Raw genomic sequence first — 115,343 nt, 5'->3', positions numbered from 1 at the left:
CCACGACCGGCACGCACTCGCGACCAGGCCGACGGCGCAGCCGAACGCCCCGCCCGCACCTCGCCATTCGGGCGGCGCGGCGAGCAGCCACCGGGTCCGCGCGCGACGTTCCGGCAGCTGCTGCCGTTCATCTTCGAGCACCGGTCGGTGCTCATCTGGGTCGCCGTGCTCTCGGTCGTCGGCGCACTGGCGAGCCTCGCGCAGCCGCTGCTCGTCAGCCGCGTGATCACGGTCGTCGAGGCCGGAGACTCGCTCGGCTGGATCGTCTGGGCCCTCGTCGCCCTCGTCGTCGTCAGCGGCGTCATCTCGGGCTACCAGCACTACCTGCTGCAGCGTACCGGCGAGGGCGTCGTGCTCTCGAGCCGCAAGAAGCTCATCGCGAAGCTGCTGCACCTGCCGATCGCCGAGTTCGACACCCGCCGCACGGGCGACCTCGTCTCCCGCGTCGGCAGCGACACGACCATGCTGCGCGCCGTGCTCACCCAGGGGCTCGTCGAGGCGATCGGCGGCACCGTGACGTTCTTCGGCGCGCTCATCTTCATGCTCGTGATCGATCCCGTGCTGCTCGGGCTCACCGTGCTCGTCGTCGCCATCGCGATCACGACCGTGACCCTGCTGTCGCAGCGGGTGCGCGAGGCGTCGCACGCCGCGCAGGCGAAGGTCGGGGATGTCGCGGCGAGCGTCGAGCGGGCGATCGGCGCCGTGCGCACGATCCGCGCCGCCGGCGCCACCGAGCGCGAGATCGCCGCCGTCGAAGGCGAGGCCGAGGGAGCATGGCGCATGGGCGTCGCCGTCGCGAAGATCTCGGCGCTCATCGTGCCGATCGCCGGCATCGCCATGCAGGTGTCGTTCCTCGTCGTGCTCGGCGTGGGCGGATACCGCGTCGCCTCGGGGGCGATCACGGTCGCGAACCTCGTCGCGTTCATCCTGTTCCTCTTCATGATGATCCTGCCGCTCGGGCAGGCGTTCGGGGCGATCACGTCGGTCAACCTCGCGCTCGGCGCGCTGGGCCGGATCCAGGAGATCCTCGACCTGCCCGACGAGGACGAGCACGACCGCGAGCTCGCCCCGCGCGCCCTCATCGTCGGCGACGCGAACGAGGGCCTCCTCCCCGACGCCCCCGCCGTCGCCTTCGACGACGTGCACTTCGCCTACGCCGCGACCCGGCAGGACCCGGCCGACCCGGCCAACGACTCCCCCGACGAGCACCTTCCCGAGCCCGACGTCACCGAGCGGCAGCCCGTGCTGAGAGGCGTGTCGTTCGACGTGCCTCGCGGTCAGCGCATCGCGCTCGTGGGGCCGTCGGGGGCCGGCAAGTCGACCATCCTCGCCCTCATCGAGCGGTTCTACGACCCGTCGGTCGGCGCCGTGCGCATGGGCGGGCTCGACCTCCGGTCGATCGACCGCACCGAGCTGCGCGCGCAGATCGGGTACGTCGAACAGGACGCCCCCGTGCTCGCCGGAACGCTGCGCGACAACCTGCTGCTCGGCTCGCCCGACGCGACCGACGCCGAGTGCGAGCACGTGCTGCGCGCGGTCAACCTCGGCACGGTGCTCGACCGCGACCCCGCCGGCCTGGGGGCCGCCGTGGGCGACGACGGCATCATGCTCTCAGGAGGCGAGCGGCAGCGCCTCGCGATCGCCCGCGCGTTGCTCGCGGCGCCGCCGATCCTGCTGCTCGACGAGTCGACCTCGTCGCTCGACGGCGTGAACGAGCGGATGATGCGCGAGGCGATCGATGCCGTCGCGGCCGGGCGCACGCTCATCGTGATCGCCCACCGGCTCTCGACCGTGATCGACTCCGACCGCATCGTCGTGCTCGACGACGGGCGGGTCGTCGGCGAGGGCACCCACACCGAGCTCGTCGCGACCGTGCCGCTGTACCGCGAGCTGGCCGAGCACCAGCTGCTCGTCTGAGGCACGTCTCGGCTGCCTCGGCGGGCGCGGCGCGGCCCCGAGGCATCCCGGCCGGTTCAGGGGTATCCCGAGCGAACCTCAGTGCCTGCTCGGATGGACGACGGCGATCGTCTTCCTAGCGTGGAGTCATCGCATCCGATAGCGGATGCCCTGAGCCCACGCCCCCTGGAGGACCCACCATGACCATCGCGACCGTGCCCACCGCGCGCGACCTCGACCCGTTCGACGGGATTCCCGTCGGCCTCATCGACGACCTGCCCGAGGTCGCGACCGACGGCCCCACGATCCGCCGCACCGGCCTCGGCAGTTCGTTCGACCGCGTGCAATCGGCCGTCCAGGGCTGGCTGCGCCACTGGGAGCCGCTCGAACTCCCGGCCTTCACCCCCGTGCGCGACGTCATGCCCGACGACGACCGCGGCCGCAGCTCGCTCAAGGCCGCACCCGCCCGCCCCGACGGGTCGGTGCGTCTCACGGCGAGCCTCTACGACCCGCCGAACCGCCACGGCGAGCCCCTCGCCTGGTCGCGCAACTGGGCCAGTGCCGCGGTGCTGCCGCCCGCCCGCGAATCGGGCCGGCTCTTCTACCGCTTCAGCGTGTCGAGCCGACTCGTGCTCGACGGCCAGGCGTCGCTCAGCCTCGTCTCGACGAGCGTGAACTTCGGCATCGTGGCCGACGCGGCCAAGCAGAGCCCCTTCCAGGCTCCCGGGTTCGCGACGCCCATCGCGCGTCCGCTCGTCGGCGTGCAGGCGCGCGCCGACGTCGACGCGCAGGCGACGCAGGTGTTCGAGGGATCGATCGCCGTGCGGCAGGGCGAGTCCCCGGCGATGGCCTTCGTCATCGGCACCGATGTGCTCTTCGAGGACGGCTGGGTGCGTCTGCACGAGGGGTCGAGCACCTGGGTCGGCCCGGCCGAGCCGGGCGCGAGCGGCACCGTCGAGTTCCGCTACGCGCCGGCCGCCGTGCTGCGCGTCATCGGCCACCTCGACGACCCGCACACGGCCGACTGAAGGCGCATTCGCTCAGCCTCCGCCCGCCGTGCCCTCGCCGAGCGGCCAGGATCCGACGATCCGGCCGTGGTGCGAGGTCTCCGGCGGGCGGAGCCGCACGAGCGCGAGGCTGCCGAGCTGCAGGCGGTCGCCGCGGTCCACCCGCCCGTGCCGCTTCGCCGTCACGTGCGGACGGAAGTCCTGGCGCATCCGGACGAGATCGATCCCCAGTCCGCGCAGCGCCGAGATCGCGGCGGCCCGCAGCGCCGCGATGGCGCCGCCGTCGCGCACGAGCGACACGAGGATGTCGCGGCGGGGCCCGAACATCGCGTCGTCGCCGACCGCGACCGTGATCGCGCGGGCACCCGGTGAGCCCGCGACGGCGGCGAGCGCCGTGCCGAGCACGTCGGCGTCGAGCTCGGTCTCGAACGGCTCGACCAGGGTCACGTGCAACGGCCACTGCGCGACCGTGAACTCGTCGCCGACGGTGAGCGGCGAGAGCGGCAGCACGACCACGAAGCGCGCCATCCGGCGAGTCTAACCGGGCTGCTGCCGGGCGCGGCGGCGGCGGTGACGGCGACGAGCGGCACTATCGCCCCGGTACCGGGACCCGTTCGGCGCCACCGTCGGCGGCCTCGCCGTCGACGGTCGCGCCATGGCGCTGCCACGGCCACCGCCCCGTGATCTCCACCGCGAGCGACCAGCTCAGGAACGTCCGGATCAGGACGATGATGCCGAGCACGCCGACCGACTCGAGCGTCGGGGTCACGGCGACCGTGCGGATGATGTCCGCGGCGACGAGGAGTTCCAGGCCGATGAGGATGCCGCGCCCGAGCACTCGCCGGAAGCGTTCGTAGACCGGGCCGGTGTTCCGCACCCGCCGGATCGCGGCGTCGATCATCGCGTAGAGCACGCCGACGACGATCGCGATGACACCGATGACGTCGATGACCTCGCCGGCTCGGGTGATGATCTGGCCGAACTCCATGGGGGCCTCCTCCGGCCCACGCTAGACCCGCACGGGCGCCGCGCGCCCGATGACCTCCCGCGTGCCGCGGGCCCGGACACGGCGAAGGGCGGATGCCCGAGGCATCCGCCCTTCGCTTGCGGCGTCTCGGGGCCCTTCGCTACTCGACCACCGGGGCCGACTCGTGCTCGAGGTGGTAGCGCAGGCTCGCGAGCTCGGCCTTGAGGGCCGCCGGCACGCGGTCGCCGAACTGGGCGAAGTACTCGTCGGTCAGCTCGCACTCGGCGAGCCACGAGTCGCGGTCGACGTCGAACAGCTGCTCGAGCGCCTCGGCCGTGATGTCGAGGCCGTCGAGGTCGAGCGAATCGGCGGCCGGGAGGAGGCCGATCGGCGTCTCGACGGTGTCGGCGGTGCCCTCGACGCGGCCGACGATCCACTCGAGCACGCGCGAGTTCTCACCGAACCCGGGCCAGAGGAACGAGCCGTCGGCGCCCTTGCGGAACCAGTTGACCTGGAAGATCTTCGGGGCGCCCTGGCCGAGCACGCGGCCCATCTTCACCCAGTGGCCCCAGTAGTCGGCCATGTTGTAGCCGCAGAACGGGAGCATCGCGAAGGGATCGCGGCGGAGCTCGCCCACGGTGCCCTCGGCCGCGGCGGTCTTCTCCGACGAGATCGTCGCGCCCATGAACACGCCGTGCTTCCACGAGCGGGCCTCGGCGACGAGCGGCACGTTCGTCGCGCGGCGTCCGCCGAAGAGGATCGCGTCGATCGGCACGCCGTCGTGGGCGTCCCAGTCGTCGGAGATCTGCGGGCACTGCGCGGCGGCGACCGTGAAGCGGGAGTTCGGGTGCGCGGCGGGGCGGCCCGAAGCGGGCGTCCAGTGGTTGCCCTCCCAGTCGGTGAGCTCGGCCGGCACTTCGTCGGTCAGGCCCTCCCACCAGACGTCGCCGTCGGGGCGCAGGGCCACGTTCGTGAAGATCGTGTTGCCCCAGAGCGTCTGCACGGCGGTCGGGTTGGTCGACTCGCCCGTGCCCGGTGCGACGCCGAAGAACCCGGCCTCGGGGTTGATCGCGTAGAGGCGGCCGTCGTCGCCGGGGCGCATCCAGGCGATGTCGTCGCCGATCGTCTCGACCTTCCAGCCGGGGATCGTGGGCTGCAGCATCGCGAGGTTCGTCTTGCCGCACGCCGACGGGAACGCGGCGGCGACGTGGTACGACTTGCCCTCGGGCGAGGTGACCTTGATGAGCAGCATGTGCTCGGCGAGCCAGCCCTCGTCGCGGGCCATGACACTCGCGATGCGCAGCGCGAAGCACTTCTTCGCGAGCAGGGCGTTGCCGCCGTAGCCCGAACCGTACGACCAGATCTCGCGCGAGTCCGGGAACTGCACGATGTACTTGGTGTCGTTGCAGGGCCACTCGATCTCGGCGCGGCGGTGGCCGACGCCGTCGACGAGCGGGTAGCCGACCGAGTGCACCGTGCGCACCCAGGGCTCGCCGGCCTCGATGAGGCGGTAGACCTGCTCGCCCATGCGCGTCATGATGCCCATCGACAGCACCACGTACGGCGAGTCGGTGATCTCGACGCCGAGCTGCGAGATGGGGCCGCCGAGCGGGCCCATCGAGAACGGCACGACGTACATCGTGCGGCCCTTCATCGAGCCGTCGAAGACCTCGGTGAGCTCGTCGCGCATCTCGCGCGGGTCGCGCCAGTTGTTCGTGGGACCGGCGTCCTCCTCGTACGTCGAGCAGATGAACGTGCGGTCCTCGACGCGGGCGACGTCCGACGGGTCGGTGCGCGCGAGGTAGCTGTTGGGGCGCCACTCGGGGTTGAGCTTGATCAGCTTGCCCTCGGCGACGAGCTGGCGCTCGAGGAGGTCGGCCTCGTGCTGCGATCCGTCGCACCACACGACGGCGTCGGGCTTGGTGAGGCCGGCGATCTCGTCGACCCATGCCCGAAGCGCGGGGTCGGTGGTGCCGCGCGGCGCGTGGCCTTCGCCGTAGGCCTGGGTGCCGTCCGTGTCGGTCGAGAGCCCGGAGATGGTCATCATCGTCCCTTCCAAGTGGTGCCCGGCGCGGCGCCGGATCGCTTCGTGTTTCCAGAATGCGCCGATTCGAGGCATCCCGGTGACCAATTCGGGGGTTAAGAATCTGCGATCTTTCGATATTCTTAACGGATGAAGGCAGGCTCCCCCGATCTCGCGACCCTCGGCCACCGCATCCGCCATTTCCGCGGCGAGCGCGGGCTCACCCTCGACCAGCTCGGCGACGCGGTCGGCATGGCCGGTAGCCAGCTCTCGCTCATCGAGAACGGCAAGCGCGAGCCGAAGCTCTCGACGCTCGACGCGCTCGCGGCCGCCCTCGGGGTCGAGCTCTCCGACCTGCTCTCGCGCGAGGCGCCGAGCCGCCGCGCGGCCCTCGAGCTCGAGCTCGGCCGCGCGCAGACCGGCCAGTTGTACGCGAGCCTCGGGCTGCCGGCCGTGAAGCCCTCGCGCGGCATCTCCGACGAGACGCTCGAGGCGATCGTCGGGCTGCACCGCGAACTGCAACGGCGTGCATCCGAGGCGATCGCCACCCCCGAAGAGGCCCGGCGTGCCAACACCGACCAGCGCGAGCGCATGCGCGCGCGGCACAACTACCTGCCCGACATCGAGGCCCTCGCCGAGGAGCAGGTGCGCGCCTCGGGCCACCGGTCCGGCGCGCTCACCCACCGGGAGGTCGGCGTGATGGCCGAGCGGCTCGGCTTCCAGCTCATCTACGTCGACGACCTGCCCGACTCCACCCGCTCGATCACCGACCTCGCCAACGGGCGCATCTACCTGCCGCCGGCCTCGATCCCGGGCGGGCACGGGCTGCGTTCGATGGCGCTCCAGGCGATGGCGCACCGGCTGCTCGGCCACACGCCGCCCGCGAGCTACGACGAGTTCCTCTGGCAGCGGCTCGAGATCAACTACTTCGCCGCGGCGTGCCTCATGCCCCAGGAGGCGTCGGTCACGTTCCTGCAGGAGGCGAAGAAGGAGAAGCGGCTCGCGATCGAGGACTTCCGCGACGCGTTCGGCGTGACGCATGAGGCCGCCGCCCTGCGGTTCACGAACCTCGCGACCGAGCACCTCGACATGACGCTGCACTTCCTCAGGGTGAACGGCGACGGGGCGTTGCTCAAGGGCTATGAGAACGACGGCCTGCCGCTGCCGACCGACGTGACCGGGTCGATCGAGGGCCAGTGGGTGTGCAAGCAGTGGAGCGCGCGCACCGCGTTCGAGCACACCAACCGCACGACCGAGAACTACCAGTACACCGACACCCCGGCGGGCACCTTCTGGTGCGCGACCCAGACCGGGCGAACGGATGCCGCGGAGTTCTCGATCACGGTCGGCGTCCCGTTCGCGCAGGCCAAGTGGTTCCGCGGCCGCGAGACCACGGTGCGCGCGGTGTCGACCTGCCCCGACGAGTCGTGCTGCCGCCGGGCGCCGTCGGGGCTCGCCGAGCGCTGGGCCGGGCGGGCGTGGCCGAGTGCCAGGTTGCACGCGCACGTGCTCTCGCCGCTGCCGTCGGGCACCTTCCCCGGGGTCGACGACGTCTCGGTCTACGAGTTCCTCGAGGCGCACGCCGAGCAGTAGGCGGCGACTTCCGCCGACGGCCTCTTCGTCCGAACAGCACTTCTCCGTCGCCACACCGGGCCGAGACCTGCACGGTACGGCGGGTCGCGCGGATGCGCCTGTTCGGTCGCGCACCGGGCCGGGACCACCACACGCAATGAAGTTTCTATTGCATTAGTGTGTGTCGCACAGTATCGTGTCAGCCATGAACACCGATGAGACGACCGCCGGGCACCTGCAAGAGCTGCGCCGCGGCACCGTCGTGCTCGCCTGCCTCGTCCGGCTGCGCACGCCCGACTACGGCTACGCACTGCTCGAGTCGCTCAACGCGCTCGGCATCCTCGTCGACGCGAACACGCTCTACCCGCTGCTGCGTCGCCTCGAGAAGCAGGGCCTGCTGACGAGCGAGTGGAACACCGACGAGGCACGGCCCCGCAAGTTCTATCGCACGAGCCCGACCGGCGTTGAACTCGCCGACACCCTCATGACCGACTGGCGACGCATCGACGACGCGCTCGCCGGCCTCACCGACGGAGACGAATCATGACCGCGAACACCCTCACCGACCGCTACGTGTGGGCCGCCGCCCGCAGCGTGCCCGAGGCCCAGCGCGACGAGCTCGAGCGCGAGCTGCGCGAGCGCATCGGCGACGCGAGCGACGCGCTCGTCGAGCAGGGGCGCACGCCGGCCGACGCCGAGCACGCCGCCCTCACCGCCCTCGGCGACCCGGCCGCCCTCGCCGCCGAGTACGTCGGCCGCCCGCTGCAGCTCATCGGGCCGCGCTACTTCCTCGTCTGGTGGCGGCTGCTGAAGTTCCTGCTCGCGGTCGTGCTCCCGATCGCCGTCGCGGCGGTCACGCTCGGCCAGCTGCTCTCGGGCGCCGATGTCGACGAGGTCATCGGCAGCGCCGTTGCGAGCGCGTTCTCGATCGCCGTGCATCTCGGCTTCTGGACGACGCTCGTGTTCGCGATCCTCGAGCGCACGCCCGCGGCCGCCGGCCAGCGCGGCATCGACCTCGAGTGGAAGCCCGAGATGCTGCCGCAGATCGCCGAGGACGGTCGCACCAACCGGCTCGTCGACCTCGTCGCCTCGCTCGTGCTGCTCGGCATCTTCGGCGTGCTGCTCGTCATGCAGCAGTTCGGCCTGCCGTGGGTCGACGCGCTCTCGTCGATGCCCCTGCTCGACCCCGCCCTGTGGAGCTTCTGGCTGCCGTACTTCCTCGTGCTCATCGTGCTCGAGGCGGCGTTCGCGGTCGCCGTGTACCTCCGCGGCTGGACCTGGGGCCTCGCCGGCGCGAACCTCGTGCTCGGCGCCGCGTGGGTCGTGCCCGGCCTCTGGCTCTACGCGACCGGGCAGCTCTTCAACCCCGCCGCGCTCGAGGCCGTCGGGTGGCCGTGGGGCGATGCCGGCGAGGTGATCGCGCCGATCGCCGTCGTGGTCGTGATCGCGGGCGCCGCGTGGGACGTCATCGACGGCTTCATCAAGGCGGCGCGCTCCCAGCAGCGCATCACGGCGGCCTGAGCACCGCAGAGCCGGATGCCTCGGGGCCGGCGATCGATCGATCGCCGGCCCCGAGGCATCCTCGTCGTGGAGTGCCGCCCGCCTACTTCGGCTGCATGCGGATCGCGCCGTCGAGCCGGATCACCTCGCCGTTCAGCATCGGGTTGGCGATGATCGACCGCACGAGCGCGGCGTACTCGGTCGGGTGGCCGAGCCGCGAGGGGTGCGGCACCTGCGCCTCGAGCGAGGCCCGCACCTCGTCCGGCATGCCGGCCATCATCGGCGTCTCGAAGATGCCCGGCGCGATCGTCATGACGCGGATGAGCAGCTTCGACAGGTCGCGCGCGATCGGCAGGGTCATGCCGGCGACGCCGGCCTTCGACGCCGAGTAGGCGGCCTGGCCGATCTGCCCGTCGAAGGCGGCGACCGACGCCGTGTTGACGATGACGCCGCGCTCGGCCGTCGCAGGTCCGCCGGGCAGCGACGAGGTGACGGGCTCGTTCGCGGCCATCGCCGCAGCGGCGAGGCGGGTCACGTTGAACGTGCCGACGAGGTTCACCCGGATCGTGCGCTCGAACGCGTCGAGCGGGCCCGCACCGTCACGGCCGACCGTGCGGTTCGCCGTCACGATGCCGGCGCAGTTGACCGCCACGCGGAGCGGCGCGATCGCCGAAGCGGCGTCGACCGCGGCCTGCACCTCGGCCTCGTTCGCGACGTCGGCGGGCACGAACCGGGCTCGCTCGCCGAGTTCGGCGGCCGCCTCCTCGCCGCGGGGCCCGGGCAGGTCGATGACGACGACCGAGGCTCCGCCGTCGATGAGGGCGCGCGCCGTCGCACGCCCGAGGCCGGAGGCCCCGCCGGTGACGATCGCGGATACGCCGGTGAGTTCCATGTGTGCTCCTTCGTTGGTGTGGTCGCCGAGCGTTTCCATTCGAACCGGATGTCTCCGCTGCCGCGGCGACGCCCGGTCGAAACGGCAACACTCGATGAACCGGAGTGGGTGGTGGGTGGTGGGTGGTGGGTGGGGCGGGTCGGTCAGAGGCGCTCGATGACGGTGGCGTTCGCCATGCCGCCGCCCTCGCACATCGTCTGCAGGCCGTAGCGGCCACCGGTCGCCTCGAGCTGGTTGACGAGGGTCGTGAGCAGGCGCGTGCCGCTCGATCCGAGCGCGTGGCCGAGGGCGATCGCGCCGCCGCGCGGGTTGAGCTTCGAGGCATCCGCCCCGGTGTCGGCGAGCCAGGCGAGCGGCACCGACGCGAACGCCTCGTTGACCTCGTAGGCGTCGATGTCGTCGTGCGTCAGTCCCGCGCGCCCGAGCACCTTCGCCGTCGCCGGGATGACGCCCGTCAGCATGTACAGCGGGTCGCTGCCGACGACCGAGAACGCGCGGAACCGCGCCCGGGGCTCGAGTCCGAGCTGCGACGCGCGCTCGGCGCTCATGATGAGCGCGGCCGAGGCGCCGTCGGTGAGCGGCGACGAGTTGCCGGGCGTGATGCGCCAGTCGATCTCGGGGAAGCGCGACGCGAGCTCGTCGGTGCGGAACGCCGCGTCGAGTCCGGCGAGCGACTCCACGCTCGTGCCGGGCCGCACCGTCTCGTCGGTGAGGGAGTCGATGCCGGGCACCGGCACGAGTTCGGTCGCGAACGCCCCCGACTCGGCCGCGGCGGCCGCGAGCTCGTGCGAGTGCGCGGCGAACGCGTCGAGCTCGTCGCGCGAGAACCCCCACTTCGCGGCGATGAGCTCGGCCGAGACGCCCTGGTTCACGAGCCCCTCGGGGTACCGGTGACGCAGTCGCGAACCGAACGGGTCGGCGCCCGCGGCGCTCGTGCCGAGCGGCACCCGGCTCATCGACTCGACCCCGCAGGCGATCACGATGTCGGCGCTGCCCGAGATGACGGCCTGCGCCGCGAAGGTCGCCGCCTGCTGGCTCGATCCGCACTGACGGTCGATCGTGGTGCCGGGCACGTGCTCGGGGAAGCCGGCCGCGAGCACGGCGTTCCGCGTGATGTTGTAGCTCTGCTCGCCGATCTGGCTGACGCAGCCGCCGATGACGTCGTCGATGAGGGCCGGGTCGAGGTCGCTGCGCGAGACGAGCGTGTCGAGCACGCCCGCGAGCAGGTCGACCGGGTGCACGCCCGAGAGGAGTCCGCCCGGCTTTCCGCGCCCGACCGGGGTGCGCACGACATCGACGATCACGGCTTCGCTGCTCATGGCTCCAGCCTATGTCGGGTTCAGTGCTCGCCCGGATGGCGGTGGCGGAGCCGGCGCGTAGCGTGCGTCGCGTCACCGAGAGGAGCTCACGATGTCCGAGATGCCCGCGCACCCCGATACCCCCGGCGAGCCGCCGAGTTCGCTCGCGCCCCTCGCCGACTGGCTCCGTGATCGCACTCCGCCGATCCGTCCCGACTGGCCGCCAACCGGATCCGAACCGGTGCGCGACCTTCGAATCACCCGGTTCTCGGAGCTGCAGCGGGCGATCCTCGAATGGCTCGACGGTTGGCGGTCGATCTGCCTGCCTCCCTTCATCGAGGGGTCGCACGTGCACTCCTCCGACGTCGGCTGGTTCACGGCGCGCGAGCTCGGCAACGGGTTCGCCTACAACGGCTGGCTGTCGGCCACCGGTTCGCCCATGCTCGCATGGAGCGGATGGCGGTCACAGGTCGTGCTGCCCGCACCGACGGTCGACGGGCGGCTCCACTACCGGTTCCGCGTGGCGGGCGGGTTCACCGGTGCCGCGGACGGCACCGTGGTCGTCGCGCACACGGCACGCACCGCAGCAGTGGCCGACGAGGTCACGGCGACACCCTTCCTCACCGCCGAGTGGCAGCAGGCGCGCCCCGCGGGCGCTTGGGCGTCGACCACTCCGGCCGGCGGGCCGCAGCGGCTCGCCGCCGACGGGGAGGCCGTCATCGAGTCGTCGATCCGCGTGAAGGCCGGCGCGACGCCCGAGATCGCCGTCGGGCTGTCCGCCGACATCCTCGTGCACGACGGATGGGTCATGCTCGAACAGGGCGATTCGAACCGGCTCCGCATGGACGGCAGGACGGGCCGCGGATGCATCGACTACCGCTACGTGCCCGACCGGCTCGAGGCGATCGTGGCGGATCTCGCGGAACTTCGCCGTCTTCGCGACGGGATGCCGCCGACGGAGGACGACCGTGCCTGAGCCGGATCCCTTCACCGAAGTGCCCGAACCGCCCTCGCCCCTCCAGCCGTTCGCCGACTGGAGGGAGGGCCGGATCCCGATCCAGCCCGAGAAGCCCGGCGACCCCCGGCCCGAGTCACGGGCGACACAATTCTCGGCGTGGCAACGGGAGTTGCACCGCTGGCTCGTCACATGGGAGGTCGTACGAGCGGAACCGTACGGAGTACCGGCCGTTGCGCCGTCGGGAATGACCGTGATCGACCGGCCGGGCCCGTGCATGTCCCTCTCCGGCGTGGTCGCGACCGACCCCGACGAGGAACCCCGGACGATCCGACTCAGCCGCCGCGGACTCGCCATCGTGCCTGCGCTTTCGGCGCTCGAGACCGTGTTCGTCCGGTTCAGGGCGCATGGCCAGATCGATGGCCGGGCCGACGGCGGCCTCGTCGTTGCTCGGCACTCCGCCGCTTGGGCGGTCACGGCCGACAGCACCGACCCGTTCGCCGCTCCGGAATTCGAGCAGGCTCGGCGCATCCTCGCCGAGGTGCATTCGAGCGGCCCGGGTCCGCGCACTGTCGACGCAGCCGGCACGGTCGAGATCGAGGCGGCGATCGTGGCGACGCCGCCCGATCCGGTGCTGATCGGCGTCGAGGTGGCCACCGAGATCCTGCTGCACGGCGCCATCCTCGAACTCGCACCGCTCGGGTCACTGGGTACGAAGGCGAAGCTCGCCGCATTCGACGGCAGCCCGTTCCTCGAGTTCCGACGCGTCGATGCCGACGTCGACGACCTCGTCGCTGCCCTCGCACTGCCGCGGCTCTCACCCTGAGCGCCCGCCCCGGACGACGGATGACCCGCACGCGAACCCGCGCACGGGGCATCCGCGATCGGAGCCGGGGTCAGCCGACGGGCGCGACCTCGCGCTCAAGCGACTCGAGCACGACCGGCCGGCGTGCCGGGAAGACGGTCGGGTGCGATCCCGCCATCGCCTCGATGACGCGCACGACCTGGCACGAGTAGCCGTACTCGTTGTCGTACCAGACGTAGAGCACCGCGTCGGTGCCGTCGGCGATCGTGGCGAGGCCGTCGACGATGCCGGCGCGATTCGAGCCGACGAAGTCGGTCGACACGACCTCGGGCGACTCGATGTAGTCGATCTGCTGCCGCAGCGGCGACGTCAGCGAGACCTGGCGGAGGTACCTGTTGATCTCGGCCTTCGATGCCGGCCGCTCGAGCTGCAGGTTGAGGATCGCGAGCGACACGTCGGGCGTGGGCACGCGGATCGCCGAACCGGTGAGCCTGCCCTCGAGTTCGGGCAGCGCCTTCGACACGGCCTTGGCGGCACCGGTCTCGGTGATGACCATGTTGAGCGCCGCCGAGCGGCCCCGGCGGTCGCCCTTGTGGAAGTTGTCGATGAGGTTCTGGTCGTTCGTGAACGAGTGCACCGTCTCGACATGGCCGCGCACGACGCCGTAGGCGTCGTTGACGGCCTTCAGCACCGGGGTGATCGCGTTGGTCGTGCACGAGGCGGCCGAGAGGATGCGATCGGCGTCCGTGATGTCGTCGGTGTTGATGCCGTGCACGATGTTCTTGATCGCGCCCTTGCCGGGCGCGGTGAGCAGCACGCGCGAGACGCCCTTCGACTGCAGGTGCTGGCTGAGGCCGGCCTCGTCGCGCCAGCGGCCGGTGTTGTCGACGACGATCGCGCCGTCGATGCCGTACTCGGTGTAGTCGATCGTGGCCGGGTCGTTCGAGTAGATGACCTGGATGAGCGTGCCGTTGGCGAGGATCGTGTCGTTCTCCTCGTCGACCTCGATCGTGCCGGCGAAGGGGCCGTGCACCGAGTCGCGGCGCAGCAGGCTCGCGCGCTTCATGAGGTCGTTGTCGCTGCCCTTCCGCACGACGATCGCGCGGAGGCGCAGCCCCTGGCCCCCGCCCGAGTGGGCGATGAGGATGCGGGCGAGCAGGCGCCCGATGCGGCCGAAGCCGTAGAGCACCACGTCGGTGCCGGATGCCTCGGGCGAGGCGCCGCCCGCGACGGGCGCGATCTCGGCGCGCACGAAGTCCACGAGCTCGCGCGAGTCGCCGGTCGCCCGGGCGTCGGCGTAGCGGCTGACGATGCGGGCGATGTCGATCGAGGCGGGGCCGGGCTGGATCTCGCGGAGCGCCTCGAGCACGCGCATGGTGTCGGCGAGCTCGAGCTCGACGTCGCCGGCCTGGCGCGAGAAGCGGTGCGCCTTCAGCAGCTCGATGGCGGAGCGGTTGATGAGGCGGCGGCCGTGGATGGACGTCACCACCCCGTGGTCTCGGTACAGGCCGCCGATGAGCGGAATCATCCGCTCGGCGAGCTCCTCCTTGGCGATCCATTCGGCACGGCGGGCGTCGAACTCGTGGCTCACGGTCTTCCTTCTCGGCCGAGCGTACGTGGGCGTCGTCGACCAGGGTCGTGCGACTGCGTCTGCCGGTGGGCAGCGCTGGCCGCATTCTTTCCGGGGATGTCTCGATCATACGTGGACATTCATGCACGCTTGCTGTACATGACGTCGAACGGATGCAACACGGCGCGACGGTGCGGCGACGGCGCGCGACCTCCGTACACTGCTGTCTCGTGGATCGCATCATGCCGGGGATCGTCGCGCTCTTCGTGGGCTCGGCCCTGCTCGTGCTCGTGTTCGTGCCGCTCGTCGCGCTGAGCTACCGCCGGCGCGGAGGGTTCTCGGGCGCGAGGATGCTCGGCTGGATCGCCCTGCTCTTCTACGTCATGGGCCTCTGGGCGTACACCCTGCTTCCCCTGCCCGACGGGCCGTACGACTGCGTCGGCGTCGAGCTCAACCCCTTCGCGGTCGTCACCGACATCGCACGGCTGCAGGCCGAGGAGGGCGGGTCGCTGCTGCGCAACGCGGCGTTCCAGCAGTTCGTGCTCAACCTGGTGCTGTTCCTGCCGCTCGGCTTCTTCGTGCGGGCGCTCTTCGACCGCGGCATCCTCGTCGCGGCCGTCTCGGGCGCACTCGTGTCGCTCGCGATCGAGCTCACGCAACTCACGGGCGTGTGGGGCCTGTTTCCGTGCGCGTACCGCCTGTTCGACACCGGCGACCTCGCGACGAACACGGCGGGGGCCGTGCTCGGCTCGCTCATCGCCGCGGCCGCCCTCCGTCCGTGGCGGAGGCGCTCCGATGCCCCGTCGTCGCCCGACGCTGCCGACGACGCCTCACCCGTCACGGCCGGCCGGCGCCTCCTCGCGATGCTCGTCGACCTCGTCACCCTGTGGCTCACCGGCTACGGCCTCGCCGTGGGAGTGATGGCGATCGTGTACGTGCTCGCCGACGGCGTGCCCGACGGGCTCGACCCCCAAGTCGTCGCCCTCGCGACGAGCCTGGTCGCGATCGCCGCGCAGGCCGTGTCGGTGCTCGCCGGCGGCGTGACCATCGGCGAGCGCGTCGTGCTCATCGAGGCGACCGAGCGCCGCCGGCCTGCTGCGGCGTGGCGCCTGCTGCGCTTCCTCGCCGGCATCGGGGGCTACTCGATCGCGTCGCTCCTGCCGGGCGCGTTCGCCATCATCGGCCCCGCACTCGCGGTGGCGAACCTCATCGGAGCGTTCACGACACGCGGCCACCGCGGGTTCGCGCAGGCCGTCGCCGGCATGGACGCGGTCGGCCGTGCCCGCGCGGCGGCGCAAGGCGAACCGGATGCCTCGCCGAGAGCCGCAAGGCGCTAGCCGGCGCGGCTCGCGGCGACTCGAGGGTCGGACTCAGCCGATCCGCACGTCGTCGACGTAGCCGATCTGCTTGCCGGCGATGCGCTCGGGGATGCCCTCGAACGCCGCCGCCCGCTCGGGCGAGACGATGTAGGCCGCCTCGACGCGCTCGAACTCGGCCCGGTCGCCGGGCACGCTGACCGCCCACACGAACTCGTTCGCCTCGGGCACGCCGTAGGCGAACTCCACCTCGAAGCCGGTCGCGCGCCGCACCGGGGGCATCTTCTCCTCGAACCACGAGACGAACGCCTCGTACTCGCCCGGGACGATCTGGTAGCGGCGCAGCTGCACGGTCTTCATGCGTCCATCATGCCGTGGCGGGCGAGTGCGTGACGTCTCGCGTCAGCCGAGGTGCTCGGCCGACGCACCCTCCGCCCCGTGGCCGATGCGACGGTAGACCTCGGGGCGCCGGCGGCGCAGCACGAGCCCCCAGACGATGCCGACGACGCCGGCGAGCACGATGAGGGCGGGCAGGAGGAACGTCGTGAGGTCGGAGTCGGTCTGCCCGAGCAGCACGTTGAAGTTCAGCACGATGAGCACGAGCACGGTCGCGAGCGCGAGGAACGAGAGCACGGGCGACACGAGGCGGGAGCCCACCCCGACGTCGCGCGGGTCGCGGCGGAAGTAGCCGATGACGGCGAGCGACACGACCGCCATCAGCAGCACGAGCCCGAGCGCGCCCGTGTTGGTGAGCCAGTTGAAGAGCGTGACGACTGGGAACAGCGGCCCGAGCTCGCTGCCGGCGCCCGCGACCGCGAACACCGCGATCACGGCGAGCGCGACGATCGACTGCGCGATCGAGCCGGCCCAGGGCGACCCGCTGCGCTCCCGGACCTTCGCGAACCAGGCGGGCAGTACGCCCTCGCGGCCGAGCGCGAAGCCGTAGCGGGCGACGGCGTTGTGGAAGCTCACGAGCGCGGCGAAGAGGCTCGTGATGAACAGCAGCGACATGAAGTCGACCATGATCGGGCCGAGGCGCTCGGCGACGAAGGCGAAGAAGAGCGGCGGCCCGGCCTCCTCGGGGGTGATGCCGCCCGACGAGATCTTGTCGGTGCCGACGGCGAGCGCGAGCGCCCACGACGAGATCGCGTAGAACACGCCGATGATGATGACGGCCGCGAAGGTGGCGCGGGCGACCGTTCGCTTCGGGTCCTTCGCCTCCTCGCCGTAGATGGCGGCGGACTCGAAGCCCATGAAGGCGGCGATCCCGAAGACGAGCACGGCGCCGATGCCGGGCAGCAGGAGCGAGGCCGGCGAGATGGGCGCCGCCGTGAAGCCGCCGGCCGGGTTCGCGAAGGCGACGACGTCGAACACGGTCACGACGACGAACTCGAGCACGACGATGACGCCGAGCACCTTGGCCGAGAGGTCGACCCGATTCACGCCGAGCAGGCCCACGACCAGGATGAACACGACGACGCCGACCCACCACGGCACGTCGAGCCCGAGCTTCTCGCCGACGAGCACCGACACCTGGAAGCCGAACATGCCCCAGATGCCGATCTGCATGCAGTTGTAGGCGACGAGTGCGATGAGCGCGACGCCCACGCCGACCGGGCGCCCGAGACCCTGCGCCGCGTAGGCGTAGAAGGCGCCGGCGTTGGTGATGAACCGGCTCATGGCCGCGTAGCCGAGGGAGAAGACGGCGAGCACGGCGGCGAGCACGAGGTACCCGACGGGCACCGCGATGGAGCCGGTGACGGAATAGGCCGTCGTCGCGCCGCCGGCGATGACGGTCAGCGGGGCGGACGCGGCGATGATCAGCACGACGATCGCCGGAACGCCGAGACGGCCGCGGGTCCGGCGCTCGGGCTCGATCGTCTCTGGGAGCGTGCTCGCACTCATGTGAACTCCAGTGTTCGACGGGGGACGGGGTGGACGCAATACTGCCCCGCCGCTCCCGCGCCGTCTTGACCGGCGGCGCACGGTGCTTGACCACCCCGGCACGGCGGCCCCGCGACGGCGTCGGGCCGCTATCGTGCTCGCTGTGAGCAGTGAACGTCCTTCTTCCCCAGCGCTCGTCCCCGAGAAGGCACCCGCGCCGCCCCCGACGACCCCGGGCCGCCAGGCGCTGCTGGCCGCGACGATCACGGTCGTCGCCGAATCGGGCCTGCGCGCGCTGACCTACCGGGCGGTGGCGGCCGAGGCCGGCGTCTCGCACGGGCTCGTCCGCCATCACTTCGGCACCCGCGACCAGCTGATCGCCGAGGCCCTCTCGTACGCCGTCGACGAGAGCCTGCGCGAGACGAACATGGCCGATCGCGGCGCGCCGGGCGACGCGTCGCACTTCGCCGAGGGGCTCGCCTCGCTCGCCTCGCGCAGCACGGCGGTGCAGGCGTTCCAGTACGAGCTGCTGCTCGAGTCGCGGCGCCGGCCCGAGCTTCGGCCCGCGGTCGAGCAGTACTACGAGACATATCGACGGGCCACCCGCGATCGTCTCATCGAGCTCGGCATCGACGACGACGAGCTCATCGAGGTGATCTGGTTCGCCCTCGACGGGCTCGTGTTCAAGAGCCTCGTGCTCGGGGTCGACGCCGACGCCGAGCGAGTGCTGGCCCGCATCCGCCGCCTCGTGGAGGAGCACGCGGCGGCCGGCTGACCTCGCCGAGCGCCACGTCCAGAACCTCACCGGACGCCCGCTCGCATCGCCTGCCACCCTTGACTATCCAAATGGATAGTCCTATGGTGTTCGCAACCATCGAGGCGGTTCGAGGAGGAATGTGGCGATGGGTCGAGCGACGACGACGGGGAGCCTGGACTTCCCGCGATTCCGCACGGCGGTGAGCGAGTCCTTCGTGCCGCTCCGGGTGACGACCGGCCGCCCGGATCCGTTCGGGGGCGGCATCCGCCACGTCGCCGCGGGCGAGGTCCACTGCTCGATCGTCTCGGCCGACGAGCACCTCGTGGAGCGCACCCCGAGGCTCATCGCGGACTCGCCGCGACGCTGTTACAAGGTCGGCCTCCAGCTCGAGGGCACGGGCCTCCTCGTGCAGCACGGGCGCCAGACGGTGCTGCGGCCCGGGTCGCTCGTGATCTACGACACCGACCACCCGTACTCGCTCGCCTTCGAGGAGCGGTCGAGCACCTTCGTGCTGATGTTCCCGGCGCACGCGCTCGACCTTCCCCACGACGCCGTCGGCCAGCTCACCGCGACCTCCCTCGGCGACGCGGGCGGCCTCGGCGATGTCGTCGTGCCCCACCTCGCGAACCTCGCCGGCAACCTCGGGCTCGTCGCCGGGCCCGGCGGCGACCGACTCGCCCGCACGAGCGTCGACCTCGTCGCAGCCATGCTGTCGAACGAGCTGGCCGTCGCCCGCGTATCGACCAGCCCGCGAGCGCGCCTGTTCGGCGAGGTCACGCGGTACATCGACGATCACCTCCGTTCGGCCGAGCTCGACCCGGGCAGCCTCGCCGCGGCGCACTTCATCTCGCCCCGCCACCTGCACGCGCTCTTCCACGAGCACGGCGCGACCGTCTCGGGCTGGGTGCGCCGCCGACGCCTCGAGGAGTGCCGCCGACGCCTCGCCGACCCCCTGTTCGACGAGCGCTCCATCTCGAGCATCGCGAGCGAATGGGGCTTCGCCGACGCCGCGCACTTCAGCCGGGTGTTCCGGGCGGAGTTCGACCGATCGCCCAGCGCGGTCCGCGCCGAGCGGTAACCGGCCGGCACCCGCCCCCGTACCCGTACCGACCCGTGCGCGCACGGCACACCACCGCGCCCGGAACGACAAGACGCCTGCGCGCCCCGCGCGAAGACTGATCACGACCCCCTGGAGGACCCATGCACCACCACGACCTGCTCACCGTCGCCCCGACCGAGGTGCGTCACCCGCTCGACCTCACGACCGCGGAGGAGTTCGAGCGCGGGCGCGAAATCCTGGTCGAGGCCGGCCGGGTCGGCGAACAGACCCGGTTCCCGAACGTCTCGCCCGAGGAACCCGACAAGGCGGTCGTCGCCGGCTTCACGTCGGGCGACGTCGTCGAGCGGCGGCTGCGCTACACGCTCCTCGAGCTCGACAGCGGCCGCGCGGCCGAAGCGGTGGTGAACCTCACCACGGGCGAGATCGACGAGTGGCGCGACCTCGACCCGCAGCATCCGCCGTACGGGCAGCCGCAGTACCTGTTCGAGGAGTACGAGCTCGCTGCCGAGATCGTGAAGTCCTCCCCCGAATGGCGTGCCGCGATGGAGCGTCGCGGCCTCGGCGACCGCATCGGGCTCGCGTTCTGCGGCCCGCTCGCCCCCGGCTTCTTCAACCGGTCCGACGAGGTCGGCCGCCGCGTCATCCGCTCGCTCACCTTCCTCAAGGACTCGCCCGGCGACAACCACTGGTCGCACCCCGTCGAGGGCCTCATCGTGCACATCGACCTCACCGAGCGCCGGGTGATCCGCGTCGAGGACCACGACGGCGCCGCCGTGCCCGACCTCGACGGACGCTACGACGCCGAGTCGACCGGCCCCGCGCGCACGAGCCTGAAGCCCATCGAGATCACCCAGCCCGAGGGCCCGAGCTACCACGTCGACGGCAACGAGGTCGAGTGGGAGAACTGGCGGTTCCGGGTCGGGTTCAACGCGCGCGAGGGCCTCGTGCTGCACCAGCTGGCCTTCCGCGACGGCGACGAGCACCGCCCCGTGCTCTTCCGTGCGAGCGTGCCCGAGATGGTGGTGCCGTACGGCGACACCTCGCCGACCCGCTTCTGGATCAGCTACTTCGACGCCGGCGAGTACCTGCTCGGCAAGAACGCCAACGCGCTGCAGCTCGGCTGCGACTGCCTCGGCGTCATCCACTACTTCGACGCCCACGTCGCCGACGACCACGGCAACCCGGTGCGCATGCCCAACGTCGTCTGCATGCACGAGGAGGACTACGGCATCCTCTGGAAGCACAACGAGATGGGCGAGCGCCCCGAGGTCCGGCGGAGCCGGCGCCTCGTGATCAGCTACTTCGCCACGATCGGCAACTACGACTACGGCTTCTTCTGGTACCTCTACCTCGACGGCACGATCCAGATGGAGGCGAAGGCCACCGGCATCGTGTTCGCGGGCGCCGGCGAGCCCGGCCACGACGACCCGCACGCGAACGAGATCGCGCCCGGCCTCTTCGCGCCGGTGCACCAGCACCTGTTCTGCGCCCGCCTCGACGTGTCGGTCGACGGCGACGACAACACGCTCGCCGAGATCGACGCGGTCGGCGTGCCGACCGGACCGGAGAATCCCTACGGCAACGCGTTCACCTGGCGGGTCACCCCAATCACGCGCGAGTCCGAGGCCGGCCGCCTCGCGAACGGAGCGACCTCCCGGGTGTGGCAGGTCGCGAGCGCCTCGCGGCGCAACGCGGTCGGCCGGCCCACCGCGTTCTGGCTCGTGCCCGAGGGCAAGTCGACCCTGCTCGCGCAGCCCGACTCGACCGTGTGGGGCCGGGCGAACTTCGCCACGAAGCACCTCTGGGCGACCGCCTACTCCCCCGACGAGCGCTTCCCCGCCGGCGACTACCCGAACGCCCACGCGGGTGGCGCGGGCATCCCAGCGTGGCAGCAGGCGGACCGCGACCTCGACGGCACCGACCTCGTGCTCTGGCACGTGTTCGGGCCGACCCACCTCCCGCGCCCCGAGGACTGGCCGATCATGCCGGTCGACTACTCGGGATTCCTGTTCAAGCCCCACGGCTTCCTCGACCGCAACCCCGCGCTCGACCTGCCCGATGCCGGCCGTGCGGATGCCTCGGGCTGCTGCGGTACCGGCGCCGCCTGCGACTGCGCGCACTGAGCCCACGACCACCGAACGAACCGATCGACGAACCCGAGAAGGAGACCCCATGGACAGCGAAGCAGGACTGCTCGCCGCGATCGCCCCGACCGACGGCCCGGGCCGCGAGGTGCACGACCCAGCCACCGGCGAGCTCATCGGCACGGTGCCCGTGCATGGCACGGCCGATCTCGACCGCGCCATCGCCGGGGCGACGAACGCCCGGCGCGCGTGGGCCGCGCTCGACGACGACGAGCGCAAGGCGACCCTGCACCGGGTCGCCGATGCGATCGAGGCCGCCGCCGAACCGCTCGCGCGAGTGCTCTCGCGCGAGCAGGGAAAGCCGCTCAACGGCCCGAACGCCCGCTTCGAGGTCGGCGCGTGCGTCGGCTGGCTGCGCGCGACCGCCGAGACGCCGCTGCCGGGCGAGGTCGTCGTCGACGACGGCGAGACCTACGCCGAGCTGCGCTACCGCCCCGTCGGCACGGTCGCGGCGATCACGCCGTGGAACTGGCCGATGATGATCGCGATCTGGCAGATCGCCCCGGCGCTGCGCATGGGCAACACCGTCGTCGCCAAGCCCAGCGAGTACACGACGCTCTCGGGCCTCGCCCTCGCCGCGGTCATGAACGAGGTGCTGCCCGAGGGCGTCCTCGAGGTGGTCGCCGGCGACGGCGCGATCGGCGCCGAGATGGTCGCCCGCCCCGAGTTCGGCAAGATCATGTTCACCGGCTCGACCGCGACGGGCAAGCGCATCATCGAGGCCTCCGCCGGCAACCTCACGCGGCTCACGCTCGAGCTCGGCGGCAACGACGCCGGCATCGTGCTGCCCGACGTCGACCCGGCGGCGATCGCCGAGGGCCTCTTCTGGGGCGCATTCATCAACACCGGGCAGACGTGCGCCGCGATGAAGCGCCTGTACGTGCACGACGACGTCTACGACGCGGTCTGCGCAGCGCTCACCGCCGTCGCCGAGCAGATGCCCATGGGCGTCGGCCTCGACGAGCAGAACGTGCTCGGTCCGCTGCAGAACCGCATGCAGTTCGGCGTCGTCGACCGCCTCGTCGAGGCGGCGAAGGCCTCGGGAGCCCGGGTGCTCGTCGGCGGCGAACCCGATCGCGAGCAGGCGGGCCACTTCTACCCGACGACCCTCGTTGCCGACATCGACCCAGGCAACCCGCTCGTCCTCGAGGAGCAGTTCGGCCCCGCCCTGCCGATCGTCCGCTACTCCGACATCGACGAGGCCGTGCGGCTCGCGAACGACGTCGAGGTCGGCCTCGGCGCCTCGGTCTGGTCGGGCGACCGCGACCGCGCTCGCGAGATCGCCGCGCGCCTCGAGGCCGGCACCGTCTGGATCAACTCCCACGGCGGCGTGCACCCCATGATCCCGTTCGGCGGCGTGAAGCAGTCGGGGTACGGACTCGAGTTCGGTGTCGAGGGCCTGAAGGCGGTGTCGGTTCCGCAGGTCGTCAACGGCTGAGCACGGATGCCTCGGAGCGCCGGCGCCCTCAGGGCGTCGGCGCTCTCGCGCGTCGGGACGAGGCTTCGTTCACCCGCAGGTCGCGCCCGCGACATCCCCGAGCCGTACCGTCGCGAGCGGCGACCGTCGCCCTTCCGACGAACAGGAGACCAGACCATGCCCGACCGACTGCCCGTGAGCCGCCGAGCCGTCATCACCGCCGGAGCGCTCGGCGCCGTCGGCGCCGCGCTGCCGGCCGGAGCCGCGAACGCCGCGACCACGAGCCCGCGCCGCTCCCCCGCCGGGCGCCCGAGCACGAGCGGGCCGAGCCTGCGGTTCCGTTCCGACGGCACGTTCAAGGTCGTCCAGTTCAACGACACGCAGGACGACGAGCTCACCGACCGGCGCACCGTCGAGCTCATGGAGAAGACCCTCGACCAGGAGCAGCCCGACTTCGTCGTCATCAACGGCGACGTCATCACGGGCGGCTGCGAGACGCGCCTCGCGGTGAAGCAGGCGATCAACAACGTCGTCTGGCCGATGGAGAGCCGCGGCATCCCCTGGGCCGTCACCTACGGCAACCACGACGAAGACTCGCTGCCGCAGTCGGGGGTCGACGAGGCGGGCATGCTCGAGTTCTACCGGTCGTACGACCACAACATGAACGCCGCGAACATCGCCGACGTGACCGGCACCGGCAACACGCTCGTGTCGATCGCCTCGTCGGCGAAGCAGAACCGCGACGCGTTCGCGCTGTGGCTGCTCGACTCCGGCCGCTACGCGCCGGGTTCGATCAACGGCCAGGACTTCGCCGGCTACCCGACCTGGGACTGGCTGCGCATGGACCAGGTCGCGTGGTACCGCGAGGAGTCGCAGCGCCTCGAGCAGCGGCTCGGCCGCAAGCTCCCCGGCCTCATGTTCGTCCACATCGCGCTGTGGGAGCACCGGTTCATGTGGTGGGGCGGGGTCGACACCCGTACGGCCGCCGACGCGGCACGCGGCAAGGCGCGGCACGGCATCGTCGGCGAGCGCAACGAGGACGAGTGCCCCGGCCCCATCAATTCGGGCATGTACAACGCGATCCTCGAGCGCGGCGACGTGAAGGGCGTCTTCGTCGGCCACGACCACGTCAACGACTACGTCGGCGACTACTACGGCGTGCTGCTCGGGTACGCGCCCGGCACCGGCTTCGGCGCGTACGGCCTGCCGGGCGCCGAGCGCAACCGCATGCGGGGCGGCCGCGTGTTCGAGCTCACCGAGTCGGGCGACGACGTGTCGATCGCGACGCGCGTCGTCTACGCCCGCGACCTCGGCATCGACCTCACGGCGAACGACCAGCCGATGCAGCCCACCCCGCTGGCTGCGAAGCAGGCGCGGATCTGACCGGGGCGGCGGGGCCCGGGCCGGTCGGTCCGGGCCCGGCCGCCGTCGTATACTCGTCCTCGTCCAGGCGCGACACTCGCGCCGGTGCTCGAAAAATGGGCACGAAGCGGGCCCCTGCCGCGAGACACATACGGAATCGATCACGTCCGTCACCGTCTCGAAAGGCTTCGCCATGCCCAACGTCTCCGCCCACGTCGCCCACGCCCTCGCCGCCCACGTCGACCATGTCTTCGGGGTGATGGGCAACGGCAACGCCTGGTTCCTCGACGCACTCGAACGCGAGACGGATGCCTCGTTCACGGCTGTCCGCCACGAGGCGGGCGGCGTCGTGGCCGCCGACGCCCACTACCGCGCTTCGAAGCGCCTCGCGGCTGCGACGTCGACGTACGGCGCCGGCTTCACGAACACGCTCACCTCGCTCGCCGAAGCCGCGCAGGCCCGCGTGCCGCTCGTGCTCGTCGTCGGCGACGAGCCCACCTCCGGTCCGCGCCCATGGGACGTCGACCAGATCGCGCTCGCCTCCGCGGTGGGCGCTCGCACCTACACCGTCGGTCGCACCGACGCCGCGGCGACCACCGTCATCGCGGTCGAGCATGCACTCGCGTACCGCCTGCCGGTCGTGCTCGCGATCCCGTACGACGTCGCGGCGGCGGAGGCCGGACCCCTCGTGGAGGCACCGGCCCCGAAGCATCCCGCACCGCTCGGGCCGGCCGGGGAATACGCCCGCGGCACGATCGCCGAGATCGCCCGCGCCCTCGCCGGCGCGAGCCGGCCGTTCCTGCTCGCGGGTCGTGGCGCGTGGCTCGCCGACGCCGGCGAGGCGCTCGGCGAGCTGGCCGCGGCGACCGGCGCCGTGACCGCGTCGACCGCGCTCGGACGGGGCGTCTTCCCCGACGGCCGGTACGACCTCGGCGTCACCGGCGGGTTCGGCGCCGACGGGGCGATGGCACTCGTGCACGACGCCGATGTCGCGGTCGTGTTCGGCGCCTCGCTCAACCAGTTCACGATGCGCTTCGGCGAGCTCTTCGCACCCGGCACCCGGGTGTTCCAGGTCGACGTCGCGCCCGCCGCGACCCATCCCAACGTCGGCGGCTACGTGCGCGGCGACGCCGCGCTCGCGGCCCGGGCGATCGTCGGGGAGCTCGCGGTGCTCGGCGCCGAGCCGAGCGGCTGGCGCGACACGATCGACGCGGCCGCGCTGCGCCGCTACGACGAGGGCGACGAACTCGCCGCCGACGGTCGCCTCGACCCGCGCTCGGCCGCGCGCCGCATCGCCGAGCTGCTGCCCGAGGACCGGGTCGTCGTCTCCGACGGCGGGCACTTCATCGGGTGGGCGAACATGTACTGGCCGGTCGCCTCGCCCGATCGCATGATGATGGTCGGCACCGCGTTCCAGTCGATCGGCCAGGGCTTCCCGAGCGTTGCGGGTGCCGCGGCGGCCAAGCCCGGATCGACGATCGTGCTGACCTCGGGCGACGGCGGCGGCCTGATGGCGCTCGCCGACCTCGAGACCGCCGTGCGCACCGCCGGCGGCCGCGGCATCGCCGTCATCTGGAACGACGCCGCCTACGGCGCCGAGGTCAACCTCTACGGGCTCAAGGGGCTCGCCGAGGCGCCGATGCGCATCCCCGAGGCCGACTTCGCCGCCGCGGCCGCGGCGTTCGGGGCGGAGGGCGTCGTCGTGCGCACGCTCGGCGACCTCGATGCGCTCGCGGAGTGGGCGGCCCGACCGGTCGACGAGCGGTCGTTCCTGCTGCTCGACTGCCGCATCTCGGGGTCGGTCATCGCCCCGTACCAGCACGAGATCATCCGGGTGAACTCCCGCTGAGGCATCCCGCCCGTTCTCGCCCTGTGACGGCGACGCAGGATCGTATACGATCGTGCTGAGCGCCCGACGACGAAGTGGAGCCCGCGTGCTGAACCAGTCCACCATCGAGCAGATCGCCGACGAACTCGTCGCCGCAGATCGCGACCGCACCATCGTGCCGCGGCTCACCGCGCGGTACCCCGGCATGACCGTCGACGACTCGTACGCCGTGCAGAAGGTCTGGGCCGAGCGGCGCATCGCCGACGGCGCCCGGCTCGTCGGCCGCAAGATCGGCCTCACCTCGAAGGTCATGCAGGTCGCGACCGGCATCACCGAGCCCGACTACGGCGTCATCCTCGACGACATGGTGTTCGAGTCGGGCGCCGAGATCGAGTTCGACCGGTTCTCGAACGTGCGCATCGAGGTCGAGCTCGCGTTCGTGCTCGCCAAGCCGCTCGCCGGTCCGAACACGACCGTCTTCGACGTGCTCGACGCGACCGCCTACGTCGTGCCCGCGCTCGAGGTCCTCAACTCGCACCTCGAACTCGAGGGCCGCACGATCGTCGACACGATCAGCGACAACGCCGCGATGGGCGCGATGGTCGTCGGCGGCCGCCCGGTGAAGGTCGACGAGGTCGACCTGCGCTGGATCGGCGCGCTCCTCTACCGCAACCAGACGATCGAGGAGTCGGGCGTCGCCGCAGCGGTGCTCGGCCACCCCGCGATGGGCGTCGCCTGGCTCGCGAACAAGCTCGCCCAGCACGGGCAGTCGCTCGAGGCGGGCGAGATCATCCTCGCCGGCTCGTTCACCCGGCCCATGTGGGTCGAGCGCGGCGACACCGTGCACGCCGACTACGGACAGCTGGGGGCGATCACGTGCCGATTCGCCTGAACCTGCCCGACACGTTCACCGACCGCGTCGCCGCCGCCGACCGCCCCCAGATCGGCATGTGGGTGTGCTCGGCGAGCCCGCTCATCGCCGAGGTCGCAGCAGGCAGCGGCGTCGACTGGCTGCTCATCGACGCCGAGCACTCCCCCAACGACCTGCAGACCATCCTCCACCAGCTCTACGCGGTGTCGGCGTACCCGGTCGCCCCGGTCGTGCGCCCGCCGATCGGCGACCCGGTCGTCATCAAGCAGTACCTCGACCTCGGCGTGCAGAACCTGCTCGTACCGATGGTCGACACGGCCGAGCAGGCGCGCCGGCTGGTGCGCGCCGTGCGGTACCCCGGCACGGCGACGAGCACCGAGCGGGATGCCTCGGGCCACCGCCCCGGCCCGACCGATCACGGCATTCGCGGGGTCGGTGCCTCGCTCGCCCGCTCGTCGCGCTGGAATCGCGTCGAGGGTTACCTCGCCGGCGCCTCGGCGACGGTGAGCCTCACCGTGCAGATCGAGTCGGCGACCGCCGTCGCGAACGTCGACGAGATCCTCGCGGTCGACGGCGTCGATGCGATCTTCGTCGGCCCGGCCGACCTCGCGGGGTCGATGGGCCTGCTCGGGCAGCCCTCGCACCCCGACGTCGTCGAGGCCGCGCTGACGGCGATCCGTGCGGCGCAGGCGGCCGGCAAGCCCGTCGGCATCAACGCGTTCGTCGCCGAGGACGCGGAGCGCTACCTTGCGGCGGGCGCCTCGTTCGCCGCCGTCGGCGCCGACGTCGCGATCCTCGCGCGTGCCTCCGAGGCGCTCGCCGACCGCTTCATCGCCCGGCGAACGACCGGTTCGGATGCCTCGGGCACACCCCCGCGCGCGAGCTACTGACCGCCGATTCATCGCTTCACAAGCCCCCGCAGATCGTATATGATTTGTGATATTACGAGACGAGGACGTCAATGACCTTCGGTATCCCGACCCCCGGCAAGATCATCGCCGTGCACCTCAACTACCCGTCGAGGGCCGCGCAGCGGGGTCGCACGCCCGCTCAGCCGAGCTACTTCTTCAAGCCGGCCTCCTCGCTCGCCCCGACCGGCGGCACCATCGAGCGCCCCGCCGGCACCGAGCTGCTCGCCTTCGAGGGCGAGATCGCGATCGTCATCGGCGAGCCCGCCCGCCGCGTCTCCCCCGAAGACGGCTGGAGGCACGTCGCCCAGGTCACCGCGGCGAACGACTTCGGCCTCTACGACCTGCGCGCCGCCGACAAGGGTTCGAACGTGCGCAACAAGGGCGGCGACGGCTTCACGCCGATCGGGCCGGCAGCGATCCCCGCGAGCGTCGCCGGCGAAGACGGGTGGCGGGTGCGCACCTGGGTCAACGGCGAGCTCGTGCAGCTCGACACCTCCGACACCCTGCTGTTCCCGTTCGGGCGCCTCGTCGCCGACCTCTCGCAGCACATGACGCTCGAGACGGGCGACGTCATCCTCACCGGCACCCCCGCCGGCTCGTCGGTCGTCGTTCCCGGCGATGTCGTCGAGGTCGAGGTCGACGCCCCGCTCGCACCCGGCGCCCCCTCGACGGGCCGTCTCGTCACGACCGTGACGCAGGGCGACGCCCCGTTCGGCGACTTCGGCACCAAGCCCGCCGTCGACGACGCGCAGCGCATCGAGGCGTGGGGCAGCGAGGCCGAGCACGCCGCGGCCGTCGCCGCCGGCAAGGCCAGCCCGCTCGACGCACCGACCGCGAGCGACGAGGCCGCCGCGGCGAGCGCCGCCCCCGAGGCATCCCCTGCGGCGTTGACCGACGAGGTGCGCGAGCTCCTCTCGAGCGCCGCCGTCGCGACCGTCTCGGCGGCGCTGCGCAAGCGCGGCTACCACGACGTCTTCATCGAGGGCGTGTTCGCGAACCATCCGGGCGACCGCATCGTCGGCACCGCGAAGACGCTCCGCTTCATCCCGTTCCGCCCCGACCTGTTCAAGGAGTTCGGCGGCGGCTTCAACGCGCAGAAGCGCGCGTTCGACACCGTCGAGCCGGGCGAGGTGCTCGTCGTCGAGGCCCGCGGCGAGCGCGGCACCGGCACCGTGGGCGACGTGCTCGCGCTCCGCGCCCAGGTGCGCGGCGCCGCCGGCATCGTGACCGACGGCGGCGTGCGCGACTTCGACGCCGTCGCCGAGTTCGACATCCCCGTGTTCAGCCAGGGGCCGCACCCGAGCGTGCTCGGCCGCCGGCACGTGCCGTGGGAGACCGACGTCACGATCGCCTGCGGCGGTGCGGCCGTGCAGCCGGGCGACGTCATCGTCGGCGACGGCGACGGGGTGCTCGTGATCCCGGCGGCGATCGCCGCGGAGGTCGCGGCCGAGGCGGCCGCGCAGGAGGCCGAGGACGCCTGGGTCGCCGAGCAGGTCGCGGGTGGGGCGTCCGTCGACGGGTTGTTCCCCATGAACGCCGAGTGGCGGGCGCGCTTCGAGGCCACTCGCTCGGCCGAGGCCGCCGCCGCGGAGGCCGCGCGATGAGCACCGAGTCGAAGTCGCAGCGCGCCTACCGGTTCATCCGCGAGCGCATCGACGACGGGCGCTTCGTGCCCGGCTACCGCCTGGTGCTCGGCCCGATCGCGGCCGAGCTCGACGTGAGCGTCGTGCCCGTGCGCGAGGCGATCCGGCGACTCGAGGCCGAGGGGCTCGTGACGTTCGAGCGCAATGTCGGCGCCCAGGTCGCGCTGATCAAGGAGACCGAGTACCTGCACACCATGCAGACGCTCGCCCTGGTCGAGGGCGCGGCGACTGCGCTCTCGGCGCCCGCGCTCACGCCCGCGCACCTGCACCGCGCCCGCGAGATCAACGAGCGCATGCGCCGGAGCCTCGACGACTTCGACCCGCACCGGTTCACCGAGCTCAACCTCGAGTTCCACGCGGTGCTCTACGAGGAGTGCCCGAACCCGCACATCCTCGACCTCGTGCACCGGGGCTGGAACCGCATGAAGGTGCTGCGCGACTCGTCGTTCAGCTTCGTGCCGGGGCGCGCGCACGAATCGGTCGACGAGCACGAGCGCATCGTCGCCCTGATCGAGGCGGGCGCAGCTCCCCTCGAGATCGAGCTCGCCGCGCGTGCGCACCGCACCGCGACGCTCGACGCCGTGCTCGAGCACCAGGCCGAGCTGCGGCACCCGGTACCGACCCCCTGACCCGTTGCGGGCCGCGCAGGCCCTCCCGACCGACCGCCCGACCGGCGGATCCACGACCACACGAAGGTGAGCAACAGATGACCGACCACACGCCCGAGGGCCTGCCCGACCGCATCCGCCACTACATCGACGGCGAGTTCGTCGACTCGATCGACGGCGACACCTTCGAGGTGCTGAACCCCGTCACGAACGAGACGTACGTGCACGCCGCCGCCGGCAAGAAGGCCGACGTCGAGCGCGCCGTCGCCGCCGCGCGTCGTGCCTTCACCGAGGGCCCCTGGCCGCGGATGCTCCCCCGCGAGCGGTCGCGCGTGCTGCACCGGATCGCCGACCTCGTGGAGTCGCGCGACCAGCGTCTCGCCGAGCTCGAGTCGTTCGACTCGGGTCTGCCGATCACGCAGGCGCTCGGCCAGGCCCGCCGCGCCGCCGAGAACTTCCGCTTCTTCGCCGACCTGATCGTCGCCCAGGCCGACGACGCCTTCAAGGTGCCCGGCAAGCAGATGAACTACGTGAACCGCAAGCCGATCGGCGTCGCCGGGCTCATCACCCCGTGGAACACCCCGTTCATGCTGGAGTCGTGGAAGCTCGGCCCCGCCCTCGCGACCGGCAACACGGTCGTGCTGAAGCCCGCCGAGTTCACGCCGCTCTCGGCGTCGCTCTGGGCGGGCATCTTCGAGGAGGCGGGCCTGCCCAAGGGCGTCTTCAACCTCGTGAACGGCCTCGGCGAGGACGCGGGCGACGCGCTCGTCAAGCACCCCGACGTGCCCCTCATCTCGTTCACGGGCGAGAGCTCGACCGGCCAGCTGATCTTCGGCAACGCCGCCCCGTACCTCAAGGGCCTGTCGATGGAGCTCGGCGGCAAGAGCCCCGCCGTCGTCTTCGCCGACGCCGACCTCGACATCGCCATCGACGCATGCATCTTCGGCGTGTTCTCGCTGAACGGCGAACGCTGCACCGCGGGCAGCCGCATCCTCGTGCAGCGCGAGGTCTACGACGAGTTCGTCGAGCGCTACGCGGCGCAGGCGAAGCGCGTCAAGGTCGGACACCCGCACGACCCCGCGACCGAGGTCGGTGCGCTCGTGCACCCCGAGCACTACGACAAGGTGATGAGCTACGTCGAGCTCGGCAAGACCGAGGGCCGGCTCGTCGCCGGCGGGGGGCGCCCCGAGGGCTTCCCGACGGGCAACTACGTCGCCCCGACCGTCTTCGCGGACGTCGCGCCCGACGCCCGCATCTTCCAGGAGGAGATCTTCGGCCCGGTCGTGGCGATCACGCCCTTCGACACCGAGGAAGAGGCCCTCGCCCTGGCGAACAACACGAAGTACGGGCTCGCCGCCTACATCTGGACGAACGACCTCAAGCGGGCGCACAACTTCGCCCAGTCGGTCGAGGCCGGCATGGTGTGGCTCAACTCGAACAACGTGCGCGACCTGCGCACCCCGTTCGGCGGCGTCAAGGCATCGGGGCTCGGCCACGAGGGCGGCTACCGCTCGATCGACTTCTACACCGACCAGCAGAGCGTGCACATCACGCTCGGCGCACCCCACAACCCCACCTTCGGCAAGCAGCAGGTGCACGAGGCATCCGACCTCGACGACCCCGACCCCCGCTGAGCCGCGCCGATCCCGACGACCCACCCGAGCAAGGACGCTGAAATGACCAACCGCGACGACATGACCCTCACCTCCTCCGGCTTCTACGTTTCGCAGGAGGCCCCGATCCACACCGACAACCCGGTGCCGACGCCCTCGGTCCCCGCCCCCGACATCCTGCGCTGCGCGTACATGGAGCTCGTCGTCACCGACCTTGCCGCCTCGCGCGAGTTCTACGTCGACGTGCTGGGCCTCTACGTCACCGAGGAGGACGACCGGGCGATCTACCTGCGCTCGACCGAGGAGTTCATCCACCACAACCTCGTGCTGCGCCAGGGCGAGATCGCGGCCGTCGCCGCGTTCTCGTACCGCGTGCGCACGCCCGAAGACCTCGACAAGGCGGTCGCGTTCTACACCGAGCTCGGATGCCGCGTCGAGCGCCGCGCGGAGGGCTTCACGAAGGGCATCGGCGACTCGGTGCGCGTCGAGGACCCGCTGGGCTTCCCGTACGAGTTCTTCTACCAGACCGAGCACGTCGAGCGCCTTTCGTGGCGCTACGACCTGCACACGCCGGGCGAGCTCGTGCGCCTCGACCACTTCAACCAGGTCACGCCCGACGTGCCCCGCGCGGTGAACTTCATGCAGTCGCTCGGGTTCCGCGTCACGGAGGACATCCAGGACGCGGAGGGCGTCGTGTACGCCGCGTGGATGCGCCGCAAGCCCACCGTGCACGACACCGCCATGACCGGTGGCGACGGCCCCCGCATGCACCACGTCGCGTTCGCGACGCACGAGAAGCACAACATCCTCGCGATCTGCGACAAGCTCGGCGCGCTGCGGCGGTCGGACGCGATCGAGCGCGGGCCGGGCCGCCACGGCGTCTCGAACGCGTTCTACCTGTACCTGCGCGACCCCGACGGCCACCGCGTCGAGATCTACACGCAGGACTACTACACGGGCGACCCCGACAACCCCGTCGTCACGTGGGACGTGCACGACAACCAGCGCCGCGACTGGTGGGGCAACCCGGTCGTGCCCTCCTGGTACACCGAGGCATCCCTCGTGCTCGACCTCGACGGCAACCCCAAGCCCGTCGTCGCCCGAACCGACTCGTCGGAGATGGCCGTCACGATCGGCGCCGACGGTTTCTCATACACGCGCCGGGGCGACGAGGAGCACGGCTTCAAGCTCGGCAACACGCTGTAGTGCGTCAGGCTTCTGCAGGAGCGGATCCGCGACGGCGCCCTCGGGGCCGCGTCAGCGCACTTCTCCTGCAGAAGCCGCCAAGAACCCGATCGCCGCGTCCTTGAACAGCCGAGAGGTCAGCGTCGACACGTGGTCGCGCCCGGGGATCGAGACGAAGTCGGCACCCCAGTCGAGCGCGAGCTGCTGCGCTCCGGCCGGCACCGGGTCGGCCTCGCCCGCGACGAACAGCGTCGGCACGTCGCCGGGGATCGCGAGCGGCGCGCCCGACACCCCGGCGACGACGGCGAGCAGCGCCTCGGGGTCGGCTCCCGCCTCGATGGCGGGGCGGAGCACCTGCTCGATCACGGGGTTCGCGGTCGGCACGCCGTCGATCAGCAACGCGCGCACCTCGTCGAGCCGCCACGACGCGAACAACTCGTTCGGTCCGGCACCGCCGACGACGACCCGGCGCAACCGCTCGGGCGCGAGTGCGGCGAGCGCCGAGATCACCCGGTTGCCCATCGAGTACCCGACCGCGTCGACGCGCGCGATGCGCTCGGTGTCGAGCACGGCGATGAGGTCGGCCCCGAGCCGCTCGGGCCGGTAGTCGTCGTCGCCCACCGGCTTGTCGCTCTCGCCGTGTCCGCGCAGGTCGACCGTGACCGCCGTGCGTCCGGCTTCGTTGAGCGCCTTCACCCAGCCCGTGCCCTCCCACGTGACGCGAGCGGTCGATGCGAAGCCGTGCACCAGCAGCACCGGTGGCAGCGCAGCCGTCGCCGAGTCGTCCCGAGTCATCGCCGCCCGGTGCACGCGGTACGCGATGAGCACGCCGTCGGCGCCCTCGGCGTAGAGCGCGGGCGACCGGTCGGTCGCACCGATCATTCGGGAGACCCGGATGCCTCGGCGCCGGCCTCTCCGGCGGTGCCTGCCCCGACCGCGGCCGAGGTCTCGATGACCGCGCCGGCGTGGCCGAGCTCGGCGAGGGCCGCGATCGAGGACTCGGGTGCGACGCCTGCGACGAGATCGGTGAGCACGCGCACGTGCTGCCCGTGCTCGAGCGCGTCGAGCGCGCTCGCCCGCACGCAGTAGTCGGTGGCGAGGCCGACGACGTCGACATCGGTGATGCCGTGGCGCCCGAGCACCTCGCTCACGCTCTCGCCGGCGTCGTCGGTGCCCTCGTAGATCGAGTACGCCGGCACACCCTGTCCCTTTCGGATGTGCACGTCGATCTCGTCGACCGCGAGCGCCGGGTGGTACTCGGCGCCCAGCGTGCCCGCGACGCAGTGCGGCGGCCAGGTGTCGACGTAGTCGGGCTCGGCGTCGGTCGCGAAGTGGCCGCCGTTGTCGTTGTCGCTCGAGTGCCAGTCGCGCGAGGCGATGACGAGCGAGTAGGCGTCGCGATGGTTCGCGAGCAGTTCGCTGACGCCGGCGGCGACGGCCGCCCCGCCGTCGACGCCGAGTGCGCCGCCCTCCGTGAAGTCGTTCTGCACGTCGATGATGAACAGGGCCCGTGTCATGGCTCCATTCTCCCCCTGTCGCGCCGCGACCGGGAGCCCCGGCGACGATCCCTCCGGCGGCGCTACCGGTTCGAGAGGTTGTCGCCGCAGAGGTAGAAGCCGGTGGCGAGGGTGTCGATCGCCGTCTTCGCGTCGTCGGAGACGTCGCCGAGCGCGTAGATCGCGAAGGTGAGGTCGGTGCCGTCCTCGGCGCGGATCACGCCGGCGAGCGTGTAGCCCGTGTTGATCCAGCCGGTCTTCGCGATGACCCGCCCGTCGGCCACCGCGTTGTCGCCCCAGAACCGGTCGTCGTAGGCGAGCGACCCGCGCTCGCCCGCGACGGGCAGTGAATCGAGCAGATGGCCGAGCTGGCCCTCGCGGGCGTTGATCTTCACGAAGAGCCGCGTGAGGTAGGCGGGTGGCACGGCGTTGTCGTCGGAGAGGCCCGAGCCGTCGACGACCGCGATGCCGGCCGTGTCGACGCCGTAGCCGGCGAGGCCTTCGAGCACGCCGGCGTTGATCGCCGCGAACGTGTTGCCCGATCCCGTCTCGATCGCGACGAGCCGGGCCAGCATCTCGGCGACGGTGTTGTCGCTGACGACGAGCGCCTTGTCGACGAGCTCGGCGACGGTCGGCGAGAGCACCTGCCCGAGCTGCTGGGCGCCGGCGGGCGCCGTGCCGCGCTCGATGGTCGCGATGCCGCCGAGCTCGTCGGCGAAGGCCTGGCCCGCGCGCCCGATCGGGTCGTCGCTGCGACGCGACGTATTCGAGTACGGGTCGTCGCGGTCGCCGTCGACCATCAGCGCGGTGATGTTCGACATGTATCCGTCGTCGCGTTCGACGAGGTCCCAGCTCGGCTGCCACTCGTCGCCGCCGAAGTACGACGCGTCGAGGACGAGCTTCGTGATGGGCGGGTTCGCGGGGTCGGCCGCCCACGCGTCCTGCACCTGCGCGGCGAGCTCGTCGAGGTGCGCGGCGCCCGGGTACGCGGTCTCGTCGCCCGACGGCGTGCGCGAGAGCGTCACGTCGCCGCCGCCGACGAGCACGACCGAGCCGGGCTCCGATCCCTTCACCACGGTGGTCGCCGCCCGGTGGTCGGGGCCGAGCACCGAGAGCGCGGCGGCCGAGGTGAGCACCTTCATGACGCTCGCCGTGCGCGATGCGGTCGCGCCCCCGCGGTCGAAGAGCACCTCGCCGGTCTTCGCGTTGAGCACCTGCGCCTGCAGGTTCGCGAGCCGCGCGTCGGCCGCACGGTCGGCGACCGAGCAGGTGCGGATCCGGCTCACCGGCGCAGCGGTCGGCACGGGCCTCGCCTCGGGCGTCGGCGTCGGGGTCTCGCTCGGCGTCGGCGCGGCCGCGGCGGTCGGGTCGGCGACGGTCGCCGACCCCGCGAACAGGGCGGCGGTTCCGGCGAGCGCGAGTGCGACCACGCCGCCGACGACGGCGAGCGGTGCACGGTGCTTCCGCACGAAGGCGAAGAAGGATGACTCGGTGCCCGCATCGCTCGCGGCGCCGACCTCGTCGGCACCGGTGGCGTCGTCGGCGTGCTCGGCACCGGTGTCGCCGTCGGCGTGCTCGGCACCGGTGGCGTCGTCGGCGTGCTCGGCACCGGTCGTGTCGTCGGCACGCTCGGCACCGTCGCTCGACGGCGTTCCGTCGAACGAGTGCTCGTCACCGGACCCGCGCGGCGGGTCGCCCGGGAGCGGCGTCGCGCCCGTGGCATCCGTCTCGTCGTTCACCCGGGCATCATACGCGCCGCACCCCCGATCCCGTTTCAGGAACGAGTGGCGGTCGACCGGCCGTCGAAGACCGGAAGCGCGCGGGACCGCGCCGGCCTCGCAGTCACGTTCCTGAGGGACGGTCGCGGCTCAGACGCCGGCGCGGAGCGCCGCGATCGGCTCGATGCGCGAGGCCTTGCGGGCGGGGTAGGCGCCGGCGGCGAGACCGACGACCGCGCCGAGCAGCGCCGCGCCGAGCACCATGGGCAGGTCGACGATCGGCGTCCACTGCTGTACGAGCGCGACCGCGACGACGGCGAACACGCCGACGGCAGCGCCGATGAGCCCACCGAGAAGGCCGATCACGATCGACTCGACCATGAACTGCCGGGCGATCTGCCGCCGGGTCGCGCCGAGGGCGCGCCGCAGGCCGATCTCGCCGGTGCGCTCCGACACCGAGAGCAGCGTCACGTTCGCGATGCCGAGCCCGCCCGCGAGCAGTGCGATGACGCCGAGGATCAGGAACACCACGTTGATGTCGGCCTGCACGTTCTCCTGCAGCGTCGACCCGCTGCGCGGCGCCTGCACGTCGAAGTTCTCGGGTGCGTTCGGGTCGAGCGCGACGGGCGCCTGCTTCGCGACGAGCGATCCGGCGCCCGGTGCGATGCGCAGTTGCAGCTCGCTCGCGCTGGGCAGCCCGAAATCCGAGCGCGCAGCACCGAGCGGCACGATCACCGAGTCGAGCAGGTCGACGCGCCGTTCCATGCCGTCGACGATGCCGATGACCGTGTAGGCCCGCTCGCCGATGAAGATCGACGGCTGACGGTCGACCCGGTTGATGCCGAGCTTCTCGGCCGCGCGCGAGCCGAGCACGGCGACGCGATCGCCTCGTTCGTCGTGGCCGGGGTCGAAGTACCTGCCCGCGGTCACGTCGCCCCGTACCGCGTCGAGCAGGCCGGGCGAGGTGGCGACGAGCGCTGGGCTCAGCGCCTCCGCCGCCGACGGATCGTTGACCGGCACCGCGGTGATGCGCTCCTCGCCGATCGACACCTCGCCGATGAGCCCGGCCCGTTCGACCCCGTTCAGCCGCTCGACGCGATCCGGCGCGTCCCACGGCAGCATCGTCGTCGCGACCTCGCCGTTCGCCGAGTCGGTCGTGCCCGGCTCGACGACCGCCTGCGTTGCGGCGACCGCGTCGAACTGCCGGCTGATCTGACCCGCCGCGGTCTGCGCGAACCCGATCGTCACGACGAGCGACGCGATGCCGAGCACCGTGCCGAGCGTCGTCATCACGAGCCGGCCCGTGTGTCCGCCGATGCCGTGGCTGACCTCGACGAGCAGGTCCTGCGCGGTGAATCGGTCGGCCCGCGGGGTCGCGTCGGGCTGCGCGCCGTCGGCGACGGCGGGCGCTGCGGCTCTCGTGCGGCCGGCATCGCCGCCCCGCCGCAGCGGCGATCGTCGTCTCACAGCTCGCTCACCCGTCCGTCGGCGATGCGGATGCTTCGCCCCGCCCGACCCGCGACCTGCTGGTCGTGCGTGATGACGACGAGCGTGAGCCCGTCCGCGTTGAGTTCCTCGAAGAGGTCCATGACCTCGCCCGAGGTGCGCTCGTCGAGGTTGCCCGTCGGCTCGTCGGCGAGGATCATCTCCGGCGCAGCCATGACTGCGCGAGCCACGGCCACGCGCTGACGCTCGCCGCCCGAGAGGGTCGTCGGCAGGAAGTCGGCCCGATGCGCGAGGCCGACCCGCTCGAGAGCGGCGCGCGCCCGAGGCATCCGATCGGCCCTCGGCACCCCGCTGTAGAGCGTCGCCAGCAGCACGTTGTCGAGCACCGTACGACGCGGCAGCAGGTGGAACGCCTGGAACACGAACCCGATCGTGCGGGCGCGGAGGCCCGCGCGCGCCTCCTCGTCGAGCGTGCCGGTGAGCACGCCGCCGAGCCGGTACTCGCCGACGGTCGGGCGGTCCAGGAGGCCGAGCACGTTGAGCAGGGTCGACTTGCCCGAGCCGCTCGGGCCGACGATCGAGAGGTAGTCGCCGCGCCCGATCGTGAGGTTCACGGCCTTGAGCGCCTGAACCTCGGGCGGACCGGGAAACGAGCGCGTGACGTCGACGAGCTCGACGACGGGCGCCGGGCTCGTCCGCATGCGGTCGCTCATTCGCCCACCACGACGAGGTCTCCCTCCTCGAGATCGCCCACCACCTCGACGAACCCCTCGGCGGCGAGGCCCGTCTCGACCTCGACGAGACGGGTCTCGGCGTCGGCGCCGGAGCTCGGGGCACCGTCACCGTCGACGAGCACCTCGACCCGCGACTCGCCGCCGGGGCCGGCCGTGAGCGCCGCGAGCGGCACCGCGAGGACCTCACCGTCGGTCGCGCCGATCGAGATCTTGACCCGTACGTTCTGACCGCGCAGGGCCTGCACCTGCGCGTCGGTCGGCTTCACGGGCGCGAGCACGACGTCGTAGCGCGGGCCCGACTCGGCGGCGTCGCCGCCCGCGGCCTCGCGCGGCGCGACCGAGGTGATCGTCGCCTGCAGCTCGGATCCATCGGGAACCGCGAGCGTCGCGACATCGCCGACCTTCAGGAGCTCGGCGTCGCTCTCGGCCGCCGATGCCTCGATCGCGAGGGTCGCGCCCGAGACGAGCATGGCCGCGCTCTCGACGATCGAGCCGCGCTCGACCATGACCTCGTCGACCCGCCGGGGCAGCTCGTCGAGGTAGAGCACCTCGCTCACCGGCAGGAAGGCGAGCGTGCCGGTCTCGGCCTCGGCGAGGAGTTCCTGCGCGTCGCCGAGCTGCGCCCGGGCGGACTCGAGCGCTGCGCGCTCGGCCGCGGTGTCGCGCGGCGCGAGCGCGGCGTCGCGCTCGACCCGAGCGAGCTTCAGCGCGTCCTCGGCCTCCGCGACGGCGTTCGCATCACCCGACGCCTTCGCGGCGGCGAGCGCCCGCTCGGCCGAGCGAACGGCGTTGTCGAGCTGCACGCGTTCGACGGCACTGGGGCCTCCGCCCGCCTCGGCGAGCGCGCGCTCCGCGGAGGAGACCTGGTCCTCGGCTGCGGTCACGCCGTCGCGCGCGGCGCGCACCGCATCGTCGGTGCCCTCGGGCGCCTCGGGCAGCGGGTAACCGACCCGTTCGTAGAGCGCTCCGACGGCGTCGGCGGTCGCGGAGTCGAACACGTTCGAGGCGACGTCGCCCGGGTCGAGGCCGATCGCCCGCAGCGATTGCTTCAGCTGGATCACGTCGGGGCCCGAGAGCCCGGCCCTGAGCGTCCGGTATGCGGGCAGTTCACCCGGAAGCACGATCACCGGCCGGCCCGTGACCTCGAGCGCGACCGACGCCGGCCCGAGCGTCGCACCGACTTCGGGCGCGCGCCCGGTGACGACCGCGGGTCCCCCGAGCTCACCCGTCTCGAGCTTCACCTCGACCGAGTCGGCGAACGCCGCGTCACCGCGGATCGTCACGTCGTTCGAGAGCGTGCGCGACTCGACGGGCACCGTGATCGGTCCGGCGTCGGGCGCCGCGGCGTCGGCGGCGGCTTGCCCCGGCGACACGATGACGAAGCTCAGCCCCACACCGGCCGCGAGCGAGACCACCGCCACGGCGGCGAGCACCCACAGCACGCGGTTGCCGCGCAGCACCCGCCGCCAGCCCTGCACGGCGGGGTCGGCGGCCGGGTCTTCGGTCGGTGCGGGTTCGGCGGATGCGGGTTCGATCTCGAGCCCGTCTTCGGCCTCCGTCAGGAGTTCGGCGCGCGATGTCTCGGGGTCGATGATCGCGTCGAAGTCGTCGCCGGCGACCCCGTCGCGGTCGGTCACTCCTCGCCCTTGCCGTACGCGGCCACGAGCTCCTCGAGCTCGGCCTCGTGGTCCTCGATGAACTGCTCCTCGAGTGCGAACTGCGCGGCGAGCTGCTTGTCCTGGTAGTCGAGCTTCTCCGCGCAGCGGAAGTCGGCGAGTGCGACGTCGATCTCCTGCTGCTTGAGCTCGGCGAGCGTCTCGGCGCTCGGCTCCTCGTACGTCTGGCCGTCGTCGCCGACCTCGTAGAGGGCGTTCTGGGCCTCCATGATCGAGTTCTGCGCGTCGCTGCGCGTCGTGAAGTCGGGGTACTCGGCGTCGGCCATGCACTCGGCCCACTTCTCGTCGAGCGCGATCATGTCGGGCTGCTTCGCGGTGCTCTCCCACAGCTTGCCCATCGCCTCGTTGAGGTCGGCGAACTGCTCGTCCTCCCAGTAGTTGTCGCCGTTGATCTCATGCTGGGCGGCGCCCTCGCAGCCCGCTTCCTCCCACTTGTACTCGTAGGAGCCGTCCTCGCCGATCTCCTCCTCGCTCGGCGGCACGCCGTAGAGCGTCGCCCAGTAGGCCTCCTGCTCGCTGGGCGAGAGCGTCTCGACGTACGGCTGGTTCGGGTCGACGAACTCCTCGGCCTCCTCCTGCTGCTGCTCCATCTCCTCCTGGGTCTGGACCATGCCCCAGCCATTGGACGCGACCCACTCCTCGGTCTCGCGTTCGGCCATCTCGTCTTCGCTCATGATCGACATGCCCTGCGACTGGTCGACGGGCACGTACTCGAATCCCTCCTCGGCCATGCACTCGGCCTTGAGCTCCTCGGTCTTCTTCGCGTCCGCGATCGCGCGTTCCTCGGTCCATTCGCCGTTGACCGCCTCGAGGTACTTCGTGAGGGGGCTGTCCTCGTATGAGAGCTCGCCTCCTCCGCCTCCGGCGGGACCTGCGGTGCAGGCGGCGAGCATGAGGACGGCTGCCGAGGCGGCGATGAAGCCGGCGACGGGTCGGCGAGCGGGCACGGGAACTCCTTCGGGTCGGTGGGCGGTGCGTGGCCTCGCATCGCGTCGACCGGTCGGGGGCCCGGTGCGCCGGCAGGGCGGCCTGCTCGGGAGCCTAGCGGGGCCCCGCGCCAGGGCGCCATCCTCCGCACGGATGATTCGGGGTCGACTCAGGGAGATCCCCGACCGTGGCGCGGCTCCGTCACCGAGGGCCGCGTGCGGGGTCGGCTCACTCCCCCGGGTACACGAGCCCGATCTGGGTGCGGATGCGGTCGAGCGTGCCCATGATCGCGACGCTCTCGCGCGTCGGCAGGATGTCGCCGCCGTCGAGGCGACCCTCGGCGACGCAGCGTTCGAGCGCCGCGGCCTGGTACTGCATGCCGCGCCCGTCGACCTGCGAGACGTACTCCTCGATGACCTCGCCGTCGGCGCGCACCACCCGGAAGGTCGTCGGCGAGTACCAGACCGAGTCGATGTCGATCCGGGCCTCCGAACCGAGCACGACGGCGGTGTTCGGTCCCTGCGTGTTCGAGGCCGAGAACGTCGACGCCATGCGCCCGCCCTCGTACCCGAAGACGGCCGACACCTGTGCGTCGGCGCCGGTCGGCTTGAACGTCGCCGTCGCCGTGATCTCGGCGGGCTCGCCGAACAGGTCCCACGCGAAGGAGATCGGATAGATGCCGAGGTCGAGCAGCGCGCCGCCGCCCAGTTCCAGCGCGTTCAGCCGGTGCAGCGGGTCCTCGGAGAGCAGCTGCGTGTGGTCGGCGATGAGGCCGCGGACCTCGCCGAGCACGCCCGCCTCGATGAGCTCGCGGATCCGCACCATGTGCGGCAGGTACCTCGTCCACATCGCCTCGAGCGCGACTCGGCCGTTCGCCTCGGCGGCGTCGGCGATGCGACGCGCCTCGCCCTCGTTGAGCGTGAACGCCTTCTCGACGAGCACGTGCTTGCCCGCCTCGAGCGCGCGCACCGCGTTCTCGGCGTGCATGGGGTGCGGGGTCGCGACGTACACCACGTCGACCTCGGAGTCGTTCACGAGCGATTCGTAGCTGTCGTGCACGCGTTCGATCTCGAACTCGTCGGCGAATCGAGCGGCGGATGCCTCGGAGCGCGAGCCCACGGCCCGCACGTCGAAGCCGTGGCGGCGCAGATCGTTCGTGAACATGCGGGCGATGCCGCCCGTCGCGAGAATGCCCCAGCGCAGAGGTTCGGTCATGCGCTCAACACTATTGCCGCGACGGCACGTCCGCCGACCGGGTGTTCGAGCGACATCGCGAAACGGCGGGCGCGAGGATGCGGGCACGTTGCGCACCCCCTGATCTGGGAGATGCGGAATGCTCACCTTCGCGCCTAGCGTTGGTCCATGAACGCGCCTTCCCCCCGGCCGAATCGACGCGGCATCCTCGCCGCCCTGATCGCCTCCGCCCTCCTCGCGATCCCGATGGGATTCGCGTCGCCCTCGCAGGCGGCACCCCCGGCGCTCCCGATCGCGAAGTACGTCGCCCTCGGCGATTCCATCGCCGCAGGGCAGGGCGCGGGCGTCCCACTCGATTCGTGCCTGCGCACCGGCGCGGGCTACGCGAACCTGCTCGACGACCAGCCCCGGATCAACCTGTTGCGCAACGCCGGCTGCAGCGGCGCCTCGATCACCGATGTCGTCGAGCAACAGCTCGGCCAGCTCAACCAGGGCACGACGCTCGTCACCATCACCGCCGGAGCCGGCGACCTCGAGATCGGAGCCGTCTACGCCGCGTGCGTGCCGGACCCGCAGACGCCCGCGTGCGCGGCCGCCTACGGCGCGGCGCAGCAGGTGCTCGCCTCGGGCGTCATCGGCCCCCGGATGGCGGCGCTCATCGCCGCGGCGCACGAACGCGCGCCACGTGCGCAGATCCTCGTCACCGGCTATCCGGTCCCCTTCGACCTCGCGGTCCCGGGCTTCCCGACCGCCATCGACCAGGCCGTGATCGCACTCAACGGATTCGTCGGCGGAGCGGCGACCGGTGCCGCCGCGAGCGGTGCGCCCGTCTCGTTCGTGCCGGTCGCCGAGGCGTTCGCCGGGCACGGGGCCGCTTCGGGCCCAGCGGCCTGGATCGGTGCAGACCCGGCCGACCCGGTCACGTTCCTCCATCCGAACGCGGCGGGCTACGACGCCTACGCGGAACTCCTGCACAGCGCGTACCTGGAGGCGGCATCATGAACGCCCGCCGGAACTTCGCCGCCGCAGCAGCTGCGATCGTCGTCGCCGCGCTCGCGCTGGCGGGCGCGTCGCCCGCGTTCGCGGCGAAGGGCGGCGGCAAGCCCGGGGGCGGCGGCACGACGGCCGAGCTCACGTATGCGGCGCTCGGGGACTCGTTCGCCGCGGGCCAGGGCGGCGGCAGCTACCTCGACACGACCTGCTATCGCAGCAGCAACAGCTACCCGAGGCGCCTCGATGCGGAGCGCAACCTCAAGCTCACCGCGTTCCCCGCGTGCTCGGGCGCCTCGACGATCGAGGTGGCCGCCGGGCAGATCGCCGCGATCCCGGCCGGCACGAAGCGCGTGACGCTGACCGTCGGCGGAAACGACCTCGGGTTCTCGAGCATCATGCAGAACTGCTTCGTGCTCATCTCGAACAGCACCTGCCAGTCGCAGCTCACCGCGGCGGAGGGCAAGGTCGCCGACGGCACCATCGCCGCCCGGGTCGCGAGCGTCATCGCCCAGATCAAGCCGCGGCTCGCCGCCGACGGCAAGATCGTGCTCGCCGGGTACCCGAAGCTCTTCAACGAGCCGTCGAGCTACGCGTACGCCGCCCGCGTCAACGCCGACACCGTCTTGCTGAACGACGTGCTGGAGGCGACCGCGGTCGCCAACGGCGCGGGCTTCGTCGACGTCGAGGCCGCCTTCGCGGGGCACGGCATCGGCAGCTCCTCACCATGGATCAACAGCTTCAGCTGGTTCAACACGACAGCGGCGTTCCACCCGAACTCGACCGGGTACGCGAACTACGCGACGCTCGTGAAGCCGGCGCTCGGCTGACGACACTCCCGCTGCCTCCCGCGGGAGAGCGCGATGGGCCCGGTGAAACCGGGCCCATCGTGCGCGACGCCCCATCCCCGACGTGGGCGCCGACGTCTGCGAGGCGTGCGCGCCGACCTCGGCGTCCGCGCTCGCGCACACCCCGCGAAACGCCGAAGGCCCCGGCGAACCGGGGCCTTCGAATGGAGCCGCCTGTGGGAATCGAACCCACGACCTTCTCATTACGAGTGAGACGCTCTGCCGACTGAGCTAAGGCGGCGTGACCCGCGTCGCGCGAAGCGCACCGCGTGGCACGAGAGACAATACTAGCGGATGCTCCGGGGTGCGAATGACCACGCTCGGCGTTCGGCGACGCGTATGCCTCGGGCCGGGCGACGGCGCGTTCGCCGACGCGTCGAACCGCTCAGCACTTCGGATCGCTCGAGGGCACGGTGCCGTCGATGAAGTACGACTCGACCGCGTCGTCGACGCAGGCGTTCGACTTGTTGTAGGCCGTGTGCCCTTCGCCGTCGTAACTGACGAGCACGCCGGAGTCGAGCTGGTCGGCGAGCGACACGGCCCACTCGTACGGCGTCGCCGGGTCGCCGGTCGTGCCGACGACCAAGATGGGATCGGCGCCCTCGGCGTGCAGTTCGGCGGGTTCTCGCTTCGCCTCGTGCGGCCAGTTTCCGCAGGACAGGTCGCCGAAGCCCATGTACGGTCCGAAGGTCGGCGCCGCGTCGGCGATCTCGGCCGCCCGCTCGCGCATCACCGCGACATCGGACTGCGACGGGTAGTCGAGGCAGTTGATCGAACGGAACGCCTCGGTCGAGTTGTCGAGGTAGGTGCCGTCGGGGTTGCGCCCGTTGTACGCATCGGCATAGGCGAGCGCAGGGTCGCCGTCGCCGAACATCGTCGCGTCGAACAGGTCGTCGAGGTACCCCCACATGTCGGGGCTGTAGAGCGGGTAGATGATCGCGGTGACGAGCGTGTCGGCGCCCACCATGCGACCGTCGCTGCCCCGCAGCGGACTGGCGTCGACCGAGGCGACGAGGCGCCCGACCTGATCGCGGGCCTCGTCGAGGGTGCCGTCGAACGGGCAGCCGTCGCGTACGAGGCAGTCCTCGAGGTAGGCGTCGAACGCGCCCTCGAACCCGACCGCCTGCGCCTTCGACACCTCGTAGTCGCTCGACGACGGGTCGAGTGCCCCGTCGAGCACGAGCCGGCCGACCTTCTCGGGGTACAGGTCGGCATAGGTCGCCCCGAGGAACGTGCCGTACGAGTACCCGAGGTAGTTGAGCTTCTCGTCGCCGAGCACCGCCCGCAGCAGGTCGAGGTCGCGCGCCGCGCTCACCGTGTCGACGTTCGCGAGCAGGTCGCCGGTGTTCTCGGCGCAGGCTTCGCCGAAGTCGGCGTTCGCGTCGCCCACCGCGGCGATCCACTCGTCGCTGCCCCGCTCGGCCGGCTGCACGCCGTAGAGGTACTCGTCCATCTGGGCGGGCTCGTAGCACGTCACCGGGGTCGACCGCCCGACTCCGCGCGGGTCGAACCCGACGACGTCGAAGCGCTCCTGGAGCGGCTGCCCGACGGCGTAGTCGAGCGAGTCGTGCACGAAGTCGTAACCGGAGCCGCCCGGCCCGCCGGGGTTCACGAGCAACGAGCCCAGCCGGTCGCCGCTCGCGACCCGCCGCACGAGGGCGAGGTCGATCTCGCCCGCCGACGGGTCGCTCCAGTCGAGCGGCGCCTTCGCGGTCGCGCAGCCGAGCCCGTCGCCGCAGCGCTCCCACTCGAGCACCTGCGTGTAGAACGGCTCGAGCTCGGCCGGGACGTGCTCTCCGGTCGGCGTCGAGACGGGCTGCGGCCGCTCGAGGAGCGAGGGCATGCACCCCGTCAGCGCCAGCACCGCGACGAGGGCGGCGGCGATGGCCGCGCCACGCCGGCCACGAGGCATCCGCATGTTCGGGAACCGGGCGCCGCGGCCCGACGTGCTGATGGTCGTGTCGGTCATGCGGCCCTTCGGGTCTCTGGGGTGCGCACGGCCGAGACCAGCATGGCCTCGAGCGCGAGCGCGGGCTGGACGTTGCCCTCGATGCGGGTACGCGCGGTCTGGATCGCGTCGAGCGTGGCGAGCGTGCCCGCTGGCGACGCCTGTTCGGCGGCGTGCTCGAGCCTCGGCAGGAGTTCGCGGTTGACGAGCTCGACGTCGGCGCCGAGCTGGATCAGCAGGATGTCGCGGTAGAGCGAGGAGAGATCGACGAGGATGCGGTCGATGCCGTCGCGCAGGCTGCGGGTCGCCCGACGCTTCTGATCGTCTTCGAGGGCCTTCAACTGCGGACGGAGCGCGGGCGGCACGGCCTGCCCCGGCGCGATGCCGAGCGAGTGCAGCGCGTGCTCGCGCTCTTCGGCGTCGCGCAGCTCGGTGATCGCCTTCGCGTCGTCGCCGGCGATCTCGAGGAACCGCGCGGCAGTCATCACCGCGCCGGCCGTCGACTTCACGTCGAGCGCGAGCTCGAGGGTCTCGGAGCGCCGGGCGCGCGCATCGTGGTCGGTCGCGAGGCGGTGCGCCATGCCGATGTGGCTCTGCGCCTCGCGAGCAGCGCGCTCGGCGAGCCCGGCGTCGACGCCGTCGCGACGCACGAGCAGGGCCGCGACGTCGGTGACGCTGGGCACCTGCAGCCGCACGGAGCGCACGCGCGACCGGATCGTCGGGATGAGGTCGGCCTCGCTCGGCGCGCACAGGATCCATACCGTGCGCTCCGGCGGCTCCTCGAGCTCTTTCAGCAGGAAGTTCGACGTGTGCTCGGTCATGCGGTCGGCGTCTTCGACGATGATGACGCGGTGCCGCCCGATCGACGGCGCGTAGTGCGAACGCTTGACGATGTCGCGCACGTCGTCGCGCTTGATGATGACGCCCTCGGTCGCGAGCACGTGCAGGTCGGGATGGCTTCGCGCGTCGACCTGGATCCGCGTCGCCTCGTCGCCGTCGGGCGCACCCGAGATGAGCGCCGTCGCGAAGGCGTAGGCGAGGTTCGACCGGCCGGAGCCCGGGGGGCCTGTGATGAGCCACGAGTGGGTCATCTGCTGCGACGGGCCTGCCGTCGGGGCCGTCGCCGCATCGTCGTCGACGCCGCGCGTCGGGGCGGATGCCTCGGGTCGGGCGCCGGCGGCCTCCGCGGCCGCTCGGAACACGGCGATCGCCGCGTCCTGGCCGGTCAGCTCGCTCCACACGCTCACGGGATCCACGCTACCTTCCGCCGCCGACGGCGGACTCAGCGGGCACTCAGCAGCGCGGCGACCCGTTCGCGGACGGCCTCCGCGATCACGTCGACCGGCTTCGACGCGTCGACGACGAGGAAGCGCGCGGGGTCGGCCTCGGCGAGCGCGAGGTAGGCGGCGCGCACCCGATCGTGGAACTCGGATGCCTCGGCTTCGAGCCGGTCGTACCGCGTGCGCGCCTCGTCGAGGCGACCGCGCGCGGCCGTCGCGTCGAGGTCGAGCAGGATCGTGAGGTCGGGCATGAGCCCCTCGGTCGCCCACTCCGAGATGCCCCGAACGGCTTCGGGGTCGAGCACCCGGCCCGCGCCCTGGTAGGCGACGGACGAGTCGATGTACCGATCCTGGATGACGACCTCGCCGCGCTCGAGCGCGGGCCGCACGACGGTGGCGATGTGATGGGCGCGGTCGGCGGCGTAGAGCAGCGCCTCGGCCCGAGGCGCGATGTCGCCGCGGTGGTGCAGCACGATCTCGCGGACCTCGACGCCGACCGCGGTGCCACCGGGCTCTCGCGTGCGCACGACGGTGCGCCCGTCGTGCGCGAGCCACTCGCGCAGCAGCTCGGCCTGCGTCGTCTTGCCCGAGCCGTCGCCCCCCTCGAGGGTGATGAACAGGCCGGGCGCGCTCACTTCTTGGACGCCGTCTTCTTCGCCGCGGGCTTCTTCGCGGGTGCCTTCTTGCGCGGTGCCGCCGGGCCCTTGTCGCGCTTGATCTGCAGCAGCTCGACCGCACGTTCGAAGGTGATGTCCTCGACCGACTCGGCGCGCGGGATCGTCGCGTTCGTCGTGCCGTCGGTCACGTACGGGCCGAACCGACCGTCCTTCACCTTGATCGGCTTCCCGCTCACGGGGTCGTTGTCGAACTCCTTGAGGGCGCTGGAGGCGCGTCGGGCGCCGTACTTCGGCTGTGCGAAGAGTTCGAGCGCACCGGCGAGGTCGATGTCGAAGATCGCGTCCTCGCTCGGCAGCGTGCGGGTGTCGGCGTCCTTCTTGAGGTAAGGGCCGTACCGGCCGTTCTGCGCGGTGATCTCGACGCCCGACTCGGGATCGAGGCCGACCACGCGGGGCAGGTCGAGCAGCTTCAACGCGGTCTCGAGGTCGATCTCCTCGATGTGCATGCTCTTGAACAGTGACGCCGTCCGCGGCTTGGGAGCCGCCGCCTTCTTCGGGGCGCGCTTGGCCTTCGGCGCTTCGACGACCTCGCCCGTCGCGGGATCGACGGTCGCCTCGGCCGCCTCGGCGACCGGCTCGGGCTCGAGCTCGGTGACGTACGGCCCGAAGCGGCCGTCCTTCACGACGACCTGCTTGCCGTTGTCTGGGTTCGCACCGAGCACGCGGTCGCTCTGCACGGGCGCCTCGATGAGTTCGCGCGCCTTCGCCTCGGTCAGTTCGTCGGGGGCGAGCCCCTCGGGCAGGTTCACACGGCGGGGCGTGGCGTCGGCGGCCCCATCGGCGTCGACCGCCTCGAGGTACGGGCCGTACTTGCCGATGCGCAGCGTGATGTCGGGCGCGATCACGACGGAGTTGATCTCGCGGGCGTCGATGTCGCCGAGGTTGTCGACGACCTGTCGCAGTCCGCGGTGCTTGTCGGATCCGAAGTAGAAGCTCGACAGCCAGTCGACGCGATCGGCTTCGCCCGCGGCGATGTGGTCGAGGTCGTCCTCCATCTCGGCGGTGAAGTCGTACTCGACCAGGTCGCCGAAGTGTTCCTCGAGCAGTCGCACGACCGAGAACGCGATCCAGCTCGGCACCAGCGCCTGACCGCGCTGCGTGACGTACCCGCGATCGAGGATGGTCGAGATGATCGAGGCGAACGTCGAGGGGCGGCCGATGCCGAGCTCCTCGAGGCGCTTGACGAGGCTCGCCTCGGTGTAGCGCGGCGGCGGGCTCGTCTCGTGCCCCTTGGCCTCGAGCTCGTCGAGCGACAGTTCCTGGCCCTCGGCGAGCTGCGGCAGCTTGGCATCGCCTGAGGCGTCGTCGCGATTGCGCTCTTCGTCGCGACCCTCTTCGTAGGCGGCGAGGAAGCCGCGGAAGGTGATGACGGTGCCGCTCGCGGTGAACTCGGCGATGGTGCCGCCGATCTTCGTCGTGGTCGCTGCAGGCGACGTCGCCGAGGCGGCCGTCGGCCCGACCTCGATCGTGACGGTCGCCGTCTGTCCCTTGGCGTCGGCCATCTGGGAGGCGACCGTGCGCTTCCAGATGAGGTCGTAGAGGTCGAACTCCCGCCCGCGCAGCGCGCCCTGGAGCGACGCCGGCGTGCGGAACACCTCGCCCGAGGGGCGGATCGCCTCGTGGGCCTCCTGCGCGTTCTTCGACTTGCCGGCGTAGACACGCGGCTTGTCGGGCACCGAGTCGGCGCCGTAGAGCGCGGTCGCCTGCGTCCGCGCGGCCGAGATCGCCTGCTGCGAGAGCGAGTTCGAGTCGGTGCGCATATAGGTGATGTAGCCGTTCTCGTACAGCGACTGCGCCACCCGCATCGTGTCCTTCGCCGAGAGCCGGAGCTTTCGCGCGGCCTCCTGCTGGAGGGTCGAGGTCGTGAAGGGAGCGGCGGGCCGGCGCGAGTACGGCTTCGTCTCGAGCTTCGAGACGCGACGGGCGACGGCGTCGTCGCGAAGGGCGGAGGCGAGCGCCTGAGCGGTCGGCTCGTCGATGACGACGGCCTTGGACGTGAGCCTTCCGGCGTCGTCGAAGTCGCGACCGGTGGCGATGCGCTCGCCGCCGACACGGACGAGCTTCGCCTCGAACGCGCTGCCGGGGGCATCCGTGGCGAACGTGCCGACGAGGTCCCAGTAGCCCGCGGCGACGAAGGCGAGCCGTTCGCGCTCGCGGTCGACGACGAGGCGGGTCGCGGCCGACTGCACGCGGCCGGCCGAGAGGCCGGGACCGACCTTGCGCCAGAGCACGGGCGACACCTCGTAGCCGTACAGGCGGTCGAGGATGCGCCGGGTCTCCTGCGCATCGACGAGCGCGGTGTCGAGCTCTCGGGTGTTGTCCTTCGCCTTCTGGATCGCGTCCTTCGTGATCTCGTGGAAGACCATTCGGCGCACCGGCACCTTGGGCTTGAGCTCCTGCAGCAGGTGCCACGCGATGGCCTCGCCCTCGCGGTCCTCATCGGTGGCGAGCAGGAGTTCGTCGGCGCCCTTGAGCGCGCGCTTGAGTTCGGCGACCGTCTTCTTCTTGGAGTCGGAGACGACGTAGTACGGCTCGAAGCCGTTGTCGACGTCGACCGAGAACTTGCCGAGCGGGCCCTTCTTGAGCTCGGCGGGCAGGTTCTTCGGCTCGATCAGGTCACGGATGTGGCCGACCGACGACAGCACCTCGTATCCCTCGCCCAGGTATTGGGCGATGGACTTCATCTTGGTCGGCGACTCAACGATGACCAGTTTCTTCGCGCCTGACACCAGACTCCTCTTTGTTCCACTTGAGACGAGAACGCACTTCGAATGCCGCGCCCCCGAGCGGTGTGCCGTGATCGGCGGTACGCTCCGCCGACAGCCACACGATACACATTCCCACCGGGAGTACGCCCACTCCACCGCGTCGAAACCTCTCGCGCCCACTCGCCGCGCCCTCTTGCGGTTCGCACCCGGCGGAGGAGAATGGCCGCATGGACACGTCATCTCACGGCTCGTACACGGCCAAGCTGATCGACGGACCGCTCGAGGGCAAGACCGTCGCGACGGGCTTCCTCGACACGGGCGACCCCAAGCCGCGGCTCGAGCTCAACGCCGACGCCGGCAAGCGCTACATCTACTCGCGCGCGGCCGGGCTCGAGTTCGAGACCCCGGGCGACGATCGCCCCTCGGCGGTCGACTACCGGTTCATCGAGACCGTCTTCGACTGAGCCCCGGAGTCAGCCCACCCACCCCGGCGGGCCGGCCCGCGCCCTCGCCGAGATGACGAGGCCGAGGACGCTCGCGTTCACCGAGACCTCCGCCACCGGCCCGTCGAGTGCGCAGGCGGTGAGGCTCGCACCGTTGCGGGCGGCGAGTTCGGCCGCGAGTTCGCAGGGCACGCCTGCGACGATCCCGGCCGATGCGTCGGCTGCGGCCAGCGCCGCGGCGTCTGCGGCGTTCGCTGCGCGCTGCGATGTGATGAACGCACCGAGGAGGGGCACGACGAGCGACGCCACGAGCACGATCGCGCCGACGAGACCGACCGCGACGACCGTCGCCGCACCCCGGTCATCGCGTGAGCGGTCGGCGACGTCGTCGCCGGTGTCGGTGCCGGTGTCGGTTTCGCGGACGCGATCTCCATCGCACCTCACAGTCCACCGCCCAGCGCGCACGAGCGGGCTTCGAGCCGCACGGCGGCGAGCAGTCCCGCGCCCGAGCTGCTGAGCAGGGCGCAGACGATGTCGCCGTCGTGCGACACCTCGATCGCCACGTCGCCCGCGACATGCGAGGCGATCGTGCGCGCCCGCCCTGCGTCTTCGCCGCGACCGAGCGCGCGGGCCGCGTCGGCCGCCGCGTCGGTGAGCCGCACCTGCTGCGCCGCGAGCTGCACCGCTCCGAGGCATGCCGCGAGCACCAGCGCGATCGCCGGCAGCGCGACGGCGAATTCCGCCGTCACGCTGCCGCGCTCGCGATCAGCCGACCGTGAGCGCATTCCGCACGAGATCGGTGAGGATGCCGCGCACCTCGTCACCGCGCAGGATGACGACGAGGAGCCCGGCGAAGCCGACGGCGGCCATCGTGGCGACGGCGTACTCGGCGGTCGCCGCACCGCGCTCGCCCGCGATACGGCGGACGAATCGCCGGACCGACGCCCGGTGCCGGGCGTCGGATCCGGCGGTCGTCGAACCGTCGGCGCTCGCGTCGACGACGTCGATCGCCTCGGTGGATCGGTTCTGCATGTCGATGTTCCCTTCGATTGCGCCGGTTGCCCGGCGGATGAGCGGCACGAGGCAGGGGCCGTCACATCGCACCGCCGAGGGTGCCGGTGACGACGGAGATCATGAGCGGCGCGACCCCGAGCAGGACGAACGCGGGCAGCACGCAGAGCCCGAGCGGCAGCATGAGGCGCACCCCGAGTGCCGCCGCTCTCGACTCGCCCTCGGTGCGGGCCGCGCGGCGCACCCGGAACGCCTCGGCACGCAGCAGTTCGGCGACGGGCGCTCCGGCCCGTGCCGCGAGCTCGACGACCCCATCGACCGCGTTGTCGCCGCCACCGAGCGACAGGTGACGTCGCATCGCGCGACGTGCGAGGTCGCGCGATCGGTCGACCGAGGCACCGCTCGACATCGCGATCGCCAGCAGTTCGAGCTCGAGACCGGCATCGGCGCGCGAGACCGAGGCCGATCGCGCGAGGCGGCGGTTCCACCGCGCCCCCGCCCAGAGGAAGAGGACGCCGAGTGCGAGGCACGCGAGGCCGAGCGGGTTGCCGACCAGCACGCCCACGGTGTCGAACCCGAGCAATGAGCCGAAGCCGAGCGCGACCACCGGCAGCGCCGAGACGAGCCGGGCACTGGCCGCCGGTCCGGCGAGGGCGGTGCCGACGTCGCGTCGCAACTGCGCCTCGTCGCGGAGCACGAGGGCGAGCGACCTGAGGCTCGCGGCGAGCGGGGCACCCGCCTCGGCGGCCACCGACCATGCGGCCGCCAGCACCGCCCAGGTCGGTGCGGCGCCCGGCTGCTCCGCTCGTGCCCGCTCGATCGCCTCGACGACGTCGTCGCCCGCAGCAGCCGCCGCCTCGGCGGCCGCGAGAATGCACTCATCGGGCGACGGCTCGACCGGCTCGTCGACGTGAGCGTGCCGTTCTCGGCCGGCGCGACCCGGGGCGGGCTCCGCCCGTGGACCGATCGACACGTAGCGCCAGGCGTTGGCGGCGGGAACGCCGGCCGCGAGCAGCACGGCGAGGCGTTCGGTGACGCCGGCGATCGCATCGACCTCCGCACCCGGGTCGGCACGTCGCCGACGTCGCAGCCGGGCGCTCATTGCGCCTCGATTCCGAGCCGGTCGCCGTCGATCACGAACCGCCCCACTTGCGCGAGACGGCGCCGGCCGTCGATGCGCTCGAGGTGTAGCACGAGGTCGAAGGCGCTCGCGGTCTGGCGCGCGACGGCCTCGGCCGTGAGCCCCGCGGTCGCCCCCAGCGCCTCGAGCCGGGCGGGCACGTCGACGAGCGAGTTGGCGTGCAGCGTGCCCGCGCCGCCGTCGTGGCCGGTGTTCAGCGCGGCGAGCAGCTCCCGCAGCTCGGCGCCCCGGCACTCGCCGACCACGAGCCGGTCGGGCCGCATCCGCAGCGCTTCGCGAAGCAGCGAGTCGAGCCCGATGCGTCCCGTCCCCTCGAGGTTCGGCTGGCGGGCCTCCAGTGCGACCGCATGCGGGTGGGCGAGCTGCAGTTCGGCGACGTCCTCGATGACGACGATGCGCTCGCGCTCGGGCGCCTCGCTCAGCAGTGCCGCGAGCAACGTGGTCTTGCCGGTGCCGCCGGCCCCCGTGATCAGCAGGTTCTCTCGGCGGGCCACCGCGGTCGCGAGCCGTGCGCGCTGCGCCTCGTCGAGCATTCCGCCCGCCGCGAGGTCGTCGAGCGACCGCCCGGCAGCCCGCGGGATGCGCACCGAGACGAGGGTGCCCGCGGTCGAGACCGGGGGCAGCACGACGTGCACGCGGATGCCGCGGCCGAGCCGGACGTCGACCGCCGGCGTCGCCTCGTCGACGTGCCGGCCGCCGCGCGCGATCAGGCGCACGGCGAGCGCCCGCACCTCCGCTTCGTCGGCGGCCCAGGCGGGTTCACGATCGGCGCCCCCGCCGCGGTCGACCCACAGGCCTGCGGCGCCGTTGAGGAACAGATCGGTGACGGGGCCGTCGGCCGCGAACGGTTCGAGCGGGCCGAGCTCGGACAGGTCGATCGGATCGGCGTCCGTCGACCCGCCCGGCGGACCGTCGGGCGGTGTCGGCACGAACGGCCGGTGCTCGGCCGGCGTGGCGATCGACCCGCCGAGCAGGGTTCGGGGCGACGGGTGGTCGCCGGAGGCCTCGCCGACGACGGCCGCACCGAACCCGCCGGCGCCCTCGTACGTGCCGCTCGACCCGCGCGCATGTCGGCGCGCTCCGCCGTCGACGCGAACGGCCCCTGCCGTCGGGGCATGCGCACGCCACGACGGCGTCGCGACGAATGGGAGGCTCATGCGGCGAGCGTACGAAGCCGGGCCGACCGCGAGGCATCCCGTCGGCCGGATGTGGAGAGAGTCCTCCCCCACGACGCTGTGGAGGAGGACTCGCCGGGCTCCGCCGAACGCTGGCTCAGCAGGGGCGGTGCCTTAAAAGAAGGGGGCGGCACCCATTGGGGGGAACAGGTGCCGCCTCGGCAGCACAAGGATTGGGGGGAATCGCAGGTGCTGCAGGCCTCGAAACGAGTGTTCGGGCGGTACTCAGTGTACGGCCTCAGAAACAATGCGCAAGCATTTTTTGTCCTCATTTGTGCGGACACTCAGAAATCTCTGCGCAAAGGCACAGTAGCGCCTCCGAAAGCCGCGCGGAAGAGCAATCGCACGATGTGTTTCTGCACGCGCGCAACACGGTCTCGGGCGCGGGGTAGTGTGCTGGGTGGGGCAGGCGACCCAACCGATGAAACAGATCGCGAAGGAGCGACCGGAGAACCATGACCGTTCAGATCGATCACGCACTCGAGGAGATCAGGCGCTTCCGTCCGAGCCCCGAGTTCGCCGCCCAAGCCGTCGCCGACGACGGACTCTACGAAGCAGCGAAGGCCGACCGCGTCGGCTTCTGGGCCGACCAGGCCCGTGAGCTGCTCACCTGGGAGAAGCCGTTCACCCGCACCCTCGACTGGTCGAACCCGCCGTTCGCGAAGTGGTTCGACGACGGTGAGCTCAACGTCGCCGTCAACTGCCTCGACCGGCATGTCGAGGCCGGCCTCGGCGACCGCGTCGCCATCCACTTCGAGGGCGAGCCCGGTGACAGCCGCGACATCACCTACGCCGAGCTGACCGACGAGGTCAAGCGTGCGGCGAACGTGCTCGAGGGGCTCGGCGTCGGCGAGGGCGATCGGGTCGCCATCTACCTGCCGATGATCCCCGAGGCGGTCGTCTCGATGCTCGCGGTCGCGCGCATCGGCGCGATCCACTCGGTCGTGTTCGGCGGCTTCAGCTCCGACAGCCTCGCCTCCCGCATCGACGACGCCGAGGCCAAGCTCGTCATCACCGCCGACGGCGGGTACCGCAAGGGCCGGGTCTTCCCGCTGAAGCCCACGGTCGACGAGGCGATCTCGAAGTCCGCCGGCTCGGTCGAGAAGGTGCTCGTCGTGAAGCGCACGGGCAACGAGGTCGGCGTCGAGGCCGGCCGCGACGTGTGGTGGCACGACACGGTCGCCGGAGCCTCAGGCGAGCACGCTCCGAAGGCGTTCGGCGCCGAGCACCCGCTCTTCATCCTCTACACCTCGGGCACCACCGGAAAGCCGAAGGGCGTCGTGCACTCGAGCGGCGGTTACCTGACCCAGGCGGCGTTCACGCACAAGAACGTCTTCGACCTCCACCCCGAGACCGACGTCTACTGGTGCACCGCCGACGTGGGCTGGATCACCGGCCACTCGTACGTCGTGTACGGCCCGCTCGCCAATGCGGCGACGCAGGTGCTCTACGAGGGCACCCCCGACACGCCGCACCCCGGCCGCTGGTGGGAGATCGTCGAGAAGTACAAGGTCTCGATCCTGTACACGGCGCCGACCGCGATCCGCTCCTTCATGAAGCTCGGCCGGCAGATCCCGCACCAGTTCAACCTGCGGTCGCTCCGCCTGCTCGGCTCGGTGGGCGAGCCGATCAACCCCGAGGCCTGGATCTGGTACCGCCACGTCATCGGCGGCGGCTCGATCCCCGTGGTCGACACGTGGTGGCAGACCGAGACCGGCGCGATCATGATCTCGGCACTGCCCGGCATCACCGACCTGAAGCCCGGCTCCGCGCAGGTGCCCATTCCCGGCATCTCGATCGACATCCTGAGCGACGACGGCACCCCCGTCGAGGGCGAGGACGGCGGGCTCCTCGTCATCACCGAGCCGTGGCCGTCGATGCTGCGCGGCATCTGGGGCGACCCCGAGCGCTTCAAGGAGACCTACTGGGAGAAGTTCGGCGACAAGTACTTCGCCGGCGACGGCGCCCGTCGCGATGAGGACGGCGACATCTGGCTGCTCGGCCGCGTCGACGACGTCATGAACGTCTCTGGGCACCGACTCTCGACGGCCGAGATCGAGTCGTCGCTCGTCGCCCACCCGTGGACGGCCGAGGCGGCCGTCGTCGGCGCGACCGACGAGACGACGGGCCAGGCGGTCGTGGCGTTCGTCATCCTCAAGCAGAGCCAGGCCGAGGCCGCCCAGGCCGACACGGCCGCCGCCTCGGAGGAGCTTCGCAAGCACGTCGCCACGCAGATCGGCGCCATCGCGCGCCCGCGTCAGGTGTTCATCGTGAACGAGCTGCCGAAGACGCGCTCGGGCAAGATCATGCGGCGCCTGCTGCGCGACCTCGCCGAGGGCCGCCAGATCGGCGACACGACGACGCTCGCCGACACGTCGATCATGCAGATCATCAGCGAGCAGGTGAAGTAGGCGCCTCGCGCAGACGACGGATGCCTCGGCGGGAAGCTTCCCGCCGAGGCATCCGCCTTCGGTCAGTGCGTCAGGCGAACTCGACGACGAGTTCGAGCTCGACCGGCGAGTCGAGCGGCAGCACCGCGACGCCGACCGCGGAGCGAGCGTGCCGGCCGGCGTCGCCGAAGATCTCGCCGAGCGCCTCGGAGGCGCCGTTGATGACGCCGGGCTGACCGGTGAAGCCCGGGTCGCTCGCGACGAAGCCGACGAGCTTCACGATGCGGGTCACGCGGTCGAGCGAGCCGATCTCGGCGCGCACCGCGGCGAGCGCGTTGAGCACGCACGTGCGCGCGTACGCCTTGGCGTCGTCGGCGGGCACGAGCCCGTGGCCGTCGCCGACCTTGCCGGTCGCTGGGAGCGCGCCCGCCGTGAACGGCAACTGGCCCGACGTGTAGACGTGGGAGCCGGTGACGACGGCCGGTACGTAGGCGGCGACGGGTGCTGCGACCTCGGGGAGCTCGATGCCGAGCTCGGCGAGACGGGCCTCGAATCCGGCCATCAGGCGTGCCCCTCGCCCTCGAACTGCTTCGCGGCCTGCGCGGCCGCCGCGGCACCCGCCTGGGCAGCGTGCGACGACTCGCCACCCTTGGGGCGCTTCAGGTACGCCACGAGCCCGCCTTCGGGCCCCTGGACGACCTGCACGAGCTCCCACCCCTCCGAGCCCCAGTTGTTGAGGATCGCGGCGGTGTTGTGGATGAGCAGCGGAGTGGTGATGTACTCCCAGGCCGGCATATGGGCTCCCTCGTTGGATGTCTCGTGCACGATGCGTGCGGAATGACGGGTCTCGGCGTGTCGTGCCCGGATGCGACGCCCAGCGCGCGTAGCGGGATTTGCCAGCCTTCTCCGTTAAGCTCCACTATATGTCTGCCCAAAAACGCACGATGAGCGACGTCGGTACCGGCATTCTCGGATTCGTCGGCATGAGCGTCGTCGCCGGCGTCCTCGTGACCGCCGCGGTGACCCCGGCACTCGCCGTCACCGGTATGGCTGCCAACAACAGCATCACGATGTTCGAGAACCTTCCGAGTTCGCTCGAGATCGGCGAGCTGGCGCAGAAGTCGACCATCTACGCGGTGAAGCCCGACGGAACGCCGTCGCCGATGGCGTGGTTCTACGACGACAACCGCGAAGAGGTCGCGTTCGAGTACATCTCGCCGTACCTCAAGGACGCGGCGGTCGCCGGTGAGGACCCGCGGTTCTACGACCACGGCGGCATCGACATCGCGGGCACGATCCGCGGTGCCCTCTCGACGGTGAGCGGCGGCGGCACCCAGGGCGGATCGTCGATCACGCAGCAGTACGTGAAGAACGTGCTCGTCTCGAACGACATGGCGAAGGCGAAGAACCAAGAAGAACGCCTCGAGGCCTGGGAGAAGCACACCAAGACGTCGATCGACCGCAAGCTCAAGGAGATGCGCTACGCGATCACCGTCGAGAAGCAGTACTCCAAGGACGACATCCTCCGCGGCTACCTCAACATCGCGGGCTTCGGCGGGCAGATCTACGGCGTGCAGACCGCCGCGCAGTACTACTTCGGTACGAACGCCCACGATCTCTCGCTCGCGCAGGCCGCGAGCCTCATCGCGATCGTGAACAGCCCCGAGGAGTTCCGCCTCGACTACCCCGACGACGAGCTCAATGGCGCGAAGACCGTCGTCGACGGCGAGACCGTGCCGTACGCGCGCAACAAGGAGCGTCGCGACTACATCCTCGACAAGATGCTCGAGCAGAAGAAGATCACGAAGGAGGAGCACGACGCGGCGATCGCCGAGCCGGTTGCGCCGAAGATCGTGCCGCCGTCGAGCGGCTGCCAGGCGTCGCCCGTCTACGCGTACTTCTGCGACTACGTGACGTGGGAGATCAAGAACAAGCTCGACAAGCCCGACACCGAAGAGAACGAGGGCGCGGCGATGCTCGAGCGCGGCGGCCTCGACATCTACACGACGATCGACATGGACCTGCAGGCCGCGGCCTACTCGGCCGTGCACGACAACGTGCCGCCGTCGATCGCCGAGGCCGACATCGGCGCCTCCGCCGTCTCGGTGCAGGTGGGCACCGGCCGCATCCTCGCGATGGCGCAGAACACCGTCTACAACGTCGACCCCGAGGTAACGGGCGACGGCTACGACGCCGTGAACTACAACTCGACGATCGACTACGGCGGTTCGAGCGGCTTCCAGCCCGGGTCGACCTTCAAGATCTTCACCCTCGGCGAGTGGCTGAAGGAGGGGCACTCGGTCAACGAGAGCATGGACGCACGCAAGCGCAATAACTGGGGTACGTTCAAGAGCAGCTGCCCCGCCGACAACGTCTACGCCGGCGACTGGGACCCGCGCAACGACGAGGGCGGCAACGGCGGCTACTGGTCGGCGCTCTACAACACCGTCAACTCCGAGAACACCGGTTTCGTCGCGATGGCGAAGCAGCTCGACCTCTGCGGCATCAAGAACACCGCGACAGCGCTCATGAGCTCTGGCCGCGCCGACGGCAAGCCGCTCGGCGAGGGCATCAACAGCGAGGGCGACCGCATCGCATTCGGCCCCTCGGCCGTGCTCGGCACTGAAGAGATCGCGCCGGTCTCGATGGCGACCGCCTTCGCCGCGGTCGCCGGCGGCGGCAAGTCGTGCACGCCGATCGCGATCGACAAGATCACCGACGCGAACGGCGAGCCGGTGGAGGTGCCGAAGTCGACGTGCACGCAGGCCGTCACTCCCGACGTCGCGGCCGGCATGACCTACGCGCTGCAGCGCGTCATGACCGACGGCACTGGCCGCTCGTCGCGCTACAAGATGGACACCGCGGGCACCCCGATGATTGGCAAGACCGGCACGACCGACGACGCGGTCGCCACCTGGATGAGCGGCGCGTCGTCGAAGGTCGCGACCGTGGTCGGCGTGTACAACGCGACCGGCTTCGTGAACCTGCGCGACACGTACATCAACGGCACCGAGGCCGCGGTCCTCCGACACAACATCTGGCCGCGCATCATGGACGTCGCCAACAACAAGTACGGTGGCGACGCCTTCCCCGAGCCCGACCAGAAGTACCTCACGACGCCGATGGCGAACGTGCCGAGCGTGCTCGGCCTCGCTCCCGAGGCCGCCCAGAAGGCCCTCCAGGACGCCGGCTTCGGCTGGACCATGGACGGCGAGGTCGACTCGGCCCAGCCGAAGGGCACGATCGGCAGCCAGTCGGCCTCGGGCCAGGCGCCGAAGGGCTCGTCGATCTCGCTGAAGGTCAGCCGCGGCAACCTGAGCGCGCTGCCCGACGTGACCGGGATGCAAGCCGACCAGGCCGAGGCCACGCTCGCCGCGGCCGGCTACCGCGTCGATCGCGACCGCGAGGACACCGACGACCAGAGCAAGGACGGCATCGTCATCTCCCAGTCGCCGGGCGCGGGCGAGAACGCCAAGCCGGGCGACAAGGTCAAGATCGTGATCGGCCGCTTCACCGGCGGCGGTGACGGCGGCGAAAACCCGGGCGGCGGCACCGACGGCGGCACAGCTCCGGAAGCCGGTTGAACGGTCGACTGACGCCCGCCGCGCGGATCGCCCTGGCGATCGGCGCGGCGGGCGTCGCCGCATTCGCGTGGGGTTCGCTCGTCGAGCGCACCCGGTGGACGCTCCGGCGCGCCGAGGTGCCGGTGCTGCCCGCGGGGGCCGAACCGATCCGGGTGCTCCACCTCTCCGACCTGCACATGGCGCCGTGGCAGCGCGACAAGCAGGACTGGGTGCGCTCGCTCGCCGACCTCGAGCCCGACCTCATCGTCGACACCGGTGACAACCTCGGGCACGAGCAGGGCCTCGAGGGCATCCGCCGGGCCTTCGAGCCCTTCCGAGGCATCCCCGGCGTGTTCGTCAACGGGTCGAACGACTACTTCGGCCCTGTGCCCAAGAACCCGTTCGGCTACTTCATGGGCCCGTCGCGGCACCGCGTGACCTCGAAGCGGCTCGACATCGACGCGCTGCACGCGTGCTTCGCCGAGCTCGGCTGGCAGGACCTCGACAACACGGCGACGAGCCTCGACCTGCGCGGCACGCACTTCGAGTTCTTCGGCGTCGACGACCCGCACAAGGGCTACGACCGTCTCGACCTCATCGCGGGCGCGATCGACGAGTTGCGCGCCGACGACCCGCTCGGCGACGAGACCTGGCCCGATCCCGGTCCGCTTCGTCGCGCTCGGAGATCGACGCCTCGCCCCACCGTGACCATCGGGGTGGCGCACGCCCCGTACCAGCGGGTGCTCAATTCCTTCGTGAACCACGGCGCCCAGCTCATCTTCGCGGGTCACACCCACGGTGGCCAGGTCTGCGTGCCCGGCTTCGGAGCCCTCGTCACGAACTGCGACATCCCGCGCAAGCAGGTCAAGGGGCTGAGCGTCTGGCGGCACGGGCTGCGCTCGGCATTCCTCAACGTCTCGGCCGGGCTCGGCACCTCGATCTTCGCCCCCGTGCGCTTCGCCTGCCCACCCGAGGCGACGCTGATCACGCTCGTTCCGGCCGATCGGTGACGAACCGGATGCCTCGTGCCGCGCGTCGGCACGAGGCATGAGGCGGACTGGTCAGCGGCGCCGGAAATATCGGCTATCCTTGTTGAGGCCCTGCGGGGCCACCGGGGTGTGGCGCAGCTTGGTAGCGCGCTTCGTTCGGGACGAAGAGGTCGCAGGTTCAAATCCTGTCACCCCGACCACACGCAGAACCCCCTCCGAGATCGGAGGGGGTTCTGTCGTATCCGTACGTTCAGGGGCGCCCGATGCCCCGCAGTTCCCAGCCGGCCGCGCGCCAAGCGGCGGCGTCGAGCACGTTGCGGGCATCGATGATGCGGCGACCCGCGACGAGTCGCGCCGAGTCGACGGGATCGAGCGCGCGGTACTCCCTCCACTCGGTCACGAGCACGACGAGGTCGGCCCCGCGCAACGCCTCACGGGTCGAGCTGACGTAGTCGAGCTGGGGGTGCCGCGCACGGGCGTTCTCGATGCCCTCGGGGTCGGTCGCGACCACGTCGGCGCCGAGCCCCTTGAGCTGCACCGCCACGTCGAGCGCGGGTGAATCGCGCACGTCGTCGGACTCGGGCTTGAACGTCACGCCGAGCACCGCGATGCGCTTGCGGTGCACCTGTCCGCCGAGTGCGGCGACGGCGAGGTCGACGACCCGTTGCCGCTGGCGCAGGTTGATCGCGTCGACCTCGCGCAGGAAGGCGAGGGACTCGCCGCGCCCCAGTTCTTCGGCGCGTGCCGTGAACGCACGGATGTCCTTCGGGAGGCATCCCCCGCCGAACCCGACACCGGCGTTGAGGAAGCGGCGGCCGATGCGCGCGTCATGGCCGATCGCGTCGGCGAGGGCGGTGACATCGGCTCCCGTGACGTCGGCGATCTCGGCCATCGCGTTGATGAAGCTGATCTTCGTCGCGAGGAAGGCGTTCGCCGCGACCTTCACGAGTTCGGCGGTCGCGTAGTCGGTCACGATGCGCGGCGCTCCGGCCTCGATCGCCGCACGGTACACCCGATCGAGCACCGACGCCGCACGTCCGTCCCCGCCGGGATCGCGGACTCCGTACACGAGTCGGTCGGGCTCGAGGGTGTCGCGGACCGCGAAGCCCTCGCGCAGGAACTCCGGATTCCAGGCGACCTCCGCCTGCGGCGCGACCGCGGCCAGCAGCTCGGCCAACCGGGACGCCGTGCCGACCGGCACCGTGCTCTTCCCGACCACGAGCGCCCCGTCGGCGAGATGCGGGGCGAGCGCCGCGAACGCCGCGTCGACGTAGCTCAGGTCGGCCGCGTTCGTGCCCGCGGACTGCGGGGTGCCGACCGCGACGAAGTGCACCTCCGCGTCGGCGGCGTCGGCGATGTCCGTCGAGAAGCGCAGGCGACCCGACGCGGTGGCGGAGGTGAGGATCTCGGCGAGCCCCGGCTCGAAGAACGGCGGTCGGCCGGCAGCGAGCTCGGCCACTTTCGCGGCGTCGATGTCGACGCCGACGACTTCGTGTCCGAGTTCGGCCATCGCCGACGCGTGCACCGCCCCGAGGTAGCCGCAGCCGATCACCGAGATGCGCATGGCAGGTCCTTTCGAGCGGGACTTCCATTCTCGCGGTTGCGGCCGCTCGCCGCGCGCAGCAGTCGTTCGAGCGGTCCGCGACCGAGCCACCGGCGCCAGCACCACGCGAAGATCATGCTGCCGATGATCAGCCCGAACGTGAGCGCCCACGAGTCGTCGGTCAGGTATCCGTCTTCAGCGCGTTTCGCCGCTGCGATCACGATGAGGTGCAGCGTGTAGATCGTGAGCGGCATCGACCCCATCGCCGTGACCGGCGACAGCACGCGGCCGGCGACGCGGCGGACGGCGGGCCTCGCGAGACCGGTGAGCGTCACCGCGGCCGCGACGATCACGAGCGCCACCCCGACGTTGCCCATGGCGAGCGCCGAGGCGGAGACCGCGTGCTCGAGCACCGACGCCGAGGCATCCGTCTCGGCAGGCAGCACCCGGGTCAGCGGAAGCATCACGGCCGCCACCGCCGCGCCGCAGAGCGCGTACCAGGCGACGACTCGCGGAGCCGAGGCGCCGAGCCTCGCGAGCCCGAGGCCGATGAGCATGACCGGCACCCAGATGATCACCGGGTACGCCCCGGTCAGGACCCAGCCGACGAGGAGCCCGACCTCGCCCTCGCCCGCGGCGACGATCTCCGGGCTGTACTGCGCCGCCGTCGCGAGGCCGGGCGCGATCGCGAGCAGCACGGCGCCGAGCCCGAGCGCGACGCGCGGCGGCAGGAACAGCAGCGGGAGCATGAGCAGGAACGCGACGCCGTACACGTCGAGGATGATGTACACGAGCGGGTGCAGGGTCGCGGCGATCAGCAGCCCGAGCGCGATGAGGATGAGCGCCCGGATCGTGATCTGACGGCGCAGCAGCCCGCGCCCGTCGCCGATCGGGCGGGTGCCGCCCGAGATGAAGCCGAGCCCGAAGCCCGCCGTGAGGGCGAAGAGCAGTCGCGGCCGTTCGTCGGCGATGGCCAGGAGTTCTGCCGCGTCGAGCGTTGCGGCGGCCGGCGCGACGTGCGCGACGAACATGCCGATGAGCGCCAGGCCGCGGGCGGCGTCGATACCCTCGACCCGGGCCGGCAATGCGCTGCGCAGCCGGCTGCGCGGCGATCGCACGACCGGCGCGGCGCTCACCGCACGACGACCGTCGGCGCCTCGAGCCGCGAGAGCACGCCGTGGCTGACCGAACCGAGCAGGAACCTGGCGATCGCACCCCTGCCGTGGCTGCCGACGACGAGCAACTCGGCCTCGGCGGCCGCCTCGGCGAGCGCCGTCACCGGGTCGCCCGCCTCGACCCGCCGGTCGATCTCGAGTGCCGGACGGGCGGACGCCACGGGAGCGAGCGCGTCGTCGAGCACCTCGCGGGCTGCGTCGGTGAGGTCGTCGACGGCGACCATCGCGGGGCCGTAGCCGTATTCGCCGCCGGCCATCAGCGCCATGTCCCACGCGTGCACCGCGACGAGCGGCACGGCGCGCCGCTCCGCCTCATCGGCCGCGAAGGCGAGTGCACGCGCGCCGACCTGCGATCCGTCGACGCCGACGACGACGCCGCGACGCGCCGAGACGTCGATGTCGGGCACGACGACGACGGGCGCCTCGCTCGCTGCGGCGATGCGCAGGCTGTGCACACCTCGCCGGCTCGGACGCTTTCCGCCGTGCCAGTCGCTGCCGACGACGAGCAGTTCCGCACCCCGCGACCGCTCCGCGAACACCTCGACGGGCGATCCCTGCTCGAGTTCGGTGGCGACCTCGAGACCAGGGTCGACGTCGAGCGCCACGGTGGCGGCGTCGGCGAGCGACGCGCGGGCCCGGTCGAGCGCGGCGAGCAGCAACTGGGCGTCTCCGGTCGCCTCGACGGCGCTGTCGACCACGTGCACGAGCCGGAGCGGGCGGCGACGCGCCGATGCCCGTTCTGCGGCCCAGCGCACCGCCCTCAGGCCGGCGCTCTCGGCGGTGCTGACTCCGACGACGACTTCGCTCATCCGGCGGCCCTCCTGCCTCCATCATCACGCGGATGCCTCGTCGGCACCACCCTCGGGCAGGTGGCCGCGGCCCGACGGACGGGGATGACAGCGGCACGGCTCGCGCCGAGGCATCCTCGTCAGTGACGGCCGTTCAGCACCCCGCCGGACTCCTGCAGGTAGCAGACGCCGCACAGCGACTCGTAGGCGACCTCGACCCCGTCGATGGCGACCTGGTCGCCGTCGAAGATGTAGCGGCCGTCGACCCGGCGGCCGTTGAAGATCGCCTTGCGACCGCAGCGGCAGATCGTCTTGAGCTCCTCGAGCGAGTGCGAGACCTCGAGCAGGCGCCGGCTGCCCGGGAAGGCGACCGTCTGGAAATCGGTGCGGATGCCGTACGCGAGCACGGGGATGCCGTCGATGAGCGCGATGCGCAGGAGGTCGTCGACCTGGTCGGACGAGAGGAACTGCGCCTCGTCGACGAGCAGGCAGCTCACGTCGCGGCCGGCCTCCTCGATGACCCGGGTGCGGTGCCCTTGGAAGCGGTCGAGCACGGGTGCGTCGGGTTCGATCACGAAGTCGACCTCGCGCACGACGCCGAGCCGGGACACGATGTCCCGGTCGCCCTTCGTGTCGACCGCGGGCTTCGCGAGCAGCACCCGGTGGCCCCGCTCCTCGTAGTTGAACGCCGCCTGGAGCAACGCCGTCGACTTTCCGGAGTTCATCGCCCCATAGCGGAAGTACAGTTTCGCCATCTACTCGAGGAATCCGTCTTCTGCGGCACGACGGATCAGCTCGGCCTTGCGGCTGGCCGGCTTGCCCACCTTCGCGTACTTCTCGCGCACCCGTCGCAGGTACGTCTTCGCCGTCTCGTAGCCGACGTCCATGCGCTGGCCGACCTCGAGCGTGCTGAGCCCCTGCGCGTAGTAGCGCAGCGCCTTCTCTTCGGCCGGGCTGAGGTGCACCCCCGACATCGTCGTGTGCGAGCCGGGCGCCTCGCCCGGTCGCCCCTGCGGTCGTGGATGCCTCGGCAGTCGTTCGCCGCGCATCACGCGCCGTGCATAGTCGACGAGCGTCTCGGCGGGCAGCGTCTTCGAGACGAACCCCGCCGCACCGGCGGCCATGCTGCGTTCTCGCGACTCGTCGTCGTCGAGTGCGGTGACGACGATGACCCGCGCGCCGGCGGCACGGCACGCCCGGATGCGCGACTCGATCGACACGCTGTCGCCGAGCTGGAGGTCCATGAGCACCAGGTCGACCGGGAAGGCGGGGCTGCGCACCAGGTCCATCCAGGAGGTCGCGGTCACGACGACCTCGAAATCGGGCGCGAGATCGGCGAACCACCGCGCCAGGCTGTCGACGATCAACCCGTGGTCGTCGAGGATCGCGAGACGATGGCGCGGCGTCGCGGCCGGTTCACTCGATGACATATCTCAGCTCCACAGTGACATTCTCCCGCGTCGAGACCGATTCGGCACCCAACGCCACGGCACGAGCCACGGCGACGAACCGATCGAGTTCGCGCTTGGCCGGTGGACGCGCCGCGGGATCGGCGACGATCCGGATGAGTCCGCCCTCGGGCTCGGGCGAGAATGCGACGCTGACGCGTTCGGAACGGCCCGTGTCGGCGAGCCACGTGATGAGGGCGGTGAGCGCCGACCGCTGGTCGTCGCCGAGCACGTCGGCGGCGCCCGTCGGGTCGTCGACGAGGGTCTCGACACCGCGGCTCACCCGCAGGTTCGCCGCGAGATCGTCGAGCCAGGTCGACTCGATGCCCGCACGAAGCGCCCGCCGGAGCTCTTCGGCGAGCTCGCGCGCGCGGTCGGCATCGGCGACCGAGATGCGCTCCGCGGTCATCACGCCCGCGAGGAACGGCAGCACCTCGCGGCCGAGCACCGAGACGCGGCTCTGCTGCACGGACCTTGCGATGCCGGCCCGCAGCTCCGAGTCGCGCTGGAGCGCCGCCCGGTTCGCCTCCCGCTGCCACGCGAGCGTCTCGGCGATGATCGCGTACGCGTAGCCCGCGGCGGCGGCGGAGAGCGCGACCACGGGCGCCGCGTTGACGGCGATGAGCGCGGCGACCGGGGCGTCGGCGACGACGTAGGCGGAAGCGCCGACGACGAGGATCGACAGCACGATCGAGGCGAGCACTCCGGCGAGCGCGAGCGAGAGCCAGGTGCAGAACGGGGCGACCGAGAGGATGAGCATGCCGATCACGACCGGCCCGTAGTCGTCGTAGAGGTACTGGTTGGACCCGACGGTGCTCATGTACTCGGCGATGGCCGCCCCCACGGCGAGCGTCACCACGAGCCACAGGCGCTCCGCCGTGAACGGGGCCCGCGACGGGGCCGCCGACACCGCTGCGACCGCACCGGCGGCGGCGACGAGCACGATCGCCGCGACCGCCGCCACGGGTGCGACGATCTCGGAGCGGTGCACCCACGTGAGCGCGAGCGACGTGCCGAGCGAGAGCACGGCGCCGATCACGACGATGGGGGCGGCGGTGATCGCGCCGATCGGGTCGGCCTCCTGCTGGGTCAGTCTCACCGGCTCACGCACCCCCCTCGGGAACCGTGAGCACGATCGTCGTGCCGATGCCCTTCGTCGACCACAGCCGCACCGTGCCCTCCTGCTGTTCGATGCGGGCCCTGATCGAGGTGCGCAGCCCGATGCGGTCGTCGGGCACGGCGGACTCGTCGAACCCCACGCCGCTGTCCATGACGGCGACCGTCACCTCTCCCCCGCCGAGTCCGAGGGCGAGTTCGGCCTCGGCGACGCCGGCGTGGCGGGCGACGTTGATGAGGCACTGGGCGACCGCGGCGTCGAGCGCCTCCGCCCGCGCCGGGCCGAGCACCCGCATCACCCCGACGTCGCCCGTGACGCGCACGGTGAGGCCGGCGTGCTCGGCCGCCGTGAACGCCTGCACGAGCGAGGGCTCGCCGTCGGCGGCAGCCACCTCACGAGCCGAGCCGCCATCGGGGCGGGCGGACGATGACGGTGCGCTCGTGCGCCGAGCGGCGGCACGCCGTCGAGATCGACCCCCGGTCGTCGCGACGGTGTCGTCGACGGCGCCCGCCCCGGTGCCGGCGGCCGAGGCGGTCGCGGGTGCCACGTCGCTCCCGCCTGCGCGGGCGCCGGTCGATGCACGCTGCGGTGACCCTGCCGTCGTCGGGCCGGCGTGGTCGATCGCCCAGTCCCGGCCGACGATGAGGCCGAGATCCTGGCGGATTCCGGCGCGCAACCGCTCGTCGACGACGCCCGAGCCCGCCGATGCGATCGCGATGAGGTGGCTGAGCGCGGTGTCGTGCAGCCGCGCGGTCGCCCTGAGCTCGTAGTCGTGGCGGATGGCGAGTTCACGGGTCTGCTGGCTCGCACGGTGCAGGCCGGTCTCCTGGCGGGCGTCGGAACGGCGGGAGACGCCGTCGAAGACCCTGACGACGATGAGGATGCCGAATGCCGCAGCCGCCGCCATGTTCGGCGCATACACCCCGCCCACGAGCGCGACGCCGAGGAACATCGCCGCCTCGCCGAGGGCGTAGCCGAGCGACGCCCACACGATCGCGATGAGCGATCCGCTGCCGGCACCGCCGACCAGCAGCAGGGCGATCCGCGGCATCGCGAGCAGGGCGTTGTTGGTCGTCGCGAAGCCGCCCGGCCGCATGATGAGCACGGTCAGCGCGATCATGATGCCGGTGCCGATGACGAGCGCGAGCACGGTGAGCGTGACCGTCGGGAACCGCGCGACGGCGGCGAGCGCGAGCGCCATGATCGCGGCGAGTGCGGCGCCCGCCCACCCGCCGGGCGTTCCGCCGACCGTGGCGACGATGACGCCGACCGAGATCGAGACGGCGAGGCATGCGAAGGCCGCGCAGTGTCCCGCGAAGGCGAGCGCCCGGCTCAGGCTGTCGCGTGCGAGATGCCCCGGCAACCCCAGGCTCATCGTGAACCTCCACTCGCGACCGGCGGCCCGATCGCGCCATGTGGACCGGACTCAGCGAATTATCCCAGTTCTGCGCGCTTCCGCGCATCCGGGGCGCGTCTCGATCGCGAACGCGCACGCCGAGGCCGTGGCGCGCACGGCGGCTCGGCGGGCGGAATCAGAACAGCATGGCGGGATCGCCGGGCGCGGCGATCTCGAGGGGCAGCTCGCCGGCGGGGCGGGGCGGCGTCGTGCGCTTGCCGCCCCGCCCCGCCGACGAACGCACCCCGCCCGTGACCGGATCCTCCGTTCCGCGGGCGAGGCCGTGTGCGCGGATGAGCGGCTGCATGCGCTCACCGAGCCAGCGGCGGTACTCCTTCGGCGCGTAGGCGTTGGTGCCGTAGTACATCGACCGGTACTTCGGCACGAGCTCGGGGTGGGCGCGCTCGAGCCACTGCATGAACCAGGGCTTCACGGCTCCGCGCAGGTGCAGCGCCGTGTACAGGACGCTCGACGCGCCGGCTGCCTTGGCCTGACGGAGTGCCTCGTCGAGGTGGGCGCGGGTGTCGGTGAGGTAGGGCAGGATCGGCATGAGGAAGACGGCGCAGTCGAGCCCCGCCTCACGTACCGCCGTGACGGTCGCGAGTCGCGCCCTGGTCGACGGCGTGCCCGGCTCGATCGACTGCTGCAGCTCGGGGTCGTAGATCGCGATCGACATCGCGAGGTCGACCGGCACGTGCTCGGCGGCGGCGGCGAGCTTCGGCAGGTCGCGGCGCAGCAGGGTGCCCTTCGTGAGGACGCTGAACGGCGTGCCGCTCGCCGTGAGCTCGTCGACGATGCCCGGCATGAGCTCGTAGCGCCCCTCGGCCCGCTGGTACGGGTCGGTGTTCGTACCCAATGCGACGGACTCGTGCCGCCACGACGGCCGGGCGAGTTCGCGCCGGAGCACCTCGGCGACGTTGACCTTCACGATGATCTGCCGATCGAAGTCATCACCGGCATCGAGGTCGAGGTAGCTGTGGGTCGGGCGAGCGAAGCAATTGTGGCTCACCACCCCGTTCGCGATGAAGTCTCCGGTCGACGTCGTGATGTCGAGCATCTCGAGTTGCGTACCGAGCGGTTCGACCGACACCACGCGGAGGTCGGCCATTGTCTTGACCGTGGTGCCGGCGAGCGCAAGCTTCCGCTTGATCGCAGGCCGGCTGATCGAGAAGAAGTCGTTCCGTGCGCGGAGCCCGCCGCGCACCCGAACGCTCGACACCCCGTTCGCGCGGGCGGGCTCACGGACGTACGGAATGTCGAAATGCGACAGCGAGCGCTCGACTGCGGTGAGGACGACATCGTCTGAATTGCTGATGCGCAGCACGCCCCGAGCACACGAGCCTTCGGCGTCGAAGATGCCGGCGAGATACCCTGCACGCCACGCCTCGGCCGGATCCTGCGGCCACTCGATGATGGAGCCGACGGCGTCGAAATCCCTGGACTTCGAAGTTCGGATCGCCGCCATCTCTCGGCGGGTGGCCGTGGCGGGAGTGAACCGGAATTGCGACGTCATCACCCCGAAGTGTTCAAGGAATCGGCGCGAGCGCGACAGCGCCTCGTCGTCAGCGAGCGCCAGACGAACGCGGTGGGCGACCAACGCCCCACCTGTCGCACGCGGGTGGATCCGTCGAAGCATCATGCCGTCGCCGCGAATCATGCCCGTCAGATATCCACGGCGATAATCGTCGGACGCGGTCGATGGAACCGGTCTCCCAGACATTTCGCCGAATCCGATGAGGCGGTCGTCGACGGTGAGATACGGTCGACCCGGCCCGCCTGCCATCGCTCCGGTGACGTACTTCCATCCGCGCTCCGTGAGGAATCGGTGGTCGCCGCTCGCGACGAGAACAGTACCGTCGGCCAGGCGAATGCGGTACGCGGCCTTACGAGTCGCCCATTTGGCCAGCACGATCGTTTCCACGTACTTCCGGTACTGACCGATCTGCCGTGTGCCCATGACCTCGTCACCGACCTCGACGTCGGAGAGCGCCTTGGTTCGACCGTCGGCCATCATGATGGCCGTCGAGGGCTCCAGGCAGTACACGCACGCGTGACTGCAGCCCCGATACGGGTTGATGGTCCAGCCGAACGGCATCATCGACGGGCCCGGCACCCGGTTGAGCGCCGACTTCGCGAGCACCTCGTGGAACGTGATGCCCGCGAACTCGGGCGTCTGCACCGAGCGCACGAGATTGTTGAGCCGGGCGAGGCCGGGCAGCGCATCGACCTGGTCGACGCCGAGTTCCTGCCCGCTCCATCTCATTCGTACATTCGAACATGTATTCTGGGTATCTGTCTAGGTGAAGTAGGCTGTGTTTGTGGCCGAGTCTGCGCATCCGGTGGGCGGGGTTGACTATCCGCGGACATTCCAGGAGCTCCGCGAGTGGTTCCCTGACGATGCGGCGTGTCTGGCGTATCTCGCGCGGTTGCGTTGGCCGGACGGCTTCGTCTGCCCGGAGTGCCAGAGCCGGGAGTTCTGGTTCACCGGTGCGGGCTTGTGGATGTGCCGTTCCTGCTCGCGGCGCACCTCAGTGACGGCGGGCACGATCTTCCACCGCACTCGCACGCCGCTGTCGACGTGGTTCGCGGCCGTGTGGCTTGTGACGTCGCAGAAGAACGGGATGTCCGCGCAGAGCCTGCAACGAGTACTGGGCCTGAAGTCCTACGAGACCGCGTGGGCGTGGATGCACAAGCTCCGGCGTGCGATGGTGCGTCCGGATCGCGACCTGCTGCACGGCGTCGTCGAGGTGGACGAGACTTTCGTCGGCGGCGTCAGCGGCGGCCACTCCGGAGCCAGCACCGGGAAAGCGACCGTGATGGTGGCGGTCGAAAAGCCCGGCCCGGGCCGCAAGCTCGGCCGGATCCGGCTCGGACTCGCAGACCGGCCAAACACGCTCGGCCTCGTGACCTTTGCACAGAACACCGTCGCGAAGGGCTCGACAATCCACACCGACGGTGCGCGGATGATGCGCCGCCTCGGCGACCTGGGCTACACCCACGAGTACGCCACCGGGTACAACGCCCCTGACCCGGCGGCGGTGCTGCCTGGCGTGCACCTGACCGCGTCGCTCCTGAAACGCTGGCTGACCGGCACCCTGCACTACGGCGTCGCCGAGCACCAGCTGCCTTACTACCTCGACGAGTTCACGTTCCGATTCAACCGCCGCGACGCGACCAGCCGCGGGCTGCTGTTCTATCGGCTCCTCCAGCAAGCGGTGCAGACCGACCCGCACCCGCTCCACGATCTCCTCGACCCCGACTCGAACCCCTACTTCACTGACGCCTGGGGCTGACGGAGAGTTCTTTCCACATTCTCCAGCGAATGACTTCGTATCCCTCAGCCGAACGGCCATACTTCACCTACATGCAATAGCGATGTGATTGGAGCGTGGCTTGGATCAGGGAATGCGTGCTCGGAAGACCGTGCTTCTGGCATCGGCCATCCTCTGTGGTCTGGTAGTCGCGGGGTGCTCTACGGGTGCCGCCGCTGGGACGGCGACGCCGTCACCGACTGACGATGGGAAGCCAGCTGCGGCTGAGGGGGTACCTGTGGACTCCGCGATCGCGGCTACGTGCGCGACCGTGAGCACGATCGATACCACGCTCCACAACGCTCGCCAAGACCACTCCCACGGCACGATCACCGCCGAGCAATACCTCGCGCTCATCGAGTCCGCCTACACGGGCTATCGGTCGTTGACGGCATTTCCCGAGTCGCAGCGGGGCCTTCGCGATGAGTTCGAAGCGGTCGTCGAGTACATCGAAGCCAACCCGGACCCTGCGTCGGGCGCGAGATTCGACCCGACAGCCGCCGGATACTACGAGGCTCGGCTGCCGATCATGGAGGCGTGCGGGTCGAACCTCTCGGAGCTGGTGATTTTCTCCACGACAGGCGGCTGACCGACCCGATGATGAGCACGCCCAAGGATGATTACGGCGATCGGCACGTAGTAGGAGCGCCGGGCTGCCTCTTCATTTTCGGTGCAGCGCTACCCACTCTCTGGGCGATTTGGGTGATCATCCGGATCGGCGTCGCGAACTCCACGTTCTGGGGTCAGCGGACCGAGAATCCAACGTATCCACGGGACATGACAGAGCTTTGGGTGACGGCCGCGATCCTGACACTCACAGCAATCACGTTCATCGGGATGGAGCTGCGCTACTCAACCGCGCGGCGTGCGGGCACTGTGGTTCTCGCCGTCCTGACTGTTGCCGCGGCGATCGCCAACTGGATGATTCTGATGCTTCCGTAGCCGCGAAATCCGGGACCCAGTTGCTGATGAATCTGATCTGGAGTCGAGCCTCAGCATCTACTTCATCTAGACAGATACCCAGAACATGTATTCGAGTTCGGCGCAAGCGACACCCGGCACGGCGTCCGCATTCCTCATTCGAGTCTCGTCCAAATTCGGGCGAGAGTCGAATGCGATTCCGAGCGAGGTCGCCTGCATCGGACGGTGCGGATGGATGCCTCGGGCCCGGCCCCGAGGCATCCGCTCGCTCAGTTCCCCACCGCGGCCGGAACGGCGGCGCCCGCGTGCAGCTCGAGCCGCTCCCCCGCCCAGCGCCGGCGGAGCCAGCGATCGTGGCTCGCGATGACGACGGCGCCGGGGTAGCCGCCGAGGGCCTCCTCGAGGTCGGTCGCGAGTGCGAGAGACAGGTGGTTGGTCGGCTCGTCGAGCAGGAACACGTGCGGCGGCCGCGCGATCACGAGCGCGAGGGCGAGCCGCCGCTGCTGCCCGACCGACAGCGTGCCGAGCGGCCGCTCGAGATCACGCGGCGCGATGAGCCCGAGACTCGAGAGCGGCACCTGGCCGGCGCGGCGTTCGCCGAGCACCCGTTCGTAGAGCGCGCGCGGCGTCGCCGACGGGTCGGCGAAGCGCACGTCCTGCTCGAGCAGCTGCACCCGCAGCCCCTTGCGCCGGTGCACGGTACCGCGATCGGGCGCGAGCCCGCCCGCGAGCACGCCCAGCAGCGTCGACTTGCCCGCGCCGTTCGCACCCGTGACGAGGAGCCTCGTGAGCGGTGCGAGCTGCAGCTCGTCGAGGCGCAGTCGCCCCTCGACCTCGAGGTCGGCGACCTGCACGAGCAGACCGGCGGCCTCCTCGAGCGCGTGCGAACCCGCGGGGATCCCGGCGAACTCGAGCGGCGACGGGGGCTTGCGCACCTGCTCGCGCTCGAGCGTCTCGAGTCGCTGCTCCGCGTTGCGCACGCGACGCGCGACCGTGCGCGCGACGTTCTCACCCTTGAAGTGGCGGATGAACTTGTCGTTGTCGGTCGCCGCTCGGCCGTACGCGACGTTCCGCGCCGTGTCGGCGACTGCCGCGCGCAGGCGCTTCAGCTCCTCCTGCTCGTCCTCGTACTGGCGCTGCCAGCGGGCCCGCTCGTCGGCCTTCACCGCGAGGAACTCGCTGAATCCGCCGCCGAACACCGTGCCGCCCGAGGCGCTCAGCACCTCGCTGCTGCTCGCGCCGCGACCGGCCGCGGCTGACGCGGCGAGCGCGCCCTGCCGCCCCGGGTCGAGGTCGATGAGCCCGGTCGCCGCCCGGTCGAGGAACGCCCGGTCGTGGCTCGCGAAGAGCACGGGTCCTCGCCAGGCTCGGAGCCGCGACTCGAGGAAGTCGGCGGCGGCGTCGTCGAGGTGGTTCGTCGGCTCGTCGAGCAGCAGCGCCTCGGGCGCCGAGAGCAGCAGCGCGGCGAGCGCGAACCGCGAGCGTTGGCCGCCCGAGAGCTCGTCGATGCGGCGGTCGAGGCCGAGGCCGGCGACGCCGAGCCCCTCGAGCAGTTCGTCGCGGCGCGTCTCGGCCGTCCAGACCTCGGCGCGCTCGGCGGCGTCGAGTGCCGCCGCGTACCGGGAGGAGGCGGCCTCGGCGTCCGCGCCGCCGAGTGCGACGGCGGCGGCGTCGAGCTCGCGCTCGATGGCCCGGACCTCGGCGAGCGCCGACTCGAGCACGAGGCCGACTCGCGCGTCGGGCGAGAACGGCACTTCCTGTTCGAGCAGCGCGGTGCGGCGCGGCCGGGTCAGGCGACCGGAGACGGATGCCTCGTCGGGCAGGCCCGACGGCGAGGCATCCCCGTCGTGGTCGCCCGCGAGGAGCCGGAGCAGCGTGGACTTGCCCGCCCCGTTCTCGCCGATGAGGCCGACGCGCTGGCCCGGCGCGACGGTGAAGCCGAGATCGGCGAAGATGCGCCGATCGGGGAAGGAGACCGACAGTCCGTCGGCCCGGAGATGGTTGGAAAAGGAGAGTTGTACCGGCATGGAGACCGCCGTTCGCGGAAGGCCTCCGAACGGTCGCCGGTTATCGCGGTTGCGTGCGCGACGACCGTTCGGAGGCAGGAGAGTTCCCGCCGGGCATTGCCGAGATGGGTGCGCAGAGCGCCGTCGCGATCAGTGGGCGTTCGTCAACCCCCGTGAGCACACCCGATGTCTACGGCGCCTCAGGCGCGGGACGGTGGGCTGTACTCACTTCATAGCGGGATCGACCGTAGCAGACGGTCGCACGACGGCGCAAGCGCCCGTCGAGTCAGGCGGTGAGCCCCAGGACGTCGGCGGTGGCCTTCAGCGACGCCTCGGCCGCGGCCGGGTCGTCGGACAAGCGCATGCCGTAGCTCGGGATCATCTCGCGCAGCTTCGGCTCCCAATCAGCCATGCGGTCGGGGAAGCAGCGACCGAGCACGTCGAGCATGATGGGCGCGGCCGTCGAGGCGCCCGGCGATGCGCCGAGCAGGCCCGCGATCGTGCCGTCGGCGCCCGTGATGACCTCGGTGCCGAACTGCAGCACGCCGCCCTTCGCGCCGTCCTTCTTCATGACCTGCACGCGTTGGCCGGCGGTGATGAGCTCCCAGTCGCCGGTCTTCGCCGTCGGCATGAACTCGCGCAGCGCCTTCATCTTCTTCTCGCGGTTGGCCATGAGCTCGCCGACGAGGTACTTCACGAGATCGAAGTTCTTGAGGCCGACCTGGATCATCGGCCAGATGTTGTGCAGGCGGATCGAGAACGGCAGGTCGAACCAGGTGCTCGTCTTCAGGAACTTGGGCGTGAAGCCGGCGTACGGGCCGAACAGCAGGGCGGTCTCGCCGTCGACGACGCGGGTGTCGAGGTGCGGCACCGACATCGGCGGAGCGCCGACGGCGGCCTTGCCGTAGACCTTCGCCTGATGCTGGGCGACGATCTTCGGGTCGGTGGTGCGGAGGAACTGGCCCGAGATCGGGAAACCGCCGAAGCCCTTGATCTCGGGGATGCCCGAGTGCTGCAGCAGGGCGAGCGCACCACCGCCGGCGCCCACGAACACGAAGCGCGCGCGCACCGTCTTCGGGGTGTTGCCCACGGTGTGGCGCAGCCGCAGCTTCCAGGTTCCGTCTTTCTGGCGCTTGAGCCAGGTGACCTGGTGGTTCGTCTGGATCGACGCGCCGCGCGCGGCCATGTCGTGCATGAGGTACTTGGTGAGGGCGCCGAAGTCGACATCGGTGCCCGCCTCGATGCGCGTCGCGGCGACGCGCGCCTTCGGATTGCGCTTCTTCGCGAGCAGCGGCGTCCACTCGGCGATGCGCTCGAGGTCTTCCGTGTACTCGAGGTCGGGGAACAGCGGCTCGTCCTTGAGCGCGGCGACGCGCTTGCGCAGGTACTCGATGTTCGCCTTGCCGCGCACGAAGGTCATGTGCGGCGTCGAGTTGATGAAGTTGTGCGGCTCGGGCAGCGCACCCTGGGCGACGAGGTACGCCCAGTACTGGCGGCTGATCTGGAACTGCTCGTTGATGGAGACGGCCTTCGCCGCGCTCACCGTGCCGTCGGGGTTCTCGGGCATGTAGTTGAGCTCGCACAGGGCGGCGTGGCCGGTGCCCGCGTTGTTCCACGCGTTGGAGGACTCCTGCGCGACCTCGCCGAGTCGCTCGTAGAGGCGGATCGTCCAATCGGGCTGCAACTGGGAGATCAGGGAGCCGAGCGTCGCGCTCATGATGCCCCCGCCGATCAGCACGACGTCGACGGTTTCCTCTGAATTCACGGATTCCAGTCTAGATGGGCGGGGAGGGTGCCCTTGACCGGGGTACTCTTCGCTCCGGATCTCAGCCGAGCTGGGGCAGCCCTCGCTCGTCGAGCGGCCAGCCCGGGTTGTGCGCCAGCTCCCACAGATTGCCGTCGGGGTCGGCGACGTACCCGCTGTACCCGCCCCACTCGGTCGCGGCCGCGGCCTTCGAGATCGAGCCGCCGGCGAGCACCCAGTCGCCGATCGCCTCGTCGACCTCGTCGCGCGAGCCCAGGTTGATCGCGAGTGCGACGGCGCGGAAACCGGGCGCGTTCGCGTGGAACGTGCCCAGCGCCGCGTCCTTCGCGAGCTCGGCGGTCTCCCAGAGGGCGACGACCCCGCCCGGGGTCGCGAAGAAGGTGATCTCGCCGGGCACCGAGGACCGGGCCTCGTGCCAGCCGAGCCGGTGGTAGAAGGCGGTCGCCGCCTCGACGTCGGCGACGCCGAGCGTGACGAGCGAGAATCGCTGCGGGATGCTCATGGGCCGAGCGTACGCCCCGGCATCGACGACGTCACGCGTCGAGCAGCGCCGGCTCGGCCGCCGTGACCGCCGACACGGTCGCTCGTGCACGCACGAGCGCGGCGCCGTCGCCGCCGGCGGCCTCCAGCGCGAGCAGTGCCGCCCCGACGATGGGGGCATCGTCGACGACGCTCAGGCGCGCGAGCGGCGCGGCCGCCGCGAGTTCCGAGCGGATGCCTCGGAGCAGGCGTTCGTCGCGCGATCGCGCGATGCCGCCGCCCAGCACGACCGGGATCTCGCGGTCGAGCAGCTCGAGCCTCGTGAGGCAGGCCCGCGCGAAGTCCGCGAGCTCCGTCGCCTGCCGGTCGACGAGACCGATCGCGACGGCGTCTCCGGCCCGGGCCGCCTCGAACACCGCGGGGGCGAGCGAGATCAGCTCCGAGGCATCCCGTTCGCCGAAGTGCAGGCCCTCGATCAGCTCACCGACCGAGCCGACGCCGAGGCGCCGCTCGATCTCGCCGACCAGCGCCGTCGACGGGCCGCGCCCGTCGACCGCGCGGGCGGCGTGCCAGAGCGCCGCCTCGCCCAGGCCGGAACCGCCGCCCCAGTCGCCCGAGAGCGACCCGAGCGACGGGAAGCGCACCTCGGCGCGGTCGGCGCGGAGTCCGATCGCGTTCACGCCCGTGCCGCACACGATCGCGACGGCGTCGGGTTCGTCGGTGCCGGCGCGCAGCAGCGCGTACAGGTCGTTGTCGACCGTCACCGAGGCCGCAGCCCAGTCGCACCGGCCGATGGCCGCCTCGTACCGCTCGATCTCGATGGGCAGGTCGAGCCCCGAGAGGTAGAGCCCCGCGTGGACGACCGGGCGACGGCCCGCGACCGCCCGCACGAGCTCGTCGACCACCGCGGCCGAGGCGTCGAGCCCGTCGAAGTGGGGGCTCGAGCCCGGACCGCGACGATGCTCGACGAGCGTGCCGTCGAGCTCGAGCGAGACGGCATCGGTCTTGGAGCCGCCGCCGTCGACCGCGACGACGAGCGGCACGCCGCCCCGGCCGGTCATGCCCACTCCAGGAAGCGGGCGTTCTCGGCCATGAGCAGGTCGGTGAGCCGTTCGGCCCGCTCGTGCTGCAGCACGAGCGGGTGCGCCCGCATCGCGCGCAGGACGCGGTCGCGTCCGCCGTGCACGGCCGCGTCGAGCGCGAGCCGCTCGTAGCCCGCGACCGCCGAGACGAGGCCCGAGATGTCGTCGGGCAGCGGCGCGACCGGTTCCGCGACGAATCCCCCGTCGCGGAACACGGCCGGCACCTCGATCACGTGATCGTCGGGCAGGAAGGGCAGCACGCCGTCGTTCCGGAGGTTCACCACCCGCGACCGGCTCGCGCCGTCGCGCATCGCGGCGAGCAGCTCGATCGCGGCCTCCGAGTAGTACGCCCCGCCGCGACCCTCGAGCGCGGCGGGCTTCTCGTGCTGCGACTCGTCGGCGTAGAGCTCGAGCAGCTCGCGCTCGATCGCCTGCACCGCCTCGGCCCGCGTCGGCTCGGCGAGCTGCTCGCGCAGCACCTCGTCGTGGGCGTAGTAGTACCGCAGGTAGTACGAGGGCACGACGCCGAGCTGTGCGAGCAGCTCGGGTGCGAGGTGCACCTCGTCGGCCAGGTCGCCGAGCCGGTCGGCGAGGAGGTCGGGAAGCCGGTCGCGCCCGTCGATCGTGACGCTGCGCTCCCAGGTGAGGTGGTTGAGCCCGACGTGGCCGAGGTGCACGCGGTCGTGCTCGACGCCGTAGAACGACGCGTAGCGACGCTGGAACCCGATCGCGACGTTGCAGAGGCCGACCGCACGGTGCCCGGCCTCGAGCAAGGCGCGGGTCACGATGCCGACCGGGTTCGTGAAGTCGACGATCCAGGCGTCGGGCTTCGCGTGCCGGCGCACGGCCTCGGCGATGCGCAGCACCACGGGGACCGTGCGCAGCGCCTTCGCGAGGCCGCCGGGCCCGGTGGTCTCCTGACCGATGCAGCCGACCTCGTGCGGCCAGGTCTCGTCGGCGTGGCGCGCGTGCTGCCCGCCGACCCGCAGCTGGACGAGCACCGCGTCGGCGTCGGCGACGCCCGCGACGAGATCGGTCGTGCCGATCACGCGCGCGGGGTGACCGGCGTGGGCGAGCATGCGCCGCGACATCCCGGCGACGAGGGCGAGACGGTGCTCGTCGGGGTCGACGAGCCGGATCTCCTCGAGCGGCAGCGTCTCGCGCAGCCGGGCGAAGCCGTCGATGAGCTCGGGGGTGTAGGTGGATCCACCGCCGACGATGGCGAGTTTCATGTCTCCTCATTCCGCTGGAAGCAGGCTGGCGCGCAGGTGCTGCGCGCCGGTGTGGTCGACCGCCGGATGCCTCGCGGCATCCGTGTCGGTGGTGTGAGGTGCGGGCGCGTCAGCCCGCGAGCGAGATATCGGCCTCGAGCTGGTCCCTGATCTGTTCGACGAGCTGCTGCCGGGCGCCGAGCAGGACCGGCTGCACGCCGGTGCCGCTCGTGCGCACCACGACCCTCGGATGGTCGGCCGGGTCGATCCGTTCGGCGACGAGCGCGGCGAGCCGGGCCCCGCCGGCCGTGCCGGTCGGACCGCCGAGCACGATCATCGCCGGGTCGAGGATCGCGAGCAGCGGATGCACGGCGAGCGCCACCCGATCGGCGAGCGAGGCGAGCGCGACATCGTCTTCCGCGAGCCGCGGCAGCGCAGTGGCGAGCGGCCTCCCGGCGGCGCCGAGGAGCCTGGCCACCGCCGGCCCGCCCAGCAGGTCGGTGAGGTCGTTCGCCTCGGGGGCGAGCTCGGCCGCGGCCCTCGGCACGCCGAGGTAGCCGATCTCGCCCGCGCTGCCCGACGCGCCGCGATGCACGACGCCCCCGAGGTCGACGCCCACCCCCAGTCCGTCGCCGATCCAGAACAGGGCGAAGCTCGCGGCGTCCTGCGCGGCGCCGACCGCGCGCTCGGCCATGGCCGCCAGGTTCACGTCGTTGTCGATCGTCGCGGCGAGCCCGAGGGCGGCCTCGATCCGTTCGCGGGCGCCGACCGCCGGCCAGCCCGGGAGCGTGTCGGTGAGCGAGAGCTCGTCTCCGTCGACGGAGAACGCGGCCTGCACGCCGATGACGACGCGGCTGACCGACGAACGATCGAGGCCCGCGGCCTCGCAGGCCGCCGCCACCGCCGCGCGGACGTCGCCCTCTGGGGTTCGCCCCGAGGATGCCGCCTCGATCTCGACGATCGGGTGATCGCCGTCGATCGCGTCGACGACGACCGCCTGGATGGCGCCGGCCACGATCGAGATCGCGACGCCCGTGATGCGATCGACCCGCACGCCGTAGCTGACGGCGTTCGGACCGCGGCCCCCCGAGACCTCGCCCACCGGGTGGATGAGGCCGACCCGCTCGAGCCGGGTGATCATCTGCGTGGCCGTCGGCTTGGACAGCCCCGACAGTGCACCGAGCTTCGAGCGGGTGAGCGGACCGTGCTCGAGGAGGAGCCGGAACGCCGTGCGGTCGTTGCGCGCGGCGAGCCACGTGGGCGTGCCCGGATCGATCTGGTTCATGCCGTCCCTCCCCTGGTGCGGATCGCACTGTCGCAACTCTATCTAAAAACGTTCTTTACTGAATTGACATTCAACCGCCGTTCCGCACTTCGTCACGAAGCCGCCCGAGGCGATCGGGGTCGGCCGCCGCCTCGAGCAGCGTCTTCGTGTACTCGTGCTGCGGATCGAGGATCACCCGCTCGCTCGGACCGCGCTCGACGATCTCGCCGCGGTACATGACCAGGATCTCGTCGGAGAAGTGCCGCGCGGTCGCCAGGTCGTGCGTGATGTAGAGCACGCCGAGCTGCTCCTGCCGCTGGAGTTCGGCGAGCAGGTTCAGCACCCCGAGCCTGATCGACACGTCGAGCATCGACACCGGTTCGTCGGCGATGATGAACCTCGCGCCCGGAGCGAGCGCCCTGGCGATCGCCACGCGCTGCCGCTGGCCGCCCGACAGCTCGTGCGGCCGCCGATCCGCGAAGGTCGACGCGGGCGACAGCCGCACCCGTTCCAGCAGCTCGTCGACGCGCGCACCGATCTCCTTCGACGAGAGCCTCGGATGGTGGATCCGCAGGGGCCGCTCGAGATGGTGCCGGATCGGATGGAACGGGTTCAGCGACCCGAACGGATCCTGGAAGACCATCTGCACGTCGCGCCGGTAGCTCGCGAGCCGCGAGCCGCCCGTCGCGCTCGGCGCCCCGTCGAGCAGGATCTCGCCCGAGCTCGGGGCCTCGAGCTTCGCCATCATGCGGGCGATCGTCGACTTGCCCGAGCCGCTCTCGCCCACGAGGGCGATCGTGCGGCCGGGTTCGAGGGTGAACGAGACGTCCCTGACCGCGTGCAGGATGCGCGACTTCACCCCGCTGCGCAGGCGGAAGTCCTTCACGAGATTGCGGGCCTCGAGGCTCGCCGAAGTCGCGCTCGTGCCGCTCGTCGCCGTGCCGTGCGCGCTCATGCGGCACCTCCCTCGACGGCGCCCGACCCGACGCCGGTCCTGATGAAGTCGCCGCGATCCCCCCGCAGGCTCGGGAAGCTCGAGAGCAGGCGCTTCGTGTACTCGTGCGATGGGGTGCGGTAGATCTCCTCCGCCGTGCCCTGCTCGACGATCCGCCCCTCGAGCATGATCGCGATGCGGTCGCTGATCTCGATCAGCAGCGGCAGGTCGTGCGTGATGAAGACGACGGCGAACCCCAACCGCTCGCGCAGCCGCATGATCTCGCGGATGATCCCCCGCTGCACCACCACGTCGAGCGCGGTCGTCGGCTCGTCCATGATCATGACCTGCGGGTCGAGGGCGAGGGCCATCGCGATCATCACGCGCTGCCGCATGCCGCCCGAGAGCTCGTGCGGGAAGCTCGACAGCCGTGCCGGGTCGACGCCCACGAGGCTCAGCAGCTCGGCGCTCCTCGCCTCGCGCTCGGCGCGCCGCATGCCGGGCCGGTGCGTCGTGAACACGTCGTGCAGCTGCTTCCGCACGCTCATGACCGGGTTCAGCGAGTTCATCGACCCCTGGAACACCATCGACACCTTGCTCCACCGGAAGGTGCGGAGCGCCTCGCCGTCGAGCCCGACGACGTCGATGTCGCGCCCCGAGGCGTCGTGGAAGACCACCTCGCCGCCCGTCATGAGGGCGGGCGCCTTGAGCAGGCGGTTCAGCCCGTAGGCGAGCGTCGTCTTGCCGCAACCCGACTCCCCCGCGAGTCCGAGGATCTCGCCGCGATGCAGGGTGATCGACGCGCCGCGCACCGCCTTCACGGGCGGCTCCACCTCGTACTCGATCGACACGTCCCGGGCGGTCAGCACGGGCTCGCCGCGTCGGGAGGGGTCGATTCCGGTGACGCCGGCCTCGACGGGGATGCCGGTGCGGTCGATGCCGTTCGCACGGCCGGCGCGGCTCATGCGAACGCTCCCGTGTCGGCGACGCCCTTGCCGGCCTTCGCAGCCTGTCGCTGGCGCTTGGCGTTCTCGGGTGCGAGCCTGAGCTTCGGGTTCACGACCTCGTCGATCGCGAAGTTGATGAGCGACAGCCCAGCACCGAGTGCGGCGATGATGAGGCCGGGCGGCACGAACCACCACCAGGCGCCGGTGCCGACGGCCTGCCCGGTCTGGGCGTCGTTGAGCATCGTGCCGAGGGTGATCGACCCGGTCGGCCCGAGCCCGAGGTACGAGAGGCCGGCCTCGCCGAGCACCGCGAAGATCACGCCGAAGATGAACTGGGCCGCGAGCAGCGGCACGAGGTTCGGGAGGATCTCGACGAAGATGATGCGGGCGGGCCTCTCGCCGGCGACCCGTGCGGCGGCGACGTACTCGCGCGTACGCAGCGAACGGGCCTGCGCTCGAAGCACGACGGCCGACCCCGCCCAGCCGGTGATGCCGAGGACGAGCGCGACGAGCAGCGAACTCCGCGCGAGCGGACCGAGCCCCTCCGCCGTCTGCACGTACGCGGCGATCACCATGACCACGGGGAGCCCCGGGATCACGAGCACGATGTTGGTGAAGAGCGTCAGCACCTCGTCGGCGACGCCGCCGAAGTAGCCGGCGAACACGCCGAAGACGATCGCGAGCACGAGGGCGACCACCCCCGCGACGAGCCCGATGAACAAGGAGCCGCGAGTGCCCCACGCGAGCTGCGAGAAGACGTCGTAGCCGAGCTTCGTCGTGCCGAGCCAGTGCTCCGCCGACGGCGGCAGCAGGGCCTCGTTGTCGGAGTCGCGCGGCGGCTGCGCGATCATGGGGCCGAAGATGCCGAACAGCGTGATCAGGCCGACGATCACGAGGCCGGTGATGAGCTTGCCCGAGCGACTCGGCAGGATGTGGCGGAACCGCCCGCCACGGCCGGCCTGCGCGACGGCGAACGCCGCGGTCGCACTCGCCTCGCGCGCGGATTCGCGCACCGCCTCCGCGGAGACCGGGGCCTGGAACGGGGCGTCGTCGCCCATCGCGTAGCCCGAGTCGTCTGGCGCGCGATCGAGCGTCGGCTGGGAGTCATCCATTGTGTCGCACTCTCGGGTCGATGAAGCCGTAGATGAGGTCCATGATGAAGTTCGCCACCAGCACCGTGAGGGTGATCACGAGGAACACGCCCTGCATGAGCGCGTAGTCGAGACCCTGCACGGCCTGGATCATGAGTTTGCCGAGGCCCGGATAGCTGAACACCTGCTCCATCACGATCGATCCGGCGACGACGAAGCCGAGCGCGATGCCGAAGCCCGCGAGGCTCGGGATGGCGGCGTTGCGGGCGGCGTACCGCGTGAGCGTCCGCCGCGAGGTGAGTCCCTTCGCCTCGGCCGTCACCACGTAGTCCTCCGACATCGTCGAGACCATCATGTTGCGCATGCCGAGCAGCCAGCCGCCGACCGAGGAGAGCACGATCGTCGTCGCCGGGAGGATCGCGTGGTAGATCGCGCTGCCGAGGAACGCCCAGCTCCACTCCGGCCCCGCCGGGAACTCGAACACGTCGTAGCCGCCGACGATCGGGAACCACCCGAGCTGCACCGCGAACACCGCGACGAGCACGAGCGCGAGCCAGAAGTACGGGATCGACTGGAACACGGTGGTGATCGGCACGAGGTGGTCGAGCCTCGTGCCGCGCCGCCATCCCACCCAGGCGCCCACGATGATGCCGAGCAGGAACGAGATGACGGTCGCGGTCCCGACCAGGAAGATCGTCCACGGCAGCGCCGCCGAGATCAGGTCGGCGACGGGGGCCGGATACCGCGTCGAGGAGACCCCGAGGTCGCCCTGCAGCAGCCGGCCCCAGTACGCCACGTACTGGTCCCACAGCGACATGTCCCTGCCCGCACCGAGGATCGACGTGATCGCCTGCACGGTCTCCTCCGAGAGCGGTCGCCCGCCGCTGGCTCGGCGCAGCTTGCCGAGCATGATCGCGGCCGGATCGCCCGGCAGCAGCCGCGGCAGCAGGAAGTTGAGCGAGATCGCCGCCCAGAAGGTCACCAGGTAGAAGGCGACCCGCCGAAGGTAGAAGCTCATGCTGCCGCCGTCCTCGATGCGGGGAAGGTTCGTTCCATGGGACCGTCGGCGCCTACTCGGCGGGCTTCAGGTGCGTGAGCACCATCGCGTTCGCGACCGCGAGGTAGGGCAGCGGAGCGGCGTACAGGTCGCTCTCGCTCGGCCAGCCGGTGAACTTCTCGGTGTTGAAGAACGACTGCGAGGCGTTGAGCACCACCGGGATGTACGGCAGGTCTCGGGCGATCTCGGCCTGGATCGCGCCGTAGGCCGCCTGCTTGGTCGCCACGTCCTGCGTGGCGCCGGCCGCGAGCACGGCCTCGTCGACGACGGGGTTCGCGTAGCGCGAGTAGTTCTGCCCGTCGAGCGGGCCCTCGCCGACCTTCGCGGTCGACGAGCCGGCGAAGTACTCGTGGTAGTTCGAGTACGGGTCGGCCACGAGGCTCTGGGTGAGGCCGAAGAGCGCCATCTGGAAGTCGCCGTTCTGGATCGGGGTCCAGTACTCGGCGTCGGAGACGGTGCGTGCGTTGATGCGGATGCCGGCTTCGGCGGCCTGCTCGGAGATGAGCTTCGCCGCATCGTTGTAGTCGGTCCATCCGTCGGGCGAGAACAGGTCGATCTCGATCGCCGTGCCGTCCTTGCCGTAGAACCCGTCGTCGCCCTTGGTGTATCCGGCCGCCTCGAGGACCTCGGCCGCCGCGGCGGGGTCGGCCTCCTGCGGGCTCGTGGCGAGCGCGGGGTCGGCGAGCCACTGCTCGTCGCGGGGCTGCAGCGTGAACGACGGCGACGACTCGCCCGCGAGGCCCGCGAAGGCCTTCTCGCGGATGGTCGCCCGATCGATCGCGAGGTTGATGGCCTGGCGCACCGCGGGGTCGGTCTGGGGGCCGGTGCAGCCGAGGTCGGCGTTCGCGCAGGTGGTGATCGTCGTCGGGTCCTGCTGCAGGTTGAGCGTCGAGATGTCGCCCTTGCCGGTGACGGCGTCGGGGTTCGCGATGAACTGGCCGACCCAGTCGATCTTGCCGGTGGTCAAGAGGTCCTGCGATGACTGGTTCGAGTCGAGGCCGAGGTACTGCACCTGTTCGACGGCGGGCGCGCCGTCGCGGAAGAGGTCGTTCGCCTCGACCGTGTACGCGGCCTCCGAGAAGTCCTTGAGCACGTACGGCCCCGAGCCGACCGGTTCTGGGTTGGTCTCGGCCATGAAGTCGTCGATGTCCTCCCAGATGTGCTTCGGGATGATGTAGGTCGAGCCGAGCGTCAGCGAGGCGCTGGTGAACTGCGGCTCCGTGTAGGTGAGCACGACGGTCGTGTCGTCGGTCGCCTCGGCCGAGACGAACTGCTCGGTCTTGTTCGAGCCGTAGCCGAACGTGAAGGCGACGTCCTCCGCCGTCAGGTCCTCGCCGTCGCTCCACTTCAGGTCGGGCTTGATGGTGACGGTGAGGGTCTTGCCGTCCTCGCTGTACTCGTAGCTGTCGCCGATGAGCCCGACGGGCGGGTCGGCGGACAGCTGGTTGAAGAAGAACAGCGGCTCGTAGATGGCGCCGAAGGTGGCGTGCACGGCCGTGTCGACGGCGAACGGGTTGAAGTTGTTGTTGATCGGGGTGGCGCTGCCGGCCCAGACGCGGAGGACCGCGGCGTCGCCGTCGGATCCGGTCGAGGGCGAGCACCCGGACATCCCGAGGGCGATAGCGGCCGCTCCGGCGGCGAATGCCACCGTGATGGAGCGCTTGGTTCGATTCATCGTTCCGACAGTCCTCTCGTGCTTCGTTGCGTGGGAAGAGCAGTGACGCCGCCTGCAGGAGCCTGGTGCGCAGGGCGCTACTGGAAGCGACCCTAACAGAAAAGAATCTAACCGGAAACAATTCATCCAATTAATTCAGGATGCCTCGAGGACACCCGAACACGAGCCCGCGCCGCTCCTCGAGCGCGCCGACGGGCGACCTCGGCCCGCGTGGCGCGGAGAAGTCGGCCGGTGTGGCGTCGCCGACGAGGGGCCGTGGAGCCCGAGGAGCCCGGATCAGTGCTCGGCGAGCAACGCGGCGAGCGCCGGCAGCTGCTCGGGGTCTTCGAGCGCCGACCCGACGGCCACCGTTCGCACACCCCTCGCCAGGAAGACACCCGCGTTCGAGGCATCCATGCCGCCCGTGGCGACGAAGCGCGCCGCGGGGAACGGACCGGACATGGCGCCGAACCAGGCGGGGCCGAGGAGCGAGGCCGGGAAGGCCTTCAGCCAGGTGAGGCCGAGGGCCATCGCCTGCTGCACCTCCGTCGCCGTGGCGACGCCGGGGAGGGGCGGCAACCCGGCCTCGAACGACGCGCGCACGACCCGCTCGTCGAGACCGGGGCTCACGGTGAACGCCGCTCCGGCCGCGGCGGCCTGCTCCACGTGCCGCACGGCGACGACGGTGCCCGCGCCGACGACGCGCCCCTCGGCGCGACCGGCCTCGGCGACCGCGGCCAGTGCCTCGAGATCGGCCTCGGACTGGATCGGCAGCTCCACGACGTCGATGCCGAGCGACCACGCCTGCCGTGCGAGCTCGAGGCTGCGCCGGGCGCCGAGACCGCGGAAGATCGCCATCAGGGGTCGCCCGGCGAGCAGCGTGTCGAAGGCGGTGTTGTCGATCGTCGTCATGGGGGTCGGGCCTCTCGGTGGGTTCAGCGGCGGGGGTCGCGGGGGAAGTCGCTCGTCTCGCCGAGCACGAGCACGGCTCGGTCGTGTCCGGCGCGCAGGCGCCCGGCGGCGTCGCGGTCGTCGAGGAGCGCGGCGAGGTAGCCCGCGGCGAACGCGTCGCCGGCGCCGACGGCCTCGACCACGTCGACCGAGTGCGCGGCGACGTGCTCGACCGCGTCGATGCCGTCGACGCCCCGCGCGAACTCGGTCGCGCCGACATCGCCGTCCTTCACGACGAGCCGGGCGGGCTCTGGCAGGAACGCGCGCACGTCGGATGCCGTCGTGGTGCCCCACAGTCGCGCTGCTTCGTCGAGCCCGACGAAGACGAGATCGGCGGCGGTGGCGAGCGCGCGCAGTCGCGCGGCGGCGGCCTCCGCGCTTCGCCAGAGTGCCGCGCGGTGGTTCACATCGAAGCTGAGCAGCGCGGGAGTCGCGGCGACGCGCTCGATCATCGCGTCGAGCATCGCGTCGCACGAGCTCGACAGCGCGGCCGTGATGCCGCTGAGGTGCACGACGCGCACCCCCTCGAGGGGCAGTCGCTCGGCGAACGCCGGCGACATGCGCGACGCCGCCGAGCCCACGCGGAAGTACTGCACCCCGTTGCCCGGGTCCTTGACGTAGAGTCCGGTCGGCGAGTCGGGATCGCGCTCGACGAAACGGGTGTCGACGCCGCGGCTCGCGAGCTGCGCCACGAGCCGTCGGCCGAGCGCGTCGTCGCCGACCCGGCCCGCCCACGCGGCCCTACGGCGGAGCGCGGCGAGGTGGGAGGCGACGTTCGACTCCGCTCCCCCCGCGTCGAGGTGGAAGTCGACGGCGCGCTCGAGCGGCTCGGCGAGCGCGGGCGTCACGAGCGCCATGGTCTCGCCGATGGCGATGATCTCGGGCAGCAGAGCGTCGGTCACGGGTCTATGCTGACGGGTGTGCAACTGCTGCGCAAACGCGTTGCAGCATACGCAACAAATGAAAGTGAGCTCCGGATGTCGCGCCTCACCCCGCTCTCCGAGACCACCGATCTCCGCCTCGAGGCGGGCGACAAGGGGCTGCCCGCCCGTGCCGCCGGACTCACCGTGCGCGAGTTCCTCGCCACCGCGCCGCGGCTCGCGGAGTTCTGGACGCCACTGCTCGCGCTCGACCGGGCGGCGCTCGAACACAATGCCGCGACGATCCAGCGCTGGTGCGACGAGCGGGGGCTCGAGCTCATGCCGCACGGCAAGACCACGATGGCACCGGCGCTGTGGCGGCTGCAGCTCGACGCCGGGGCGAACGGGCTCACGCTCGCCACCCCCGGCCAGGTGCGCACCGCCCGCGCGTTCGGCGTCCGGTCGCTCATGCTCGCGAACGCCCTCGTGGCGCCAGACGCCCTCGCGTGGATCGCCGCCGAGCAGGACGACGACGCCCACTTCGAGTTCTGGTCGTGGGCCGACTCGATCGAGACCGTCGAGACCATGGAGCGCGGACTCGCCGCGGCATCCGTCGCTCCCGCTCGCCCGCTCGCGGTGCTCGTCGAGCTCGGCGCGGGCGGCGGGCGCACGGGCGCGCGCGGCCTCGACGAGGCGATCGACATCGCCCGCCGCATCGCCGACTCCCCCGTGCTGCGGCTCGCCGGCGTCGCGGGCTACGAGGGCAGCCTCGGGCACGATCGCTCCTCGGTCGCCGTCGCCGCCGTGCGCGACTACCTGGCCGACCTGCTCGAGCTCCACGACGCGGTGCGCGACCTCGCCGACCCCGCCGACGGGCCCCTCGTCGTCACCGCCGGCGGCAGCGCCTACCTCGACCTCGTCGCCGACGTGTTCGCACCCGGCATCGAGGCCGACCACGACGTGCACACGACTCGCTGGGTGCTGCGCTCGGGCGCCTCGCTCGTGCACGACGACGGCTTCTACCGCGGCATCTCGCCGATCGACGCCGAACTCGTCGCGGCCATGCGCGGCCACGCCCGCGTCGTCTCGCACCCCGAGCCGGGGCTGGCGCTGCTCGACGGCGGCAAGCGCGACCTGCCGTACGACGAGGGGCTGCCGATGCCGCTCGGCGTCGCCGGGGCGCCCGGCGCCGACCTGCGACCCCTCGGCGAGGCATCCGTCACGGCGGTCAACGACCAGCACGCGTACCTGCGCGCCGAGGCGGGCGGCACGCTGCCCGTCGCGATCGGCGACGTCGTCGCGCTCGGGCTGTCGCACCCGTGCACGGCGTTCGACAAGTGGCGGTGGATCCCCGTCGTCGAGCATTCGGGCAGCGACCTCGTCGTCGACCTCGTGCGCACGTACTTCTGAGGATCGTCGCCATGACCGTCCTGATCAGGAATGCGCGCGTCGTCGACGAGACGGGTGAACGAGGGGGGCTGCACGACGTGCTGCTCGCGGGCGGGCGGATCGCGCGGATCGCGCCGGCATCCGCCGGTCGAGCAGGCGCGCAGCGCCGTCTCGGGACCACGGATGCCGCGTGGGCGGGTGGTCTCGATCCGCGTCCGCCTTCGCCGGGATCCCCGCGACCGACGAAGTCGATCGACGCCGGCGGACGCCTGCTCATGCCGGGATTCGTCGACGCGCACTCGCATGCCGACGGGGCGGTCTTCGATCCCGACGTGCAGCTGGCGCTGCTGCGGCAGGGTGTCACCACCGTGATCGGCGGGCAGGACGGCGTCGGCTTCGCCCCAGGCGACGGCGCGTACGGCACCGAGTACTTCGCGGCGATCAACGGGCGGCACCCGCGCTACGCGGGCGGCGGCGTCGCCGACCTGCTCGCGACCTACGAGGGGACGACCCCGCTCAACGTCGCGACCCTCGTGCCCGCCGGTACGGTGCGTTCCGCGGTCATGGGCCGCTCCACCGCGGCACCGAGCAGTTCCGAGCTCGCCGAGATGCGCGCGCTCGTGGCATCCGGCCTGGCCGACGGCGCCGTGGGCCTCTCGACCGGACTCGACTACGTGCCGGGTCTCTTCGCCGACGCCGCCGAGCTCGCCGAGCTCTGCCGCCCCGTCGCCGACGCGGGCGGCGTGTACGTGTCGCACATGCGCGGCGGGTACGAGGCGAACTCGGCCGCGGGCATCGACGAGATCGCGGCGATCGCGGCGGCGAGCGGCGTGCGGGTGCATGTCTCGCACTTCCACGCCGAGCCTGCGATCGTGCGGCACGAGCTCAGCCGGCTCGCGTCGGCGGGCGACCGCGCGAGCTTCGACGCCTACCCGTACACGCGGGGCTGCTCGATCCTCGCCATGCCGATCCTGCCCGCCGAGCTCACCGTTCGATCCGCCGACGAGGTGCTGCAGGTCCTCGCCGATCCGGTCGAGCGGGAGCGGCTGCGGCTCGACTGGTTCCCGACGATCGCGGGGTATGCGAGCCTCGGGCCCGATTGGCCGGGCATGCTGACGCTCGCGCACATCGCCGCACCCGAGTTCGACTGGGCGCACGGTCTCACCCTCGCCGAGGGAGCGGCCCGCACGGAGCGCGACCCGATCGACTTCGCGCTCGACGTGCTCGTCGCCGCCCGGCTCGAGGTCAACGTCGTCATGGCGGTGCAGCACGAGCGCAGCGATGCCGAGCTCGCCGAGATCCTCTCGCTGCCCGGAGCGATCGGCGGATCCGACGGCATCTTCCTCGGCCGGCACCCGCATCCGCGGGCGCGCGGCTCGTTCGCACGGTACCTCGCGCTGCTGGTCCGTGAACAGGGCGCGCTGGGCTGGGCCGATGCCTCGGCCCTCGTCTCGACGCGAGCGGTGCGCCGCTTCGGGCTCGGCGACCGGGGCGTCGTCCGCGAGGGCGCGATCGCCGATCTCGCGCTCGTCGACCCCGACCGGGTGGGCGCGGGCGCGAGCTACGCCGCGCCGCTGGAGTTCGCCGACGGCATCGACGACGTGTTCGTCGCGGGCGTGCCCGTGCTCGCCGACGGGGTGCTCACGGGGGCCACGCCGGGCACGGGGCTGCGAGCCGATCGAGGCCGTGGTCCCGATGCGCGCCCTCCTTCGTCGGGCGCCGCTCGACCGACCGAACCGCTGGAGGCCTGACATGTCGCAGAGCGTGACGCGCGCGGCGCGCATCATCGACGCCATCGCGGCCGGCCCGCGCACGGTCGCCGAGCTCGCCGAGGAGTTCGGACTCCACCGCTCGACCATGTTCCGCGAGCTGCAGGCCCTCGAGCAGGTCGGCTGGGTGCGCAGGCGAGGCTCGGGCCGCTACACGCTCGGCACGCACCTCGCCGCCCTCTCGAAGCAGGCCCTCGACTCGCTCGACCTGCGCGAGGCCGGCTCCGAGCACGTACGCCGCCTGCAGCGGCGCACCGGCAACACCGTGCACCTCGCTGCGCTCATGGACCGCTCGATCGTCTACGTCGACAAGGCCGAGGACGAGTCGGGCGTGCGCATGTACTCGCGAATCGGCCGGGCCGTGATCCCCTACTGCTCCGCCGTCGGAAAGGCGATCCTCGCCGACCTCGACCGTGCGGGGCGCGACGCCGTGCTCGACGGCGTCGTGTGGCAGCGCTACACCGACCTGACCATCGACTCGCGCGAGCGACTCGACCGCGAGCTCGCCATCGTCTCGGCCCGCGGCTACGCGACCGACGACCGCGAGTTCGAGGCATTCGTGAACTGCATCGCCGTGCCCATCCGCAGTTCCATGGGCATCGTCGGCGCACTCTCGATCACGGCGATCCGCATGGTCGCCGACCTCGACCGGCTGAAGGCCGACCTGCCCGCCATGCGCGAGACCGCCGAGCTCATCGCCCGCGATCTCGGCTGACGGATGCCTCGGGTCTCACGCCGAGGCATCCCCGACGACCACCGACGCACCACGACCACCACCACCACACAGGAGGAACCATGTCCAAGACCGCCGTCACCCTCTCGAACGCGCCGAAGCCCGCCGGGCCCTACAGCCACGGCGTCGTCGCGAACGGATTCCTGTACACGGCGGGCTTCGGCCCGCAGGACCCGGCGACGGGCCTCGTCGTCGAGGGCGGCGTGAAGGAGCAGACCCGCCAGGTGCTGCGCAACATCGGCGCCGTGCTCGCCGAGTACGGCCTCACGCACGACGACGTCGTGAAGGTGACCGCGCACCTCGAGGACCTCGCCGACTTCGCCGAGTACAACGAGGCCTACGCCGAGTTCTTCACCGAGCCCTACCCCGTGCGCACGACGGTCGGCTCGCGCCTCGCGAACATCCTCGTCGAGATCGACGTCGTCGCCGCCATCCCGCACGACTGATCCCTGCCTGGTCGGTCGAGTCGGCGCGAAGCGCCGTGTCGAGACCGCGCGCCCGTTGCGCGCGGTCTCGATACGCGTCGCCTCCGTCGGCGCTCCTCGACCGACCTCCGCCTACGCGATGCCGCCGCCGTCGACGACGAGCGCCGAACCGGTGACGTAGCTCGACTCGTCGCTCGCGAGCCAGACGACCGCCGCCGCGATCTCGTGCGGCTCGCCCATGCGGCGCAGCGGCCGGTCGGCGGCCTCGGCGAGGAATCCGGATTCGGCCTGGCCGAGCTGTCGGGCCTCGTCGCGCAGCATGCCCGTGTTCACGTCGCCCGGGTTGACCGAGTTCACCCGGATGCCCTGCGGACCGTGGTCGATGGCGAGCGCGCGGGTCATGTTGACGACGGCGCCCTTCGAGGCGCAGTACGAGATCGCCTGCCCACCGCCCTTGAGGCCCCAGCCCGAACCCGTGTTGACGATCGAGCCGCCGCCCGCGGCCGCCATGACCGGCACGACGTGCTTGCACATGAGGAAGATCGAGCGCACGTTCACGCCGAAGACGCGGTCCCACTCCTCGACGGTCGTCTCGACCGCGGTCGTGCGACGGATGATGCCCGCGTTGTTGAAGACGACGTTCACGCCGCCGAACTCGTCGACCACGGTCTGCACGACGCGTTCGATGTCGGACTCGCTCGCGACATCCGCGGCGATCGCGATGGCCGTGCCGCCGGCCGCCCGGATCTCGTCGGCGACCGCGGCCGCCGCGTCGGCGTTCAGGTCGACGACGGCGACCTTCGCACCCTCGGCTGCGAGGGCGATCGAGGTGGCGCGGCCGATGCCGCCCGCGCCGCCCGTGACGATGGCCTGCTTGTTCTCGAGGCGCATGGCCTTCTCCTTCGGTTCGGGGTGGGTGTGTAGGGCCGGTCGGGCTCGACCGGTCACGTTCAGGGTTCGGATGCCTCGGCGTCGGGCGCGTGCACAGGGTAGAGGCTCGTGGTGGAGGGGCCGGTGATCACGCGCGCGAATCCCGCGAGGCGGGCGTCGACGAGGGGGTCGCCGGTGTCGACGAGCAGGGGGCGGCCGCCGAGGTCGATGAGCTTCTGCTCGGGGGCGACGACCATCAGCGGGTCGTCGTCGAGCAGGCGCAGCACGCGCGCCGAGAGCTGCTGGTTGCCGCGGCCGAGCAGGAAGCCCTGGCCGCCGATGACGCTCACGACGGCCTTCGCGGGGCCGCGCGAGATCTCGTCGACGAGCTCGTGCTCGCTCGCCCCCGCGCGGACGACCCGGCCGTCGAGCACGACGTCGACGCCGAGCGGGGTCTTCGCGACCCCGAGCTCGCGGGCGAGCTCGGCCATCGTGCCGCCGGGGCCGAGCAGGTAGCGGATGCCCGGGCGCATCGCCATGGCCGCACCGCGCGCGGCACCCGCGACGGCGGCCTGCTCGGTCACCGGCGTCGCCGCCTTGCGCGACTGCGTGCGGCCTGCGCGGTAGGGCACGGGCATGGTGCCGTAGAGGCGCGGCTCGACGCGCGCACGCCGCATCGCCGCCTCGTCGATGTCGAGCACCTCGCGCTCCTGCACGGGCAGGGCGCCGTCCGATCCGGATGCCGCCGACCACGCCGCCGCGAGCGCGCCCGCGGCGCGCGGGCTCACCGCGAAGACGGGCGAGTACATCTTGACGCCGGCCGGGATGCCGAGCGCGGCGACCGCCGCCGCACCCGGGCGGCCGCCCCACGCCGTCGGCACCGATGCTCTGTAGGAACTTCTCGGCGACATGCCGGAATCGTCGACCACGACGTCGGCGTGCCGCATGGAAGTTCCTCCGGAGCCGTTCCGGCCGTCGGCAGAGGATCCCGTCGCGGTCCCTCGACCGGCCTCCGACAGCCCGGCCGCGACATCGCGGGCGGTGCCGTCGCCGCCGGCGAAGAGCACGAGGGTCGCGCCGGCGTCGACGAGTGCGCGCACGGCGGCCGTCGTGTCAGCCGCCGTCGTGTCGGCCGCGGATGTCGCGTGGTCGGCGACGCTCGGCCGGTAGACGACGCGCGGCTCGAGGCCGGCGGCGCGCACCGCGTCCTCCCCCATCGCACCCGCCGCGGTGAGCACGACGGGCAGACGGCCGGTCGAGGCGGCGCGCAGCGCCGTACCGGGACGACCGGCGACACGGGCGCGGTCTCGAGACGCGTCGACCCCGTCGGCGCTGCTCGACCGACGGAGATGCGCCGCGACGACCTCGAGCGCGACCCGTGCCCGCTCGCCGGCCTGCGGCCGGGCGCCGCGCTCGGCGGCCTCGACCTGCACGGCCGCGCCGTCGGAGCCGGCGAGTCCCGCAGGACCGCCGACCCCGGCGACGGGGTTCACGACGAGGGCGAGCATGCTCAGGCGGCCGACTCCGACGCGGTGGCGGCGGTCGACTCGAGTCGCTGCGCCGCTCGACGGGCCGGGCTCTCGCCGAAGTACTTGCGACGGTAGGCGCGCCACGTGATCGCCCAGCGCTCGGGGTCGTCGAGGTCGTCGTGGTGGGTGTGGTGCACCGTCTGGTTGTGCGGTGCGGTGCGCACGACCTCGGGCGTCTCGCGTGCCTCGCGGGCGACCTCGGCGAGCGCGGCGACGTACTCGTCGATCTCGGCCATCGAGTACGACTCCGTCGGCTCGAGCGTGAACGGCTGCGGCACCACGTACGGGTGGTGGCTCGTCCAGTAGTGCATGCCGAAGTCTGAGAGGCGAACGCCGATCTCCTCCGACGAGATGCCCGTCTCCTCGAAGAGCTCCTGCCACGAGTACCGCACCTGCTCGATGCGGCGGCGGCCCTCGGCGTAGGGCGCCGAGGCGCCCGGGATGTCGGTCACCTTCTTGAGCAGGTAGTTGTTGTTGAGCACCGCGATCTCGGCGGCCGCGAGCAGCCCCTCGGCACCGAGCGCCATGATCCACGAGTAGGCGCGCACGATGTTCGGCACGACGCCGTGGAACGGCGCGACCGCGCCGATCGACTGCGGGCCCGCCTCGCGCACGTCGAAGCGCACCTCGCCCGAGGCATCCACCTCGCGCACGACGCGCGGCCCCGGCAGGAACGGCGCGAGCGCGGCACTCACCGCGTTCGCCCCGGCGCCGGGCCCGCCGCACGCGTGCGGCGTCGAGAACGTCTTGTGCAGGTTGAAGTGGCACACGTCGAAGCCGGCGTCGCGGGCGCGCGTGATGCCGAGGATGCCGTTGGCGTTCGCCTGGTCGTACGAGGCGAGCGCACCGACCCCGTGGGCGGCATCCACCCACTCGCGGATCGCGGGGTTGTAGATGCCCGTGTCTTCCGGATTGGTGACCATGATCGCCGCGGTGCGCGGCGAAAGGGCCGCCTTGAGCGCCGCGAGGTCGGGGTAGCCCTCGGCGTCGGGGAAGATCGTGATCACGTCGTAGCCGGCCGCCTTCGCGGCCGCCGCGTTCGACGGGTGGCTGAAGATCGTCGTGATGACCTCGCGCCGCTGCTCGCCCTCGCCGTTCGCCTCGTGATACGCACGGATCATCGCGACGTTCGCCCAGATCGCGGCCGAGCCGCCCTGCGTGTGCAGCGACACCTCGTCCATGCCCGAGATCTCGGCGAGCATGCGCTCGAGGTTCCAGGTGATCTCGAGCACTCCCTGCGCGTCGGCCGGGTCCTGCAGCGGGTGCATGGCGGTGAGCTGCGGCACGCCGATGAGCTGGTCGTTGATCTTCGGCGAGTACTTCATCGTGCACGTGCCCTGGCCGATGTCGACGTTGAGGTCGGCACCGAGGTTCTCCTGCGAGAGCCGCAGGTAGTGCTTGAGCACCCGCTGCTGGCCCATCTCGGGCAGGGCGGGCGGCACGTCGCGGCGGAGGCCCGCGGGCAGGTCGGAGACGACGTCGCCGACCGCGTCGCGCACGCCCGGCTCGATCGGCGTGACGAGCACGCCGCGCTCGCCCGGGGTGGAGAGCTCGAAGATGACGGGTTCGTCCCAGCTGGCCTGGTGGAAGCGGCGGAGGGCGGGCTTGGGTGCGATGGGGAGCGTCATGCGCGGTCCTCCTGAGTGGTGTTGAGGGTGGATGCCTCGGCGAGCGCGCCGATCGCGGCGGCGAGACGGTCGATGGCGGCCTGGCCGGTCATCTCGGTGACGCAGACGAGCAGCCGGTGCTCGCCGACGACGACGCCCGGCTCGATGCCCTGGCGGCGCAGCGACTCGACGACGCCGTGCGCCGTGAGGCCGGCACCCGCGAGGTCGACCGTGAACTCGCGCAGGTGCAGCGCACCGTCGCCGAGCGCGACGCCGGGGATCGCGGCGAGCCGCTGCTGGGCGTAGCGGGTGCGGGCGAGCAGCAGCTCGCCGAGTTCGCGCATGCCCTGCGGGCCCATGAGCGCGAGGTAGACGCCGGCGGCGATGCCCCAGAGGGCTGCGGCGGTGCCGACCCATTCCTTGCCCTCCTCGCGGTGCGCGAAGGAGGTGCGGTCGTAGGCGACGTCGCCGAAGCCGACCTCGCCGGGCACGTCGGTCGTCGCGAGCCCGAAGAGGCGCGAGGGCATCTCCATGATGAACTTCGGGTCGTCGTTCACGGCGATGAAGCCGCCGTGCGCGCCGCCGAACCACTGGTGGAGGCCCAGCGACTGGATGTCGCCGCAGACGATGTCGGCACCCTGCTCGGCGGGCGGCGTGAGCACGCCGTAGCCGATCGGGTCGGTGCCCACGACGAGCACGGCGCCTGCGGCGTGGGCCGCGTCGGCGAGCTCGCGCAGGCGGGTCTCCAGCGCACCGGTCACCGACGGCGTCTCGACCCAGACAGCGGCGACGTCGTCGTCGAGGCGTGCGGCGACGGCCGAGGCGTCCGCGGTGCCGTTCACCGTCGGCACGAACTCGAGGTCGAGGTGCACGCGCACGAAGTCGGTCACCTTCGAGAGCTTGGCCGGCAGCACGTCGCTCGCGACGAGCACGCGGCGGCGCCCGGTCATGCGGCCCGCCATCGAGAGGCCCGTGGCGGTCGCCTGGTACCCGTCGTAGGTGGGCACGTTCACGACGTCCATGGCGAGCAGCTCGGCCATGAGCGACTGGTACTGGAACAGTGCCTGGAAGCGACCGTGGTCCTCGTACGGCTCGCCCGCGTAGGCGGTGAGGAACTCGCTGCGGTTGATGACCTCGTCGACGACGGCGGGCACGTAGTGGTGGTACGTGCCGTGGCCGAGGAAGCTCAGCCGCTCGACGGTCGAGCGGTTCTTGCCGAGCAGGCCCCGGACGTGGCCCGCGAGGTCCTGCTCGGCGACGAGCGGCGCCGGCAGGTCGAGCGCACGGCCGAGGCGCAGGTCGGCGGGCACGTCGGCGTAGAACTCGTCGATCGAGGCGGCGCCGACCGCGTCGAGCATCGCCTGCTTCGTCGCGGGCGCGGTGTTGGGGATGTACGGATGGACGAAGGTGTCGGTCATGGTGCCTCAGTCGGTGGTGTCGGACAGGGTGATGAAGGGCGGCTTCGCCGCGCGCGGGGTGGCGAGCACGGCGGCGCCGAAGCGCGGGAGGGCGAGGGTGCGGCCGTCGGTCGAACCGGTGAGCAGGTCGCGCGCCCCGGCGGGCACGTCGACCGTGATCTCGCGGCGGCCGTGGTTGAGCACGAAGGTGTAGTCGGTCGTCTCGTCGCTGCGGGTCACCGCCTCGAGGTCGAGGTCGATGCGCTCGCGCGCCGGCAGGCCGGCCGCGGCGAGCACGTCGCGGAAGAGGGCGATCAGCCCGTCGCGCTCGAGCACGCAGCTGACGTACCAGGCGGTGCCACTCGGTCGGTCGAGGAGGGCGGAGCCCGTATCGAGCCCACCGCCCTCCGCGGGATCCGTGGTCTCGAGACGCTCGCTTCGCGCGCTGCCCGAGCGACGGATGGTGATCGCCGCTCGGCCGTCGAGCTCGCCCGAGGCGTACTGGGCGAGCACCTCGGTGCCGTCGTGCACCTCGATCCACTCGCCCCAGGTCGGGGCGTCGAACTCGGCGCCGGTGACGAACGCGACGCGCTCGGCGATCCCGTCGGGCACCGGCCACTGCTCGTCGACCTCGACACCCAGGAGGCCCCGCAGCGGGCCGGGCGCTCCCCCGTCGTGCACCTTCTCGGTGTCGTCGACGACGCCCGAGAACGGACCGACGACGAGCTGGCCGCCGCGTGCGACGAAGTCGGAGAGCGCCTCGGCCTGCGAGGCATCCGAGACGTACAGGTTCGGCACCACGACGACGTCGTAGCCGTCGAACGGGCCGGTCGCCCGCACCGTGTCGACCGCGTGCCCGAGCGCGTGCAGCGCCGCGTGCCAGGCGCGGGCCTGTGCGAGCCAGTTGAGCCGCTGCGAGGGCAGCGACTCGGTCGCCGACGAGCCCCACCACGAGTCGTGGTCGACGACGAGCGCGACGCGCGAGCGCACGCGGCTGCCGCGCACCGGCTCGAGGCGCTTCAGCTCGGCGCCGAACGCCTTCGCCTCCTGGAACGAGCGGGATGCCTCGCCGCGGTGCCCGACCATCGCCGAGTGGAACTTCTCCTGCCCGTACTTCGCCTGGCGCCACTGGAAGACCATCGCCCCGTCGGAGCCGTGGGCGATCGCCTGCAGGCTGCCGATCCGGTACTGGCCCGGTGCCTTCGGCACGTTGACGTCGCGCCAGCTGACGCCGCTCGGTGCCTGCTCGAGCAGCAGCCACGGCCGCCCGCCCTTGAGTGAGCGCATGTAGCCGTAGTTGAGGGCGGCCGGCACGTGCGCGAGCGGGTCGGCGGGGTCGGGGTACGCATCGTCGGTGACGAGGTCCTCGGCCGCGGCGAAGTCCCAGTAGTCGAGGTCGCGCAGGATCGACATGAAGTTCGTGGTGACGCCGATCTCGGGCGTGACCTCGCGCAGGATGTCGACCTCGAGCTGGAAGAGCTCGAGCAGCGCGTCCGACGAGAAGCGCTCGAAGTCGAGCAGCTGCGTCGGGTTCACGGGTCCGGTCGAGCGGCGCGGCGCCTCGATGTGCGCCCAGTCGGTGTAGCGCTGGCCCCACACGTTCACGCCCCATGCCTCGTTGAGTCCGTCGAGGTCGCCGTAGCGGGCCTCGAGCCAGCGGCGGAAGTGCGCGGATGACTCGGGGCACCAGCAGCGCGAGACGTGATCGCCGTACTCGTTCGAGACGTGCCAGAGCGCGAGCGCCGGGTGTTCGCCGTAGCGTTCGGCCATCGCGCGCGTCATCCGCGCCACGTTCTCGCGCCAGACCGGAGAGCTGGGGCAGTACGCCTGGCGCGAGCCGAACTCGAGGCGCTGGCCGTCTTCGTTCGACGGCAGCATCTCGGGGTGGCTGCGGATGAGCCACGACGGCGGGGTCGCGGTCGCGGTGGCGAGGTCGACCTTGATGCCGCCCTCCCACAGGAGCTCGATGATGCGGTCGAGCCAGCCCCACTCGTAGACCCCGGGCGCGGTCTCGAGCTGCGGCCACGAGAACACCGGGAGGCTCACGATGTTGACACCGGCATCGCGCATGAGGCGGATGTCTTCGTGCCAGACCTCCTCCGACCACTGGTCGGGGTTGTAGTCGCCGCCGTAGGCGAGCGCGTCGAGGCGGATCGGCCGAGGGGACTCGTCGGTCACACCTGCTCCTCTCTGAGTGCGCGGGGATGTACAGTCTGCGGTGCAGAATGTATTCTGTATACAGACACCGTAAACCGGATGCCGGAAGCGGTCAAGCCCGGGCTGAGCCCTAGGCTTACCGCGACGGCCGAGGGGTCCGAAGGGCGAACACATGGCGATCGAACGCAAGAACCTGCGCTCGCAGGTCCGTGAGGAGTTGCTCGCGCGCATGCGCGCGGGCGAGGTGCAGCCGGGTGAGGGCATCAACGAGGTGCAGCTCGCCGGCGAGCTCGGCGTGAGTCGAACGCCGCTGCGAGAGGCCCTCATCGCCCTCGAGAGCGAAGGCCAGATCACGAGCGAGAACGGCAAGGGCTTCCGCTTCGTGCCGCTCAGCGCGAGCGAGTTCGAGGACCTCGCTCCCGTGATGGCCGCCCTCGAGAGCCTCGCGCTCGAACTGAGCCCGGTCGACGAGCTGCGCGAGATCGGCACCCGCCTCTCGAAGCTCGCCGCCGAGTTCGACCAGGAGGTCGTCGAGCACGCCCTCGTGGTCACGAAGGACGACGAGTGGCACGGCATCATGCTCTCGGCCTGCCCGAACCGCCGCCTCCTCGATGTGATCGAGAGCGTGCGCGGGGCGTTCCACCGCTACGAGTCGCTGCTCGTGCCGAACAACGTGATGATCGAGCGCGTCGCGGCCGAGCACGCCGCCATCGCGGCCCGTCTCTCCGAGGGCGACGTACCGGGCGCGGTCGCCGCGCTCAAGGTCAACTGGCTGCACGGCATGCGCCGCATCCTCGACAACGCGTCGAGCCCCTACTTCACCGCGTAGCGGCATCCCGGCCGGCGCCGACTAGCCTGTGCGGATGACCTCACTCCTCGGCGGCGATGCGAGTCCGGTGGGATGGTGCGTCCAGTTCGTGGACGCGCCGTTCGAGACGACACTGGCCGCGCACCTCGCGTGGCGACGATCGCTGCCGGCGGGGACGCCGATCACCGTCTCGAAGCCGATGCCGTTCGCACGAGCGTTGCAGAACCTCACGCCCTTCGAGACGCCGTGGACGCGGGAGTTGTTCGTGCCGCTCGACGGGTGGACGGCGTACCTGAACAACGGCATCGGCGGCGGCGACCCGTCGGCGTCCGCTTACGTCACGGCGAACGCGCTCGGCGTACGTCATATCGTGGCGATGAACAGCCCCACGCATGGACCGGGTCATTCCAGCACCCAGCTCTGGCTCTCGGGCCCCGGCGGCGCGCCGCCGTCGATGTCGATCCGCACGATCAGCGCGCATCAGCAGGACGGCCGCTGGTCGTGGCTCGAGACGGGTGCCCTGCAGAGCTTCGAGGACGCCGACCGCTACACGAGACGACGCGTCCGCGACCGTTTCGACCGCGAGGCGCTCCTGTCGTGCCTCGCAGCCCTCGGCATCGATCTCGCTGAGGACGCCCGGTGGGGCGACGGGGTCGTCGTCCAACAGCGCGTGCCGTGGCCCCGACGGACCGTCACCTGGGACGAGGCACGCGCCGAGGTGTAGTCCGGGCCGATCCGCCCGGATTCGACATCCGGATGCCTCGCGGGCGGCGTCGGCATCCGGCCTAGCCCTTCACGGCACCGCCGAGCAGGCCCGACACGAACTGCTTCTGGAAGACCAGGAACAGCACGAGCAGCGGCAGCGTTGCGAGGAGCGACCCGAGCATGAGGCCCGAGTAGTCGACCCGCGACATGCCGATCATCGTGTTGAGCGCGACCGGCACCGTGTACTTGTCCTCGGTGTTGAGCATCAGCAGCGGCCATATGAACGAGTTCCATTGGCTGATGAACGTGTAGATCACGAGCGCCGCGAGCTGCGGCCGGGCGACGGGCAGCACGATGCGCCAGAAGGTGCGCAGCTCCCCCGCCCCGTCGATGCGCGCCGCCTCGATGAGCGTCACCGGGAAGTCGAGGAACGCCTGCCGCATCAGGAAGATGCCGAAGGCGTTCGCGAGGAACGGCAGGATCACCGCCTGGTACGTGTCGATGAGCCCCGCGCTCGCCATCATCTGGAAGAGCGGCACGAGCAACACCTGCATCGGGATCATCATCGTCACGAGCACGACGCCGAGCAGCACCCCGCGCCCGCGGAACCGGTAGGTCGCGAGCCCGTAGCCCGCCATGACGCTGACCGCCGACGAGAACACGGTGTAGATCACCGCGATGCCGAAGCTGTTCAGCATGACCTGGCTGAAGTTCACCGACTCCTGGAGGCGCGCGAGGTTCTCCCACAACTGGTCGCCGGGCAGCACCGGCAACGGCGTGCCGAAGAGTTCGGGCGTCGAGTGCGTCGACGCGATCACCATCCACAGGAACGGCACCACCGCGAGCACGCTCGCGAACGCGAGCACGAGGTAGACGGGCAGGCGCAGGATGCCGCGGGCGAGCGCCGGCCGGAAGCCGGAGGGCCGCTCCTCGCGGGGTGCGCCGACGGCGGGGTTGACGGCGGTCAGGGCGCTCGTTGCGGTCACGGCTTCTCCCTCATGAGTCGGAACTGCACGATCGAGATGATCGCGGTGATGACGACGAGCATCCAGGCGATCGCCGACGCGTACCCGAAGTCGAACTGCCGGAACCCGACCTTGTACAGGTAGAGCACCGGTGTCAGCGTCGCGTCGTTCGGTCCGCCCTCGGTGAGGATCCAGTTCTCGTCGAAGAGCTGCAGCGCGCCGATCGTCGACGTCACCGTGGTGAAGATCAGCACGGGCCGCAGTTGCGGGACGACGATGCGGGTGAAGATCTGCCAGCGACCGGCGCCGTCGATGCGTGCCGCCTCGTACAGCTCGCCGGGTATCGCCTGCAGCCCCGCGAGGATGATGACCATGTTGTAGCCGGTCCACCGCCAGGTGATCGCGGCGACGAGCGCGACGCGCGCCCACCACTCGTTGTTGAGCCAGTCGACGGGCGCGATGCCGACGAGGCCGAGCATCTGGTTGATCGCTCCCCCGTCGGTGGCGAGCATCACCTTGAAGACGACGGCGTAGGCCACGAGCGTCGTGACCGCGGGCAGGAAGGTCAGCAGCCGGAACCCCGAGCGGAACCGCAGCCACGACTGGTTGAGCAGGTAGGCGAGGCCGAGTGCGAGCCCGATCATGAGCGGTACCTGCACGATGAGGAGGAGGAGCGCATTGAAGAGGCTCTTCGCGATGAGCGGGTCTTCGAGCAGTCGCGCGTACTGCTCGAGGCCGACCCAGGTCGACACCCCGCCCGAGGTGGCGAAGAAGCTCTGCCAGAGCGAGGTGACGAGCGGGTAGGCGAAGAAGATCACGAGCAGGGCTGCTGCGGGCAGGGCGAACCACGCCCCCGGCCGCTGGAGGCGGCGCCCCAGCGACCGGCGGCGACCCGAGGCATCCGGCTTTCGCGAGCGGATGCCTCGGGCGGGTGCCGCGCCCCGCCCACCCGTGGTGAGCGTCGGCGTGGCCACGGCTACTCCGCGATCTCGCGACCGGTCGCGGTGGCGATCTGTTGCGCCGCGTCGTCGAGCGCCTGCTGCGGGTCGGCCCCGTTCAGCACGGCTGCGACGACGGCGTTGGCGACGATGTCCCTCGCCTCGGCGTTGTCGGTCGTGAACGTGATGGGCGGGATGTTCGCGGTCTGCTCGGCGAAGAGCTCGTAGACTGGCTGGCCGCCGAAGTACTCCTGCGGCTTCGCGAAGTACTCGCCCTCCAGCGCGGGCAGGTACGAGGGGAACAGGCCCTCGTTCTCCATCATCGACGCCTGGTTGTCGGCGTCGGCGAGCGCGAAGGCGATGAACGCCGCGGCGAGCTGCGGGTTCTTCGCCTGCGTCGGGATCGCGAGGCCGGATCCGCCGCTGTTCGAGGTGCGCACGCCGCCCTCCTCGAAGGCGGGCAGCTCGGTCACGCCGTACGTGCCGCTGAGCTCGGGGGCGTCGCCCTGCAGCGTGCCGATCCACCACACGGCTTCGGGGGTGACGGCCGAATCGCCGTCCTTCGCGCTCGTCACGCGGCCGTCCCAGCCGTCGACGTTCTTCAGCAGGCCCTTCTCGTTGATCGTCTTCAGCAGCGTGAGCGCCTCGACGGCCTCGGGCGAGTTGACGGCGATGTCGCCGTTCTCGTCGAACAGGCCCTGGCCCTGCTGCTGCAGCAGCATCTGGAAGCCGCCGCCCGTCGAGACGTCCTGCGACATGAGGGTGCGGCCGGTCTTCGCCTTGATCTGCTCGCCGGCGGCGACGAGCTCGTCCCAGGTCTTGATCGTGGTCGGGTCGATGCCCGCCTCGTCGAAGTAGTCGGCGCGGTAGAACAGGCCGACCGTGCCCGAGTCCCACGGCACGACCTTGAGCGCGCCGTCGGTGTCGGAGTGCGCCTGCCACTTGAACGGGTCGAAGTCGGCCTCGTCGTCGCCGAAGACGGGTGTGAGGTCGACGAGCCCGGTCGGGAACTCGTTGATGTACCCGGGCGCGACGTCGGTCTCGATCGTGACGACGTCGGGCAGTCCGCTGCCGGCCTGGAGGCCCACCGAGAGCTTGTCGTACGCGTTGTCGTAGCCGACGTCGACCACGTTGATCGTGGTGCCGGGGTGCTCGGCCTCGAACTCGGGGGCGAGCCGTTCGAGCGCGGTCGCCGCGACGTCCCACGACCAGACGGTGATCTCGCCGTCGGGCTTCGCGTCGGGATCGAGCACGACCTGGCCGCCCGAGGGCTGGCCGCCGCCCATGGCGCATCCGGCGAGGAGAGCCGCGGCGCCGAGGGCGACCACGGGAGCGAGCAGTGTGCGTGTTCTCATCTGACTTCCTTGTCTGGTTGGGAATTGCATTGCTGAGCGTCGGTCGAGCAGGCGCGCAGCGCCGTATCGGGACCGCGGATGCCTCGGGGCGGCGGTCTCGATCTGCGCTTCGCCGCTATTCGGCCGACGATTCGGAGAGCTCGACCGCGAGGTCGATGAACAGCGCTGCCGACCAGCCGAACGCGGTGGTCGCGGTCGGCGCCTTCTCGCCCGTGAGCGGGTTGAAGTACTCGTGCGGCCCGCCGCCGTGCACGACGAGTGCGACCGTGCGCTCGGCGAGGTCGTGCGCGAGATCCTCGCGCCCCGACGCCCGCAGGCCTTCGACGATGAGCCGGTTGGTGTTGACCCACACCGGCCCCCGCCACATGCGCGTCGCCGAGAAGTCGGGGTCGGCGGCCGAGACCGTCGGCACCGACCAGGGCAGCGCGTACCGCTCGGGATCTCCGAGCGCCTCGACGAGCGCCGCGAGCACGGGCTCGGGCAGTGCTCCGGTCAGGAGCGGCATGAACCCGACGATCGCGTCGCTCGCGACCGCTTCGCCGGCCGCGCGGGCCTCGAAGCGGCCGGATGCCTCGTCCCACATGCCGAGCAGGAGCTCGAGCGTGCGCGCGGCACGTGACCGGTGCGCCGCGGGGTCGCCGGCGGCGTCCGCCCCGTAGCGCTCGGCGAGCCGGGCGAGTTCGAGGTCCTGCAGCACGAGGTAGGCGCCGAGGTCGGGCGCCGTCGTCGGCAGCGGGCCGTCGAAGATCGGGCTGTCGTCGAGTCCCGACGAGTAGGGGTGCCCGTACTCGGGCATGCCGTCGCCGTCGAGGTCGCTGCCCGAGAACCACCAGTCCTGCGACCGGCGGATCACGGCGAGCTGCCGCTCCGCCCACTCGGGGGCGTCCTCGACCTCGAGCACCTTGCCGAGCGCCCAGGCCGCGAGCGGCGGCTTCGTGAGCGGCACCGGGGCGTTCGGGTCGGCGATCTGCGACCCTGCACGCCGCAACCGGTCGCGGTCGGCCTGCGGCAGGTCGTCGCTCGTGGCGAGCACGCCCTCCTCGTGCACGACATCGGGCAGCTGCCCGTTCTCGCTCGGGAACCGGAACGCGATCTCGAGCTGCTCGCGCGCGAGCTCGGGGTCGCCGTGGCGCAGGCCCATCGCGATGAAGTACGCGTCCCACTGCCACACCCCGACGTAGCCGACCTTCGACGGCACGACGCCGCGCGCGTCGCCGAGGCCGGGCAGTTCGACGATGTTCGCGCCGAGCACCCACCAGCAGAACGCAGCCATCTGCTGCAGGTCGTCGCGCACGAGCGGGCACTTCGCGAACCAGTCGAGCCAGAGGCCCTCGGTGCCCGCGAGGTCGTCACGGTGCGACGTGGATGCCTCGTGCCGCACGCCGCGGTCGGCCGCCACGTGCAGGCGCACCGAGGGCGCCTCCGGCGCGAGCTCGACTCGGGTCGACTCGCCGTCGGGGGTCGTCCACTCGACCGAGAGGCCTGCGCCTCCCCCGACCGACAGGGCACCGGCCCCGGCGAACGTGAGCGTCGCGGCGCCGTCGCCGAACTCGATCGCGTGCGGCAGCACCCCGGTGACGGGCAGCGCCAGCCCCGAGGCATCCCGCACGGTCAGTTCGTCGATGACGCGGCAGTCGTCGAGCCGGCGCTCGTACTCCGACGTGTGCACGCGCACGGCCGAAGCAGGGGCGCCGGCGCCGACGCCCCCACGCGCTTCGACCGCCGCGCGGTCGGCCCGGAACACGAGCACGCGCGATCGCGGCAGGGTGAACGGGGCCTGCACCAGGTCGAGGTGGCGGCCGGCGAGGCCGGCCAGCGCCGAGGCATCCATGGTCTCGATACGGCGCTGCGCGCCTGCTCGACCGGCCAACGTCATCGTCCTCCCAGTCCCGAGGCGGCCATGCTGTTGAGGATGCGGCGCTGCCCGATGACGAACACGATGAGCATCGGGATCGTCGAGATCGCGCTCGCGGCCATCACGAGGCCGTAGTTCACCGAACCGAACTGTCCCTGGAAGCTCGACAGCAGCAGCGGCACCGTGAACAGGTCGGGCGTGTTCAGCAGCACGAGCGGGAACAGGAAGGCGTTCCACACGTCGAGCGCGACGATGATGCTGAGCGCCGCGAGACCCGGCTTCAGGTTCGGCAGGATGATGCTCCAGAAGATGCGCCAGCGTCCGGCGCCGTCGACGAGTGCCGCCTCCTCGAGCTCCCTCGGCAGGCTCAGCACGAACTGGCGCATGAGGAACACTGCGAACGGGTTCGCAAGCAGGCCGGGCACGATGAGCGCGAGGTGCGAGTCGACCCAGCCGAGCTGCGTCATGAGCAGGTAGAACGGGATGAGCGTGACCTGCTTCGGGATCATCTGCGTCGCGAGGAACACGATGAACAGCACCTTCGCGCCGCGGAAGCGGATGCGCGCGAACGCGTAACCGGCCATGGCGGCCGTGAGCAGCGTGCCGGCCACGACGAGCGCGGCGATGTACAGGCTGTTGAGGTACGCCTGGCCGAACGGCACCGCGTTCCAGGCATCGACGTAGTTGTCGAACGTCCAGGGCTGCGGCAGGAACGCGAGCGGGTCCTGCAGCAGCTGCGGCAGCGTCTTGAACGAGGTCAGCAGCATCCAGAGGAACGGGAAGACCATCGCGAGGCCGCCGACCACGAGTGCGACGTGCAGCACGGTCGAGCTGAGGCGGCGCTTGCCCTTGCCCGTGCGGGGCGCCGACGGGCGGTACCCGGGCGCGCTCATCGCGACCGTCGAGTCGGTCAGCGGCGTCTGCGTGCCGTCGGCGAGGCGCGGATTCGTGAGACTCATGCTTCGTCGTCCTCGTAGTGCACGAACTTCTTCTGGGCGCCGAATTGGATCGCCGTGATGATGAGCGTCAGCACGAGCAGGATGACGCTCGCCGCGCTCGACGGCCCGATCTCGAACTTGCCGAAGCCGAGATCGTAGATGTGGTAGACGATCGTGCGCGTCGCGTTGTCGGGCCCGGCGTTCTGCACGAGCACGTAGACCGTGTCGAACGTCTGCAGCGACGAGATGAACGCGACGACCGACGAGAAGAACACGATCGGCGAGAGCAGCGGCAGGCGGACGCTCGTGAACAGGCGCCACGGACCGGCGCCGTCGATGCGTGCGGCCTCGATGACCGAGGGTGAGATGTTCTGGAGGCCCGCGAGGAAGATCACCACGTTGAGGCCGAGCGACGACCAGATCGTCACGATGCAGACCGCGAGCAGCGCGAGCTTCGGGTCCTGCAGCCAGTCGGGCGGCGCGATGCCGAAGATCTTCGAGATCGCCGTCGAGAGCACGCCGTCGCCGCGGAACATCTGCTGCCAGATCATCGCGACCGCGACGGTCGACGTGACGACCGGTGCGAAGAACAGAATGAGGTAGAGCGTCCGCGTCTTCAGCTTCTCGAGCGCGACCGCGATGATCACGGCGAGCCCCAGGCCGATCGGCACGGTGACGAACGCGATGATCAGGGTGTTGACGATCGACTTCCAGAGCAGCTCGTCCTGGAACTGGGCCGTGAAGTTCTCGAACCCGACCCAGGTCAGGTCGCCGAGGCCGTCCCAGCTCGCGAACGCGAGCACGAGGCTCGCGGCGAACGGCACGACTACGAACAGCGCCATGCCGAAGAGCTGGGGCGCGATGAAGACGTACCCCCAACGCCGGTCGCGGCGACGCCAGGCCGGCTCCTTGCGGAACCGGCCCGGCGTGGGGGCGGATGCCGCAGGGAGGTCCTGCAGCATCCGCTCACCGGAAGCGATCTGACTCACGTCTATTCGCCCGACTTCTCCGCGACGAGGTCGGCGGCGGCGTCCAGCGTCGCCTGCGCGTCGGCCTTGCCCTCGTAGAGCTTCAGGAACTCGTCGCTGATGTCGATCGAGAGCCCGGGCACGCGCGCCTCGGGGGCGTAGTCCTCGAAGCCGATGTCGCGCATGTCGAGGAAGGTCTGCGCGTGCGCGGGGTAGCCGTCCTCGAGCACGACCTCGTCGGCGCCCCTGATCGACGGGACCGCGTTGCCGCCGCCCTCGAGCCGGAACTTCTGGCCCTCGGCGCTCAGGAACTCGGTCCAGAACGTGAACGCCGCATCCTTCGCGTCGGTCTTGCCGTTGATCGCGAGGTACGAGGCGGCGACGCCCGTCGGGGCCTCCTGACCGTCAGGAGTCGGCCAGCGAACGATGTCGTAGTTGTCGGGGTTTCCGGCCGTCTGGACGGTTCCGATCGTGTAGCGACCCTGCACGAAGAAGCCCGCCTTGTCGGTCACGAAGACGCTGTCGGCGCCCGCGCCCTCGGGCAGCGTGTCGGCGACGACGAACGTGCCGTCCTGGAAGAGACCGCCGAACTCGTCGAGTGCCTTCACGCTCGCGGCGTCGGTGTTGGCCGTGAACGCGCCCGACTCGTCGTACGGCGCAGGCAGGCCCTGCGACGACAGCCAGCTCCAATGGGTGGCCCAGTAGTTCCAGAACATCGTGCCCGTGAGGCCGGCGTCCTTGAGCTTGGCGTTCATCTCGAGGTACTTGTCGGTCGTCCACTCGCCGTTCTCGGCGAGCGTCGCCGGGTCTTCGGTGATGCCGGCCGCCTCGAGCGCCGCCTTGTCGTACCAGAGCACGTCGGGGTTCGAGTCGTTCGGGGCGCCGTAGTACTCGCCCTCCTTCTCGGCCACGCCGAACAGGCCCGGGTAGAAGTCGTCGGGCTTGGTCTGGCTGTCCTTCGACTCCATGAGCTTCTTGAGCGGCATGAGCCGGCCCGAGTCGACGAACTGGCCCATCTTGTCGTCGCCGACGTAGAACACGTCGGGCGCCGTGTTGCTCGCGAGCTGGGCGAGCAGCTTCGAGTGGTAGTCGCCGTAGTCGGCCACCGGCTGGAGCTTGACGTTGATGTCGGGGTGGCGCTTCATGAACTCCTTGTTGAAGTCCTCGTAGCGGGTGAGCTCCTCTGCGGTGCCCCAGGTCGACCACACCACGGTGTTCTCGTCGTTGCCACCTCCCCCGCCGCTGCACGCCGCGAGTCCGATCGCGATGGCGCTCGCAGCACCGATCGCCAGCAGACGCCTCATCTTCGAGTTCGAGCGGGCCATTCCGCTACCTCTTTCGTCATTGCAGGAGGAGCCGGCGTGGGGAGCCGGCGTGAGGGGGATTGCTCGTCATTATTCTGTATACAAAACTCAATTCCGTCAAGGTGCGGCAGGTCACGAACGCGCAACGGCATACCCAGTCGGTGCGTCATTCACGTGCGGAGGCGTGTCGCACCCGGTTCTGCGCGATGCCGATGCGCGACACGCCGCTCCACTCCTGAATTGCGCACGGACGCGCGAGTTCACACTGCTCGGCGGCGCGCAAACGACGGATGCCCCGTGGCCGATCGGCCACGGGGCATCCGTGTCGTACTGGGTGAGGTGAACGCTAGACGCGCGCCGGCAGCTTGGCGGCGACCAGCTCCGCGATCTGCACGGCGTTGAGCGCCGCGCCCTTGCGCAGGTTGTCGTTCGAGACGAAGAGCACGAGGCCCCGGCCGTCGGGCGCCGACTGGTCCTGGCGGATTCGGCCGACGTAGCTCGGGTCGTTGCCCGCCGCCTGCAGCGGGGTCGGCACGTCGGAGAGCGCGACGCCGGGCGCGTCGGCAAGCAGCTCGGTCGCGCGCTCGGGCGTGATCGGGTTCGCGAACTCGGCGTGGATCGACAGCGAGTGGCCCGTGAAGACCGGCACGCGCACGCACGTGCCGGCGACGAGCAGGCCCGGCAGCTCGAGGATCTTGCGGCTCTCGTTGCGGAGCTTCTTCTCCTCGTCGGTCTCGTTGTCGCCGTCGTCGACGATCGAGCCCGCGAGCGGGATCACGTCGAACGCGATCGGGCGCACGAACTTCTCGGGCTCGGGGAACTCGACGGCGGCACCGTCGTGCACGAGGCCGATCGCGTCCTGCGCCACGGCGGCGCGGGCCTGCTCGAGCAGCTCCTCGCCGCCGGCGAGCCCGGCACCGGAGACGGCCTGGTAGGTCGAGACGATGAGACGCTCGAGCCCGGCCTCGTCGTGCAGCACCTTGAGCACCGGCATCGCAGCCATGGTGGTGCAGTTCGGGTTCGCGATGATGCCCTTCGCGGCCTCGTCGATCGCGTGCGGGTTGACCTCGCTGACGACGAGCGGCACCTCGGGGTCCATGCGCCAGCCGCTCGAGTTGTCGATGACGGTCACGCCGGCGGCCGCGAACCGCGGCGCCTGCGCCTTCGAGAGCGTCGCGCCGGCGGAGAAGATCGCGAGGTCGAGACCGGTCGGGTCGGCGGTCGACGCGTCTTCGACGACGATCTCCTCGCCCTTGAACGGCAGCGTCGTGCCCGCCGAGCGCGCCGACGCGAAGAAGCGGATCCGCGCGACCGGGAAGTCGCGCTCCTCGAGCAGTCGCCGCACGACCGCGCCGACCTGGCCGGTGGCGCCGACGACGCCGATGTTCACACCATTGCTCATGTCACCCTCTTGCTTTCGAGTTCTCTTCAGTTTGCAGGACTTCGGATGTGCCGCAGGCCGGATCGCGTGAATCCGGCCCGAATTGGCAGCATTCCCCTGATTCGGGGCGGGATGCCTCCTGGCCTGGCCTTCGGCCGGCCGCCGCCGGCCGGCAGTCGGCATGCGCCCGAGGCATCCGGTGTCTAGCGGCCCGTGCCCCCGTGCACGACCGCGTCGTCGTCGCCGTCGAGGTCGAAGGCGGTGTGCACGGCGCGGGCGGCGGCGTGCACGCTGTCGGCGCGCGTGACGACCGAGATGCGGATCTCGCTCGTGGAGATCATCTCGATGTTGATGCCCGCCTGGTAGAGCGCCTCGAAGAGCTTCGCCGAGACCCCTGTCGCCGAGCGCATCGCATTGCCGACCAGCGAGAGCTTGCCGATCTGGTCGTCGTACTGCAGCGCCTCGAAGCCGATCGCGTCCTGCGCGCCGGCGAGGGCGGTGAGCGCCTTCTCGCCGTCGGCCTTCGGCACGGTGAACGAGATGTCGGTGCGGCCGGTCGCGGCGGCGGAGACGTTCTGCACGATGACGTCGACGTTCGCGTTCGTGCCGGCGACGATCTTGAAGATCTTCGCCGCGGCGCCCGGCTTGTCGGGCACTCCGACGACCGTGATCTTCGCCTCGGACAGGTCGATCGCGACTCCGGCGATGACGGACTCTTCCACAGCTGCTCCTTCGGGAAGACGCGAGGGGTCGTAGACGATCGTCCCCTCGTTGTTGTTGAACGACGAGCGCACGTGCAGGGTCACGCCGTGGCGGCGTGCGTACTCGACGGCGCGGATGTGCAGGACCTTGGCGCCCGACGCGGCGAGTTCGAGCATCTCTTCACTCGTGATGCGATCGAGTTTGTGCGCCTTCTTGACGACGCGCGGGTCGGAGGTGAAGACGCCGTCGACGTCGGTGTAGATCTCACAGACGTCGGCGTCGAGCGACGCGGCGAGGGCGACGGCGGTCGTGTCGCTGCCGCCGCGGCCGAGGGTCGTGATGTCGCGGGTGTCGCGGTTGAAGCCCTGGAAGCCGGCGACGATGACGATGGCGCCCTCGTCGAGCGCCTCGCGCAGGCGCACGGGCGTGACGTCGACGATGCGGGCGGCGCCGTGCTGGGCGTCGGTGATCATGCCGGCCTGGCTGCCGGTGAAGCTGCGCGCCTCGTGCCCCATGCTCTTGATCGCCATCGCGAGCAGCGCCATCGAGATGCGCTCGCCGGCCGACAGCAGCATGTCGAGCTCGCGCGGCGCGGGGATGGGCGTGACCTCGTTCGCGAGGTCGAGCAGCTCGTCGGTCGTGTCGCCCATGGCGGAGACGGCGACGACGACGTCGTTGCCCGCCTTGCGCGTCTCGACGATGCGCTTCGCGACCCGCTTGATGCTCTCCGCGTCGGCGACGGACGACCCGCCGAACTTCTGCACGATCAAGCTCACGGGGCCTCCAGGGGGTTCTGGGCGCGCGCGGGCCGACGGGCCCGTCGTCGGATGCTTCATCATACGGCGGCCCGCATGCACGCCCCGCCATGTGACGCCGGGCGGCGCCCGCTCACTCGCCGTGCGGGCGCGGCATGTACCACTCGGTGAACTCGGACGCACGGCCGTCGGGCGCGAAGCGGATCACCCACAGGTTGAGGTAGTCGCGTTCGGCCGGGTACTCGGTGCGCCCCTGCACGAGCGCGAGGTCGGATGCCTCGTGCACGGCGCTCCACTCGAACGACCACTCGCCGTCGGCGTCGGCGTGCTCGAGCCAGCCGGTGACGATGCCCTCGTGCCCGCGCAGGGGCTCGGCGTCGGGCGCCAGGAGGTAGATCGCGTCGTCGGTGAAGAGGGCGCGGATGTCGTCGGGGTCGTTGCTGCGCCACGCCCTGACGTACCCGTCGACCCAGGTCGCGGTGCGTTCGGATGCCTGCTCGCGCTTCGTCTCGGTCATGCCTTCGGTCTACGCGCGCCGCGGGCGTGCGTCAACCGCCCGGCGGCGCACTCCCCCCGCCGGCTCGCGCCGAGCTCACCCGCCGAACGTGCGGTCGCGGCCCTGAATCGGACGACGAGTGCACGCTCGACGCGAGGGGCTTCCTTCGAACGATGGAATGGGCCCGTCAGGTGACGACGCGACGCCCTTCGAACGCACGGCCGAGCGTGACCTCGTCGGCGTACTCGAGGTCGCCGCCCACCGGCAGGCCCGAGGCGAGTCGCGTCACCTTGATCTCGAGGGTGGTGAGCAGCCGGCTGAGGTAGGTCGCCGTCGCCTCGCCCTCGAGGTTGGGGTCGGTCGCGATGATGACCTCGGTGACCGAGCCGTCGGCGAGCCGCTGCATGAGCTGGCGGATGCGCAGCTCGTCGGGGCCGATGCCGTCGATCGGGCTGATCGCGCCGCCGAGCACGTGGTACAGCCCTCGGAACTCGCGGGTGCGCTCGATCGCGACCACGTCCTTGGCCTCCTCGACGACGCAGATGAACGACGGGTCGCGCCGCGGGTCGCGGCAGATCGAGCAGGTCGCCTGCTCGGAGACGTTGCCGCAGATCTCGCAGAAGCGCACCTTGTCGCGGATCTGGAGGAGGATCTCGGCGAGGCGCGAGACGTCGAAGTGCTCGGTCTGCACGATGTGGAACGCGATGCGCTGCGCCGACTTCGGCCCGATGCCGGGCAGCCGGCCGAGCTCGTCGATCAGTTCTTGGACGATGCCTTCGTACACGGGCTACGCACGCTCCCCGAAGCCGCTGCCTGGGACCTCGATCTCTTCGAGGAAGGTCGCGCCGAGCACCTCGCGGACGACCGCCTCGCCGTACCGCTGGATACCGCCGTCGGTCGTCGCGGCCGCCTGGCGCGGCCGGCTCGGTGCCGGCCGTGGGGCTGTTGCGGGCCGGGTCGGCGCAGGCGGGTCGAACCGCTCGGGTTCGGGACCGGGATCGAACGGCGGCTCGTCGTCGATGGGCGGCGCCTCGCTGTCGTCGGGCACGAAATCGGGCGCGTCGCTCGTGGCCTCGGGGCGAGTGCCCGGAGCGACCGGCGCCGGCTCGGCGGCCGGTCGCTCGGCGAGTGCGGTCGCGGTGCGGGCGAGCGGCGCGGCCGCGTCGGATGCGGGTTCGGGGTCGCGCGGAATGGCGACCGTCGCCCACGAGTCGACAGGCCCCGACGAGGCGGGCGTGACGGTGGTCGACGCGTTCGGCGTCGCGTCGACCGCGGGCGTCGAGGCCCCTGCCCGATTCGGCGTCGCGGAGTCTGATGCCGGGCTCGCCGGCGCGGCGACCGGCGCCCCGGCGCCATCGCCGCTCGGGCGCGTGGGTGCCGACGGGGGCGTCTCGGGACGTGCGGAACCGCCCGGCGCGCCGCCGCCGATGACGCGCGGGACGAACTTGACCGTCACCCCGAGCACCTCGTCGATCGCCGCACGGAGCAGCTCGGCCGAGTTCTGCGCACCTGTGCCGTTGCGCAGGCCCTCGACGTCGCCCGCGCTCGTGAAGCCGAGCACGAGGACTGCCTCGTCGGTGCGGTACTCGAGCACCTGGGCCGTCAGCGCCGCCATCCATGCCGTGCGCTTCTTGCGCTGGAGCACGCTCAGCACCTCGGGCCAGGCGTCGCGCATCTGCTGCACGGTGATCGGCCCGCTCGGACGCACGAACGCCGGTTCGGCCGGGGACGTGTCGGCCACCGGAGGCCCGGCCGACGGTTCGGCGGACGCCGGAGGGGTCTCGGGCATGACGGCCGAGATCACCTCGGACGCCCGGGCGGGCTCGGCCGCCGCGGGCTCGGTACCGCGGGCGGGGCG

Annotated in this window: 100 protein-coding genes and 2 tRNA genes (2 of these 102 only partly in view); 36 read left to right on the top strand and 66 right to left on the bottom strand. The window is 71.3% G+C overall.

Features of this window, described 5'->3' with window-relative positions; genetic code table 11:
* Together PX701_RS13105 and PX701_RS13100 are read left to right on the top strand one after the other, a co-directional pair.
* Window positions 1–1,917: the 3' portion of an ABC transporter ATP-binding protein gene (locus PX701_RS13105; RefSeq protein WP_275506539.1), read on the top strand. The gene continues 57 nt to the left of window position 1, outside the view; the window shows 1,917 of its 1,974 coding nt (coding positions 58–1,974); the start codon falls outside the window, past its left edge; the stop codon is at window positions 1,915–1,917.
* 179 nt (window positions 1,918–2,096) lie between these two features.
* Complete coding sequence (locus PX701_RS13100) at window positions 2,097–2,924, top strand: hypothetical protein (protein ID WP_275506538.1); 828 nt, start codon at window positions 2,097–2,099, stop codon at window positions 2,922–2,924.
* A gap of 12 nt (window positions 2,925–2,936) precedes the next feature.
* Here PX701_RS13100 and PX701_RS13095 read toward each other — a convergent pair whose 3' ends face one another.
* The 3 genes from PX701_RS13095 to PX701_RS13085 form a co-directional block, all read right to left on the bottom strand.
* Complete coding sequence (locus tag PX701_RS13095) at window positions 2,937–3,431, bottom strand: 2'-5' RNA ligase family protein (RefSeq protein ID WP_231431666.1); 495 nt, start codon at window positions 3,429–3,431, stop codon at window positions 2,937–2,939.
* 61 nt (window positions 3,432–3,492) lie between these two features.
* The gene (locus PX701_RS13090) at window positions 3,493–3,891 is read right to left on the bottom strand and encodes a DUF1622 domain-containing protein (RefSeq protein ID WP_231431667.1); all 399 of its coding nucleotides are present in this window, start codon (window positions 3,889–3,891) and stop codon (window positions 3,493–3,495) included.
* A gap of 139 nt (window positions 3,892–4,030) precedes the next feature.
* Window positions 4,031–5,914, bottom strand: a complete 1,884-nt coding sequence (locus PX701_RS13085) for a phosphoenolpyruvate carboxykinase (GTP) (RefSeq protein ID WP_231432370.1) — start codon at window positions 5,912–5,914, stop codon at window positions 4,031–4,033.
* Window positions 5,915–6,043: 129 nt separating this feature from the next.
* Between PX701_RS13085 and PX701_RS13080 the strand changes: the two genes are divergently transcribed.
* The 3 genes from PX701_RS13080 to PX701_RS13070 all read left to right on the top strand — a co-directional run bounded on the left by PX701_RS13080 (window position 6,044) and on the right by PX701_RS13070 (window position 8,986).
* The gene (locus PX701_RS13080) at window positions 6,044–7,486 is read left to right on the top strand and encodes a helix-turn-helix domain-containing protein (RefSeq protein WP_231431668.1); all 1,443 of its coding nucleotides are present in this window, start codon (window positions 6,044–6,046) and stop codon (window positions 7,484–7,486) included.
* A 184-nt stretch (window positions 7,487–7,670) separates the two neighbouring features.
* Complete coding sequence (locus tag PX701_RS13075; protein ID WP_231431669.1) at window positions 7,671–8,012, top strand: PadR family transcriptional regulator; 342 nt, start codon at window positions 7,671–7,673, stop codon at window positions 8,010–8,012.
* Window positions 8,009–8,986, top strand: a complete 978-nt coding sequence (locus PX701_RS13070) for a permease prefix domain 1-containing protein (protein ID WP_275506537.1) — start codon at window positions 8,009–8,011, stop codon at window positions 8,984–8,986. Before PX701_RS13075 ends, PX701_RS13070 begins: the two co-directional genes overlap by 4 nt.
* A gap of 82 nt (window positions 8,987–9,068) precedes the next feature.
* On the opposite strand, the gene PX701_RS13065 is transcribed toward PX701_RS13070, so the two are convergent.
* A complete protein-coding gene (locus tag PX701_RS13065; protein ID WP_231431671.1) occupies window positions 9,069–9,857 on the bottom strand; it encodes an SDR family NAD(P)-dependent oxidoreductase in 789 nt (262 codons plus the stop codon).
* A 143-nt stretch (window positions 9,858–10,000) separates the two neighbouring features.
* A complete protein-coding gene (locus tag PX701_RS13060; RefSeq protein WP_231431672.1) occupies window positions 10,001–11,176 on the bottom strand; it encodes a thiolase family protein in 1,176 nt (391 codons plus the stop codon).
* Between the two features lie 91 nt (window positions 11,177–11,267).
* On the opposite strand from PX701_RS13060, the gene PX701_RS13055 reads away from it, so the two are divergent.
* Complete coding sequence (locus PX701_RS13055; RefSeq protein WP_275506536.1) at window positions 11,268–12,131, top strand: hypothetical protein; 864 nt, start codon at window positions 11,268–11,270, stop codon at window positions 12,129–12,131.
* Between the two features lie 256 nt (window positions 12,132–12,387).
* On the top strand, window positions 12,388–12,936 hold the full coding sequence (locus PX701_RS13050) for a hypothetical protein (protein WP_275506535.1): 549 nt from the start codon (window positions 12,388–12,390) through the stop codon (window positions 12,934–12,936).
* A 70-nt stretch (window positions 12,937–13,006) separates the two neighbouring features.
* On the opposite strand, the gene PX701_RS13045 is transcribed toward PX701_RS13050, so the two are convergent.
* Window positions 13,007–14,443, bottom strand: coding sequence for a glyceraldehyde-3-phosphate dehydrogenase (locus PX701_RS13045; RefSeq protein ID WP_420831083.1), 1,437 nt, complete (start codon window positions 14,441–14,443; stop codon window positions 13,007–13,009).
* A 272-nt stretch (window positions 14,444–14,715) separates the two neighbouring features.
* Between PX701_RS13045 and PX701_RS13040 the strand changes: the two genes are divergently transcribed.
* Window positions 14,716–15,822 (top strand): VanZ family protein, encoded by a 1,107-nt coding sequence (locus PX701_RS13040; RefSeq protein ID WP_231431675.1) that lies wholly within the window; start codon window positions 14,716–14,718, stop codon window positions 15,820–15,822.
* A 33-nt stretch (window positions 15,823–15,855) separates the two neighbouring features.
* Here the strand turns inward: PX701_RS13040 and PX701_RS13035 are convergent, their stop codons facing one another.
* Window positions 15,856–16,161 (bottom strand): hypothetical protein, encoded by a 306-nt coding sequence (locus PX701_RS13035; RefSeq protein WP_275506533.1) that lies wholly within the window; start codon window positions 16,159–16,161, stop codon window positions 15,856–15,858.
* A gap of 42 nt (window positions 16,162–16,203) precedes the next feature.
* Window positions 16,204–17,706, bottom strand: coding sequence for an APC family permease (locus tag PX701_RS13030; protein ID WP_231431677.1), 1,503 nt, complete (start codon window positions 17,704–17,706; stop codon window positions 16,204–16,206).
* Between the two features lie 142 nt (window positions 17,707–17,848).
* On the opposite strand from PX701_RS13030, the gene PX701_RS13025 reads away from it, so the two are divergent.
* The 12 genes from PX701_RS13025 to hpaD all read left to right on the top strand — a co-directional run bounded on the left by PX701_RS13025 (window position 17,849) and on the right by hpaD (window position 33,105).
* Window positions 17,849–18,460: a TetR/AcrR family transcriptional regulator gene (locus PX701_RS13025; protein WP_275506532.1), complete on the top strand. Its 612-nt coding sequence runs from the start codon at window positions 17,849–17,851 to the stop codon at window positions 18,458–18,460.
* Window positions 18,461–18,587: 127 nt separating this feature from the next.
* Window positions 18,588–19,520 (top strand): AraC-like ligand-binding domain-containing protein, encoded by a 933-nt coding sequence (locus PX701_RS13020; RefSeq protein ID WP_231431679.1) that lies wholly within the window; start codon window positions 18,588–18,590, stop codon window positions 19,518–19,520.
* A 122-nt stretch (window positions 19,521–19,642) separates the two neighbouring features.
* Window positions 19,643–21,625, top strand: a complete 1,983-nt coding sequence (locus tag PX701_RS13015; protein ID WP_275506531.1) for a primary-amine oxidase — start codon at window positions 19,643–19,645, stop codon at window positions 21,623–21,625.
* 49 nt (window positions 21,626–21,674) lie between these two features.
* A complete protein-coding gene (locus PX701_RS13010) occupies window positions 21,675–23,084 on the top strand; it encodes an aldehyde dehydrogenase family protein (protein WP_275506530.1) in 1,410 nt (469 codons plus the stop codon).
* A 156-nt stretch (window positions 23,085–23,240) separates the two neighbouring features.
* Complete coding sequence (locus PX701_RS13005) at window positions 23,241–24,446, top strand: metallophosphoesterase family protein (RefSeq protein ID WP_275506529.1); 1,206 nt, start codon at window positions 23,241–23,243, stop codon at window positions 24,444–24,446.
* Between the two features lie 172 nt (window positions 24,447–24,618).
* The gene (locus tag PX701_RS13000; RefSeq protein WP_231431683.1) at window positions 24,619–26,274 is read left to right on the top strand and encodes a thiamine pyrophosphate-binding protein; all 1,656 of its coding nucleotides are present in this window, start codon (window positions 24,619–24,621) and stop codon (window positions 26,272–26,274) included.
* A gap of 85 nt (window positions 26,275–26,359) precedes the next feature.
* Window positions 26,360–27,145, top strand: coding sequence for a 2-oxo-hept-4-ene-1,7-dioate hydratase (gene hpaH / locus PX701_RS12995; RefSeq protein ID WP_231431684.1), 786 nt, complete (start codon window positions 26,360–26,362; stop codon window positions 27,143–27,145).
* Window positions 27,130–28,014 (top strand): HpcH/HpaI aldolase family protein, encoded by an 885-nt coding sequence (locus tag PX701_RS12990; RefSeq protein ID WP_231431685.1) that lies wholly within the window; start codon window positions 27,130–27,132, stop codon window positions 28,012–28,014. The genes hpaH and PX701_RS12990 overlap by 16 nt, the downstream gene beginning before the upstream one ends.
* Window positions 28,015–28,085: 71 nt before the next feature.
* Window positions 28,086–29,639, top strand: coding sequence for a fumarylacetoacetate hydrolase family protein (locus PX701_RS12985; protein WP_275506528.1), 1,554 nt, complete (start codon window positions 28,086–28,088; stop codon window positions 29,637–29,639).
* Window positions 29,636–30,307, top strand: a complete 672-nt coding sequence (locus PX701_RS12980) for a GntR family transcriptional regulator (RefSeq protein ID WP_231431687.1) — start codon at window positions 29,636–29,638, stop codon at window positions 30,305–30,307. Before PX701_RS12985 ends, PX701_RS12980 begins: the two co-directional genes overlap by 4 nt.
* A 77-nt stretch (window positions 30,308–30,384) precedes the next feature.
* The gene (hpaE, locus tag PX701_RS12975; RefSeq protein WP_231431688.1) at window positions 30,385–31,920 is read left to right on the top strand and encodes a 5-carboxymethyl-2-hydroxymuconate semialdehyde dehydrogenase; all 1,536 of its coding nucleotides are present in this window, start codon (window positions 30,385–30,387) and stop codon (window positions 31,918–31,920) included.
* 42 nt (window positions 31,921–31,962) lie between these two features.
* A complete protein-coding gene (gene hpaD / locus PX701_RS12970) occupies window positions 31,963–33,105 on the top strand; it encodes a 3,4-dihydroxyphenylacetate 2,3-dioxygenase (RefSeq protein WP_231431689.1) in 1,143 nt (380 codons plus the stop codon).
* Between the two features lie 51 nt (window positions 33,106–33,156).
* On the opposite strand, the gene PX701_RS12965 is transcribed toward hpaD, so the two are convergent.
* The 8 genes from PX701_RS12965 to PX701_RS12930 all read right to left on the bottom strand — a co-directional run bounded on the left by PX701_RS12965 (window position 33,157) and on the right by PX701_RS12930 (window position 42,296).
* On the bottom strand, window positions 33,157–33,966 hold the full coding sequence (locus tag PX701_RS12965; RefSeq protein ID WP_275506527.1) for an alpha/beta fold hydrolase: 810 nt from the start codon (window positions 33,964–33,966) through the stop codon (window positions 33,157–33,159).
* Window positions 33,963–34,601 carry an isochorismatase family protein gene (locus tag PX701_RS12960; protein WP_231431691.1) on the bottom strand — a complete coding sequence of 213 codons (639 nt, stop codon included), beginning with the start codon at window positions 34,599–34,601 and terminating at the stop codon, window positions 33,963–33,965. The genes PX701_RS12965 and PX701_RS12960 overlap by 4 nt, the downstream gene beginning before the upstream one ends.
* 62 nt (window positions 34,602–34,663) lie before the next feature.
* Window positions 34,664–36,319, bottom strand: a complete 1,656-nt coding sequence (locus PX701_RS12955) for a D-alanyl-D-alanine carboxypeptidase (RefSeq protein ID WP_275506526.1) — start codon at window positions 36,317–36,319, stop codon at window positions 34,664–34,666.
* 129 nt (window positions 36,320–36,448) lie between these two features.
* Complete coding sequence (locus PX701_RS12950) at window positions 36,449–37,765, bottom strand: ABC transporter permease (protein WP_420831076.1); 1,317 nt, start codon at window positions 37,763–37,765, stop codon at window positions 36,449–36,451.
* Entirely contained in the window at window positions 37,762–38,445 is a 684-nt protein-coding gene (locus PX701_RS12945) for an ABC transporter ATP-binding protein (RefSeq protein WP_231431693.1), read from the bottom strand. The genes PX701_RS12950 and PX701_RS12945 overlap by 4 nt, the downstream gene beginning before the upstream one ends.
* Window positions 38,446–38,453: 8 nt before the next feature.
* On the bottom strand, window positions 38,454–40,115 hold the full coding sequence (locus PX701_RS12940) for an efflux RND transporter periplasmic adaptor subunit (RefSeq protein ID WP_275506525.1): 1,662 nt from the start codon (window positions 40,113–40,115) through the stop codon (window positions 38,454–38,456).
* A complete protein-coding gene (locus PX701_RS12935) occupies window positions 40,112–41,101 on the bottom strand; it encodes a hypothetical protein (protein ID WP_275506524.1) in 990 nt (329 codons plus the stop codon). Before PX701_RS12935 ends, PX701_RS12940 begins: the two co-directional genes overlap by 4 nt.
* A gap of 208 nt (window positions 41,102–41,309) precedes the next feature.
* Entirely contained in the window at window positions 41,310–42,296 is a 987-nt protein-coding gene (locus tag PX701_RS12930; protein ID WP_275506523.1) for a Gfo/Idh/MocA family protein, read from the bottom strand.
* Between the two features lie 147 nt (window positions 42,297–42,443).
* Here PX701_RS12930 and PX701_RS12925 point away from each other — a divergent pair, with 147 nt between their 5' ends.
* Both PX701_RS12925 and PX701_RS12920 read left to right on the top strand, forming a co-directional pair.
* The gene (locus PX701_RS12925; RefSeq protein WP_275506522.1) at window positions 42,444–43,277 is read left to right on the top strand and encodes an SGNH/GDSL hydrolase family protein; all 834 of its coding nucleotides are present in this window, start codon (window positions 42,444–42,446) and stop codon (window positions 43,275–43,277) included.
* Window positions 43,274–44,095 carry an SGNH/GDSL hydrolase family protein gene (locus PX701_RS12920; RefSeq protein ID WP_275506521.1) on the top strand — a complete coding sequence of 274 codons (822 nt, stop codon included), beginning with the start codon at window positions 43,274–43,276 and terminating at the stop codon, window positions 44,093–44,095. Before PX701_RS12925 ends, PX701_RS12920 begins: the two co-directional genes overlap by 4 nt.
* Window positions 44,096–44,278: 183 nt before the next feature.
* Here PX701_RS12920 and PX701_RS12915 read toward each other — a convergent pair.
* The 5 genes from PX701_RS12915 to topA form a co-directional block, all read right to left on the bottom strand.
* A tRNA-Thr gene (locus tag PX701_RS12915) sits at window positions 44,279–44,354 on the bottom strand.
* Window positions 44,355–44,498: 144 nt separating this feature from the next.
* The gene (locus tag PX701_RS12910) at window positions 44,499–46,082 is read right to left on the bottom strand and encodes an alpha/beta hydrolase (protein WP_338029120.1); all 1,584 of its coding nucleotides are present in this window, start codon (window positions 46,080–46,082) and stop codon (window positions 44,499–44,501) included.
* The gene (locus PX701_RS12905; RefSeq protein ID WP_275506520.1) at window positions 46,079–47,308 is read right to left on the bottom strand and encodes a DNA polymerase III subunit delta'; all 1,230 of its coding nucleotides are present in this window, start codon (window positions 47,306–47,308) and stop codon (window positions 46,079–46,081) included. The genes PX701_RS12910 and PX701_RS12905 overlap by 4 nt, the downstream gene beginning before the upstream one ends.
* Before the next feature lie 35 nt (window positions 47,309–47,343).
* Entirely contained in the window at window positions 47,344–47,976 is a 633-nt protein-coding gene (gene tmk, locus PX701_RS12900) for a dTMP kinase (protein WP_231431700.1), read from the bottom strand.
* Window positions 47,973–50,747 (bottom strand): type I DNA topoisomerase, encoded by a 2,775-nt coding sequence (gene topA, locus PX701_RS12895; RefSeq protein ID WP_275506519.1) that lies wholly within the window; start codon window positions 50,745–50,747, stop codon window positions 47,973–47,975. The genes tmk and topA overlap by 4 nt, the downstream gene beginning before the upstream one ends.
* A gap of 206 nt (window positions 50,748–50,953) precedes the next feature.
* Here topA and PX701_RS12890 point away from each other — a divergent pair, with 206 nt between their 5' ends.
* The gene (locus tag PX701_RS12890; protein WP_231431702.1) at window positions 50,954–51,190 is read left to right on the top strand and encodes a hypothetical protein; all 237 of its coding nucleotides are present in this window, start codon (window positions 50,954–50,956) and stop codon (window positions 51,188–51,190) included.
* A gap of 9 nt (window positions 51,191–51,199) precedes the next feature.
* Here the strand turns inward: PX701_RS12890 and PX701_RS12885 are convergent, their stop codons facing one another.
* From PX701_RS12885 to PX701_RS12865, 5 genes are all read right to left on the bottom strand, one after another.
* The gene (locus PX701_RS12885; RefSeq protein ID WP_275506518.1) at window positions 51,200–51,613 is read right to left on the bottom strand and encodes an Rv3654c family TadE-like protein; all 414 of its coding nucleotides are present in this window, start codon (window positions 51,611–51,613) and stop codon (window positions 51,200–51,202) included.
* Window positions 51,610–51,918, bottom strand: a complete 309-nt coding sequence (locus PX701_RS12880) for a TadE family type IV pilus minor pilin (RefSeq protein WP_231431704.1) — start codon at window positions 51,916–51,918, stop codon at window positions 51,610–51,612. Before PX701_RS12880 ends, PX701_RS12885 begins: the two co-directional genes overlap by 4 nt.
* A gap of 16 nt (window positions 51,919–51,934) precedes the next feature.
* Entirely contained in the window at window positions 51,935–52,087 is a 153-nt protein-coding gene (locus PX701_RS18570; protein ID WP_231432374.1) for a DUF4244 domain-containing protein, read from the bottom strand.
* Window positions 52,088–52,262: 175 nt separating this feature from the next.
* Window positions 52,263–53,282 (bottom strand): type II secretion system F family protein, encoded by a 1,020-nt coding sequence (locus PX701_RS12870; protein ID WP_275506517.1) that lies wholly within the window; start codon window positions 53,280–53,282, stop codon window positions 52,263–52,265.
* Complete coding sequence (locus PX701_RS12865; protein ID WP_338029119.1) at window positions 53,279–54,478, bottom strand: TadA family conjugal transfer-associated ATPase; 1,200 nt, start codon at window positions 54,476–54,478, stop codon at window positions 53,279–53,281. Before PX701_RS12865 ends, PX701_RS12870 begins: the two co-directional genes overlap by 4 nt.
* Window positions 54,479–54,951: 473 nt before the next feature.
* On the opposite strand from PX701_RS12865, the gene acs reads away from it, so the two are divergent.
* The gene (gene acs, locus PX701_RS12860; protein ID WP_275506516.1) at window positions 54,952–56,907 is read left to right on the top strand and encodes an acetate--CoA ligase; all 1,956 of its coding nucleotides are present in this window, start codon (window positions 54,952–54,954) and stop codon (window positions 56,905–56,907) included.
* A gap of 70 nt (window positions 56,908–56,977) precedes the next feature.
* On the opposite strand, the gene PX701_RS12855 is transcribed toward acs, so the two are convergent.
* Together PX701_RS12855 and PX701_RS12850 are read right to left on the bottom strand one after the other, a co-directional pair.
* On the bottom strand, window positions 56,978–57,448 hold the full coding sequence (locus PX701_RS12855) for a RidA family protein (protein WP_275506515.1): 471 nt from the start codon (window positions 57,446–57,448) through the stop codon (window positions 56,978–56,980).
* Window positions 57,448–57,681: a Sp36 family protein gene (locus tag PX701_RS12850; protein WP_231431709.1), complete on the bottom strand. Its 234-nt coding sequence runs from the start codon at window positions 57,679–57,681 to the stop codon at window positions 57,448–57,450. The genes PX701_RS12855 and PX701_RS12850 overlap by 1 nt, the downstream gene beginning before the upstream one ends.
* A 149-nt stretch (window positions 57,682–57,830) precedes the next feature.
* On the opposite strand from PX701_RS12850, the gene PX701_RS12845 reads away from it, so the two are divergent.
* The 3 genes from PX701_RS12845 (at window position 57,831) to PX701_RS12835 (ending at window position 61,638) form a co-directional block, all read left to right on the top strand.
* Window positions 57,831–60,470: a transglycosylase domain-containing protein gene (locus PX701_RS12845; RefSeq protein WP_275506514.1), complete on the top strand. Its 2,640-nt coding sequence runs from the start codon at window positions 57,831–57,833 to the stop codon at window positions 60,468–60,470.
* Window positions 60,467–61,459 (top strand): metallophosphoesterase, encoded by a 993-nt coding sequence (locus PX701_RS12840; protein ID WP_275506513.1) that lies wholly within the window; start codon window positions 60,467–60,469, stop codon window positions 61,457–61,459. Before PX701_RS12845 ends, PX701_RS12840 begins: the two co-directional genes overlap by 4 nt.
* Window positions 61,460–61,561: 102 nt before the next feature.
* Window positions 61,562–61,638: transfer RNA gene (locus tag PX701_RS12835), tRNA-Pro, on the top strand.
* A gap of 50 nt (window positions 61,639–61,688) precedes the next feature.
* On the opposite strand, the gene PX701_RS12830 is transcribed toward PX701_RS12835, so the two are convergent.
* The 8 genes from PX701_RS12830 to PX701_RS12795 all read right to left on the bottom strand — a co-directional run bounded on the left by PX701_RS12830 (window position 61,689) and on the right by PX701_RS12795 (window position 71,168).
* Complete coding sequence (locus tag PX701_RS12830) at window positions 61,689–63,002, bottom strand: UDP-glucose dehydrogenase family protein (RefSeq protein ID WP_275506512.1); 1,314 nt, start codon at window positions 63,000–63,002, stop codon at window positions 61,689–61,691.
* Window positions 62,987–64,117 (bottom strand): heparan-alpha-glucosaminide N-acetyltransferase domain-containing protein, encoded by a 1,131-nt coding sequence (locus PX701_RS12825; protein WP_275506511.1) that lies wholly within the window; start codon window positions 64,115–64,117, stop codon window positions 62,987–62,989. The genes PX701_RS12830 and PX701_RS12825 overlap by 16 nt, the downstream gene beginning before the upstream one ends.
* Window positions 64,114–64,965: a universal stress protein gene (locus tag PX701_RS12820; RefSeq protein ID WP_275506510.1), complete on the bottom strand. Its 852-nt coding sequence runs from the start codon at window positions 64,963–64,965 to the stop codon at window positions 64,114–64,116. Before PX701_RS12820 ends, PX701_RS12825 begins: the two co-directional genes overlap by 4 nt.
* Window positions 64,966–65,084: 119 nt before the next feature.
* Complete coding sequence (locus PX701_RS12815; protein ID WP_231431715.1) at window positions 65,085–65,699, bottom strand: thymidine kinase; 615 nt, start codon at window positions 65,697–65,699, stop codon at window positions 65,085–65,087.
* Complete coding sequence (locus tag PX701_RS12810) at window positions 65,700–66,374, bottom strand: response regulator transcription factor (protein WP_231431716.1); 675 nt, start codon at window positions 66,372–66,374, stop codon at window positions 65,700–65,702. It lies immediately after the preceding gene.
* Window positions 66,361–67,491, bottom strand: a complete 1,131-nt coding sequence (locus PX701_RS12805) for a hypothetical protein (protein WP_231431717.1) — start codon at window positions 67,489–67,491, stop codon at window positions 66,361–66,363. Before PX701_RS12805 ends, PX701_RS12810 begins: the two co-directional genes overlap by 14 nt.
* A gap of 4 nt (window positions 67,492–67,495) precedes the next feature.
* A complete protein-coding gene (locus PX701_RS12800) occupies window positions 67,496–68,884 on the bottom strand; it encodes a sensor histidine kinase (RefSeq protein WP_231431718.1) in 1,389 nt (462 codons plus the stop codon).
* A 157-nt stretch (window positions 68,885–69,041) separates the two neighbouring features.
* Window positions 69,042–71,168, bottom strand: a complete 2,127-nt coding sequence (locus PX701_RS12795; RefSeq protein WP_275506509.1) for an intein-containing Rv2578c family radical SAM protein — start codon at window positions 71,166–71,168, stop codon at window positions 69,042–69,044.
* A 76-nt stretch (window positions 71,169–71,244) separates the two neighbouring features.
* Between PX701_RS12795 and PX701_RS12790 the strand changes: the two genes are divergently transcribed.
* The 3 genes from PX701_RS12790 (at window position 71,245) to PX701_RS12780 (ending at window position 73,158) form a co-directional block, all read left to right on the top strand.
* The gene (locus PX701_RS12790; protein WP_275506794.1) at window positions 71,245–72,198 is read left to right on the top strand and encodes an IS1595 family transposase; all 954 of its coding nucleotides are present in this window, start codon (window positions 71,245–71,247) and stop codon (window positions 72,196–72,198) included.
* A 289-nt stretch (window positions 72,199–72,487) separates the two neighbouring features.
* Window positions 72,488–72,805: a hypothetical protein gene (locus PX701_RS12785; protein ID WP_275506508.1), complete on the top strand. Its 318-nt coding sequence runs from the start codon at window positions 72,488–72,490 to the stop codon at window positions 72,803–72,805.
* The gene (locus tag PX701_RS12780) at window positions 72,754–73,158 is read left to right on the top strand and encodes a hypothetical protein (protein WP_275506507.1); all 405 of its coding nucleotides are present in this window, start codon (window positions 72,754–72,756) and stop codon (window positions 73,156–73,158) included. Before PX701_RS12785 ends, PX701_RS12780 begins: the two co-directional genes overlap by 52 nt.
* 248 nt (window positions 73,159–73,406) lie before the next feature.
* Here the strand turns inward: PX701_RS12780 and PX701_RS12775 are convergent, their stop codons facing one another.
* The 13 genes from PX701_RS12775 to PX701_RS12715 form a co-directional block, all read right to left on the bottom strand.
* Window positions 73,407–75,164 carry an ABC-F family ATP-binding cassette domain-containing protein gene (locus PX701_RS12775; RefSeq protein ID WP_275506506.1) on the bottom strand — a complete coding sequence of 586 codons (1,758 nt, stop codon included), beginning with the start codon at window positions 75,162–75,164 and terminating at the stop codon, window positions 73,407–73,409.
* 265 nt (window positions 75,165–75,429) lie between these two features.
* A complete protein-coding gene (locus PX701_RS12770) occupies window positions 75,430–76,908 on the bottom strand; it encodes a malate:quinone oxidoreductase (RefSeq protein ID WP_275506505.1) in 1,479 nt (492 codons plus the stop codon).
* 61 nt (window positions 76,909–76,969) lie between these two features.
* Window positions 76,970–77,410 carry a VOC family protein gene (locus PX701_RS12765; protein WP_231431721.1) on the bottom strand — a complete coding sequence of 147 codons (441 nt, stop codon included), beginning with the start codon at window positions 77,408–77,410 and terminating at the stop codon, window positions 76,970–76,972.
* A 31-nt stretch (window positions 77,411–77,441) separates the two neighbouring features.
* Complete coding sequence (locus tag PX701_RS12760) at window positions 77,442–78,449, bottom strand: N-acetylglucosamine kinase (protein ID WP_275506504.1); 1,008 nt, start codon at window positions 78,447–78,449, stop codon at window positions 77,442–77,444.
* Window positions 78,446–79,702 carry a 6-phospho-beta-glucosidase gene (locus PX701_RS12755; protein WP_275506503.1) on the bottom strand — a complete coding sequence of 419 codons (1,257 nt, stop codon included), beginning with the start codon at window positions 79,700–79,702 and terminating at the stop codon, window positions 78,446–78,448. Before PX701_RS12755 ends, PX701_RS12760 begins: the two co-directional genes overlap by 4 nt.
* 109 nt (window positions 79,703–79,811) lie before the next feature.
* Entirely contained in the window at window positions 79,812–80,966 is a 1,155-nt protein-coding gene (locus tag PX701_RS12750; RefSeq protein ID WP_275506502.1) for an ROK family transcriptional regulator, read from the bottom strand.
* 70 nt (window positions 80,967–81,036) lie between these two features.
* Complete coding sequence (locus tag PX701_RS12745; RefSeq protein WP_231431725.1) at window positions 81,037–81,900, bottom strand: ABC transporter ATP-binding protein; 864 nt, start codon at window positions 81,898–81,900, stop codon at window positions 81,037–81,039.
* A complete protein-coding gene (locus PX701_RS12740) occupies window positions 81,897–82,844 on the bottom strand; it encodes an ABC transporter ATP-binding protein (RefSeq protein WP_275506501.1) in 948 nt (315 codons plus the stop codon). The genes PX701_RS12745 and PX701_RS12740 overlap by 4 nt, the downstream gene beginning before the upstream one ends.
* Complete coding sequence (locus PX701_RS12735; protein ID WP_275506500.1) at window positions 82,841–83,938, bottom strand: ABC transporter permease; 1,098 nt, start codon at window positions 83,936–83,938, stop codon at window positions 82,841–82,843. The genes PX701_RS12740 and PX701_RS12735 overlap by 4 nt, the downstream gene beginning before the upstream one ends.
* Complete coding sequence (locus PX701_RS12730; RefSeq protein WP_231431728.1) at window positions 83,931–84,935, bottom strand: ABC transporter permease; 1,005 nt, start codon at window positions 84,933–84,935, stop codon at window positions 83,931–83,933. The genes PX701_RS12735 and PX701_RS12730 overlap by 8 nt, the downstream gene beginning before the upstream one ends.
* A gap of 52 nt (window positions 84,936–84,987) precedes the next feature.
* The gene (locus PX701_RS12725; protein WP_275506499.1) at window positions 84,988–86,649 is read right to left on the bottom strand and encodes an ABC transporter substrate-binding protein; all 1,662 of its coding nucleotides are present in this window, start codon (window positions 86,647–86,649) and stop codon (window positions 84,988–84,990) included.
* Window positions 86,650–86,925: 276 nt separating this feature from the next.
* Complete coding sequence (locus PX701_RS12720; protein ID WP_275506498.1) at window positions 86,926–87,540, bottom strand: bifunctional 4-hydroxy-2-oxoglutarate aldolase/2-dehydro-3-deoxy-phosphogluconate aldolase; 615 nt, start codon at window positions 87,538–87,540, stop codon at window positions 86,926–86,928.
* A gap of 23 nt (window positions 87,541–87,563) precedes the next feature.
* The gene (locus tag PX701_RS12715; protein ID WP_275506497.1) at window positions 87,564–88,481 is read right to left on the bottom strand and encodes a sugar kinase; all 918 of its coding nucleotides are present in this window, start codon (window positions 88,479–88,481) and stop codon (window positions 87,564–87,566) included.
* Between the two features lie 75 nt (window positions 88,482–88,556).
* On the opposite strand from PX701_RS12715, the gene PX701_RS12710 reads away from it, so the two are divergent.
* The 4 genes from PX701_RS12710 (at window position 88,557) to PX701_RS12695 (ending at window position 92,776) form a co-directional block, all read left to right on the top strand.
* Window positions 88,557–89,849 carry an alanine racemase gene (locus PX701_RS12710; protein ID WP_275506496.1) on the top strand — a complete coding sequence of 431 codons (1,293 nt, stop codon included), beginning with the start codon at window positions 88,557–88,559 and terminating at the stop codon, window positions 89,847–89,849.
* 11 nt (window positions 89,850–89,860) lie between these two features.
* Window positions 89,861–91,579 carry an N-acyl-D-amino-acid deacylase family protein gene (locus PX701_RS12705; RefSeq protein WP_275506495.1) on the top strand — a complete coding sequence of 573 codons (1,719 nt, stop codon included), beginning with the start codon at window positions 89,861–89,863 and terminating at the stop codon, window positions 91,577–91,579.
* A 1-nt stretch (window position 91,580) separates the two neighbouring features.
* The gene (locus PX701_RS12700) at window positions 91,581–92,312 is read left to right on the top strand and encodes an IclR family transcriptional regulator (protein ID WP_275506494.1); all 732 of its coding nucleotides are present in this window, start codon (window positions 91,581–91,583) and stop codon (window positions 92,310–92,312) included.
* 80 nt (window positions 92,313–92,392) lie between these two features.
* The gene (locus PX701_RS12695; protein ID WP_231431735.1) at window positions 92,393–92,776 is read left to right on the top strand and encodes a RidA family protein; all 384 of its coding nucleotides are present in this window, start codon (window positions 92,393–92,395) and stop codon (window positions 92,774–92,776) included.
* A 111-nt stretch (window positions 92,777–92,887) separates the two neighbouring features.
* Here the strand turns inward: PX701_RS12695 and PX701_RS12690 are convergent, their stop codons facing one another.
* From PX701_RS12690 to PX701_RS12670, 5 genes are read right to left on the bottom strand one after another with little or no spacing between them, the layout of a single operon-like run.
* Window positions 92,888–93,646, bottom strand: a complete 759-nt coding sequence (locus PX701_RS12690) for an SDR family NAD(P)-dependent oxidoreductase (protein ID WP_275506493.1) — start codon at window positions 93,644–93,646, stop codon at window positions 92,888–92,890.
* A 59-nt stretch (window positions 93,647–93,705) separates the two neighbouring features.
* On the bottom strand, window positions 93,706–95,133 hold the full coding sequence (locus PX701_RS12685) for an ATP-NAD kinase family protein (RefSeq protein WP_275506492.1): 1,428 nt from the start codon (window positions 95,131–95,133) through the stop codon (window positions 93,706–93,708).
* Window positions 95,134–95,135: 2 nt separating this feature from the next.
* The gene (gene gcvPB / locus PX701_RS12680; protein WP_275506491.1) at window positions 95,136–96,782 is read right to left on the bottom strand and encodes an aminomethyl-transferring glycine dehydrogenase subunit GcvPB; all 1,647 of its coding nucleotides are present in this window, start codon (window positions 96,780–96,782) and stop codon (window positions 95,136–95,138) included.
* On the bottom strand, window positions 96,779–98,179 hold the full coding sequence (gene gcvPA, locus PX701_RS12675) for an aminomethyl-transferring glycine dehydrogenase subunit GcvPA (protein WP_231431741.1): 1,401 nt from the start codon (window positions 98,177–98,179) through the stop codon (window positions 96,779–96,781). The genes gcvPB and gcvPA overlap by 4 nt, the downstream gene beginning before the upstream one ends.
* Window positions 98,180–98,185: 6 nt before the next feature.
* On the bottom strand, window positions 98,186–100,336 hold the full coding sequence (locus PX701_RS12670; RefSeq protein ID WP_231431742.1) for a beta-galactosidase: 2,151 nt from the start codon (window positions 100,334–100,336) through the stop codon (window positions 98,186–98,188).
* Between the two features lie 151 nt (window positions 100,337–100,487).
* On the opposite strand from PX701_RS12670, the gene PX701_RS12665 reads away from it, so the two are divergent.
* Entirely contained in the window at window positions 100,488–101,144 is a 657-nt protein-coding gene (locus PX701_RS12665; protein ID WP_231431743.1) for a GntR family transcriptional regulator, read from the top strand.
* Between the two features lie 34 nt (window positions 101,145–101,178).
* The gene (locus PX701_RS12660) at window positions 101,179–101,847 is read left to right on the top strand and encodes a hypothetical protein (RefSeq protein ID WP_275506490.1); all 669 of its coding nucleotides are present in this window, start codon (window positions 101,179–101,181) and stop codon (window positions 101,845–101,847) included.
* A 61-nt stretch (window positions 101,848–101,908) separates the two neighbouring features.
* On the opposite strand, the gene PX701_RS12655 is transcribed toward PX701_RS12660, so the two are convergent.
* The 12 genes from PX701_RS12655 to PX701_RS12600 form a co-directional block, all read right to left on the bottom strand.
* A complete protein-coding gene (locus tag PX701_RS12655) occupies window positions 101,909–102,814 on the bottom strand; it encodes a carbohydrate ABC transporter permease (protein WP_275506489.1) in 906 nt (301 codons plus the stop codon).
* Window positions 102,811–103,767 carry a carbohydrate ABC transporter permease gene (locus tag PX701_RS12650; RefSeq protein WP_275506488.1) on the bottom strand — a complete coding sequence of 319 codons (957 nt, stop codon included), beginning with the start codon at window positions 103,765–103,767 and terminating at the stop codon, window positions 102,811–102,813. Before PX701_RS12650 ends, PX701_RS12655 begins: the two co-directional genes overlap by 4 nt.
* A gap of 2 nt (window positions 103,768–103,769) precedes the next feature.
* Complete coding sequence (locus tag PX701_RS12645; RefSeq protein ID WP_275506487.1) at window positions 103,770–105,086, bottom strand: ABC transporter substrate-binding protein; 1,317 nt, start codon at window positions 105,084–105,086, stop codon at window positions 103,770–103,772.
* Window positions 105,087–105,201: 115 nt separating this feature from the next.
* Entirely contained in the window at window positions 105,202–106,956 is a 1,755-nt protein-coding gene (locus tag PX701_RS12640) for an amylo-alpha-1,6-glucosidase (protein WP_275506486.1), read from the bottom strand.
* A 2-nt stretch (window positions 106,957–106,958) separates the two neighbouring features.
* A complete protein-coding gene (locus PX701_RS12635; RefSeq protein ID WP_231431746.1) occupies window positions 106,959–107,900 on the bottom strand; it encodes a carbohydrate ABC transporter permease in 942 nt (313 codons plus the stop codon).
* The gene (locus PX701_RS12630) at window positions 107,897–108,868 is read right to left on the bottom strand and encodes a carbohydrate ABC transporter permease (protein WP_231431747.1); all 972 of its coding nucleotides are present in this window, start codon (window positions 108,866–108,868) and stop codon (window positions 107,897–107,899) included. The genes PX701_RS12635 and PX701_RS12630 overlap by 4 nt, the downstream gene beginning before the upstream one ends.
* 2 nt (window positions 108,869–108,870) lie before the next feature.
* Window positions 108,871–110,151 carry an ABC transporter substrate-binding protein gene (locus PX701_RS12625; RefSeq protein WP_275506485.1) on the bottom strand — a complete coding sequence of 427 codons (1,281 nt, stop codon included), beginning with the start codon at window positions 110,149–110,151 and terminating at the stop codon, window positions 108,871–108,873.
* Between the two features lie 346 nt (window positions 110,152–110,497).
* Window positions 110,498–111,553, bottom strand: coding sequence for an aspartate-semialdehyde dehydrogenase (locus PX701_RS12620; RefSeq protein ID WP_231431750.1), 1,056 nt, complete (start codon window positions 111,551–111,553; stop codon window positions 110,498–110,500).
* Window positions 111,554–111,735: 182 nt separating this feature from the next.
* Window positions 111,736–113,010 carry an aspartate kinase gene (locus tag PX701_RS12615; protein ID WP_231431751.1) on the bottom strand — a complete coding sequence of 425 codons (1,275 nt, stop codon included), beginning with the start codon at window positions 113,008–113,010 and terminating at the stop codon, window positions 111,736–111,738.
* Between the two features lie 112 nt (window positions 113,011–113,122).
* Window positions 113,123–113,506, bottom strand: a complete 384-nt coding sequence (locus tag PX701_RS12610) for a nuclear transport factor 2 family protein (RefSeq protein ID WP_231431753.1) — start codon at window positions 113,504–113,506, stop codon at window positions 113,123–113,125.
* A gap of 166 nt (window positions 113,507–113,672) precedes the next feature.
* Window positions 113,673–114,269: a recombination mediator RecR gene (recR, locus tag PX701_RS12605; protein ID WP_231431754.1), complete on the bottom strand. Its 597-nt coding sequence runs from the start codon at window positions 114,267–114,269 to the stop codon at window positions 113,673–113,675.
* 3 nt (window positions 114,270–114,272) lie between these two features.
* Window positions 114,273–115,343 carry the final stretch of a DNA polymerase III subunit gamma and tau gene (locus tag PX701_RS12600; protein ID WP_275506484.1) on the bottom strand. The gene runs 1,275 nt beyond the window's last position, so the window shows 1,071 of its 2,346 coding nt (coding positions 1,276–2,346); its start codon lies beyond the right edge, outside the window — the gene reads right to left on this strand; the stop codon is at window positions 114,273–114,275.

It is taken from the genome of Agromyces chromiiresistens, from assembly GCF_029167465.1.
GTDB lineage: Bacteria > Actinomycetota > Actinomycetes > Actinomycetales > Microbacteriaceae > Agromyces > Agromyces chromiiresistens.
This window is presented reverse-complemented; position numbering and strand designations above follow the sequence as displayed.

Excerpts from the sequence above, each read along its gene's own strand:
- PX701_RS13095 (WP_231431666.1), bottom strand. The coding sequence starts at position 3,431 with ATGGCGCGCTTCGTGGTCGTGCTGCCGCTCTCGCCGCTCACCGTCGGC.
- PX701_RS12730 (WP_231431728.1), bottom strand. The coding sequence starts at position 84,935 with ATGAGCTTCTACCTTCGGCGGGTCGCCTTCTACCTGGTGACCTTCTGG.
- PX701_RS12665 (WP_231431743.1), top strand. The coding sequence starts at position 100,488 with ATGGCGATCGAACGCAAGAACCTGCGCTCGCAGGTCCGTGAGGAGTTG.
- PX701_RS13045 (WP_420831083.1), bottom strand. The coding sequence starts at position 14,443 with ATGATTCCGCTCATCGGCGGCCTGTACCGAGACCACGGGGTGGTGACG.
- PX701_RS12710 (WP_275506496.1), top strand. The coding sequence starts at position 88,557 with ATGTCGCGCCTCACCCCGCTCTCCGAGACCACCGATCTCCGCCTCGAG.
- PX701_RS13080 (WP_231431668.1), top strand. The coding sequence starts at position 6,044 with ATGAAGGCAGGCTCCCCCGATCTCGCGACCCTCGGCCACCGCATCCGC.
- PX701_RS12830 (WP_275506512.1), bottom strand. The coding sequence starts at position 63,002 with ATGCGCATCTCGGTGATCGGCTGCGGCTACCTCGGGGCGGTGCACGCG.
- PX701_RS13075 (WP_231431669.1), top strand. The coding sequence starts at position 7,671 with ATGAACACCGATGAGACGACCGCCGGGCACCTGCAAGAGCTGCGCCGC.
- PX701_RS12700 (WP_275506494.1), top strand. The coding sequence starts at position 91,581 with ATGTCGCAGAGCGTGACGCGCGCGGCGCGCATCATCGACGCCATCGCG.
- PX701_RS12645 (WP_275506487.1), bottom strand. The coding sequence starts at position 105,086 with ATGAGAACACGCACACTGCTCGCTCCCGTGGTCGCCCTCGGCGCCGCG.
- PX701_RS13100 (WP_275506538.1), top strand. The coding sequence starts at position 2,097 with ATGACCATCGCGACCGTGCCCACCGCGCGCGACCTCGACCCGTTCGAC.
- PX701_RS13005 (WP_275506529.1), top strand. The coding sequence starts at position 23,241 with ATGCCCGACCGACTGCCCGTGAGCCGCCGAGCCGTCATCACCGCCGGA.
- PX701_RS12740 (WP_275506501.1), bottom strand. The coding sequence starts at position 82,844 with ATGAGCCGCGCCGGCCGTGCGAACGGCATCGACCGCACCGGCATCCCC.
- PX701_RS12980 (WP_231431687.1), top strand. The coding sequence starts at position 29,636 with ATGAGCACCGAGTCGAAGTCGCAGCGCGCCTACCGGTTCATCCGCGAG.
- PX701_RS13055 (WP_275506536.1), top strand. The coding sequence starts at position 11,268 with ATGTCCGAGATGCCCGCGCACCCCGATACCCCCGGCGAGCCGCCGAGT.
- PX701_RS12755 (WP_275506503.1), bottom strand. The coding sequence starts at position 79,702 with ATGAAACTCGCCATCGTCGGCGGTGGATCCACCTACACCCCCGAGCTC.
- PX701_RS12750 (WP_275506502.1), bottom strand. The coding sequence starts at position 80,966 with ATGAACCAGATCGATCCGGGCACGCCCACGTGGCTCGCCGCGCGCAAC.
- gcvPA (WP_231431741.1), bottom strand. The coding sequence starts at position 98,179 with ATGACCGACACCTTCGTCCATCCGTACATCCCCAACACCGCGCCCGCG.
- PX701_RS13060 (WP_231431672.1), bottom strand. The coding sequence starts at position 11,176 with ATGAGCAGCGAAGCCGTGATCGTCGATGTCGTGCGCACCCCGGTCGGG.
- PX701_RS12850 (WP_231431709.1), bottom strand. The coding sequence starts at position 57,681 with ATGCCGGCCTGGGAGTACATCACCACTCCGCTGCTCATCCACAACACC.
- PX701_RS12745 (WP_231431725.1), bottom strand. The coding sequence starts at position 81,900 with ATGAGCGCGCACGGCACGGCGACGAGCGGCACGAGCGCGACTTCGGCG.
- PX701_RS12985 (WP_275506528.1), top strand. The coding sequence starts at position 28,086 with ATGACCTTCGGTATCCCGACCCCCGGCAAGATCATCGCCGTGCACCTC.
- PX701_RS12635 (WP_231431746.1), bottom strand. The coding sequence starts at position 107,900 with ATGAGTCTCACGAATCCGCGCCTCGCCGACGGCACGCAGACGCCGCTG.
- PX701_RS13070 (WP_275506537.1), top strand. The coding sequence starts at position 8,009 with ATGACCGCGAACACCCTCACCGACCGCTACGTGTGGGCCGCCGCCCGC.
- hpaD (WP_231431689.1), top strand. The coding sequence starts at position 31,963 with ATGACCAACCGCGACGACATGACCCTCACCTCCTCCGGCTTCTACGTT.
- PX701_RS12795 (WP_275506509.1), bottom strand. The coding sequence starts at position 71,168 with ATGAGATGGAGCGGGCAGGAACTCGGCGTCGACCAGGTCGATGCGCTG.
- PX701_RS13000 (WP_231431683.1), top strand. The coding sequence starts at position 24,619 with ATGCCCAACGTCTCCGCCCACGTCGCCCACGCCCTCGCCGCCCACGTC.
- PX701_RS12910 (WP_338029120.1), bottom strand. The coding sequence starts at position 46,082 with ATGACCGACACGACCATCAGCACGTCGGGCCGCGGCGCCCGGTTCCCG.
- PX701_RS13030 (WP_231431677.1), bottom strand. The coding sequence starts at position 17,706 with ATGAGTGCGAGCACGCTCCCAGAGACGATCGAGCCCGAGCGCCGGACC.
- PX701_RS12760 (WP_275506504.1), bottom strand. The coding sequence starts at position 78,449 with ATGACCGGCCGGGGCGGCGTGCCGCTCGTCGTCGCGGTCGACGGCGGC.
- PX701_RS12890 (WP_231431702.1), top strand. The coding sequence starts at position 50,954 with ATGGACACGTCATCTCACGGCTCGTACACGGCCAAGCTGATCGACGGA.
- gcvPB (WP_275506491.1), bottom strand. The coding sequence starts at position 96,782 with ATGACGCTCCCCATCGCACCCAAGCCCGCCCTCCGCCGCTTCCACCAG.
- PX701_RS12870 (WP_275506517.1), bottom strand. The coding sequence starts at position 53,282 with ATGAGCGCCCGGCTGCGACGTCGGCGACGTGCCGACCCGGGTGCGGAG.
- PX701_RS12735 (WP_275506500.1), bottom strand. The coding sequence starts at position 83,938 with ATGGATGACTCCCAGCCGACGCTCGATCGCGCGCCAGACGACTCGGGC.
- PX701_RS12845 (WP_275506514.1), top strand. The coding sequence starts at position 57,831 with ATGAGCGACGTCGGTACCGGCATTCTCGGATTCGTCGGCATGAGCGTC.
- PX701_RS12865 (WP_338029119.1), bottom strand. The coding sequence starts at position 54,478 with ATGAGCCTCCCATTCGTCGCGACGCCGTCGTGGCGTGCGCATGCCCCG.
- PX701_RS12705 (WP_275506495.1), top strand. The coding sequence starts at position 89,861 with ATGACCGTCCTGATCAGGAATGCGCGCGTCGTCGACGAGACGGGTGAA.
- PX701_RS12815 (WP_231431715.1), bottom strand. The coding sequence starts at position 65,699 with ATGGCGAAACTGTACTTCCGCTATGGGGCGATGAACTCCGGAAAGTCG.
- PX701_RS13090 (WP_231431667.1), bottom strand. The coding sequence starts at position 3,891 with ATGGAGTTCGGCCAGATCATCACCCGAGCCGGCGAGGTCATCGACGTC.
- PX701_RS13065 (WP_231431671.1), bottom strand. The coding sequence starts at position 9,857 with ATGGAACTCACCGGCGTATCCGCGATCGTCACCGGCGGGGCCTCCGGC.
- PX701_RS12960 (WP_231431691.1), bottom strand. The coding sequence starts at position 34,601 with ATGACACGGGCCCTGTTCATCATCGACGTGCAGAACGACTTCACGGAG.
- PX701_RS12690 (WP_275506493.1), bottom strand. The coding sequence starts at position 93,646 with ATGCGCCTCGAGAACAAGCAGGCCATCGTCACGGGCGGCGCGGGCGGC.
- PX701_RS13020 (WP_231431679.1), top strand. The coding sequence starts at position 18,588 with ATGGGTCGAGCGACGACGACGGGGAGCCTGGACTTCCCGCGATTCCGC.
- PX701_RS12800 (WP_231431718.1), bottom strand. The coding sequence starts at position 68,884 with ATGAGCCTGGGGTTGCCGGGGCATCTCGCACGCGACAGCCTGAGCCGG.
- PX701_RS13015 (WP_275506531.1), top strand. The coding sequence starts at position 19,643 with ATGCACCACCACGACCTGCTCACCGTCGCCCCGACCGAGGTGCGTCAC.
- PX701_RS12810 (WP_231431716.1), bottom strand. The coding sequence starts at position 66,374 with ATGTCATCGAGTGAACCGGCCGCGACGCCGCGCCATCGTCTCGCGATC.
- hpaE (WP_231431688.1), top strand. The coding sequence starts at position 30,385 with ATGACCGACCACACGCCCGAGGGCCTGCCCGACCGCATCCGCCACTAC.
- PX701_RS12925 (WP_275506522.1), top strand. The coding sequence starts at position 42,444 with ATGAACGCGCCTTCCCCCCGGCCGAATCGACGCGGCATCCTCGCCGCC.
- PX701_RS12725 (WP_275506499.1), bottom strand. The coding sequence starts at position 86,649 with ATGAATCGAACCAAGCGCTCCATCACGGTGGCATTCGCCGCCGGAGCG.
- PX701_RS12720 (WP_275506498.1), bottom strand. The coding sequence starts at position 87,540 with ATGACGACGATCGACAACACCGCCTTCGACACGCTGCTCGCCGGGCGA.
- PX701_RS12820 (WP_275506510.1), bottom strand. The coding sequence starts at position 64,965 with ATGAGCGAAGTCGTCGTCGGAGTCAGCACCGCCGAGAGCGCCGGCCTG.
- PX701_RS12965 (WP_275506527.1), bottom strand. The coding sequence starts at position 33,966 with ATGATCGGTGCGACCGACCGGTCGCCCGCGCTCTACGCCGAGGGCGCC.
- PX701_RS12920 (WP_275506521.1), top strand. The coding sequence starts at position 43,274 with ATGAACGCCCGCCGGAACTTCGCCGCCGCAGCAGCTGCGATCGTCGTC.
- PX701_RS12660 (WP_275506490.1), top strand. The coding sequence starts at position 101,179 with ATGACCTCACTCCTCGGCGGCGATGCGAGTCCGGTGGGATGGTGCGTC.
- PX701_RS12945 (WP_231431693.1), bottom strand. The coding sequence starts at position 38,445 with ATGCGGACGAGCCCGGCGCCCGTCGTCGAGCTCGTCGACGTCACGCGC.
- PX701_RS12620 (WP_231431750.1), bottom strand. The coding sequence starts at position 111,553 with ATGAGCAATGGTGTGAACATCGGCGTCGTCGGCGCCACCGGCCAGGTC.
- PX701_RS12855 (WP_275506515.1), bottom strand. The coding sequence starts at position 57,448 with ATGGCCGGATTCGAGGCCCGTCTCGCCGAGCTCGGCATCGAGCTCCCC.
- PX701_RS12685 (WP_275506492.1), bottom strand. The coding sequence starts at position 95,133 with ATGCTCGCCCTCGTCGTGAACCCCGTCGCCGGGGTCGGCGGTCCTGCG.
- PX701_RS13050 (WP_275506535.1), top strand. The coding sequence starts at position 12,388 with ATGTCCCTCTCCGGCGTGGTCGCGACCGACCCCGACGAGGAACCCCGG.
- PX701_RS12775 (WP_275506506.1), bottom strand. The coding sequence starts at position 75,164 with ATGCCGGTACAACTCTCCTTTTCCAACCATCTCCGGGCCGACGGACTG.
- PX701_RS13085 (WP_231432370.1), bottom strand. The coding sequence starts at position 5,914 with ATGACCATCTCCGGGCTCTCGACCGACACGGACGGCACCCAGGCCTAC.
- PX701_RS12930 (WP_275506523.1), bottom strand. The coding sequence starts at position 42,296 with ATGACCGAACCTCTGCGCTGGGGCATTCTCGCGACGGGCGGCATCGCC.
- PX701_RS12625 (WP_275506485.1), bottom strand. The coding sequence starts at position 110,151 with ATGAGGCGTCTGCTGGCGATCGGTGCTGCGAGCGCCATCGCGATCGGA.
- PX701_RS12765 (WP_231431721.1), bottom strand. The coding sequence starts at position 77,410 with ATGAGCATCCCGCAGCGATTCTCGCTCGTCACGCTCGGCGTCGCCGAC.
- acs (WP_275506516.1), top strand. The coding sequence starts at position 54,952 with ATGACCGTTCAGATCGATCACGCACTCGAGGAGATCAGGCGCTTCCGT.
- PX701_RS13035 (WP_275506533.1), bottom strand. The coding sequence starts at position 16,161 with ATGAAGACCGTGCAGCTGCGCCGCTACCAGATCGTCCCGGGCGAGTAC.
- PX701_RS12610 (WP_231431753.1), bottom strand. The coding sequence starts at position 113,506 with ATGACCGAGACGAAGCGCGAGCAGGCATCCGAACGCACCGCGACCTGG.
- PX701_RS12695 (WP_231431735.1), top strand. The coding sequence starts at position 92,393 with ATGTCCAAGACCGCCGTCACCCTCTCGAACGCGCCGAAGCCCGCCGGG.
- PX701_RS13010 (WP_275506530.1), top strand. The coding sequence starts at position 21,675 with ATGGACAGCGAAGCAGGACTGCTCGCCGCGATCGCCCCGACCGACGGC.